The organism is Vicingus serpentipes (assembly GCF_007993035.1).
Taxonomy (GTDB): Bacteria; Bacteroidota; Bacteroidia; order Flavobacteriales_E; family Vicingaceae; genus Vicingus; species Vicingus serpentipes.
Map to the genome: position 1 here is coordinate 85172 of NZ_VOOS01000003.1, position 115343 is coordinate 200514.

The following is a 115343-nucleotide window of genomic DNA, read 5'->3' on the forward strand; positions in this document are numbered from 1 at the left end:
AAAAGCATCTTTAATAACACCTGAGTATTCACGAGTTAAATCGTTTATCATTAATGTATACAAAGAACTTCTTCTGTACTTTAGCTCTTTGGCTATATCATTTTCAGTAGCATTTTTAACTTTTGTTTGAGTCGCTTCTTCACTAATTATTATTTCTGGATTTGCAGAGGTTGGAATCAAAGAATTAGCAGTAGCAAAATCTTGATTTTTCATTTCTTGAAATGCAATTTCTCTTTTATTAGTGGCATAACCTGCACTTAATCCAGTAATTTTCTCTTTTATACCTAACAAAGAGTTTCGTTGTCTTTTGTAGGCATGAGCTAGAAGCCAATCTTGTTTTGCAACAGCATCCCTTGTTTTTTGCTCTAAAGCGATTAGCTCGTCAGTTTTTTTGATGCTATCAGTTGACCTCGATTCTATTTCCGTTTGAATTACTTTAGCTAACCTGTATTGGCTGTTATTCACAGCTTCTTGTTTTTGTGTAGTTAACTCATCAACAGTTAAGTAGTCTTGAGCTTTTACAGATAAGTTAAGCAATACTGCTAAACTTAATATCGTATATGTTAATAATCTCTTCACGGTTTTTATTTTTTATTTTGAATCCATGTATTATCTTTTCTTTTCATTCTTGTCCAAACTAGGCCAATATTAAAACGAGGTATATGCACATTGTTTGTGTAGTATGCAAACTCAGTTTTTATTCCTAAACTTCTTTGTTTGTTGAAAAAGACATTGGCTCCTAATCGGAATATAAAGGGGATGTAGTTGCCCTCTTCTTGGGTTGATTTTGAAGTTTTTATGTCATAATTTTCTTCTCTATAACCGAAACCTAAACCTAAACTTGCGTAGGGAACAAAAAAAGAATCAAAATCTCCATATGCTGTCATTTGCCCTCCTAGGTTGTAAGAAAAGTAATCTCCAAAAGCAAAATCGAAAAATGTACCTCCAGCTATATATTTATTAATCCACCATCTTGAGTTTGATAAATGGTAATTTAAAATCATTTCACTTTCATCATAATAAGGAGATGTTACGGATACATCTGGTTTTATTCTCTTAAAACCAAAGTGAAACGAGCCTACAATTTTAGTGTTGTAGGGTTTGTTGATTAAATCTTGTTTGTGGGATTCATTTTTTGCTAACAACATTTCTTTTTGCTTTTCTCTGTGGCTTTTAGCAAAATCAGCAGGGGGCATTTGAAGAAGCTGTTTAGTTACTTCGTCAAGGTTTTGAGTATTATTATTGATGGCTACTTCTTCATCTCTTATTCCAGCTTTTAAATTTGAAATTTTTCGTTCAAAATCAATTACATCAGTATATCTTTCTTCGAAAATTGCAATTTTTCTATCTTCTTCAAGCTCAATTAATTTTGCTTTATCTTCTTCTAATAGAGCAATTTCTTTCTTGAGTTGTTCAGCTTTTTCAAAGTCTTCATTCGCTATGGTTGTTTTTAATTCTTCATTTTTTTCAATTAGCTTATCATCAATCGATTTTCTAGCGTTTTGTTCTGCTTTTATTTGATTGGCTAAATCGAAATTTTCAGAAGCAACAGCTTCTTTTTTCTTAACTTCTAATTCTTCATTACTAAGGGTGTTTAATGATTGCCCTAGTAACGAAAAAGAAGTTAACCCAATGATTATAATCATTGAAATTCCCTTGTTAAATTTCATGTTTTAGTTTTATGCTTTAAAAATGCGAAGATAATTTTTTTAGAGTATATTACAAAAAGCAATTAATCAATAATTAAATAGGTAAAATCATTAATTATTTAAATAATATTTTAAAGATTAAAAATTGATGTTTACTTTCGCGTTCTTATTATGCCCGAGTGGCGGAATTGGTAGACGCGCACGACTCAAACTCGTGTTCCTCTGGAGTGCCGGTTCGACTCCGGCCTCGGGTACAACAAAAGGCCTTAGATTCATTTCTAGGGTCTTTTTTTATAATTAAAACTCACTATACATTTTAATTAAAAGCATAGTAAGCCCTACTAAACCAATCAAGCTACCAATAAATGTATTTATAAATTTATAACCGTTTCGTTGCTGATGTTTAGCTATTAAAATGGCTAAAATAATATCGGCAGAAATAAGTAGCCAGAAATTAGTTGGAGTTATCATGCTTTAAAAATAAATTGTCGAAACAAAAAAGCCTCAACATTGTTGAGGCTTTTTTTATCAGTTATCAAATATTATTTGCTAACAATTTTTACAAACTCATCGTATGATACTTCTTTCTCTTTTATTTTGAAAGTCGTTTTATATACATCCATCATTTTTTGGTCGTACATCATCATATAAATATTTTTTGCTTCCTCTTGGTTTTGTAATACGCGATTTGCAGTTTCTGTTAGTTCTTCATCGTTATTCGTTGGCATTCCCATGCTTGCCATTTGTTGAGCTAATAATCCTTTTGTATGTTCAACAACTTCTTCGTGAGAAACTTTAACTTCGTTTTTCTCAATTAATTTGTTTTCAATTAATTGCCATTTTAAACCTTTAGAATATTGGTCGTATTCTTCTTCAATTTGCTCTGGTGTTACAGGCTTTTCATTTGATGCTTGAATCCATCTTTTTAAGAAACTATCTGGTAACGATAATTTTAATTTATCTAAAAATTCTGTTTGAATATCTGCTTTAAGTTTTCTGTCGCTTTCAGTAACTAAACTCATTGAAACTTGCTCTTCAATTTTAGCTCTAAATTCATCTTCAGATTTAACAGCATTTGGTCCAAAAACTTTATCAAATAATTCTTGATTAATATCTGCTGGTTCAACTCTGTTTATTTTTTCGACTGTAAATCTAAATTTAGATTTTAGTGATTTCAATTCTGCTGGTGTAATACCTAAAGCAGTAGCTTGATCTCCTTCGTGTTCAGATATTTTTTTAGGATCTAATTCCACAATATCGCCAGATTTAGAGCCAATTAATTCTTTTTGTAATTTTTTGTCTGTAACAGACTCAATAACAATTATTGAAGAATTTGAAATACCTTCTTCTTTTAAATTATCTCCATCTAATTCTTCAAATTTTCCGTAAAGCATATCAGTAGCTTCTGCAACATCAGGGTTACTCATTTTTCCGTAACGTTTTGCAATATCACTTACTTGCTTGTCAATATCTTTTTTATCAACTTTAATTTTATAGAAGTCAAATTTAAATTTGTCTCCTACCGAAATATCAAAAGATGGAGCTAAACCAACATCATATCTAAATTCAAAATCTTTTTGATTTTCCCAATCAATACTTGCTTGATCTTCTAATTTTGGAAGAGGATTACCAAGAACATCTAATTTTTCAGTTGTTAAGTATTTTTGCAGTTCTTCAGAAAGAATTTTATTGATTTCATCAACCATTGCATTCGTTCCCATCATTTTTTTAACCATGCCCATTGGTACATGTCCTTTTCTAAATCCTGGGATAGATGCTTTTTTTCTGTAATCTTTTAATACTACATCAACTTTATCTTTATAGTCAGCTTCAGTTACATTAACTTTAATTACTGCATTTAAGTCGTCAATTTTTTCTTGGGTAATATTCATTTGTAATTTTTTTGTTTGGACTATTTTAAATCTAAAATTGTTTTTAATTTAAAAAGGTGCAAGGTATATACCTCGCACCTCTTTCTTTTGTACAGGCGGAGAGACTCGAACTCTCACACCTCGCGGCACTAGATCCTAAGTCTAGCGTGTCTACCAATTCCACCACGCCTGCAAAAGGACTGCAAAAATAATATTTTTTAATTACTTAGCAATAAATCTTATGATTTTTCCTCAACCCATTTTTTTGCATTCACAAAAGCTTCGAACCAAGGTGTAACATCATCTTCTTTTCTAGAGCTTTCATAAAAACCTGTTTGCCATGGAAAAATTGTTCTTTCTAAGTGTGGCATCATCGCTAAATGGCGTCCATCGTTAGAGCAAATACCTGCAGTGTTAAATTCAGAACCATTTGGATTAGCAGGGTAAGAGCTGTTGGCGTAATTCATAATAATATTATAATCACTTTCAGTCCCATCAAATAAGAAACGACCCTCGCCGTGAGCAACCCATATTCCTAATTTACTTCCTGCTAATGTTTTTAACATTACAGAATTATTTTGAGGAACTTCAACAGTTAAATAAGTAGATTCAAATTTCCCACTTTGGTTATGCGCCATTGGTTGTGTTTTTCCATTCGATTCAATTAAACCTAGCTCCATCATTAATTGACATCCATTACAAACACCTAAACTTAAAGTGTCAGGTCTTGCATAAAAATTATCTAAAGCTTCTTTTGCTTTAGGGTTATATAAAAATGCTCCAGCCCATCCTTTTGCTGAACCTAATACGTCTGAATTGGAGAATCCGCCAACAAAAACAATCATGTTTACATCACTTAAATCTTCTTTACCTGCAATTAAATCTGTCATGTGAATGTCTTTCACATCAAAACCAGCCAAGAATAATGAGTAAGCCATTTCTCTATCGCCATTTACTCCTTTTTCACGGATTATTGCAGCTTTAATTCCTGTTGTGTTTTTTCTTCCGTGCTCTAATCCATAATCAGCTAATTTACCTTTAAATTCTTCAGTAAATTTAAAGTCAATTGCATTTTGACTAAATGTTTCAAAACGTTGTTTTGCCAATTCTGGTTTAGTTTGTTTTTGGTCTAATAAATAAGATGTTTTAAACCAAAGGTTTCTCATCTTATCTATGTCAAAACTTAATTTTGCACCATGATGTTTAATGTCTAATGTTCTGTTGGCTGTTGGTTTTCCTAAAATATGAGCATGAATACCTTTTTTTCCTAACTCAGACACTGCTGCATTTTCATTTTTAACTTGAAGTACAACTGAAGGGATTTCGCTAAACAATATTTTTACTAAATCTTGTTCATCAAAAGATGAGAAGTTAATATCTAACCCACCTTTTGTGTTTGCAAAATTCATTTCTAATAAAGTAGTAATTAATCCGCCTGCAGAAACATCATGACCAGCTAATACTAAATCCTTTTTTATTAATGTTTGAACGGCATCAAATGTATTCGCAAAATATTTATTATCGCTAATATTTGGTGTGCTTTCACCTAATCTATTTACAACTTGTGCAAATGAAGAACCTCCCAATTCGAAAGCATCTTTAGAAAAATCTACTAAAATTAATGAGCTATTTTCATCATTTACTAACACAGGTTCAACAACTTTTGTGATGTCGCTAACTTCTCCAGATGCTGTAATAATTACTGTTCCAGGTGCATAAACTTTATCGTCTTTGTATTTTTGAACCATCGATAAAGAATCTTTACCTGTTGGGATATTTATACCTAAATCGCACGCAAAATCACTTACAGCTTCAACAGCTTCATAAAGTCTCGCATCTTCACCTTCGTTTTTACATGGCCACATCCAGTTTGCCGAAAGAGAAATAGATTTTAATCCATCAGTAAAAGGTGCCCAAATGATGTTTAATAATGCTTCTGATATTGCAAGCTTACTACCATTAATAGGATTTATTAAAGCAGCAGCAGGAGCATGACCAAGTGCAGTTGCTATCCCGTGTTTTCCTTTAAAATCAAGCGCAACAACACCTAGATTGTTTAATGGCAATTGTAATTCTCCTGCATTTTGTTGCTTAGCTACTTTTCCAGTTACCGATCGGTCAACTTTGTTTGTCAACCAATCTTTACAAGCAACAGCTTCTAATTGTAATACTTGCTCTATATAAGTAGTAATTTTGTTGGTATCATAATTAACTGGCTGATATTTCATATCAACAGTTTTATCAGTAATTATTGTTTTAGGAGGTTTTCCAAACATATCCTCTATCTTTAAATCGATAGGAGGTTCATTGGTTAGCTTGTCTTCAAATGTAAATTGATGGTTTCCATTAACTTCACCTACAACATACATAGGAGAACGTTCTCTTTTGCATATCTCTTCTAATAATGGAATGTCTTCAGACTTAATAACTAGTCCCATTCGTTCTTGAGATTCATTTCCAATAATTTCTTTTGCAGAAAGGGTAGGGTCACCAACCGGTAATTTTCTCAAATCAATTGTCCCTCCAGTTTCTTCAACTAGTTCTGATAAACAATTTAAATGTCCACCAGCACCATGATCATGAATAGAAACAATAGGGTTTTTGGTAGATTCTACAAAAGCACGAATAGCATTTGAAGCTCTTTTCTGCATTTCAGGGTTAGAACGTTGAATGGCGTTTAACTCAATAGAATTGCTAAATTCTCCAGTTGCTACAGAAGATACAGCACTTCCTCCCATACCAATTCTGTAGTTGTCTCCACCTAAAATAACAATTTTATCGCCTATTTCAGGAGTATGTTTTAAAGCGTCTTGGTGTTTTCCATATCCAATACCACCGGCTTGCATAATTACTTTGTCAAAACCGTATTTTTTACCATCTTCAGTATGTTCAAATGTAAATACTGAACCATTAATCAATGGTTGGCCGAATTTATTTCCAAAGTCAGAAGCTCCATTTGAAGCCTTAATTAAAATGTCAATTGGAGATTGATAAAGCCAATCACGCTCTTCCATATTGTTTTCCCAGCTTCTTTCATTTCCTAGTCTTGGGTAAGCAGTCATGTATACTGCTGTTCCTGCCATTGGTACAGAGCCTTGACCACCAGCCATTCTATCTCTAATCTCTCCACCAGAACCAGTTGCAGCACCATTAAATGGTTCTACGGTTGTAGGGAAGTTATGTGTTTCTGCTTTTAATGAAAGAACGGTATCTATATCTGTTGTTTCAAAAAAGTCTGCTTTATTTTGTGTTTTTGGAGCAAATTGCATTGCGCGTGGTCCTCTTACAAAACTTACATTGTCTTTGTAAGCTGAAACAATTGTATTTGGATTTTGATTAGAAGTTTTTCTAATTAAATTAAACAGAGAAGACGGTTTTTCTTTGCCATCGATAACAAATGTTCCATTAAAGATTTTGTGACGACAATGTTCTGAATTCACTTGAGAAAATCCAAAAACTTCACTATCTGTTAATTTTCTTCCAACTCTGGTTGAAACGTCTTGTAAGTATTTTACTTCCTCATCATTTAAAGCTAATCCTTCTTGTTGGTTGTATGCAGCTATGTCATCAATATATTGAACAGCTTCTGGTTTTACATTTATTGTAAACAATTCTTGGTTTAATTCAGTAAACATTGCTTCGAGCATAGGGTCGTAAGCTGCATTTTTTGAAAGTTCAATTTTATATTCTTCAATTCTAATGATGTTGTTGATGCTCATGTTTTGAGTAATTTCAACAGCATTTGTGCTCCACGGTGAAACCATTGCAGCTCTTGGACCTACATAAAATCCATTAATGCTTTCACTATCAATTTTTTCTCCATTCAACAACCAGTTTAATTTTGGTAAATCACTTTCGTTCATTACACCATTAAATTGAACAGCAATAATTTTGTTTGAATTGGTTTTAAAGAATACGATCATTTTTCGACTTTTAAGCTTAAAGTTTTAAGAAATGCAAAGTTAGAAAGAACGCTATATTTCTTCGCCTAACTTTCTGATTTTTTTAAAAATATATTAACAGTTTTTTAGCTTTTGTGGAATAACTTAAATATAGAAACAACCTTTTTGATAATATATTCGTATTACTTTCGTAATATCCTGATAATCTGAATACAAACATTGGAATTAGACGAAATAATAAAAGGTTGTAGAGAAGGCAGTAGAAAGCATCAAGAGGCTTTGTATAATATGTTTGCGTCTAAAATGTTTGGAGTTTGTTTAACATATACTCGAGATAGAGATTTAGCTCAAGATATTTTACATGATGGATTTTTTAAAGTGTTTAAAAAATTTCATCAATACAATGAAGATTGGAGCTTGTTTGCATGGGTAAGAAGAATTATTGTTAATACAGCTATTGATCATTTCAGAAAAACAAACCGAATTACTAATGTTGATTTTCAAGAATCGGAATATTTAGGAGGTTCTTATGATGATGTGTCTGAAAGTTTTAAGACAGCTGATTTATCTCAAATTATAAATATGCTTCCTATTGGAGCTCGAACAGTTTTTAATCTATACGTGGTTGAAGGTTATAAACATCGAGAAATTGCTGACATCTTAAATATTAGTGCAGGAACTTCTAAATCACAACTTTCTAAAGCGAAAAGTGTTCTTAAAGAATTAGTAAATAAATATTACGATAGGTGAGTAAGGATGGAAACATAGAGGATTGGTATAAGGGTGAACTTTCAAATTTTGAAGCGAATCCTGATGCTGATGGGTGGGAGTCAATTTCCAGCCAATTGGATAATGATGCGATATTGACTGATGAAAATGTTGGAGAATGGTATGTGCAAGAATTGGAAAAATTTCAGACTGCACCTGATAAAGAAGTTTGGAGTAAGTTGTCTACAAAATTAGATGTAACAAGTGTTTGGGATAAGTTGTTGGTTTCATTAAATCAATATGACAGAATGATTTGGTGGAGAAATACGGCTTTTAAATCTGCTGCGCTTTTACTTTTATTTATAGGAGGTTATTATACTTATACAAATATAGGAGGTGAGGAAAGCAATAATAAATTTATTGTTTCTGAATCAATATTAGGAGAAAATGGTACAACTAAAAATAATACTATCGGATTTGAAAAAGCTAAAAATAATTTAAACGCAAAACAATCTTCTTCTGTTATTGATGAAAAGGTGTTTAGTAAAGCAAGCTTTTCAGTAGCGCCTAAATTAACAACTATTGTTACTAGAAAAGGAGAGCCAAAAGCAAAACGTTCAAACAACAATAATGAAATGCTAGTTGCATCTATGGCAACAAAAGTGGAAAAGATACAGTCTTTAAAAGTAGGAGAATTAGGGGGGGATTATTCTATACTTCCTTTAATTTATAACACTAAAGCTCCTGTTAATTTAGAAACGAAAAGAATAACCTCAAAAGAGTTTTTGGTAAAAAAAGATCAAAACAAAATAATATTTAATTCGAAAAGATTCTCTTCTCATTTTGTTTTTGGAATGTATGCTCGTCGACTATATTTTGGAGTTAATGGAGGTGTGAAATATCAAACATTGTTTGCTAGTAGTAAGCAAAATGAAGCATTCTCTAATTTTACTAAAAAGCAATTGATGGATTTTGGAGGAAGTTTTGGGGCAACTGTTGGGTTGATAGTTTCTGATAAATTTAATTTAGAAGCAAATGTAAATGTATTATCAACAAGTGGTAATAAGCATGAATATTCATCATCTAGTAATAGTTTAATTCAAGAAGTTAACCTTCAATATTCTACTGTTAGCTTATTGGCTAAAAAAATGAATAATAAGTCTACATTTGATAATAAAAAATACTCTACAAATTATATTGGAGGCTTATATGCAGGGTTTTTAACAGCTGCAGAAAATAATATTGATGGAAATATAGTTGATATGAAGAGTCAATATTCTAATATAGATATAGGAATTGTATTAGGAATTGAGCAGGATAGATATATTACAAAAGAATTAGTTGTTACACCTGGAGTTAGATTTTATCAAGGTCTTTTAAATACTTCTAATCAATCAAATGAGCTAATGAATTCATCTAGAAATTTTTCGGTTGAATTCAATATTGGGCTAAAGTATATTTTCTTAAAGAAAAATTAATATCAAACCAACCATTTAGCATAGTAAATCGTGTTACATTTGAAATCTGATAACATGAGTATCTTAAAAAACATATTAACCATTTCAGTAGTTGCAGGAATTTTTGTTTTGCATCCTAGTTTAAATAAAGGTGACAATCCAATTTCTTATTTACAATATTTAGTTTATGGCAATTCTTTAACGTTAGATGTGAATTCATCAATAAAGAAAGAAGCCATAAAAATATTGTGGGTTAATCAAGATGCAAAACAAGAGTTAGTTGTTTTTGAAAAAGGGCAGATTTTAAATGAAGTACCTTCAGAAATCGGAAATCAAAAATTATTAGTTTACTATTTCGATAGTTATATTGGTGAGATTCAACAAGAAAAAACTAAAAAATTTCAAGCACATCAATATCACATTAAATTATCTTCAAAAAACAATACAGTTTTTTTTAATGGTGAAATTGAAGGTCCTGCTAGTTATAAATCACCTTCAGTTACTATTCCTAACATGGCTTCCTTGTAATAAAAAAGCCTTACTAAATTAGCAAGGCTTTTTTTACTCAGTATATTTAGTTGATTACCCACATTTAGAGTGACCACAACTTTTACAATTTAAACATCCTTCCTCATAAACTAAAGATGGTTCTTTACAGCTAGGGCATACATTTTCAGCTGGTTTAGTTCCGTCAGGAATAAATTTCTTTAAAGCTCTAACCACACCTTTTTTCCATGTGTTTAATGTTTCGTCATTTAAGTGTAAATCGTCAACCATATCTACCACAAAGTTTAATGGCATTCCGTGACGTAGAACTCCAGAAATTAATTTAGCATAATTCCAGTACTCTTCGTTAAACGTTCTAGATAAACCTTCGATTGTAGTTTTATAACCATGGCTATCTTCATATTGGAAATCGTAACGAGTTTTTCCGTCTTCAGATTTACTCTTAATTACCCAGCCATTTTGTACTTGTGATAATATTGAAAATGATTCTTTGGCAGCACCAGTAAATACTTCATAAGGTCTTCCGTCTAATAAGCCAACAACAGCAATCCATTTTTCACTTTCGTTATTAAATTGGATAATTTCAGCTTCTAATTTATCAGGACGTTTTGGAGCATTTGTTTCTAAAAATTTATTGATGATTTCATCTTCTTTCTTTTCTTCATTAGAAATTAAAACACCACTTCTTGAACCATCTCTATATACAGTAATTCCTTTACAACCTTCTTCCCATCCAGTAAGGTATATTTCACTTACTAATTCTTCAGGACATTCGTTAGGCACATTAACTGTTACACTAATTGAATGGTCAATCCATTTTTGAACAGCACCTTGTAATCTTACTTTTTCAACCCAATCCACATCGTTTGCAGTAGCTCCGTGATAAGGAGATTTAGCAATTACTTTTGCTAAATCTTCTTCGTTCATAGCTGCAACTTCGGTTGTGTCATAGCCATTAACCTCTAACCAAGTGTTAAATTTGTGGTGGAACACATGATATTCTTCCCATGAATCACCAACTTCATCTACAAAATCAACTCTAGAGTTTTTATCGTTTGGATTTACTTTTTTTCTTCTTTTATAAGAAACCATAAAGACAGGTTCAATTCCTGAAGAAGTTTGTGTCATTAAACTAGTAGTTCCCGTTGGAGCAATAGTTAATAAAGCAATATTTCTTCTTCCGTATTTTACCATATCGTTGTAAAGAGCTGGATCAGCATCTTTAATACGGTTTATCATTGGGTTTTTCTCTTCTCTAATTGCATCATAAATAGGAAAAGCTCCTCTGTCTCTAGCCATATCTACCGAAGAACGGTATGCAGCTAAAGCTAAGTTTTTGTGTATGTCTGTAGAGAAAGATGTTGCTTCTGGAGTTCCATATTTATAACCTAAAGCTGCTAACATATCACCTTCAGCAGTAATTCCAACTCCAGTTCTTCTTCCTTGTATAGCTTTAGTTTTTATTTTTTGCCAAAGATTTAATTCTGTTTGTTTAATTTCTAAACTTTCAGGATCAGATTCAATTTTTTCAATAATTCTGTTAACTTTTTCCATTTCCAAGTCAACTATATCATCCATAATACGTTGAGCCATCCCAACATGTTTGTTGAATTTTTCGTAGTTAAAAGTAGCTCCTTCAGTAAAAGGATTTTCTACATAGCTATATAGGTTTACAGCTAATAAACGACAGCTATCATAAGGACATAATGGAATTTCACCACAAGGGTTAGTAGAAACTGTTCTAAACCCTAAATCAGCGTAACAATCAGGAATAGATTCATCAATGATTGTGTCCCAGAATAAGATTCCTGGTTCAGCTGATTTCCATGCGTTATGAATAATTTTATCCCAAAGTGTTTTAGCATTTACTGAGCTAGTATATTTTGGGTTGTCAGAATTAATAGGGTATTGTTGTTTGTACTCAGAATTTGATTTTACAGCACGCATAAAATCGTGATCAATTTTTACAGAAACATTAGCGCCAGTTACTTTAGTTCCGTCCATTTTTGCATCAATAAAATGCTCAGCATCTGGATGTTTTACTGAAACAGAAAGCATTAATGCTCCTCTTCTTCCATCTTGAGCAACTTCTCTAGTTGAGTTTGAGTATCTTTCCATGAATGGAACAACTCCTGTAGAAGTTAGTGCGCTATTTTTTACTGGGCTTCCTTTTGGTCGGATGTGAGATAAATCGTGTCCAACTCCACCTCTTCTTTTCATCAATTGAACTTGTTCTTCATCAACCTTCATTACCCCTCCATAAGAGTCTGAATTTCCATCATTTCCAATAACAAAACAGTTTGATAAAGAACCTATTTGGTAATCATTACCAATTCCTGTCATAGGACCACCTTGAGGAACGATATATTTAAAATCTTTGATTACATCATAGATTTCTTCTTCTGTGTATGAGTTATCATATTTTAATTCTACTCGAGCAATTTCTTTTGCCAAACGTCTGTGCATTTGGTCAGGGTTACTTTCGTAAATATTTCCTTCAGAATCTTTTAAAGCATATTTATTAATCCAAACATTTGCAGCTAATTCGTCACCTTTAAAATATTTTGTGGCTTCGATTAAAGCTTCATCAAAAGAATATGTTTTTATCACTGTTTCATCATTTTTTGAGTTTTCTACTGATAAAATCTCATTCGTTTTTTGAGCTGACTCACTTGTTTGATTTAATGTTTTCTCCATTTCTGAAAGGGGTTTTGATCGGTTAATAATAATGAGTAATTCTTGTTAAAATCACTTGTACAAGTATAGTTTAGTTTCATCGAATTTTTAATACGATTCATCTACTATATTTTTCAACAACCAAGTTAGTTTATAACGATAGGTGTTTGAGCTAAATTGCCTTGTTTTTATTAACAATGATTTCTTAATTACTAATTTTTAGTAGATAACGAAAAAGAAGCAATACTGCGTGCTTTTAATAAGGGGTTAACGTTCTGTTTTAGTGTGATTAATGAAATAAGTATGAAATTTTTAACGAGATATAATTATAGGAAATTCAGGGTGGAATTTGTTTTTTATATTAAAATAATTGAGATTGTTTTTTTTGAAAATCATTTTCTAAAATGATTAATATAATTTAATAGAAAAATGGTTGATGGTAGTGAAATTTTTGCAAATTAAGTTTGATTATTTTATATATAAATAATTTATATATAATCTATAAATACTTTTTATAAAAGAATAAAAAGTATATTTTTGAATTAATGAGAGCTGTTTTTTTACCAATATTATTATCTATATTATTACTTTCTCCAATTGTGATTGTAAGTTGCTGTAATATTTTGGGTTACATAGCTTCAATTGATCTTGTTGAATCTGAAGAGAAACAAGAACCATTAGGAGAAAAGTCCCCTAGTCAAGATGGTTCTGAAGAAGAAGGCGAGGAAGAAGAACATATTATTGTAGTGGATAATTTTCTGCTTTTTCATGTTTTTTTCGTTACACCATCGGATAAAACAATTTTTAATAAAAAACCACTTCTTGTATTTCTAGATGTTCAAATCCAGCCTCCTTTGGATGTAGTTAGTGTTTAATTTGTCATATTGATAATTTATTTATCATCATTTAAAATTTGAGTTACAGCCTTAAATTATTATGCTGTAGCTTATCTCTAACTAAAAATATAAAATGAAAAACGGATTTGATTTTAAAAAATTTAAATATGACTTACCTGCAGGTCTAGTCGTATTTTTAGTTGCCTTACCATTATGTTTGGGTATTGCTTTAGCTTCGACTGGCGACCCATCTCTATTATTTAGTGGTGTTATTTCGGGTATAGTCGGAGGGATTATAGTTGGTTTTGTAAGTGGTTCCCCTTTAGGTGTAAGTGGTCCAGCTGCAGGACTTACAGCAATTGTTTTAACTTCTATAGAAACATTAGGAACTTTTGAAGCTTTTTTGATGGCGGTTGTGTTGTCAGGAATTATTCAAATTATTTTGGGTTTATTAAAAGCAGGTATTATTGGGTTTTATTTCCCTTCTAGTGTTATTAAAGGTATGTTGGCAGCCATTGGTTTAATTCTTATTTTAAAACAAATACCTCATGCACTCGGATTCGATAAGGATGCAATGGGAGATTCTGCTTTTTTACAAGTTGATGGGCATAACACTTTTAGTGAGATTTTTTATGCTTTCCAGTTTCCGAGTACTGGAGCTATTATTATTAGTTTAATTTCTCTTTTACTACTAATTGTATTCGAGACAAAAGCTATTAAGAAAATTTCCCTTTTTAAATTTGTACCAGGAGCTTTAATTGTTGTTGTCCTAGGTATTATTTTAAATCAATTTTTTATGGGAATAAATGAGTCATGGGTATTAAATGGAGAGCATTTAGTTGCTTTACCTGTAGCTACAACATTATCAGAAATAGGTGGTCTATTTACTTTTCCTGATTTTAAGGCCTTAGGTGATTACAATACTTATATTATTGCTTTAACTATCGCAATTGTAGCTTCTCTAGAGACTTTGCTTTGTGTAGAAGCAACCGATAAACTGGACCCTTTAAAACGAGTTACGCCGACTAATAGGGAATTGTTGGCTCAAGGAACTGGTAATATGATAAGTGGTTTTATAGGTGGTTTGCCATTAACGCAAGTTATTGTAAGAAGTTCTGCTAACATTAATTCAGGAGGAAAGACAAAAGTGTCAGCGATTTTTCATGGTTTACTTTTGTTGATTTGTGCCTTGCTATTACCTGAACTCTTAAATAAAATACCTTTATCAAGTTTAGCAGCTATATTATTATTCATAGGTTACAAACTTACTAAAGTGTCTCTTTATAAGCAGGTATATAAGTTAGGTTGGGAACAGTTTATGCCATTTTTAACTACAATTTTGGCGATTTTATTTACGGACTTACTCAAAGGTATAGGCGTTGGGTTAGTAGTTGCTGTCTTTTATATTTTGAGGCGAAATTTTAGAACGCCATACTCAACTAAAGAGGGAGATAAAATACATATTTATTTATCGGAAGATGTAACTTTCTTAAACAAGGCTTCTATTTTAATGATGTTAGAAGGTTTGCCTAAAGATTCAAAAGTTATTTTAGATGGAGCAAAATCAGAATCAATTAATTATGATGTTGTAGAAATCATTAATGATTTTAAAAACTATACAGCCAAACAGAAGAGTATTACACTGGAGTTAATTAACATTCCAGAAATAAATTAAATTTATTAATAGCTATCTAAACAAATATTATCTCCAATATTATCTAATAGTGTTTTCGTCTTTAGATTTATTGGACTTACACAGAAAAGTAATAATATTAAATTAGTCAAGATAAATAGATCTTGAAATTAAAAACAAAAGTTATGGAAAAATCGTTTTACAAGCAACTTATTGAAAATAATAGAAAATGGGTTGCAGAAAAATTAGCAGAGGATGAAAATTATTTTTTAGATTTAGCTGATGGGCAACAGCCGCCAGTTTTATGGATTGGTTGTGCTGATAGTCGTGTGCCAGCAAATGAATTAATTGGAGCAAAACCTGGAGAGGTATTTGTTCATCGAAATATAGCAAACATGGTAGTGCATTCTGATATGAATATGTTAAGTGTGTTGGATTATGCAGTAAATGTTTTAAAGGTTAGGCATGTAATTGTTTGTGGACATTATGGTTGTGGAGGAATTCAAGCTGCTATGGGTAACCAAAATATTGGATTAATTGACAATTGGATTAGACATATAAAAGATGTTTATCGCTTTCATCATAAGGAATTAAATAGTATAGAAGATGAATCTAAAAGGTTTGATCGTTTTGTTGAATTAAATGTTGTAGAACAAGTTTATGATTTAGCGAAAACATCGATAGTTCAAAAAGCATGGAAAAATAATCAGGTATTACATGTTCACGGATGGGTATATAATATTCGAGAAGGTAATGTAATTGATTTAGATGTGAACTTTAGTAATGAGGATAGTCTTGATGACGTTTATAAATTGATTATTAAGAAGTAATTAAAAAATATAGTTAAGGGATACTAAAAAAGGACTTTCATTGAAAGTCCTTTTTTAGTATGATTATCTTTATTAGTGATGTCTTTACTTGTCGCCTTATTTTACTTGTTTTTAATCAGAAATAACAGTTATTTTTTAATAAATTTGTGCTCGTTTTAAAAGAAGTATGGATAAAATAGTAGGAGTAGAATTAAGCCATAGGTTTGCCCCAATTTCTGTTAGAGAAAGATTAGCTTTAAATAAGGATCAAACAAGAACTGCGATACAAGCTTTAAAAAAAAGCTACAAGGAGGTTTTTATTATTTCTACTTGTAATCGATTATCTATCTATGCTTATGGTACAAGTCATACTGAAATTTTAAAATATTTTGATCAATTTGGAAATTATAGACAATACTTATCCATTCTTCCAGATAGTGAAATTGCAATAAAGAATTTATTCTCTACAGCTTCTGGTTTAGAATCTCAGGCAGTAGGAGAACACCAAATAAGTGGACAGATAAAGGATGCGTTAGATTTAGGGAGAGAAGAGAAATCTATAGGTCCGGTTTTAGATGAGTTGATTCGACAAGCAGTTCATACCGGTAAAAGAGTAAGGCTAGAAACCAATATAGGTAAGTTTTCGGCTTCGTTAGCTACTGTTGGATTTGAATTGATAGCGCATCACGGTATTGACATTGCAAATGCAACATTTTTGGTTATTGGAACTGGAAATATGGCAAATTTAATGGCCACAGTTTTAGATCGAACAAATATTAAAAAGCTTTACGTTGCTAGCCATGATCAGGAGAGAGCTCAAGAAATGGCAAGCGAATGGAATGGAGAGCCAGTTGATATGCAAAATATGCATAAAGCATTGTCTGAAGCTAATGTAATTGTTGGAGGGACTCAAGGTGAGATAAATTTGCTCCATGAAGAAACAATGGCAGAAAGCAAATGTCCTAGAGCAAAGTTTGCTTTGGAGACAGGCGATAAAAAACTTTTTATAGATTTTGGAGTTCCTAGAAACTTTAATCCTGAATTAAAGAATCATGATAATATTGCCTTATTTGATTTAGATGATATTAAGAAAATAACTTATGAAGGGTTATTGAAAAGATATGATGAAATTCCTGAAGCCAGAAAAATTGTAAATACAGAAGTAGATTGGTTTATAATTTGGTTAAAGAACAGAAAAGTAGCGCCAGTAATTGAAGCATATTGGAAAAACTTAGAGGATATTAGAGATGAGGAAATGAAATGGTTGCTTCCTAAATTAGGAGAAGTGGACGAGCATCAAAAAGAAGTATTGATGCGTTTTACACACCGATTGTTGCGTAAAATTTCAAATCCAACTATTGATGGGATTAAAAATATAGCTCAAAACCTACATGCACAAGATAATCCTATAAACACAGCAAAACAAATTTTAGACGTTGAGGATGTTGATGTTTTTGTTCCTAAAAAGAAAATTATAGTAGGAACGAGGGGTAGTAAATTGGCTTTGACTCAAACCAACTGGGTAGTTGAGCAATTAAAAGAATTACAGCCTGATTATGAATTTGAAACTAAAATAATACGTACAAGCGGCGATGATGGAGATATTAGTGTTGTGGGAGCTTTCACTTCTGCTTTGCAACGATCGATGTTGGCGGGGGAAATTGATATCGCCGTTCATAGTTATAAAGATATTCCTACCGAAGGAGTAAATGGATTGAGGGTTATTCCTGTAACAAAAAGAAAAGATGTTAGAGATGTTTTAATTTCTAAAAGTGGTCAAAAGTTTGTTGAATTGCCTGCTGGTTCAGTAATCGGTACAGGAAGTTTGAGAAGATCTGCTCAATTAAAACAGATTCGCCCAGATTTAGAATATAAATTTATTCAAGGAAATGTAGATAGCCGAATTCATCAAATGGAAACTGGCGAATATGATGCTATTATATTAGCTGCAACTGGTTTGCAAAAAATGAATATGATAGATATTGCAACTGAAATTTTTGAAATATCGACAATGTTACCAGCGGTAGGGCAAGGTATTTTAGGTATAGAGTTAGTAGATAGAGAGGGATATGTTTATGAGTTAGTAAAAAAACTAAGACATGAACCAACAAAACAAGCTGCTGATGCTGAAAGAGCTTTTCTTATAGCGCTTGGAGGAGGTTGTAATTTACCTATAGCTGCTTATGCATCCATTGAAGAAGAAGAAATATCTATTCATGGTGTTTTTGCTTCTGAAGATGGTGTCTATTTTGCATCAAATACTATTAGTGGTAAAGTTGAGGATAGAAAAGAATTAGCAAGAACTTTGGCTTTTCAATTAAAAGAAGAGATAGATATTAAAAAGAACCAAAAGATTGAAGCTTAAAATACTTCATGTAAATTAGATTTCCAAAATAGATATGTTGCCACTAAAAAGAGTAAAAGTGCTTGTGCCAAGACCAATTGGACAAGCCGATGATTTTTCTAATAAATTAATTGAACTTGGTGCTGAGCCAATTTTGTTCCCGTTAATAAGTGTTGAGGCTATAAATAAGAAAGAAGTAAAATCAACCTATGAAGCTACAGCTTTTGATTGGATAATTTTTACAAGTTCTATTGCTGTTCAATTCTTTTTTAATGTTGTAAAGCCAGAGGATGTTACTACTAAGATTGCGGTTGTTGGTACTTCAACAAAACAAGAGATAGAAAAATTGGGATTAAAAGTTAGTTTTATCCCTTCAGCAGCAACAGCTAAAAAATTGGTAAAAGAAATTCCACTGAACAAAGGTGAAAAAGTATTTATACCTCGGTCTAAAATTGCAGGAACTGCAATTGTTGAAACATTAAAAAAGAGAGGTGTCCTTGTTACTGAACTATCAACGTATAATAATGTGCCTGTTGACTATACTCAAGAGCAAATTGAAGAAGTTTTAGCTCAAAACATTAATGTAATTACTTTTACAAGCGCTTCTACAGTTGAAAACTTTGTTCTGCTACTAAGAAAATATAAAATTAAACTTGGCGCTCAGCATATAGTTACAATTGGGCCGTCAACTACTGCTGCAGCTCAGAAAATGAGGTTAGAGGTAGATAAAACGGCAGAGACTCATAATGTAGATGGATTGATTGAGGCAATAGAGAGTATGTATAAATAATATTCAAATTTCACACAAAAAAAGAAGGCTAATACAAATGTATTAGCCTTCTTTTTTTGTTCTGTCTTATTTTTATACTTGATGTAGCTTAGTTAAAATATCTTTAGCTTGATGCCATTCTAATCTAGGTCCAAATTGAGTTACAACTTTAGATGATGCTAAGGAAGCAAGTTTTCCAGAGTCAGCAAAGCTTTTACCGTTTGTAATCCCATAAAGAAATGCTCCAGCAAACAAATCTCCAGCGCCATTAGTATCAATAGCCTGAACATTATATGGTTCGATATCAATAAATGTATCGCCATCAAATATCATTGCACCATTTTTTCCTAGGGTAATTACAAATCTTTTTGCGGATTTCTTTAATTCCTCTCTAGCTTCTGGAAGATTATCTTTCCCGGTATAAAGCATAGCTTCTTCTTCATTACAGAATAATAAATCAACACTAGCTCCAATTACTGATTCCATTGGCTCTTTAAAATATTTAACCATCGAAGGGTCAGAGAAAGTAAGGGCAGTTTGAACTCCGTTTTGCTCAGCTAATTTCTTTGCATGCTTCATAGCTTCTTGTCCATTTTCAGAGGTAACTAAGTATCCTTCTATGTATAAATATTGAGAATCCTTTAGAGCAGCTTCGTTTATTTCACTTATAGAGTAGTTAGATGTAATACCTAAAAATGTATTCATAGTTCTTGATGCGTCATTAGTAGTCATTACTAAGCATTTTCCAGTTATTCCAGCTTCTAATTCTTCAGCATGAATGTTAGAATCTACACCATTATCTTTCAAGTCTTTTTTATAAAAATTTCCTAATTCATCATTAGCCACTTTGCATGAGTAGTAGCTAGATCCTCCGAATTGACTTACAGCGATGATTGTATTGGCAGCTGAACCACCACATTGTTTGTTGCTGTTGTTTAAATTTATCGCATTAGAAACTCTTGTTTGATGTTCTTCATCTACTAAAGTCATTAGTCCTTTTTCTATATTATGATCTGTTAAGAATTGATCTTCAACTTCTGTAACAATATCAACTAGCGCATTACCAATTCCATATACATTATACTTTTTACTCATTCCGTCTTTAATTAATTATTTATTGAATTTTTTTTTACAAATATAGTTGTATAATATAAAACTTTCTATTAATATTGCAGCCGATTTGATATTTATATCATTCCTCCTTAGCTCAGTTGGTTAGAGCATCTGACTGTTAATCAGAGGGTCCTTGGTTCGAGCCCAAGAGGGGGAGCAAAAATAAAAAGCCTTACAGAAATGTAAGGCTTTTTTTGTTTCATGAAAAAAACTAAATTTACGTAATTAGTATATAGTGAATGCATAAATTCTTAATCGTTAGTTTTTTTATTTTTTTTTCAGCTTTAAATGGAGTATCTCAGTCTTCAAAACAAGCAGGAAAGTTTTTTAATAAAGGTCAATATCAAGAAGCTCTCGATCAATACCTCTTATTAGACTCTAATTTGTTGGAGGATAATGACAATTTTAGAATAGGGGCATGTTTTTATATAGCTAACCATAATCAAGTAAAAGGAATTAAATATCTAGAAGATTATACCGTTGAATCTGATTCAGTAATTACAGTAGCATATTTTTATTTAGGTAGTCTGTATCATAAAAATTATCAGTTTGATAAATCTATTGAAACACTAAATGGGTTTCTATCTAAGTTAGAAACGGAATTAAGTAATAGAAATATAGATGAAGAAACTTATTTTAATTTTAAAACAGAAGCAGAGAATATAATTTCTTATTGTAATTATGGTAAATCAATGATGGTTTCTCCACGAAATGTTTTAGTTGAAAATTTAGGAGAGAATATTAATTCTAAATATCAAGAATATGCTCCTGCAATATCATTAGATGAGAAGGAATTAATATTTACAACAAGAAGACCCGAAGGGAATATATCAGCAATATCAGACGATGGTGATTATTATGAAAATATTTACTCTTCTGAATTACTTAAAGGTAGTTTAAGTGAAATTTCTAAAAATAAATCTGAAGCAGGGTTCTTTAATTTGAAAACAGAATTTGAATACTCAATACCAGAAAAATTGCCAGAAATAATTAATGGAGAAAATCATAATGCAAGTATTCAAATTTCAAATGATGGTAATAAGTTATATTTTTATAGAGATTCTGATGTTTGGACTGCTCAGAAAACTGATTCAACATGGGATGAGCCAATTAAGTTAGCCGATTTTAGCACCGATTTTTTTGAGCCTTCTGTATATATAACTCTCGATGAAAAAACGATGTATATTACTAGTGAAAAAGAAGGTGGTTTTGGAAAGATGGATATTTATGTTTCTAAAATAGATAGCAATGGCAATTGGTCTGAAATGAAAAATTTAGGGCCTAAAATAAATACTCAAGACGATGAAGATATTTCATATGTCAGTCCCGATAACAATATTATATATTTCTCATCTAAAGGTCATTCTAGTATGGGGGGGTATGATATTTTTAAGTCAATAAAGAAAAATGGGGAGTGGAGTGCACCAATAAATATGGGAAGTCCAGTAAATACTCCTTATAATGATGCATTTTTTATAATGACTCCAAAATACAATAGAGGTTATTATTCTTCAGAAAGGCCTGAAGGGTTAGGTGGAATGGATTTATATCGTTTAACTTTTGCTGATGAAAGAAATCCTTTAGCTGAATTAGCTGGATTGGTTTTACAGGGAGATTCATTGGTGCCAGCTAAATCTAAAATAGAGATGAAAGAGGTAGAAACTTCTATAAGTTCAGTTCAAAATTCTAAAGAACAAACTGGAGAATACCTGCTTTTGGTTGAACACGGAAAAACATATGAAATGTATGTTGAAACAGAAGGTTTTGCGCCTTATAAAAAAACATTTGTTGTGCCAGAACAACTTGAATATTATCAGCTGTATCAAGAAATTCATCATGTATATTTAAGAGATTCTGAAGGTAATATTATTGGGCAAGAAATAATTACACACAATGCTTTTAATGATATTGATAATGCATTAAGTTCTAATGATACTTTAAAACAATTGTATTCAAAAGAAAATTATTCAAAATTTGTACGAGATTCATCGAATTCATCAGTTGAAAGATTTGTGGATGTTAAGTTTTATATAACTGAAGATTCTTTGGTTTCCCTTCTAAGTAAAGATGAAAAATTAAAATTTATTTTTCCAAAATATGCTGAAATCTCATTTCTTTATAAAAATGATGAGGAATTTAGATATGCTTTAAATTCATATGTTCAAGGGAAAAAAATCGATATAGATTATTTAAGACACAAGTCAATTTTATTAAATGAAATAAATACACAAGAAGAGTTAAGTAGTTCTATAGGAGGGTTAGAGTTTTCTAACGAAAAACCGATAGTGATTTTGTTTGATTATAATCAATTTGCAGTTGATAGTTTATCAAAACGTGAATTAGATTTGGTTTATAATATAATGGTCAAGTATCCCCAAATAAAATTTTTAATAAAAGGATATACAGATTCAAAAGGTTCGAAAAACTATAATGAGCTTCTTTCAACAAGAAGAGCAATGAAAGTATATAACTATATGTTGAAAAAAGGGGTTGATAGAAGTAGGCTTAAATATAAAGGTTTTGGGGCTAGTAATCCAATTGCTCCTAATGTTAATATTGATAATACGGATAATCCAGAAGGTAGAGCTCTAAATCGAAGGGTTGAGTTTGAAATGTTTGATTAGTTTATAAATGTTGAGAAGTTATCATCTTTTTAACTTTTTTTTAGGTGATAAAGTTTTAAATTAGCCACTTCTTTTTTACATATAAATTTAAAACTAACTTAAAGATGTTTGATAAAGACGAGTTCAGAAAATATGCTACTAAACACAGAGGTATTAGTAGTACTGCTTACGATAAATATGCATCAATTCATGCTGATTATATTTCGCCAACTATTATAGAGGAACGTCAAATGAATGTTGCTTCTATGGATGTGTTCTCTAGATTAATGATGGATAGAATCATTTTTTTAGGAACAGGAATTAATGATTATGTAGCTAACATAATACAAGCTCAATTGTTGTTTTTGGAGTCTGTTGATGCAAAAAAAGATATTCAAATTTACTTAAACTCACCGGGGGGTGGTGTTTATGCAGGTTTAGGAATTTACGATACAATGCAATATATAGCTCCAGATGTAGCTACTATTTGTACAGGTATGGCAGCTTCTATGGGTGCAGTTTTATTATGTGCTGGAGCAGAAGGTAAAAGAACAGCTTTGCCTCACTCAAGAGTAATGATTCATCAGCCATTAGGAGGAGCTCAAGGGCAAGCATCAGATATCGAAATTACAGCTAGAGAAATTCAAAAGTTAAAGAAAGAATTGTATGATATTATCTCTAAACACTCAGGTAAAGATTATGACACGGTTTGGAAAGATAGTGACAGAGATTATTGGATGATTGCTCAAGAAGCTAAAGAATACGGAATGATTGATGAGGTTCTAGTTCGAGAAAAAAAATAAAAATTCTAGGAATATAAAGTCCGGTGCACATGTGCCGGACTTTTTTTATAAACAATAATATCAATTGGCTTAAAGCCTAAAAAAGAAAAAGATGAGTTACATAGCGCAAATTCATGCAAGACAAATTTTAGATTCAAGAGGTAATCCTACTGTTGAGGTAGATGTAATAACACAAAATGGTGTGTTAGGAAGAGCAGCTGTTCCTTCAGGAGCATCTACTGGTAAACATGAAGCAGTAGAACTTAGAGATGGTGATGCTGGAGTTTATATGGGGAAGGGTGTTTTAAAAGCTGTAAACAATATTAACACGGTTTTAAATGAGGAGTTACAAGGTGCTTATGTTTTAGACCAAACAGCTATTGATAATGCAATGATTGCATTAGACGGGTCTGAAAACAAAAGTAATTTAGGTGCAAATGCTATTTTAGGAGTTTCTCTTGCGGTAGCTAAGGCAGCATCTGAAGAAACTGGAGTTCCTTTGTATAGTTATGTTGGTGGAGTAAATGCGAATACATTGCCTATACCAATGATGAATATTTTAAATGGAGGTTCTCATGCTGATAATAGCATCGATTTTCAAGAGTTTATGGTTATGCCAGTTGGAGCTCGTTCATTTGGAGAAGGGTTAAGAATGGGAACAGAAGTTTTTCACCATTTAAAAGAAGTATTAAAATCAAAAGGTCATTCAACAAATGTTGGGGATGAAGGAGGTTTTGCTCCAAACTTAGGGTCAAATGAAGAAGCGATTGAAACAGTTTTAATGGCAATTGAAAAAGCTGGTTACAAACCTGGTGACGATATGTATATTGCTATGGATGCGGCAAGCTCAGAGTTTTATAATGCAGAAGAAAAAGTTTATCATTTCCACCAATCAACAGGAGATAAATTAACATCTTCAGAGATGGTGAGTTATTGGTCAGATTGGACAAAAAAATACCCTATTTTATCAATTGAAGATGGATTAGATGAAGATGACTGGAATGGATGGAATCAATTAACCGCAGCTATTGGTAATAAAGTACAATTAGTTGGAGACGATTTATTTGTAACCAATACTAAAAGATTGGCAAGAGGTATTGAAGAAAAATCAGCAAACTCTATTTTAATTAAAGTAAACCAAATTGGAACTTTAACAGAAACAATCAATGCTGTTGATATGGCAAATAGAGCTTCTTTTACTTCAGTAATGAGCCATCGTTCTGGAGAAACTGAAGATACAACAATTGCTGATTTAGCGGTAGCTTTAAATACTGGGCAAATTAAAACTGGATCAGCTTCTCGCTCAGATAGAATGGCGAAATACAATCAATTGTTAAGAATTGAAGAATCATTAGGTTCTTCAGCTAGATATTTAGGTAGAGATTTGAAGTTTTTGAAATAAAAAATTAATCAAATAGTATAAAAAAATCCTCATCATTTGATGGGGATTTTTTGTTTGTTTTTATCCAAAAAAGAACAATAAAAAATAATTTTAATTTATTTGATATAATTAGAGTTAATTCGTTTGCAAATTAATTTTTCGTTGGGTAAATTCGCAAGACTCAGAGTGAGAAAATTAATAAAACCTATTTATATGTCAGAAGTTGCAAAATTAGAATTGAACGGGCAAACCTATGAGTTTCCTGTTATCGAAGGAACAGAAAATGAAAAAGCGATAGATATAACTAAGCTTAGAGGAGCAACAGGTTATATTACTATTGATCAAGGTTTCAAAAATACTGGTTCTTGTCAAAGTAGTATTACTTTTTTAGATGGTGAAAAAGGAATTTTAAGATATAGAGGATATTCAATTGAAGATTTAGCTGAAAAAGCTAGTTTTATTGAAGTTTCTTATGCTGTTATTTTTGGTGAATTACCAACTAAAACTCAGTTAGAGAAATTTGAAGATGACATCAGAAAACATACATTAGTAAATGAGGAAATGAAAGACATTATTGATGGCTTTCCTAAAAATGCTCACCCAATGGGTATTTTATCTTCATTAACAAGTGCTTTAACTGCTTTTAATCCTAAGCCGGTTGATGTAGATAGTCAAGAAGCAATATATAATGCAGTTTGTAAAACAATAGCTAAGTTTTCTGTGCTTTCTACATGGGTGCACAGAAAAAGAGAAGGATTTCCAATGAATTACTATGATAATTCTAAAGGATACGTAGAAAACTTTTTAACGATGATGTTTGCTATTCCTACTGAGGAATATAAAGTAAACCCAGTTGTTGTTGATGCATTAGATAAATTATTGATTTTACATGCTGACCATGAGCAAAACTGTTCAACTTCTACGGTTAGAGTTGTAGGTTCTTCTCATGCAGGTTTATTTGCTTCTATTTCTGCAGGTGTTTCTGCGTTGTGGGGGCCATTACATGGTGGAGCTAATCAAGCAGTAATTGAAATGCTAGAAGCTATTAAAGCTGATGGTGGTGATGTTGAGAAGTTTATTGCAAAAGCAAAAGATAAGGATGATCCATTTAGATTAATGGGCTTTGGACACAGAGTTTATAAAAACTTCGATCCAAGAGCTAAAATTATTAAGAAAGCTGCTGATGATGTTCTTGCTGCTTTAGGAGTTAATGATCCAGTATTAGATATTGCTAAAACATTAGAAAAAGCTGCTTTAGAAGATGAATATTTTAAAGCAAGAAATTTATATCCAAATGTTGATTTCTATTCAGGGATTATTTATAGAGCATTAGGTATTCCAACTGAAATGTTTACAGTAATGTTTGCTGTAGGTCGTTTACCAGGTTGGATTGCTCAATGGATTGAAATGAGATTAAATTCAGAGCCAATTGGAAGACCACGTCAGGTTTATACTGGAGAAAATTTAAGAGCATTTAAAGAGATTTCAAACAGATAATATTATAAGTTATATTTAAAAAAGGTTGTTCATTAATTGAGCAACCTTTTTTTTTGCCGCTTATGTAATTTGATTTTATATCTGTTTAGAAACAATTAAATTTGTTATATGGATTTGTTACATGTAAAAAGAGTGTATAAAAGTTATGCAAGCCACAAAGCCTTGCATAATGTTTCTATACATATTCCCGAGCAAAGTATTTTTGGATTGTTAGGTCCAAATGGGGCTGGTAAAACATCGTTAATTCGAATAATCAATCAAATTACTGCTCCTGATAAAGGAGAAGTGTTTTTTGAAAAAGAAAAACTATCTCCAAAACATATTTCTCAAATTGGTTATTTGCCAGAGGAAAGAGGTTTGTATAAAAAAATGAAAGTGGGGGAGCAGGCTTTGTATTTAGCTCAGTTAAAAGGGATGGCTAAAAATGAAGCGAAAGTAAAGCTTCAGAATTGGTTTGAAAAATTTGATATTGCTCCTTGGTGGGATAAAAAAGTGGAAGAATTATCTAAAGGAATGGCTCAAAAGGTTCAGTTTATTACAACTGTTTTGCACGAACCTAAATTGTTAATTTTAGATGAACCATTTAGTGGCTTTGACCCAATAAATACAAACTTAATAAAGAAAGAGATTTTAGAATTAAGAGAAAATGGTAGTACGATTATTTTTTCTACGCACAATATGGAGTCGGTTGAAGAGATTTGTGATAGCATAGCATTGATAAATAAATCAAGAAAGATTTTGGATGGGAATGTTGATGAAATTAGACATCAATACAGATCAAATACATACGAAATAGTTTTTGTAGGAAATATGATTGCATTTTCAACAGCACTTTGGACGGGGTTTGAGATTTTAAAATCTTCTACAGAAAATGGTAAAAGTAGAGTTGAGGTTAAGGGAACATCACCAAATGCTAGTGTAAATTCTTTAATTGGAGCATTGGTTAGTCAGGTAAAAATTATTTCTGTAAATGAGCATACGCCAAGTATGAATGAAATTTTTATTCAAAAAGTTCAAGAAGTAATGCCCGAATCATTAGAAGAAGGAGGAGATGATGAATAAAATAGCATTAATTATAAAAAGAGAATACCTAACTAGAGTTAAGAAAACTTCCTTTTTGGTGATGACCCTAGTTGGACCATTGCTAATGGCAGCACTAATGATAGTCCCAGCGTGGTTGGCATTAAAAGATAAAGATGTTCAAATTGTTGAGGTAATTGATGAAACAGGACAGTTTATTAATCAATTTGAAAGTACAGAGACTTTAAAGTTTGACCATCAATTTATAAGTATTGAAAAAGCAAAAGAAGATTTTTACGAGACAAAATATACTTCAATTTTGTATATCAATTCACTTGATAAAAATGCTGAAGTTGAAATGTTTTATAAAAAACAACCTGGTGTTTCAACAATAAAACAAATTGAAAACACAATAGAATCAGCAATTAATAGTATAGAGCTTAAAAATAAGTTCAACATAACTAAAGATCAGTTAGAAGAATCAAAATCTAGTATTACAGTAAAAACTATATATAGAGATATTACAGGTAGTGAAGAATCTAAAAGTTCAACTATAAGTAGTGTTTTGGGGTTAGCTGGAGCTGTAATGATTTACTTCTTTGTATTTATGTATGGTATACAGGTAATGCGAGGAGTAATCGAAGAGAAAACGAGCAGAATAGTAGAGATTATTATTTCTTCAGTGAAGCCTTTTCAGTTAATGATGGGTAAAATTTTAGGAATTGCATTAGTTGGTTTAACCCAATTTATTTTATGGATGGTTTTAACAGGAACAATTGTAACGGTTGCTCAGGTTGCTCTTAACCAATCTATCGATATGTCATCAACTCCTCCTGGAATTGAAGAAGCAATGCAAGGACAAAACATTCAACTTGATAAGCAAAAAATGTTGACTCAGTTTGAATCAATAATCGATGAAATACCAATATTTCAAATGCTGTTTTCATTTTTGTTTTATTTCTTAGGAGGATATCTTTTATACGCAGCATTATTAGCAGCTATTGGATCTGCTGTAGATAGTGAAGCCGATACTCAACAATTTATGATGCCAGTAACTATTCCATTAATTTTCTCGTTTGTAGTAGCACAGACTGTTATTGAAAACCCTGATGGAGCAATGGCTTTTTGGTTGTCAATATTTCCGTTAACTTCACCTATAATAATGATGGTGAGAATCCCTTTTGGTGTTGATGCATGGGAATTAATACTTTCTATGGTGTTACTTGTATTAGGGTTTGTGGGAACAACGTGGATGGCAGGTAAAATATATCGAACAGGGATATTAATGTATGGTAAAAAAGTAAATTATAAAGAGCTTTGGAAATGGCTTTTCTATAAAGGATAAAATTAAAATATTATGGCTAGCATATTAATAATAGATGATGAAAGACCAATTAGAAATACATTAAAAGAAATTTTAGAGTACGAAAAATTTAAGGTTGATGAGGCAGAAGATGGTCCGAGTGGATTGGAGAAAATTAAATCAGGAAAATATGATTTAATAATGTGCGATATTAAAATGCCAATAATGGATGGATTAGAGGTCTTGGAAAAGGCTGTTGATTTAGGTATTGATACTCCTATCGTTATGATTTCTGGTCATGGTACGATAGAGACCGCGGTTGAAGCTTTGAAAAAAGGAGCTTATGATTTTATTGCTAAACCTTTAGATTTAAATCGTTTATTAGTAACGGTTCGTAATGCTATAGATAGAAAAGAGTTGGTTCAGGAAACCAAAAAATTACGAAGAAAAGTAAGTGGAGGGAAAGGTCAAACCCAAATAATTGGAGATTCTGAAGGGGTAAAACATGTAAAAGAAATGATTGCTAAAGTTGCACCAAGTGATGCAAGAGTTTTAATTACAGGAGGGAATGGAACAGGGAAAGAATTGGTGGCTAGAAGCTTACATGAACAATCAGAAAGAAGTAAAGCCCCTTTTGTTGAGGTAAACTGTGCAGCAATTCCTTCAGAACTTATAGAGAGTGAATTATTTGGGCACGAAAAAGGTGCTTTTACTTCAGCTATTAAACAGCGTAAAGGTTGTTTTGAACAAGCCGAAGGAGGGACTCTTTTTCTGGATGAAATAGGCGATATGAGTCTTTCTGCGCAAGCAAAAGTTTTACGTGCTTTACAAGAAAGTAGAATTACTAGAGTTGGTGGAGAAAAAGAAATTTCTGTTAATGTTCGTGTGTTAGCTGCAACGAATAAAGACTTAGTAAAAGAAATCGCTGAAAATAATTTTAGAGAAGATTTATATCATCGTTTGGGGGTTATTTTGATTCATGTACCTTCATTAAACGAGAGAAAAGATGATGTTCCAATTTTAGCAAATTACTTTTTAGAGCAATTATGCCAAGACCACGGTACAGCGATTAAGGAGTTTGATAAGGCTGCCTTAGAAGAATTGAAAAAAGTAGATTGGACTGGTAATATTAGAGAGTTAAGAAACATTGTAGAGCGTTTAATCATTCTTTGTGATAAAGTAATTACAGCTGCAGATATAAAAATGTATGCAAATCCGAAAGGGTAGTGTTCAGATTTTAACTAATCCCTAATTAAATTAGAAGTACCTTTGCATTTCATTTCGAAATGACATTAACAAATAATCTCATTTCATAAAAAGATTATATGTCATTTGACTCATTAGGGTTATCAGCTCCTTTATTAAAAGCTGTAAGCAAAAAAGGTTATACTAAGCCTTCAACAATACAACAAAAAGCAATACCATTAGTTTTAGAAGGAAGAGACGTTTTGGCTTCGGCTCAAACAGGAACAGGAAAAACAGCAGGGTTTACCTTGCCTATTTTACAAATTTTATCACAAACTAAACAATTACACCGAAGACCAATAAGAGCATTGGTGCTAACACCAACAAGAGAATTGGCTGCTCAGATTTATGAAAATGTAAGAGAATACAGTGAGTTTATCGATTTTCGTTCGGCAGTAATATTTGGTGGGGTAAATCAAAACCCGCAAATACGAGCTATAAAAGGAGGGTTAGATTTATTGGTAGCCACACCAGGTCGTTTATTAGATTTACACAATCAAGGAGAAATTTCTTTAGCTAATATTGAGATTTTAGTGTTAGATGAAGCTGATCGTATGTTGGATATGGGATTTTTACATGACATTAAAAAAATAATGGCATTGTTACCCAACAAAAGACAAAACTTATTGTTTTCAGCTACTTTTTCAAAAGACATAAAAAAACTGGCAAATACTATATTGCATAATCCAGTTTTAGTTGAGGCTGAACCAGAAAATACGACTGCTGAAAAAGTAAATCAGCGTGGGTATAAAGTGGATAGAGGTAGAAAAACAGAGTTAGTAATAAAACTAATTTCTGAAGGAAACTGGAAGCAAGTGTTAATTTTTACCAGAACCAAACATGGAGCGAACAAGCTAAGTGAAAAATTGGTGAAAGCAGGTATTTCATCTGCTGCCATTCATGGTAATAAAACGCAAAATGCAAGAACAAAAGCGTTGGCCGATTTTAAAAGTGGAAAAGCAAGTGTTTTAGTTGCTACCGATATTGCTGCTCGTGGTTTAGATATACCATTATTGCCTCATGTAATTAACTATGAATTACCAAATATACCAGAAGATTATGTTCATCGTATCGGGCGAACAGGAAGAGCTGGAGCAAGTGGAGAAGCTATTTCGTTAATAGATTTTGAAGAGTATGAATATGTTAGAGATATCGAAAAACTATTAGGACATAAGCTGCAAAGTGAAACTGTTCCTGGTTTCGATTTAGAAAATATACCATCGCCTCCAAAACAAGAAAGAGGACCAAGAAGACCAAGAAATGATAAGCCAAAAGCAAGCAACCAAAAACGAAATTCAAATAATTTTAAGGGGAATAGGAGGTAGTTTCGTTTAACGACCCGGCTATGCGTAGTGCGGGATTTGAAAAGCGGAGTTTTCAAATCTGCACGTAGCCAAGAGTTTATATTTTGTTTTTAATTTATTCACTTTAAATACCAAAATAAAGTATTGGCGGACTTCATTAATAGCACTGACCTTTCGTTTAGCAGAAAACCCGCATTACGTATAGCCCTTGTTGTGCGTTCGTTTTTAATATATTCGGTCAAATGCTTTTCCATTAAATTTATAAACGGCAGCTGGAGATTCGCCTGCAAAAAGCAGTTCATTCTTTTTCGTTTTGTAAATAGTCCAAATATTATCACTCTTCACACCGTCTTCTTTTGTGTAATTCTTAAACTCATTCGTGTTTGGGTTGTACTTCCATATGCCTGAATAAACTGTACCGAACCACATATTACCCAAAGAATCTTCTGCTATTGAAAAGGCTCTATGAAGTGTGTTTTCATCATTATCTCCCTCATCTAAATTATGTCTCTTTGTAAAATTTATAGTCTCATTTCCATCATATACAAATATGCCGGCTCCATTGTCAGCAATCCATAGTTTTCCTTCACTATCAACAAAAATCCCCCGAATTCCTATTTGGCGTTCATCATTTTGTCTTCCCATCTCCTCACGACCAATTGTAATAAAAGAGTTGTTTTTTAGTCCAAAAACCTTCTCCATGGTTCCGACCCAAATAGTACTATCCTTTCCAATATAGGCTTTAGTAGTTGGATAGTATAGGTATTTATTGTTATCATCTTTTTTTAATGGGAATGGAATAAACTGAGTGTTATTACTATTCAAATTATAAATCCCTGGCTCTACATATAAAGAACCGGTTGGGCTTAAACCTCGTTGAAACCAAATACCATTTTGATTCCCATTTGAGACTAAGTTGTTGTCAAATTTCTCTTCTATAAATCGTTTGCCATTGTATCGGAAAATTTTGAAGCCATCTTCTATCCAAATTGTTCCATTTATGTCTTTATGAAGATTGCCAACAATATTTAATCCATCATTTTCGGAAAAATAATACAATGCTTTTCCATCAAACTTTGCTACATAGTTTGGACTTGAAAACCAAAGGTTTCCTTTGCTGTCTTCTAAAATGTCACGAATACCACGAGTTTCTTTTAACCAAAGACTTGTGTCTATTGCAACTTCAAGACTATTTGCATTAGGTTTAGAAATTTGAGATTTTACTTGTCCATTACAAGCCAATAGAAGCGTAGTAAATGAAATTATTATAGACAAATTCATAAAGGTTAAAAATTTATTCATTTTATTTTTTTCTAAACTTATAACCAACTATTTCATTTAGATACTTTCAATTGTAAAATTATGTCAATAAAGTGTAAATTTTCAATTTAGTTTCTTGGTTGGTCTAATGACGCACAACGCTGTTCTTGGAAACGTTTAAATGTTTCTTAAAACTGTTGTTAAACGAAGTTCGAGTATTTTTTTGATAAAGTCAAGTCTTTTTAACTAAGGAGAAAAAATATTTTCTACCTATATTATGCAAGCATAATATATTTTGTTATATTTGTTGTGCAAGCATAGTATAATGAATAAAAACACCATAGATTACGAAATAAAATCGGCCTGGCATTCCATTTTTAAAATGTATAATCAGGTTGCGCAAAAGCACGAAACTTCTCAAGCTACGGGTTTTTTATTGTTAAGTATTGCAAAAGAAGGTACACCATCTACAAGCATTGCTCCAGCAATGGGTATGGAAGCAACAAGTTTGAGTAGAATATTAAAATCGCTCGAAGAAAAAAACTTGATTTACCGAAAAAAAGACGATAAAGATGGGCGTATGGTACGTATCTTTTTAACTCCCGAAGGAGTTGAAAAAAGAAAAATAGCAAAAAAAGTAGTTTCTGGATTTAATGATTTAATCCATCAAGAAATTCCTCAAACAAAATTAAGCGTGTTTTATGATGTTATGAACGACATTAATAAAGTAGTTGAACAATATAAAGAACTAAACGAACTAAATAATGAACAGAAAAATTAATAAAGTAGCCGTTTTAGGTTCCGGCGTTATGGGCTCAAGAATTGCCTGTCATTTTGCAAATGTTGGAGTAGAAGTGCTTCTGTTGGACATTGTTCCTAAAGAAGCTACAGAATCAAATAATCCTGCTGAGCGAAACAAAATTGTAAACGATGCTTTGCAATTTGCTTTAAAATCTAATCCTTCTCCAATTTATAGTAAAAGCTATATAAGTAGAATTACAACTGGAAATTTTGATGATGATTTACCAAAAATTGCTGATTGTGATTGGGTTATTGAAGTGGTAATTGAGCGTTTAGATATTAAACAACAAGTTTTTACAAATGTTGAAAAATATAGAAAGCCAGGAACATTAATTACTTCAAATACATCTGGTATTCCTATTCATTTAATGACAGAAGGAAGAAGTGAAGATTTCCAAAAGCATTTCTGCGGAACACACTTTTTTAACCCTCCACGTTATTTAAAATTATTAGAGTTAATTCCAACGCCTAAAACTGATTCAGCGGTAATCGAATTTTTAGAAGATTACGGGCAACGCTTTTTAGGTAAAACTACTGTGGTTTGTAAAGATACTCCTGCATTTATTGCCAACAGAATTGGAGTGTATTCTATTATGTCATTGTTTCATACAGTTTCCGAAATGGGTTTAACTGTTGAGGAAGTTGATAAAATGACAGGACCAGTTATTGGTCGTCCTAAATCTGCAACATTCCGTACTTGTGATGTGGTTGGTTTAGATACCTTAGTTCATGTAGCAAACGGAGTAAAAGATAATTGTCCTAATGATGAAGCAAATTCAACATTTACAATTCCATCTTACATTACTAAAATGGTAGAGAACAATTGGTTAGGTTCTAAGTCTAAACAAGGGTTCTTTAAAAAAGTAAAAGGAGATGATGGTTCAAGCGAAATTTTGACGCTAGACCTAAATACATTAGAATATAGAAAAAAATCAAAAGTGAAATTTGCCACATTAGAGATGGCAAAAACGATTGATGATTTAAAAACAAGAACCGCAGCATTAGTAAAAGGGCAAGATAAAGCCGGAGAGTTTTATCGTAAATCTTTTTATGGATTGTTCAATTATGTTTCAAACCGTATTCCAGAAATTACAGATGCTTTATATAAAATAGATGATGCGTTAAGTGCAGGTTTCGGATGGCAATTAGGTCCATTTACCACATGGGATGCTTTAGGAGTGGAAAAAACCATTGCTAAAATGGAAGAAGCAGGATTACAACCAAACGCTTGGGTTAAAGAAATGATTGCTGCAGGATGTCCTTCTTTTTATAAAGTAGAAAATGGAATAAAGTATTTTTATGATATTCCAAGTAAAAGTTATCAAGTTATTCCAGGTTCAGAAAACTTATTATCGTTAGAAGTAATAAGAGCTGAAAAAACGCTTTGGAAAAATTCAGGTACTACTATTGTAGATTTAGGAGATGGAATTATCAATCTAGAATTCCATACTAAGATGAACACAATTGGAGGTGAAGTTCTAGAAGGAATTAATAAAGCCATAGATATGGCTGAAAAAGAGTACAAAGGATTAGTGATTTCTAATGATGGAGATAACTTCTCTGCAGGAGCTAATGTAGGAATGATATTTATGATGGCTGTAGAGCAAGAATATGATGAATTAGATTTCGCGATTCGTGCGTTCCAAAATACGATGATGAGAGTTCGTTATTCTTCAATCCCTGTAGTTGTTGCTCCGCATAATTTAGCTTTAGGTGGTGGTTGCGAAATGTGTTTACATGCTGATAAAGTTATTGCGCATGCAGAAACTTATATGGGCTTAGTTGAATTTGGAGTTGGAGTTATACCTGGAGGTGGTGGAACAAAAGAATTTGCTTTAAGAGCTTCTGATGAATATGGAGATGGAATAAGATTAAATGTGTTGAGAAATCGTTTCTTAACAGTTGGTCAGGCACAAGTAGCAACTTCAGGAAAAGAAGCTTTTGAATTAGGTTACTTAAGAGAAGGAATTGATGAAGTAATAGTAAGTAGAGCTCATCAATTAAGTTATGCAAAACAAGCTGCATTAAATCTTTCAAACAAAGGTTATACAATGCCAGTTAAAAGAAAAGACATTAAGGTGCTTGGTAAAGAAGGTTTAGGGATTGTTTATGTTGGAGCACATTCTATGAAATCAGGAAATTATATCTCTGAGCATGATCAGTTGATATCTGAAAAATTAGGTTATGTATTGTGTGGAGGAGATTTGTCTGCACCAACAGAAGTAACTGAACAATATTTATTAGATATGGAAAGAAAAGCATTTCTAGAATTATGTACAGAAAAATTAACGCTTGAAAGGTTACAAAGCATAATTACAACAGGTAAAGTTTTAAGAAACTAATAACACTTTAAAAAATTACAATAATGGACGCATATATAGTAGCAGGTTTCAGGTCGGCAGTTGGTAAAGCACCAAGAGGTTTATTCCGTTTTATGAGACCAGATGATTTAGGAGCTAAAGTAATTAAACATCTTGTAGATAGTATTCCAAATTTAGATAAGGAAACAATTGATGATGTGATTGTAGGTAATGCAACACCAGAAGCTGAGCAAGGTTTGAATATTGGTAGAATGATTTCTTTGATGGGTTTAAATACCGATCAAGTTCCAGGAATGACAGTTAATAGATATTGTTCTTCAGGGTTAGAAACAATAGCAATTGCAGCAGCAAAAATTAATGCAGGAATGGCAGATTGTATTATTGCGGGAGGTGTTGAAACAATGAGTCCGATACCATTTGGTGGTTGGAGGATTGTTCCAAATGCAGATGTGGCAAAAAATAATCCAGATTGGTATTGGGGAATGGGTTTGACAGCCGAAGCAGTCGCAAATCAATTTGGTGTAACCAGAGATTTACAAGATGAATTTGCCTTGAAATCGCAATTAAAAGCATTAGATGCAATTGAGAATGGACGATTTAAAGAAGATATAGTTCCAATAGAAGTTGAAGAGATATTTATTGGTAAAGATGGTAAAAAAGCTACTAAATCTTATGTAGTTGATACGGACGAAGGACCAAGAAAAGGAACAAATTTAGAAGGTTTACAAAAACTAAGACCAGTATTTGCTCAAGGTGGAAGTGTAACAGCGGGTAATTCATCTCAAACTTCTGATGGAGCTGCTTTTGTTATGGTAATGAGTGAAAAAAGAGTGAAAGAATTAGGGTTGGAACCAATTGCGAGACTAGTTAGTTATGCCGCTGTTGGTGTTGAACCAAGAATAATGGGAATAGGACCTGTAAAAGCAATTCCAGCTGTATTAAAACAAGCGGGAATGTCTATAAATGATATTCAACAAATTGAATTAAATGAAGCATTTGCATCTCAATCTGTTGCGGTATTAAAAGAATTAAACTTAAATCCAGATATCGTAAATGTTAATGGTGGAGCCATTGCACTTGGTCATCCATTAGGATGTACAGGAGCAAAACTTTCGGTTCAATTATTTAATGAAATGAGAAGAAGAGACCAAAAATATGGTATGGTTACCATGTGTGTTGGAGCTGGACAGGGTGCTGCTGGAATATTTGAGTTATTAAAATAAGATTACAAATAAATAAGAAGAATAAAAATATAGCTATGGAACAAAATAAAAAAGCAATAAAAGGTGGAGAGTTTTTAATAAAAGAAACCGACCCAAGAGATGTATTTATTCCTGAAGATTTTGATGAAGAACAAAGAATGATTGCAGATACATGCTCTGACTTTATAAAACAAGAAATTGAACCAAATTTAGAGCGAATTGAAAAACAAGAGGAAGGCTTATCTTCTTCATTAATGGAGAAAGCCGGTGAACTAGGTATTTTAGGAGTTTCAGTTCCTGAAGAGTATATGGGGTTTGGTAAAAACTTTGTAACCAGTATGCTTACTTCAGAGGTTATAGGTGGAGCTCATTCTTTCGCTGTATCTATTTCTGCGCATACAGGTATAGGAACCTTGCCTATTTTATATTATGGAAATGCAGAGCAACGCGAAAAGTATGTACCTAAATTAGCTACTGGTGAATGGAAAGCTGCTTATTGTTTAACAGAGCCTAGTTCTGGTTCTGATGCGAATTCTGCAAAGACAAAAGCAAAACTTTCTGATGATGGTAAGCATTACATCATTAATGGACAAAAAATGTGGATTACAAATGCTGGTTTTGCAGATGTTTTTACTGTATTTGCTAAAATTGATGATGATGAAAATTTAACTGCTTTTATTATTGAAAAAGAGTTTGGAGGTATAACACTTAATCCTGAAGAAAAGAAATTAGGAATTAAAGGTTCATCTACTCGCCAGGTTTTCTTTAATGACTGTAAAGTACCAGTTGAAAATCTATTAGGAGAAAGACAAGGCGGATTTAAAATCGCTTTAAATATCTTAAATATTGGGCGTATTAAATTAGCTGGTTCTGCTATTGGAGGTTGTAAAAAAATAATTACTTCAGCAGTAAATTATGCAAACGAAAGAAATCAATTTGGAAGACCAATATCTAAATATGGAGCTATTAAACATAAACTTGGTGAGCAAGCGATAAAAGTTTTTGCATCAGAGTCTGCAATTTATCGTTGTAGTCAAAATATTGATGATGCAATACAGGCATATGTTGATGCAGGAGTAGATAAGCAAAAAGCAACTTTAGATGGAATTAGTCAGTTTGCAGCAGAGGCAGCAATATTAAAAGTTCATGGTTCTGAAGTGTTAGATTTTGTTGTTGATGAAGGAGTTCAAATTTATGGTGGTATGGGGTATTCGGCAGAAGCTCCTATGGAAGCTGCATATAGAGATGCACGTATCAATAGAATATTTGAAGGAACAAACGAAATTAACAGAATGTTAACTGTTGATATGTTGCTAAAGAAAGCAATGAAAGGTGAGTTGGATTTAATGGGACCAGCTCAGGAAGTGGCGAAAGAATTAATGAGTATTCCTGATTTTGGAGCTGGAAGTGATGATATTTTTGAACAAGCACACGAAACGGTAAAAAAATTCAAGAAAGCAATTTTAATGGTTGCTGGTAGCGCAGCACAAAAATTGATGATGCAATTATCGAAAGAGCAGGAAATATTAATGAATATAGCAGATATGGCAATAGAAACTTACGTTGCTGAATCTATTTTGTTAAGAGTTGAAAAACTTTCTTTATCTAACGACAAGGCAGCAATACAAAACGAGATAGATATGATGAATGTTTACATTTATGATGCTGCAGATAAGATTAACAAAGCAGGTAAAGATGCCATTAATTCATTTGTAGAAGGCGACGAGCTAAGAATTATGCAAATGGGATTAAAACGTTTTACAAAACAACAAGCATTTAATGTAAAAGATGCAAGAAGAAATATTGCAGATAAATTAATAGCTGAAAATAAATATTGTTATTAAGAATATAGTTTTAACGATTAAGCCCAAAAGTTAAGCTTTTGGGCTTTTTTTATTCAATCAATAAATTTTTTATACATTTGATTTAAAATTTATAACTCATTAATTATGAAAAAAAATAGCTCAACTAGTATTGGTTGTAATATTGTTATCTGGAACTGCTTTTGGTCAAGCTTTTCAAAAAGGTAATGTAAATTTTGATTTAGGTATTGGGTTTGGTGCTTACAGTACAAGATCTGAATTTACTACTCCCGCAATTAATATATTATTTATTACAATTCCACCAACAACAGTCGTTAAAAATGATGGAGCTGCAAGTACTATGGTGCCAATTAGTTTTGAATATGGAGTTTCTAACAAAGTTGGTTTAGGTGTACAATTAGGATTTTCGAATTATTTTATTGACAATGAAGATAGTACAGAGACTGTAGAAAGTGTTAAAAGTGTAGATTTTGCTTTTAAAGTTAATTATCATTTATCTAATTCTGATAAAAATGATTTGTTTGTAGGTTTAGCTTTGGGAGGTTCTTCTGTTAATTGGAAGGATTTGGATGGGACAGTGTTAAAAGGCGGAGGAAGTTATGTTAGTTTATATTTGTCAGATAGATTGTTTTTTAGTGAGCATTTTGGAGTACTTTTTAATTTAGGTTATACAGTTTATAATTATACTGAAATTACTTCGAATGATAATCCTTCATCACTTAAATGGACACTAAGAGGTTTGAATTTAGGTACAGGTTTAGCACTTAAGTTTTAATTACTTCCGGCTACAACTTCTGTTAAAGAATCAACTTTTAAATATTCATTAGCAATTTTTATAAGCTCTTCTGAAGTGATTGTTTTTATGGTTTCAATATAATTGTTGTAGAAACTATAATCTAGTCCATAGAAGTGAACGTTCTCGAATAATGAGGCCATTTTAAAGGGGCCATCACACGATTTAAGAAGATTTCCTAATAAGTAGTTTTTAACTAAATCTAATTCCTCTTTTGAGACTTCTTCAGTTTGAAGTAATTTAATTTCTTTATAGATTTCTTGAAGTGCATTATTTGTAACTTCAGCACCAACTTCGGTAGAGATAAAAAAGTAACCTGCATTTTTTAAGCTAAGTAAGCCACATCCAATACCATAAGTATAACCTTTATCTTCTCTAATGTTTTTCATTAACCGAGAGCCAAAATAGCCACCAAGAATCGTACTTAATATTTGTAATTTAAAATAATCAGGATGAAGTTTATTTGGCATTAACTTACCAATTCTAATTGCTGATTGAAGAGCACCTTTTTTTTCAATGTGAACTTTTTTGTTTTGCTCCTTATTAATTATTGTTTGTGTTTTAATATTGATTGCTTCAGTTTTAATTTTTTGAGAGCCAAAACAACTATTTAGTGAATCAAAAGTTTTACTATTAACATTACCCGAAGCAACAATTTCACAATTGCTTAAATCATAAAAATTATAATAGAACTCTTTTATTTCGGTTAAAGATAAATTCTTAAAGTCTTCAATTTTAGCGATTTTCCCATAAGGAAAATCATAGCCAAATAGCTGTTTCATGAATTCATTTCGTGCTAAAAAGGATACTTTTTCTTGGTTAATTTTAAATCTTTCTATTGAATTTTCTCTGTAGGTTGAAAACTCATGCTCATCAAATTTTGGATAAAGTAAAATTTCTTTGATGTAAGCTAAAACATTATCTAAATACTTTGCTAAAGTATAAATTGTAAGAGATGCGTTGTCGTAATCTACTTCGTGTTGAAAATAAGCTCCATATTGATCAATACCATCTGCGATATCATGAGCATTATATTTTTTTGTTCCTTCTTTAAGTAAGCTATTTGTTGCTTTAGCTATTAATGGATTGTTTTGATGCCATATTCCTGCGTTAAAAATAAAATCAATTTTTAAAATATCTTGGCTTCCTCCAGCAATAGAATGAAAAATTATTCCATTATCTAATTTCTGAGTTTTAGGTTGAAGAAAATGAATAGTAGAAACTTGTTTGAATTTTGGAGCTAATTTTCTGTCTAATAGTGTCATTGATTTATTTTTTAGCGTAAATTAAAGTTGAGCAATTTGTTGAAATTAAAATCTCGTTCGCAATTCTTTCAATATCTTTTACAGTTACTTGGTTGTAATTATCTGCTTCAGTATTAATTAAGTTTGCATCACCATTTAGTTCAGCAAAAGCGAGGTTCATCGCTTTAGTTAGTACGCTTGTTTCAGAAAATTCTCTTGAAGATTCTTGTTTGTTTTTTACTTTTTGCAATTCTGTTTCAGATAAACTGTTCGCTTTTATATTTTCAAGTTCTTTTATAATTCCTGCCTCAGCCACCTCAAAACTTACTCCCTCAGAAAGATTTCCGCTAATTACAAATAAGCCGTCATCTGAGCTTCCCATAACATATGCGTTTAAATCACTAAATAATTTTTGTTCTTTTATTAAATTTTTATAAAGTCTAGAACTATCTCCTAGCGATAATATGTCGCTTAACAAATCTGTAGCAAAATAATCAGAATGCGTTCGACTACACATTTTATAAGCTTTATAAATAGCATTTGAAGGAACTTCTCTTTCTACTTTTAATCTTCTTTCTTCAGTTTGTTTAGGTTCTTTGGGCAAATCTCGTTTAGGCACGTTGCCTGGTTTAATATCTCCAAACCATTTATTACTTAGCTCCTTTATTGTCTCAGTTTTAATATCTCCAGCAACAACCAAAATAGCATTATTTGGTAAATAATGTTTGTAAAAAAAATCTTTCACATTTTGCATAGTAGCATTTTCGATATGGCTAATTTCTTTCCCAATTGTAGCCCACTTATAAGGGTGCTTGCTGTATGCAAGAGGACGAAGAAGTAGCCAAACATCACCGTAAGGTTGGTTAAGGTAATTTTGTTTAAATTCTTCAATTACAACTTGTCGTTGAACTTCCAAACTTTTTTCAGTAAAAGCTAAACTTAACATCCTGTCAGAATCAAGCCAAAAAGCAGTTTCTAAATTTTCTTTTGGAACAGTAATATAGTAGTTGGTAATATCATTAGAGGTAAAAGCGTTATTATCCCCCCCCACATTTTGAAGTGGCTCATCAAAATTTGGAATATTTACTGAGCCACCAAACATTAAATGCTCAAATAAATGAGCAAATCCAGTTTGGTTTTCATCTTCATCTCTAGCTCCAACATCGTATAATAAATTGAAAGCGACTATTGGTGTAGCTTTATCTTGATGTACAATTACTCTTAAACCGTTTTCTAATTCAAATTTTTCAAATGTTATCATCTAAAATTTATATTTATCTGCTTTTAATTCCTCTAATGCTTCTCTGTATTCTTTGATTATGTCGTTGATGATTTTTTCAACAGGTTCTATACTGTCAATTAAACCAGCAATTTGTCCAATTTCTAATTCTCCTTCAATTAAATCGCCTTCAAACATCCCTTTTTTTGCACGCCCCCTTCCTAAAATTTCTTTTTGTTCTTCAGGTGAAGCACCTTTGGATATAGCATCATTAATTTTTTCGAAAAACTTATTTTTTAATAGGCGAACAGGAGTAACATCTTTAAGTGTTAATAAAGTGTCTCCTTCTTTTGCTTTTACAATTTCATTTTTAAAGTTTTCATGAGATGAAGCCTCAATTGAAGCAGCAAACCTACTTCCAATTTGAACGCCATCAGCGCCTAAAGTCATTGCGGCTAGCATTCCTTTACCCGTAGCAATACCTCCTGCAGCTATAATAGGAATTGAAAGTTCTTTTTTTACCATTGGCACCAAACATAAAGTGGTTGTTTCATCTCTTCCATTATGACCGCCAGCTTCAAAACCTTCAACAACAATAGCGTCAACACCTGCATCTTGAGCTTTTAAAGCAAATTTTAATCCTGGTACAACATGCACAACAGTAATTCCTTTTTCTTGAAAAAACTGAGTATATTTTTTTGGGTTTCCAGCAGAAGTGAAAACAATTTTGATATCTTCTTCAAGAATAATATTGATAAGCTCATCAATTTGAGGGTAGAGCATGGGAAGGTTTACTCCAAAAGGTTTGTCTGTAGCTTTTTTACATTTTACAATATGCTCTCGAAACACTTCTGGATACATTGAACCAGCACCTATTAAACCTAATCCGCCAGAATTGCTAACTGCTGAGGCTAATTTCCATCCGCTATTCCATATCATACCTCCTTGAATTATAGGGTATTTAATTTTAAATAAATCTGAAATAATATTTTTCATTTTAAATGTTTATTATTTAGCTTTGTTACAGTTAACGAAAATACTAATTGTAGAAAATAATATTGAATAAAAAGAAATTAAAGTTTCTCTATTTGTATAAGTTTAATATATTTGCCGTAATGCAAAAACGAGTATACATATTGGCAATATTTCTATTTGCTTCGTTATCAGGGTTTAGTCAATATAATGTTGATTATGGTTTTTCTCTTGGTGTAGCTAATTACTTAGGTGATATTGGTGGAGGTATAGAAACTGCTAAAAGTGGGCCATCTGATATGAAATTGGATCATACTAGGTTTGCCATAGGTGGTTTTTACAGAACTAGGTTTTCACAAAAATTTGCTTTTAAAGGTTCGTTAAACTACATAAGGCTTTCAGGAGATGATTCTAATACAGCAAACCCTGCTAGAAGGAGTCGTAACTTGAACTTTAGAAATGATATGTATGAATTAGAAGGGCATCTTGAATTGTATCTTTTTCGTGTTAATGATGTAGGAAGAACAGGTCGGTATTCAACAGATTTTAATTTATACCTTTTTGGTGGAGTAGGTGCTTTTTATAGTAATCCTAAAGGACAAAATGCGAATGGTGATTGGGTAGAGCTTCAGCCATTGCAAACTGAAGGTGTCTCTTATAGTAAAATAAATTTTTCTATTCCTGCTGGGTTAGGATTTTATTATACAATTGATAGGAAATATAGGCTTGGTTTAGAAATGGGCTGGAGAACTACATTTACTGATTATATTGATGATGTGAGTAATACCTACGCTAATGATTATGATGGTATATCTAATAAAACTACACAAGCTCTTTTAGATAAAGTAAATGCTGAAAATGATGTTAATAACCTTCTTACTAATTTTGATGCAGGAAGTAGAAGAGGTAATCCAGATGATAATGATAGTTACCTAACAGCTACAGTTAATTTTAGCTGGGCTATAAGAGGTAGGTCTAATTTTTATAAATCTAAACATAATTGGGTGTTAGGTAAAAACAAACGTAAAAGAAGAAAATCAAGAGCTAAGTTCTAGTTTTCTTTAAAAAAATAATAATTAAAAGAGCGTGTAAAACTACACGCTCTTTTTTTTTAGGTACAACTTTTAATAATTACATTTGATTTTTATTAAAAATGAATTATGAAATCTTATAATTTAACTCATTTACAAGAATTAGAATCTGAAGCTATATATGTTTTGAGGGAGGTTGCTGCTCAATTTGAAAATCCAGCGCTTCTTTTTTCTGGAGGAAAAGATTCAATTATTGTAGCTCATATGGCAAGAAAAGCATTTTGGCCAGCGAAAATACCTTTTCCATTAGTTCATGTTGATACGGGACATAATTTCCCAGAGACTATAAAATTTAGGGATGAATATGTAGAAAAAATTGGAGCTAATCTAATAGTGGGGTCAGTTCAAAAATCTATTGATGAAGGTAAGGTTGTTGAAGAAAAAGGGTTTAGTGCAAGTAGAAATGCATTACAAACGGTAACTCTTTTAGATACAATTGAAGAGCATAAATTCGATTGTGCTATGGGAGGAGCAAGAAGAGATGAGGAGAAAGCAAGAGCAAAAGAACGTTTTTTCTCTCACAGAGATGATTTTGGGCAATGGGATCCAAAAAATCAAAGACCAGAATTGTGGAATATATTTAATGGAAGAAAACAAATGGGGGAACACTTTAGGGTTTTTCCTATTAGTAATTGGACTGAAATGGATGTATGGCAATATATTCTTCAAGAAAAAATTGATATTCCTTCAATTTACTTAGCTCACGAAAGAGATGTGTTTGTTCGTGATGGGGTTATAATGTCAACTACTCATTTTATTGAGCAAAGAGAATCTGAGCCTACTAAAAAAATGAAGGTTAGATTTAGAACAATAGGGGATGCAACATGTACAGGAGCAGTTGAGTCTGATGCTGACTCTATTGAAAAAATAATTGAAGAAGTTGCTGCTGCTAGAACAACAGAAAGAGGTACAAGATCTGATGATAAGCGTTCTGAAGCAGCAATGGAAGATAGAAAAAAACAAGGATATTTTTAAGTTATGGATACTAACTCATATTTAAATATGGAACTTTTACGTTTTTCAACTGCAGGAAGTGTTGATGACGGTAAAAGTACTTTGATTGGAAGATTATTATATGATTCGAAATCAATTTTTGCTGATCAATATGAAGCAATAGAAGAATCGAGTAGAAGAAAAGGGGATGAAAATGTAAATCTTGCACTTTTAACTGATGGGTTAAGAGCAGAAAGAGAGCAAGGTATAACTATAGATGTGGCATACAGGTACTTTGCGACGCCTAAACGAAAGTTTATTATTGCTGATACTCCAGGTCATATTCAGTATACACGTAATATGGTTACAGGATCTTCAACATCTAATCTTTCTATTATATTAGTAGATGCTAGACATGGTGTGGTTGAACAAACCTCTAGACATACATTTATCTCTTCACTTTTAGGGATACCACATGTTGTTTTTTGTATAAACAAAATGGATTTGGTAGATTACTCTGAAGAAGTTTTTGAAAATATCAAAAGAGATTTAGAAGCTTTTTCTTCAAAATTAAATGTAAAAGATATTCATTTTGTTCCTTTGAGTGCATTAAAGGGAGATAATGTAGTAAATAAGTCAGAGAACATGGACTGGTATAAAGGTTCAACCTTGATGTACCTTTTAGAAAATATTCATATAGGAAGTGATTATAATCATATAGATTGTCGTTTTCCAGTTCAAAATGTAATAAGACCTCAATCAACAGAATATCATGATTATAGAGGATATGCTGGAAGGATAGCTGGAGGAATTTTTAAGCCTGGAGATGATGTGATGGTTTTACCATCGGGGTTTACTTCCAAAATAAAATCTATAGATACTATGGATGGGAGTATTGAAGAAGCTTTTGCTCCTATGTCTGTTGCTATAACTTTAGAAGATGATATAGATATTAGTAGAGGTGATATGATTGTTCGTGAAAATAATAAATCTGAAGTAAGTCAAGATATAGACTTGATGGTATGTTGGTTGAACGAAAAACCGATTGTGTCTAACGGCAAATATGCTGTAAAACATACTTCTAATGATGTTCGTTGTGTTGTTAAAGAGGTTAAGTATAAAGTAAATATTAATACTCTTCATAGAATAGAAGATGATAAAGAGGTTAAAATGAATGAAATTGCAAGAATTTCAATTCGAACTACTAAACCTTTAATGTTTGATCAATACACAAGAAATAGAACAACAGGTAGTTTAATTTTAATAGATGAGGCTACCAACGAAACTGTTGGAGCAGGAATGATAATTGACTAAATTTAAAGCCCTCAAATTTATTTGAGGGCTTTTTTTACAATACATTTTCACAATTTGCGTTAACTCTAAGAATTTCTCGGAATACTTCCTACAAAAGATTAATTTTGTCTAATGAAAATACGCTTAAATCTTTTAATATTCTTTTGTTTGGTTTTCATAATGAATTCTTCATTATTGAGTCAAGAGCGTGTAACAACATTTGGGATTCAAATTAAACCAATAATACCAAGCTCTCTTTTTAATACTGGGGAGCAGCTGTTAGATCAAAATAATGTGTTTTTTTCCGTTAAGCCTAAGTTAGGATATAGTTTTGGAATGGTAATACGAAAAGGCCTTACTAAAACATTGTCTTTAGAAACTGGAATTAATTACTTGAAAAGAGGATACGATTTATCTATTGATGATGAAGATTTAAATTTTAATGAAAACTCAAACTTTAATTTAATTAACTACGAAATTCCTGTTTCACTTTTAGTTTATGTGAAGTTGAGTAGAGAAATGTATATGAACGTTTCTGGTGGTGTATCCATGGATATTTATCCTTCAGATTTATATACATTTAGCCCTAGTTTTCAAAATGATGTTATAGTAAGTGACTGGATACAAACTAGTTTGATTGCTAATGTTGGATGGGAATATAGAACAGAAGAGAGTGGTTATTTTTATTTAGGTGGCTCATATCATCGTCCATTTTCGCCAATTGCTAAAGAGATTGTATGGTATAATGGAAACGGAAGAGATGAAAGACCAATATTTGAGCTAATAGGTAATTATGTAACAATTGATTTTCGATATTTTTTCCATGAAGATCCAGAAAAGAAGAAACGAAAAGTAAAAAAATCAATCAAAACTGGTAAAACTAAATAGCTTTTGCCTTGAGTGTTTTGCAAGTAAAATAATTACTTTTGCTTCCTTAAATTATAGTTTAAATGAAGATTTCTTACAACTGGCTAAAAAATTATATTGACGTAACTGTTAATCCTGAAAAAATTTCTCAAATTTTAACTGATTCTGGATTAGAAGTTGAAGGTTTTGAAAAGCAACAAACAATAAAAGGTGGTTTAGAAGGACTTGTGATTGGAGAGGTAATCACAAAAACACAACATCCAAATGCCGATAAATTGAGTCTTACAGCAGTTGATGTTGGTGAAGAGAATTATTTGTCTATTGTATGTGGTGCACCAAATGTTGCTGCCGGTCAAAAGGTTGTTGTAGCAACTATAGGAACTACTTTGTATTCTGGAGAAGATAGCTTTAAAATAAAAAAATCTAAGATTAGAGGAGAGCTTTCAGAAGGAATGATATGTGCTGAAGATGAAATCGGTTTAGGAAAATCTCATGATGGAATAATGGTTTTAGATGTAAATGCTAAAATAGGAACTCCAGCTAAGGAATATTTTAAAATAGAAGATGACTATATTTACGAAATAGGTTTAACTCCTAATCGTGCAGATGCAACCGGACATATTGGTGTTGCAAGAGATATAGTTGCTGTATTAAACACAAATGATGCGTCTACTTCTAAGCTTTTAAAGCCGTCAGTTGATAATTTTAAAATTGATAACGCAAACAATGTTATAGAAGTCGAAGTTCAAAATGAAGATTTATGTCCTAGATATACAGGGGTTACCTTAAGTGGAATTGAGGTTAAGGATTCTCCAGACTGGTTAAAAAACAGGTTGTTGTCAATAGGATTAACACCTATAAATAATATTGTTGATGTAACAAATTTTGTTTTACATGAAACAGGACAGCCTCTACATGCTTTTGATGCAGATAAAATTGAAGGAAAGAAGGTAAGGGTAGGAACTTTGCCTGATAAAACAAAATTTACAACTTTAGATGATAAAGATCGTGAATTATCAGTAGATGATTTGATGATTTGCAATGATAAGGAAGGCATGTGTATAGCAGGTGTTTTTGGTGGGGCAAAGTCAGGAGTATCAAAAAGTACGACAAGTATATTTTTAGAAAGTGCTTATTTTAACCCTGTAGCTATTCGAAAAACTGCAAAACGCCAAGGTTTAAATACTGATGCATCATTTCGATATGAAAGAGGGTGTGATCCAAATATAACTGTATATGCTTTAAAAAGAGCAATATCTTTAATGAAAGAAGTTGCTGGAGGGCAGGTTAGCTCTGATATTATTGATGTTTATCCAACTCCAATTAAAAACTTTGAAGTAGAATTTAGTTTTGCTAATTGCGAAAAGATTATTGGAGAATTTATATCTCCAGTTGTTATTAAAAACATATTAAGTTCTTTAGAGATTGAAATTTTAAATGAGGATGAAAATGGGCTAAAATTGTCTGTACCTCCTTTTAAAGTAGATGTTCAAAGAGAAATAGATGTAATAGAAGAAGTTTTACGTGTTTATGGTTATAACACGATTAAATTACCATCCACAATGAATTCAGCTGTTGTTTATAGAGCTAAAATAGATAAAGAAGAGATTACTAACAGTATTTCTGATATGCTTATTGCTAATGGGTTTCATGAAATTATGTCAAATTCATTAACAAAATCTTCATATTACAAAGAGCAAGATACTTTAGTTGAAGTTTCAAATCCCTTAAGTAGTGAGTTGGATGTTTTGAGGCAGTCAATGCTTTATAATGGGCTTGAAGTAGTTCAATATAATCAAAATAGAAAAACACCGAATTTAAAACTTTTTGAATTTGGAAAAACTTATTATAAAAAAGAAGAGAAGTTTAAAGAAACAAATTTTTTAAGTCTTATTGTTTCTGGTAATCATCATGATGAAAATTGGATTAACAATGGTGGTCAAGCTAATTTTTATCATCTAAAAGGATTTGTTGATAGTCTAATAACTAAATTCGGATTAAACAATTTGAAATTTGTAAGTAAAGATTCAGAATTAAACAATTTAGCTTACGGGCTTTGTTATGAAGTAAACAATAAAGAACTTTTAAATTTTGGGAAAATTGATGTTTCAGTTCAAAAACAATTTGATATTAATCAAGAGGTGTTTTATGCTCAAATAAATTATGATGTTTTAATAGAATTGCTTTCTTATACCAAAAACCTTCAGTATAAAGAGGTTTCCAAGTATCCATCAGTTCGTAGAGACTTAGCTCTGCTATTGGATTCAGCTATTAATTATTCTCAAATAGAAGCTATAGCCTTAAAACAAGAAAAGAAACTTTTGAAAAATATTAATTTATTTGATGTTTATGAAGGAAAGAATCTTGAGTTAGGAAAAAAATCTTACGCTGTAAGTTTTGTCTTTCAAGATGAAAACAAGACATTAACAGATAATCAGATAGACGCAACAATGAATAAGTTAGTTTCTTCTTTTGAAAAAGAACTTGGAGCAAAACTGAGATAGTTTTAATTTGTTTTAGTAAAAACTGCAGTAACATTATCAATACCGGATCCATCTTCAGCAGTATAGCTTAGGTTAATTTTAGAGTTGTTAACTATTGTTCCCGAGCCATTAACATCAAAGCCATTAATGTTTTGAGAAAATAGGGTAAGATTATTTCCACTTACATCTATTTGAGCATTACTAATTTGGACTCCAAGATTGTAAAAATTGTCCATAACTACTCTATTAGTTATGCTACTATGTGGACTAATGTTAACGGAGTAAATACTATTTCCTAATAGTTGAGAGCTTTCTTCGCATACCCATGTTCCATTTATGCTAATAGCAGAACCTGAACTATTGTTATTTTCTTCATCTTTTTGACAAGAAAAAAGAGAGATTAAAAGTAAGAATGGAAAAATAAGTTTTTTCATAATTAATTTTTTAGACTAAATTAATAAAAACAAATACTGTACCAATAATATAGATTAATAGAACCTTAATCCTTGAATATTAACCTTTAATTGATTTGTGTAAACAATCTAACTTATATGTTCGTATTCATATTGGTATACCTTTTATTAATTAAATTATTCATGATATGAAAATAATATTGCAAAGCTTGTCTCCCTAGCTATTGGGTGAATAATAAAAAGAAATTGAGTAAAGAATGAAATTAGCACTAATTTACCGATAAAATTTATTCTTAACCGTTAATTAAATGTTGATTATTTTTAAATTACTCTTGTTTGTTGAATAAAATATAATTAGTATTTTTGGCTCACTAACTAAAATTTAATTATTAACTAAACTAATAAAAAATGAAAAAAATTACTTTATTATTAGGAATGGCAATCGCAACAACTATGGGATTTTCTCAAGTTATTGTTGATGTTGTTTCTGCTCCTACGTGTACTTCGTTAGAGCGAACTTACACTTACAGATTTGCTGGTGAGTTAGATGGATCTGCTACAGATTGGGCTATGCCTAACATGTTTGTTGGTGCTAACTCAATTCAAGCTGATGTTGTTTTAGCTGATGATGGTACTGATGGTACTATTGATGCTGGTGGTAATACGCCTCACAACAAAAACAACGATGCTTGTGATTCTTTAACTTGGACTCAAGATTTAACAGGTAAAATTGCTATTTTTTATAGAGGTGCTTGTGAATTTGGGTTAAAAGGATTTAACGCACAAAAAAGAGGTGCTATTGGTGCTATTATAGTTAACCATACTGGAGATGCAGTAGGTATGGCTGGTGGTACTTATGGTGTTAACGTTAACATTCCTTACGTAATGGTAAGTGAAGATGACGGAAATGCATTAATTGCTTGTTTAGAAAATGGAGGGTCTTTAGAGGTTTTCATAGGTTCTAAAGTAGGTTTATATCCAAACGATATGGGAACAAGTCCTGCTGACATAGTAATGGCAGAAAGTACTGGTAATCCATTATCATTATCTCAAGATAGTTCTGAGTTAAACTTAGATTTAGGTATTTGGGCTTACAATGTAGGTCAAAATCCTATGACTGGTGTAACTTTTACTGTTGATATTGATTACATGGGGTCTACAATTCATACTATGACTTCAGCTCCTTTAGATTTTAATGCTCCTGATACATCTTTCGTAGATACTCAGTATGTTGATTTAGGAAACTATGGTAGAAATCCAGCTTGGTTAACAGGTAATTATACTGTTACTTATACTATTAATACTCCTGTTACTGATGATGCTCCAGCAGATAACTCTATGATGTCTTCATTTAAAGTTACAGCAGATAATGTTTACGCAAAAGCTAGATTAGATGGTTCTAATGAGCCAATTCATACTACAGCATTCTCTTTAAATGAATCAACAACAACTTACGATTGGTTTGAGACATGTATTCAGTTTAAAAATCCTAACGCAAGTAGATTAAAAGCAATGGGTATTACTTATTCTTGTGAGCCAGTAGGTGGAACAATGGGTGGTGAACTTGTTGAAGTTAGAGCTTATACTTGGGATGATGTATTTACTGATGCTAATGATCCTGCTTTCCCTGCTGCTGCTAGCCCATGGGCTCGTACTCAAATTGGTAGTGGAATTGACTTCTATTTAGATGAGTCAGAAGATGGTGTTAACAAATATATGGCATTTGATGAAGCTCCTATTAATTTAGTTGATAACCAACGTTATTTATTTTGTTTATACAATGCAAGTGATTCATTAAGAGTAGGTTTTGATGCTCAAATTGATTACACATCTACTATCAATAACTATTTAGAATTTTCTTCTCCAGTAGGTGATTTACCTGCAGGTGGTACTGAAGAGTGGTATGCTGCTGGTTTTGGATATGATGTTTCTACAGGTATTTCTGTAAACTTCGATTTATCTCCAACAAGTGTTGCTGAAGAAGCTAACGATGCTGCTGTTATTCCTTTCCCTAACCCAGTTGCTAATTTATTAAGCATCCCAGTTAGAAAGAATGTAACAGGAAATGTAACTGTTGAAGTATTTGATGTTGCTGGTAAATTAGTTTTAACTGAAAATTCAGTTGTAGGTAATGGACCTGTAAGAATTAATGTAGCTTCTATAGCTAATGGTTCTTATGTTTTCAAAACTACTTTTGCAAACGGTTCTACAGATTCTTATAAAATTTCTGTAAACAGATAAGATTTCAATCTTTAAATATAAAAAGCCCTAACATATTTATGTTAGGGCTTTTTTATTTATTTTAGTATTCTTTAAAATCTAAATTTATGGAAAAGTTATTTACACTGCTTATCTCTTTTTTAATATTAAACTCAATTAATAGCCAGGTAATTTTTCAGGTAACTGAAAGTCCAAATGATGCTTCACTTCTTGGAGTATATGATTCTAGATGGGCAGATCCTATTTCTTCAGGTTATTCTGCAACTCCTGATATGACAAATTCAGGTAATGCTATTGAAGCAGAGTTAGTATTTGCTGAAGATGCCACAACTTTTGGAGTACTTGATCCCAATGCAAATAATAACCCATCATGGCAAGACGCATGTGAGCCAGTAATCAACGATTTAACAGGGAAAATAGCTGTGGTTTATAGAAGTTTTTGTTGGCATGATATTAAAGCTTATTATGCTCAACAAGCTGGAGCAATAGGAGTTATAATAATTAATAGAGAACCTGGTACATTTGGGATGGGAGGTACAACTTACGCTTCAAGTATTACTATTCCTGTTGTGGCAATTGGAAGTGAAGAAGGAGATTTGCTTAAAGCTCAAATTGCAGCAGGAGGAGTTGTTGCATTTATAGGTACTAAAATAGGCTTACATCCTAATGATATGGGAACGAGTAAATCAGATATTGTTATGGCTGAAAGTTTCTCTAATCCTATTTCATTATCACAGGATAGTTCTGAGTTAAACCTTGATTTAGGACTATGGACATATAATCAAGGATCAAATCCTCAAAATGGAGTAACTGCTTCAGTTAATATAGATTTTGAAGGAAATACTATTCATAGTTTTACATCAAATCCTGTAAATTTTACCGCCCCTTTAGGTATAGTTGTTGATACGCAGTACATAGATTTAGGTAATTTTGGAAGAACTTCTTGGCAATCTGGAGTATACACGATAACCTATTCAATATATCCTAATATTGCAGATGACGATTCAGCCGATAATGTTGTTGTTAGTCAGTTTAAGGTTACAAATGATAATACATATTCTAAATCAAGGGTTGATGTATTAAATCAGCCAATTGCAACTAGTGGTAAATATTTATGGGAAGGGGTTACTTCTTATGATGATTTTGAAGTTTGTATTCAATATAAAAACCCTAATGCAAGTAGACTTAATGCAACAGGATTAACTTATTCTTGTACTCCAGTTGGTTCTTCGATGTCAGGTGAATTGTTAGAGGTTAGACTTTACGAATGGAATGATGTTTTTTCGGATGCTAATGATCCTTCTTTTCCTGCTCCGGCTAGTTTATGGTCTTTAAATCAAATAGGTTCTGCAACTGATTTTTATATTGATGAAAGTGAAAGCGGGGTGAATAAGTATTTAGAATTTACTGAATCTCCAATTTCATTAAATGATAACCAACGCTATTTGTTTTGTGTTTATACATCTAGTGATTCTCTGCAAGTTGGATTTGACTCTAAAATAGATTATTATGCAACAGTTAATAATTATTTAGAATATTCAGGACCAGTTAAAACATTAGCAACAGGAGGTTCTAGCCAATGGTATGCAGCTGGTTTTGGATTTGAAACTACACCAGCTATTGTAGCTCATTTTGATTTCCCAACAAATATAACTAATTATGAAAGTGATAAAGTTTTAATTCCTTATCCAAACCCAACAGCTAATTTGTTGACTATTCCTTTAAGAAAGAAGGTGGCTGGGAAGGTTACTGTGGAAATGTTTGATTTATCAGGAAAACTCGTTTTAACTGAGAATTCATTATTAAATGGGGCTCCATTAAAAATAAATGTATCAGCTATAACTAATGGATCTTATTTAATTAGAACTATATTTTCTGATGGTACTCAAGATTCTTATAAAATTGCTGTGAATAGGTAGTTTAGAAATTAGGTTTTACACTAAATTTCATTTCTTTATTTGTTGTTGGGTGATTAAATGTGATTGATTCAGCGTGTAAATAAAGTCTATCCTTTTTAAGTCCATATAAGTCATCTCCTTTTATTGGAGTATTTAATCCATCATTATGTGCACAGTGTACTCTTAGTTGGTGTGTTCTGCCAGTTACAGGATATAAATATAATCTTGTATATTTTTCATTGGTTTCTATAACTTCCCAATAGGTTACAGCATTTCTTCCATATTCAAAGCATACAAGTTGTTTTGGTCTATCGTTTACATCAACTCTTAAAGGGAGTTTAATAACTCCTTTTTTTTCTGTGATATTACCATCTAAAACAGCAACATATCTTTTTTTAATTGTTCTATTAATAAATTGTTGTTGAATTAGCTTGTAAGATTCTTTGTTTTTAGCAACAATCATTATACCTGATGTAGACATATCTAGCCGATGAACAATTACAGGGCCAGTTAAAGTAGGATGACTTTTAAGTATTCTAGAATAAACAGAGTCAGTAATTTTTTTGCCTGGAACAGAAAGTAACTCATTAGGTTTGTTTATGATTATAATATCTTCATCTTCATAAACGTATTTTATTTTTTTATCTAAACCTTGATTTATAATAAGTAAATCATCATCAACCTCTAACCCTTTTAGCATATGAGAGAGAATGGGTTTACATTTACCTATGCAAGAAGGGTAAAATTGTTTATGCTTTTTAATTTCGGATTTTGGTGAGGCTCCCCACCAAAATTCAGCCATTGCAATAGGCTTTAAATTATGTATAAAAGCATATTGTAAAAGTTTAGGTAAAGCACATTCTCCAGCACCTGCAGGAGGGATAATATCTTTAAAGATATCTAGTAAACTTGACTCTTCTTTTTTTGCATTTAAAAACTTATATTCTAAAAATATTTCATATTGAGTTTTTGCAGACTTCTCTTTTCTATAATTTTTTAAAAAATCTAATTTAGATTGAAGTGGATTGATTCGTTGCTCTACAAGTTTGATTTTATTTTCCCAATGAGCCGCTAACTCATTAATATAAAACTTAGTATTTATTCCTTCTTGATTTATTTTTAGCTGAAAATCTGCTAATTCATCAACTGAAAGTGTACTTTTTAATTTTTTGATTTCAGCTCTTCTTTTATTTCTTCTTTCTCTTATTCTATTTTTTTCTACTTCAATATCATTTTTTGCTTTTGCTTTCAGAACTAAAAGTTCTTGAAACAGATTTTTGTAGTTAGAATTGTTTTCTATTTCATCAATTTCGTTACTTATGGTTGTTATCTCTTTTTCAGCAGTTCTGTATAAACCATCCTCTTCAAGTATATCATATACTGGAGGAACAAATTTTTTATGATGATTACTCTCTGAGAGTTTTCCTGAAAAAGCTGATAAATAGCCGATTTCATTTTTTTGATTTTGAACAACCAAAACACCAAACATCTTTCCAATTATTAAGCCTTTTTGATGTTCGTTTAATCCAAAATTATGTTCTAAATCAGTTTGATTAATTAGATATTCTTGGAGTTCTTTAGAAGCTAAAATACATATCGGATGTGGCTCATAATAAAAAGGAAAAGTAAATTTATCGGGTAAAGAAAAATTTGAAATAGAATTTTTAAAAGGAGTAAAACAGTGATCTAACAATAGATGAAGAATATAAAAAGAGTCCCATTTTTATAGGACTCTTTTTGATTATAGATTATTTAAAATGTTGTCGTCAACAATGTTAGGTAATGTAACTTTTAAATCAGGATTTCTTTCCATCTCACGTTTTATTGCAAACATAGCCTCTTCATTTCTTGCCCAGCTTCTTCTGGCAATACCATTGTTTACATCCCAAAACAACATGGATTTTAATCTTCTATCTGCATCAGGCGTTCCATCTAAAGTCATTCCAAAACCACCATTAATAACTTCTCCCCAACCTACACCTCCACCGTTATGTATACTTACCCAAGTTGCACCTCTAAAAGCATCTCCAATAACATTTTGTATAGCCATATCAGCTGTAAACTGAGAACCATCGTAAATGTTACTTGTTTCTCTATAAGGAGAATCTGTACCAGAAACATCATGGTGGTCTCTCCCTAAATTTATAGGAGCAGATAAGGTACCATCAGCAACAGCATTATTAAAAGCTTCAGCAATTTTCATTCTCCCTTCAGCATCAGCATAGAGTATTCTTGCCTGAGAACCTACAACTAGTTTGTTTTCTTGAGCCCCTTTAATCCATGTAATATTGTCTTGCATTTGTTGTTGAATCTCTTTAGGAGATTCTTTCATTATTTCTTCTAAAACATTGCAAGCAATATTATCTGTTTTCAATAAATCTTCTGGGTCACCAGATGTACAAACCCAACGAAATGGCCCAAAACCGTAATCAAAACACATAGGTCCCATAATGTCTTGAACATATGATGGGTATTTAAAATCAATTCCATTTTCAGCCATTACATCTGCACCAGCTCTACTTGCTTCTAGCAAAAATGCATTTCCATAATCAAAAAAGTAGGTGCCTTTTGCTGTATGGTTATTAATAGCTTTAGCATGTCTTCTTAAAGTTTCCTGTATTTTTTCTTTAAATAATTCAGGATTATTTGCCATCATTTCGTTTGATTCTTCAAAACTCATATCAACTGGGTAATAACCTCCAGCCCATGGATTATGTAAAGATGTTTGGTCAGAACCTAAATCTACATAAATATTTTCTTTATCAAATTTTTCCCATACATCTACAATATTTCCATCGTAAGCTATCGATACCACTTCTTTATTATCTTTCGCTTCTTGAACTCTTTTACATAATTCATCTAAATCACTAATCACTTCATCAACCCAACCTTGTTCATGTCTTTTATATGTAGCTTCAGGATTAACTTCAGCAGTTACTGATACAACTCCGGCAATATTACCAGCTTTTGGTTGAGCGCCACTCATACCTCCAAGGCCTGCAGTTACAAAAAGTTTACCACCAGTTCCTTTATCGTCAATCTTTCTACAGCCATTTAATACGGTTATAGTTGTTCCATGAACAATTCCTTGAGGACCAATGTACATATACGAACCAGCAGTCATTTGACCATATTGAGTTACACCTAAAGCATTGAATTTTTCCCAATCATCTGGTTTTGAGTAATTAGGTATCATCATTCCATTAGTAACAACTACTCTTGGAGCCTCTTTATGGGAAGGGAATAATCCCATAGGATGTCCAGAATACATTACTAGTGTTTGTTCATCTGTCATTTCTGACAAATATTGCATTGTTAATAAATATTGAGCCCAATTAGAAAAAACACCTCCATTACCACCATAAGTTATTAACTCATGAGGGTGTTGTGCAATAGCGTAATCCAAATTGTTTTGAATCATCAACATAATAGATTTTGCTTGAACTGATTTTCCTGGATACTCATTAATAGGACGAGCATATATTCTGTAATCAGGGCGAAAACGATACATGTATATTCTTCCGTACTTTTCTAACTCTTCTTTAAATTCTATAATAAGTTCAGCATGATGTTTTTTATCAAAATATCTTAAGGCATTTTTAAGCGCTAATTTTTTTTCTTCTGTAGATAAAATATCTTTTCGCTTTGGAGCATGAGAAACGGTTGTGTCGTATTCTTTTTTTTGAGGTAATGTATCAGGAATACCTTGTTGTACTTGTTCTTTAAATGTCATTTTGTTTGATTGTTTAGTGTTGATTAATTATTGATTGAGAAAATCAACAACTAAGGGTATCTACAGTTAGATCTAAAACTAATTTTTTCTATGCAATTTTTATATGTTAAGGTCGATATCATTATTTTTTTATAATTCTTCCTTTGCTTTTATCAAAACCATAAGGACAGTGGCGACAACCATTTTGACAACAATATCCTCGTTTTAATAAATATTTCTCAGTAAAAACTTTATATCCTTCAGTAGTGAAATAAAAGTCACCCTCATCTAGTTTGTTTATTTTTGAATAATCGTTCATTTTAATGAATGTAAAGTTACAAAGATAAATGAGATTGGATTGATTGAAATCAACGAAAATAACATCCCTTTAATAGAAATTTTTGATTCCGTTTTGGAAAGTAAAAATAGTCGTTTATTTATCTTAAGAGAAGATTTAATCCATTCTGAAATTTCTGGAAATAAGTGGAGGAAGTTAAAATATAATATACAAGAAGCTAAAAATAAAAAGTCCAATACTATTTTAACTTTTGGAGGAGCTTATTCAAATCATATTGCTGCTACGGCAGCTGCAGGCAAAAAGCATGGGTTAAATACAATAGGAGTTATTAGAGGTGAAGAAATTTCACCTTTAAATCCAACCTTGCAATTGGCAAGTGATAATGGTATGATTTTTAAATATGTTTCTCGAGAAGAATACAGAAATAAAAATACTTCAGATTTTATAAAATTACTTAGACAAGAATATGGTAATTTTTATATGGTACCAGAGGGTGGGTCTAATACTTTTGCTGTAAAAGGGTGTACTGAGATAGTCAATAATATTAGTATCAATTTTGATGTGATTTGTTGCGCATGTGGAACTGGAGGAACAATTGCCGGTATAATTGCTTCCACAGAAAAACAGGTGTATGGTTTTCCAGCATTAAAAGGTGGAGTTTTTTTAAAAGAAGAAATAAACACTTTGATTTCTGATTATACTGAAAAATACAAGAATGTTGTTGAAAATAGAAATTGGGATCTAATTACTGATTATCATTTAGGAGGTTATGCTAAAGTAAATTCTGATTTAGTGAGTTTTGTTCAAGAGTTTAATAAAAAGCATAATATTCCTTTAGATTTAATATACACAGGTAAAATGCTTTATGGCATTTTTGATTTATTAAACAATTCAGAAGAATTAAATAATAAAACAATCATAGCTATTCATACAGGTGGAATCCAGGGAAATAAGGGGTTTGAAGAACGATTAGGAATTGTTTTGTAATCAATAATTAACTGTTAATATCTTGACTAGGCATGGCTCTTGTGTTAAATTAACAATCTTAATTTTGTAGTTAACATTTGAAAAAGCTTATTTCTATATCATTTTTAATTATTAATACAATTGTATTGATAGCTCAGCCTGCTGAAAGAAGACAGACTAGAGAGGAGTATATTCAAAAATTTAAAGATATTGCAGTCAAAGAAATGCATCATTCGGGTGTTCCAGCAAGTATTACACTTGCACAAGGAATATTAGAATCAGGAGATGGCAATAGCCCTTTAGCCGTTTATGGTAAAAATCATTTTGGGATTAAATGTCATTCTGGATGGACTGGTAAAACAATGTATTTAGATGACGATGAAAAAAATGAATGTTTTAGAAAGTATAATGACGTTTATGACTCATATAAAGATCATTCTGAATTTTTAAAAACTCGGAATAGATATGCTTTTTTATTTGAATTAAAAATTACTGATTACAAAGGTTGGGCAAAAGGATTGAAAAAAGCAGGTTATGCAACTAATCCAAAATATCCTGATTTATTGATTGGCTTAATTGAAAAGCATAAATTATATGAATACGATAACTATGCAAAGGTTCCTCCTCGAAAAGCAAATAAAACAAAAACATCGGATGTATTAATTGCTAAATCAACTTCAAGAATTGTAAAACTGCATAACAATATTAAATATGTCTTAGTAAGTGAAGGAGATAATATTCAGGACATTGCTAAAGATTTTAATATGAACACATGGCAAATATTAAAATATAACGACCTTAATAAATCGGATAAAGTCACTTCAGGTGAGATTATTTATTTACAACCTAAAAAGAATAAAGCAAAATCAGATACTCATATAGTTAAAGAAGGAGAAACAATGAGATCTATATCTCAATTATATGGATTAAAACTAAAACAGTTGTATAAAAAGAATAACATAGTTTTAGGTTCACAGCCTTCTGTAGGAACAAAACTTTCGCTAAGGAAAAAGGTCAAATAAACACTATTTAAAGTGCTAGAAAAAAACGTTTTCGGACAATACATCTTTTTAAAGAAGGCCATTATGAGAATGGCTTCTCCATTCACATATATGAGGTTTGGTGTTATTAATAAAAATGAAATAACAGGAGCTGAACTTTATAATGAACTACCTAGTAAAAATGTATTATTTGTTTCGAATCACCAAACTTATTTTGCTGATGTTGCCTATATGATTCATGCAATGGGTAATGCAAAAACAGGGAAACCAAATCAAATTACTTTTTGGGACTTTTTTTTGAGACCATACACAAATTTTTACTACGTAGCCGCTGCAGAAACTATGGATTCGGGTATTATTCCAAAACTATTTAAATTAACAGGTTCCATTAGTATTAAGAGAACTTGGAGAGAAGCAGGCGAAAATATTCAGCGTGAAGTAGATAAAAATGATACTGAAAGTATAGAGAAAGCGTTGAAATCTGGTTGGGTTATTACATTTCCACAAGGGACAACAAAACCGTATGTGCCAGGGAGAAAAGGTACTGCACATATTATAAAAAACTACAAACCTATTGTAGTACCTGTTGTGGTTGATGGGTTCCGGAGGGCATTTGATAAGAAAGGGCTACTGATAAAAAAGAAAGGATCAACTTTGAAATTGACTATCAAAAAACCACTTGATATTAATTATGATGATAGTGTAGAAGATATTCTTGAACAAGTAATGGATGCTATTGAGCAAAGTCCAAAATTTCAAGGAACAGTTTAAGCTTCAATTTCCTTAATATTTGTTTTAATTTTATCGCTTAGCTCATCAAGTGGTAAATCATTGTCGTCTAATCCAAAAGGGTCTTCTATTTCTTCTGCTATAATCTCTATAGAAACAAATACATAGAATACGAAAGTTGCAATTGGAATAGACCAATAACCAAAGTCTGGAATAAAGCCAAATGGAATTGTAAGAACGTAAATGAAAATAAACTTTTTGATAAATAGAGTGTGAGAAAATGGTATAGGAGTGTTTTTTATTCGTTCACATGCTCCTAGAATATCAATAAAATTCTTAATTTCTTTGTCAAAAAGAAGTAAATCTATATCAGAAATAGTTTTGTTTTTCTTCCATGTATTAAGTTTTTGATACATTAAACTAATTAAACCATTAGGAATGTGGTTGTAATTTTTAAGGTTTACTTTAAACTCAGAAGAGATTTCTAAATCCTCATAAGTGTGAATGTCTCGTAAATGATTTTTTAGAGAATATGGAAAAGCTGCTATTAATTCAATAAAATCTTTAGTTTCATTATTTCTAGGTAATAATGATTGTGCTTTTATTGCGGCATATCTTGTATTGTTTACTAGAGCTCCCCAATGTTTTCTTCCTTCCCACCATCTATCGTAGGCTGTATTTGTTCTAAAAACCAAGAGTAATCCCATTACAAAACCAAGCAATGTGTGAATACTAAAAGCATTTTTAAATACTTTTAGGTTAAACTCAGGGAAAAACTTTGTTAAAATAAAATTGATTGCCCATGTGTAAATTGAAATTAAAATAATTTCAGGCAATAATATTTTTAGGGTGTCACTTTTGTAGAGCTTAAAAATATGAGAAAACCAAAGTTTTGGATTGTATTTAATCATTAATCTAAAGATTGAAGAGGTGTGTTAGATAGTTCTAACATCTTGTCGTACTCCTCAGCAGTTAAATCATTAAAGTAAAAGTTAACTGGATTTACAGGTTCGTCATTTTTTCTAACTTCATAATGGCAATGAGGTCCTGCAGAAAGACCTGTATTTCCAACATAACCAATAATATCACCTCTATTAACTTTATCGCCCTCTTCTACTGCAATTTTACTCATATGAGCATAAAGTGTAATGTAGCCATAACCATGTTCAATTCTTACATGATTTCCATATCCACTTGCTCTATTATCAGCCTGAATAACCGTTCCCTTTCCTGTAGCAAAAATAGGCGTACCTCTTGGAGCTGTAAAATCCATACCTGCATGGAATTTACGATACTTTAAAATAGGATGCATTCTATAGCCATAACCACTTGCCATTCTAGTTAAATCTTCGTTTTGTACAGGCTGAATAGCTGGTATTGCAGCCAACATATTTTCTTTCTTTTTAGCCATTTTAAATACATCATCAAATGATTTTGACTGTATGTAAAGTTGTTTAGATAATTGGTCTAGTTTCTTTGTGGTTTCTATAATTAATTCTGAATTAGAAAAACCTTCTAGCTCTTTATATCGGTTTACGCCACCAAACCCTGCAGTTCTTATTTCTGAAGGAATAGGTTCGGCTTCAAAAATTACACGGTAAATATTATCATCTCTATGCTGTACATCTTCTAAAACACTAGTGATTTGATCTAATTTTTTGTTTAACAAAGAGTATTGTGCTTCCATTTGAGCATTCTCTTGTTTCAGTTGCTTTTCTTTAGGAGAATCGATATAGGTGTAAGTAATTCCATAGATAATAACACCAATAACAAGTCCAGCCCCTAAAAAGCTTAAACTTTTTAGAATGCGGTCTTTTAAGGTTACTTCAATTTTGTCGTAACTTAATGATGTTGAATTATATCTATACTTAACTTTAGACATGTTAAGATTTATGTTAATTTTGACGCAAATTTAATCATTTTAAAGAAATAACCGAACGATAATGCTATGTTAACGGTTATTTAACAATATTTAACGGACATGAAATCAGCTCAAATAAGACAAACATTTTTAGATTTTTTTAAAGAAAAACAACACGAGGTTGTCTCTTCGGCGCCAATGGTAATCAAAAATGATCCAACCTTGATGTTTACTAATGCTGGTATGAATCAGTTTAAAGATTTGTTTTTGGGAAATTCTGAAATTAAATATGCAAGAATTGCTGATTCACAAAAATGTTTAAGAGTATCTGGAAAGCATAATGATTTAGAAGAAGTTGGAGTGGATACTTATCACCATACAATGTTTGAGATGTTGGGGAACTGGAGTTTTGGAAATTACTTTAAAAAAGAGGCTATAGAATGGGCTTGGGAGTTGTTGGTAGATGTTTATAAAATTGATAAAGATAGATTGTATTTTACTGTTTTTGAAGGCGACGAGCAAGATGGAACTGAAATGGACGAGGACGCTTATAATTTATGGAAAGCAATTTTAGAGAAAAACAATCTTCCGCTTTATAAAATATTAAAAGCTAACAAAAAGGATAATTTTTGGGAAATGGGAGATACAGGACCATGTGGTCCATGTTCTGAAATTCATGTTGATTTAAGAAATGATGATGAAATTGCAAAAATTCCAGGAAGAGAATTAGTAAATGCTGATCATCCTCAAGTGGTTGAAATTTGGAATTTGGTTTTTATGGAGTTCAATAGAATGGCTAATGGTGAGTTAAAATCTTTACCTGCTAAACATGTTGATACTGGTATGGGGTTTGAACGTTTGGCAATGGTTTTACAAGGCAAGCAATCGAATTATGATACGGATGTATTTATGCCAACAATTGATAAGATTAGTCAGTTAACTGGGGTTAAATATCAAAACACATTAGATGTTTCTGTTAAAACAGATGTCGCTATTCGTGTAATTGCAGATCATGTTAGAGCAGTTACATTTTCTATTGCAGATGGACAATTGCCATCAAATACCGGAGCGGGTTATGTAATTCGTAGAATTTTAAGACGTGCAATTCGTTATGGATATAGTTTTTTAGACCAAAAAGAACCGTTTATTAATGAGTTGGTAAGCGTTTTAGCAAAACAAATGGGAGAGGCATTTCCTGAGTTATTAGCTCAACAAGAATTGATTACAAAAGTAATTAGAGAGGAAGAAGATAGCTTTTTAAGAACCTTAGAAAAAGGGATTCATCGATTTGAGAATTATTTAGCTACGGCTAATGATAAAACCGTTGATGGAGAGTTTGCTTTTGAGTTGTACGATACTTTTGGTTTTCCAATAGATTTAACCGAGTTAATGGCTACAGAAAATAATTTTGATGTTGATATGCCAGGTTTTATTGTTGCATTAGATAAACAAAAAGAGCGTTCTCGTGCAGCCGGAAAAATTGAGGCTGATGATTGGGTTGTTTTACGTGAAGATGATGTTGAAGAGTTTATTGGGTATGATTATACTGAAGCTGATACCTATTTAACTAAATACAGACGAATAGTAGCTAAAGGAGAAGAGTTTTATCAGTTGGTATTTCGTTTAACTCCTTTCTATCCAGAAGGAGGAGGCCAAGTTGGAGATACTGGTTATATTGATAATGGATTTGAAAAAGTAGAGATACTAGATACGAAAAAAGAGAATAATTTAATTATTCATTTTGTTAAAGAATTGCCTAAAGATTATTATACAAAATTTAAAATTGTAGTTAGTAATGATAGAAACTTAACTGCGTGTAATCACTCAGCAACACATTTAATGCACCAAGCTTTACGTGAAATTTTAGGAACTCACGTTGAGCAAAAAGGTTCATTGGTTAACGCAGAGTATTTACGCTTCGATTTTTCTCATTTTGAGAAATTAAATGATGAACAATTACAGCAAATTGAAGATTTTGTAAATGAAAAAATACAAGCAAACATTCCATTAAACGAGCATAGAGAAATACCAATTACAAAAGCAGAAGAAGCGGGAGCGATGATGTTGTTTGGAGAAAAATATGGGGATGTGGTACGTATGATAGAATTTGGAGATTCAAAAGAATTGTGTGGAGGAATACACGTGGATAATACTTCTGAAATTAAATTATTTAAAATAAAATCGGAAGGTTCGGTTGCTGCTGGAATTAGAAGAATTGAAGCGTTAACTAATATAGGAGCAGGGAATTGGTTAAAGGAAAAAGTAGATATAATTGCTGAAAATAATTTAACAGGCTTGATTCCTCTTGAAATAAAAAATCAAGTAGAAGAATTTAAAAACAATTTGATGGACGAGTGTTTAAAAGTTTCTAATGACTGTAAAGATATTGATTTGAAAAGTCCAGGAGTTAGTCAACTAGATGCTATAACTAATGCTATCAATGAGTTTACAAAAATTAAACTTCCCCAAAATATAATTGAAGGCTTAAACACTAAGAAAAAAGAAATATTAAAAGCAGCTGAAGAAGGAAATAAAGAAAAAGCAAGCCAAATAAAAGATGAGTTATTGGGAAAAGTAGAAGTTGTTAATGGGGTAAATGTTATTGCTCAAAAAATTGACTTGGATGATAGTGCTGCTATTAAAGATTTAGCATTTCAATTAAAAGGTCAGATTGACAATTTATTTATGGTTCTAGGTGCTGAAGTAAATGGTAAGCCAAACTTAACTATTGTTGTTTCTGAAGAACTGTCTAAAACTAAAAACTTACACGCAGGTAATATAATTAGAGAAGCTGCAAAAGAGATGAGAGGTGGCGGAGGTGGTCAACCATTTTACGCAACAGCAGGTGGAAGTAATGTAGAAGGAATTCAAGCAGCTATAGCAAAAGCACTTTCTTTTATAGCTTAAATTAGCTGTTAGCTTAATCATAATTAGTATCTTAGCAGTTCTAAAGCACTATCTAATGATTCGGAAATTTTTACTTATCGTATTTCTAGCGGTTGGTTTTGCGTTTGCTCCTCATGAGTATTTTGTATCTGTAACAGAAGCTGAATACAATGAAGAAGCGCAAACTTTTCAAATGACCATTAAATTTATTGGACATGATTTAGAAAAAGCTTTAACTGAAGCTGGAGTTCCTGAATTAAATTTAGGTACTGATAACGAACTCAACTTAGCCGATAAGTATATTTTAGATTATATTAATAAAACCTTTCAAATTAATGTAAATGATAAGGTTTTAATGCTGAAAATGGTTGGAAAAGAGGTTGGTAATGACGATTTTATATATTGCTATATTGAAACAGATAAGATTAGAAAACCAAAAAATATTTCTTTTGAAAACTCAATGCTTACTGAGGTTTTTTTAGCCCAGGAAAACATTGTTTATTTAACAATTAATAGTAAAAAAGAAAGTTTTTCATTTAATAAAGAAAAACAAAGCGAAACACTAAACATAGAATAAAAAAGGAACATGAAAAAAGGGATATTGTTTTCAATGGGATCATTGATACTTGGGACTATTTTTGCTCAAAATAATGTTAATGCCAATAAGTTTAAACAACTTAAAGAAGAATTAGCAACACCAAATGTTTATCGAACAGCTTCTGGAGCACCTGGTCATGAATACTATCAGCAAAAAGCAGATTATGTTATTAATGTTGAGTTAGATGATGCTAAACAAATTGTAAAAGGTGATGAATCGATAACTTATAAAAATAATTCTCCAGACAAACTTGATTATTTATGGATTCAATTAGACCAAAACATGAGGGCTAAAGATTCTGACACAAAAAAAGTTGATACTAAGAACATTGATAAAAAAATGAGCTTTGCTGAGTTGGCAGAAATGCACAATCAATTTGATGGAGGTTTTAAATTAGACTATGTAAAAGATGGAAGTGGTAAGGATTTAAAATATACGATTAATAAAACGATGATGCGTATAGATTTACCAAAACCTTTATTGCCTGGTTCTACTGCCACATTAAAACTAAAATGGTGGTACAATGTAAATAATAGAGACGAAATTGGAGGGAGATCTGGATATGAATATTTTGAGGAGGAAGACAATTATTTATACACTATTGCTCAGTTCTATCCTAGAATGGCTGTTTACAATGAAGTTGAAGGATGGCAAAATAAGCAGTTTTTAGGTAGCGGAGAATTTACATTAACTTTTGGAGACTATAAGGTAAATATTACTGTGCCTTCTGATCATATTGTTGGAGCAACTGGAACTTTAACAAATGCATCTTCTGTTTTAACAAGTGAACAACGTTCAAGATTTTCTAAAGCTCAAAACGAATATGTTAATCCAGTAATGATTGTAACTCAAGAAGAAGCTGAAGAAATTGAAAAAAAGAAAGCTGATGGAACTAAAACATGGTCGTTTAGTGCAACTAATGTTCGTGATTTTGCTTTTGCTTCGTCACGTAAGTTTATATGGGACGCAATGGCAGTAGAGTATAATGGTAAGAAAACGTTGGCAATGAGTTATTATCCTAAAGAAGGAAATCCTTTATGGGAACAATATAGTACAAAAGTTGTTGCTCATACTATTGAATCGTATTCTAGGCATACCTGCGATTATCCTTATCCTGCAGCAATTTCTGTTCATTCAAAAAGTATTGGAATGGAGTACCCTATGATTTGTTTCAATGGAGGAAGACCAAATAAAGATGGGACTTATTCAGAACGAACTAAATATGCTATGATTGGTGTTATAATTCATGAGGTTGGTCACAATTTCTTCCCCATGATTATTAACTCTGATGAAAGGCAGTGGACATGGATGGATGAAGGTTTGAATACCTTTACTCAATATATGTGTGAGCAAGAATGGGAGAGGGGATATCCTTCAAGAAGAGGTCCAGCTTATAAAATTGTTGATTATATGAAAGGTGATAAAAAAGGTATATCTCCAATTATGACAAACTCGGAATCGATTTTGCAATTTGGGAACAATGCTTATGGAAAACCAGCAACAGCGCTTAATATTTTAAGGGAAACTGTGATGGGGAGAGAGTTGTTTGATTTTGCTTTTAAAACTTATGCAGAAAGATGGAAGTTTAAACATCCTACACCAGCTGATTTTTTTAGGACTATGGAGGATGCTTCGGGAGTTGATTTGGACTGGTTTTGGAGAGGTTGGTTTTATACAACTGATCACGTTGATATTGCTATAAATAATGTGGAATGGTTTAAAATTGATACTAAAGACCCTCAGGTTGAGAAAGCCTTTGAGAAAGAAATGGAGGCAAGAATCAAATTTAAAGGTGATGAAAATAACAAAGAATTTATAAAAGAAACTTATAATGAAAAAGACCCATCAATAAATGATTTTTATAATTCATATGATCCTTTTGAGGTATTATTAATTGATGAAGTTGACTATAAAAAATATTTAAAAAAGCTTGATGAAAAAGATTTAGAGATATTAAATGGTGATTATAATTATTATAATATTTCATTCGAAAATAAAGGTGGTTTGGTAATGCCTCTTATTTTAAACTTTACTTTTAAGGATGGCTCTACTGAGGAAGTTAGAATACCTGCAGAAATTTGGAGAAGAAATAACTATAATGTTACAAAAGCATTTTTCTTTGAAAAAGAAATGGTTAGCGTTGAGTTGGATCCATGGTTAGAAACAGCTGATACCGATATGAATAACAATAATTGGCCACCTAAAATGTTGCCTAGTAAATTTGATTTGTATAAATCTAAAAAATATGGGTGGGGTGCTGATGGTAGAGAAAACCCAATGCAGCGTTTAAAAAAGAATGAAGAGTTGAAAAATAAAACTGAAAAAGAATAAGAAAACAAAACCCAGCCAATTGGCTGGGTTTTTTATGGAAAATATTTTAATATTATTATGGACAAATCAATTCACATTGTAAATAAAATGTTTGATAATGATGCATTTAGCAAATGGTTAGGAATAGAGATTTTATCTATAGAAGTTGGAGTATGTCAATTAAAGATGATAGTAAGAAAAGAAATGCTAAATGGCTTTTCTATTGCTCATGGAGGAATAACATATAGTCTAGCAGATAGTGCTTTGGCATTTGCCTCAAATTCTCAAGGTAAAAAATGTGTTTCGGTTGAAACATCAATTTCTCATACTGTTGCATGTGAAGAAGGTGATGAACTAATTGCTATAGCAAAAGAATTATCGCTTTCAAATAAAATTGGTGTTTATGATATTATTATAAAAAATCAAAATGAAGTAACTGTTGCGTTGTTTAAGGGTACAGTATATAGAACTAGTAAATCTTGGTAAGTTTAGCTGTTTATTGTTTTTTTATAGACTTCAATCATTTTTTTTGTAACTACTTCTGCTGAAAAATTAGCTATCGCATATTGGTAGCCTTTTTCTATCATGCTTTGTTTTAAGTTTTCATTCGTTATTACTTTTTCTATGGCAAGAGCCATTTCTTTAGGATTTTTTGGGTTAATGTAAATTGTGTTTGGGCCACCTGCTTCTGGAAGAGATGAAACATTTGAAGAAATAACAGGTGTCTTACTAAGTAATCCCTCCACAATAGGTAATCCAAAACCTTCGAATAGTGAAGGGTAAATTAAAACTTCAGCTCTTTGGTAAAAAGCCTGTAAATGTAAATTGTTCTTTAAATTACTTTTCCAAATTACTAAGTTTTCAAGCTGATTTGTTTTAATTAAATCAAGGATGTTATTTGTTTCTCTAGGTTTACCTACAATTACTAATGGAAGTTTTAAATTTTCTGGTAAAAATTGGTAAGCTTCAATAATTACTTTTAAATTTTTTCTTTCTTCAACACTACCAACAAATAAAAAGTATTTATCTGGTAAATTATATTCTTTTATTGTTTTTTCAATTTCTTCTTGAGTTTGAAGGTTGTAAAAAATTGGATTGCAACTTTGGTAAACAACATCAATTTTTTCTGCATTAATGCCATAAAAGTTTATGATATCTTTTTTTGTACTTTCGCTTATAGCAATAATACTATTCGCATTATTACAACTTGCTTTAAATTTTAAATCATAAATTTTTCTATCAAAAGCAGGGTAAGTTTTAGGGTAATGCTTAAAAATCAAATCATGTATTGTCACTATACTTTTTAAACCTGATTGTTTGATATTAAAAGGTAGTTCATTACTTAAGCCATGAAAGAGTTCAATCTTATCTTTTTGTAGTTGTTTTACAATAGAAAAACTTCTCCAATATGATTTTAAAAGACTTTTTGGTGTGTAAGTTTTGTAAATATTATCATCTAAAAAAAAAGAAGTTTCTGGGGTTTCTTTTATTTTTGGAGTGTATAAAAAGTAGTTGTTTTCTGGGTGAAATTGAGATAGATTTTTTAATAAAGTTCTACTGTAATTACCTAATCCAGTAAAATTACAAAAGAGTCTTTTTGAGTCAAAACCTATTCTCATTTATGATGTCTTAAAAAGTTTTTTATCTGCGTAAAAAGTGCCGAAAGGAAGTATCGATGCTATAAGTGCTAAAAAAGTTTGTTTTAAGTTCCATTTTTTTAACTCTCTAACAATTATCACTAAAATAATATATGCAATAAATAAAACACCATGCGCCATCCCAACTATTCTTACCATTTCAGGTTTGTCTAACATGTATTTTAAAGGCATTGCAATACCTAATAAAATAAGGAAAGATAAGCCTTCTAACAAAGCTATAACTCTTAAAATTTTTACCATTATTATAATTTTCTAATAACCATTAAACCATCTCTAACAGGAAATAATACATTTTGAACTCTACAATCGTCTTGTATCTTCTTGTTAAAATCTAAAATAGCTTTTGTGTCAATATCGTTTTCATTTAACGGTTCGGTTACCTTGCCATTCCAAAGCACATTGTCGGCAATGATATAACCGCCTTTATTTATTTTTTCAAACACTAAATTATAATAATTTAAGTAATTTGATTTGTCGGCATCAATAAAAACTAGGTCGTACTTTTTATTAAGACTTGGAATTATTTCAATAGCATTTCCTATATGGCAGGATATCTTTTCTGTCAGTCCTGATTTTGTTATATACTTTGAAACTATAGGTTGTAACTCTTCATTGATGTCAATTGTATCTATATGACCATTTTCTGCTAATCCTTCAGCAAAGCATAATGTTGAGTAAGCTGTAAATGTTCCTATTTCAAGAATGTTAGTTGGATTTATCATGTGACTTAACATGCTTAAAATTCTCCCTTGAATATGTCCAGATAACATTCTTGGATTGAGAATTTTCTCCCAAGTTTCGTGATTTAATTCTTGCAAAATTGCACTTTCTTTCTCAGAATGTTTGGTGGTATATATTTCTATTTCTTCAGGTAAAAAATTCATTATTTAACAGGTTTGTAAATCAAAGAGCTTAATTTATCTTTATCAAAAACTTCATTGGCAATTTCAAGAATATTTTCAGTTGTTAGTTTATTTATTTTAGCATAAACAGTTTCTAGAGAATCTACTTTGTTAAAAAAAAGTAAGCTTTTTCCCATGCCTAGCATTACATTTACTTTGCTTTCTTCAGATAAAGTAATTTGACCAATTAATTGTTGTTTAGCTTTTTGAAGTTGAGAAGAACTGAGTTTCTTTGTTCTCAGATTTTTCAATTCTTTATGAACTAAATCAATGCTTTTATTTAAGTGTTTTGTATCTGTACCTAAATAAATACTAAACAACCCTGAATCAGTATATGATGTGTAGCTTGATTCAATATTATAAGTGAAACCATATTTTTCACGTATACCCATATTTAATCTACTATTCATTGCTGGACCACCTAGAATATTGTTTAATAAAATAAACCCTGTGTTGTTTTTATCTTTACTGCTGTAAGCAACATTACCTATCATGCAATGTGCTTGATAATTTTCTTTTTCAAGCTCTTGGTTAAAAACGGTATAGTCTTTAAAAGGAATTCTTGCTTTACTAGAACTTGTTTTTAAAGGCTGATTTAAATATTTGTTGATAATTGTTTTTACTTTCTTTTCTGTGAAATCCCCTACGATGCTAAAAATAATTTTATTAGTTGCATGATTGCGCTCAATAAATTTAATAATATCGTCTCTTTTGAAGGAGTTTACAGTATCAACAGTTCCTAAAATATTCATTCCTAAAGGATGATTTTTAAATACTAACTCCTCAAAATCATCGTAAATTTGTTCAAAAGGGTTGTCCTGATAAGAATAGATTTCATCAATTATTACATCTTTTTCTTTTTTAATTTCTTTTTCAGGGTACGTAGAGTTGAAAATGATGTCACTTAAAAGTTCAGTAGCTCTTTCAAAATATTCAGACGTAAAGGATGCGTAAACACAAGTTTTTTCTTTAGTTGTATAAGCATTAATTTCTCCCCCAACAGTATCTATTCTGTTTAAAATATGATGAGCTTTTCTGTTAGAAGTTCCTTTGAAAATAGAATGTTCAATAAAATGAGCTAAGCCATTTTCTTCAATTTTTTCATCTCTAGTTCCAGTATTTATGATAAAACCACAATGTGCAACCCTATTTTTTATTGGTTGATGAATTACTCTAATACCATTTTTTAACTCGTACAGGTTGTACTCCATTGCTTGCTATTATTAATCTTACGGCAAATATACTTTCTATTATTTATAAGTGATGTTAATAACTCGGTTAATAATTGAAAAAAATGTTAATAACTCAGAGGTGTTTTTTCTGCTACTTTAGTCTATTATAATTGTAAAATTCTGATTTTAAAATGATTAAATTTAAGTTTCTACTTCCTATATTTTGTTTGTTTCTATGTGTTAAATTTACTTTCGCACAAGAAGCACTTTCTAGTAAAGATGAGAAAAGTACTTTGGCAATGGCTGAATCATATTATTTTGATGAAGATTTACAAAACATACCTAAGGCTTTAGAGTTATTTCAGCAACTAGCAGCAAGTAAGCCTAATGATCCTTATTACAAATTAATGGAAGGAATTTGCTATACTTTTTTTAAAAATAAAAAAGGAATTGCACTTGAAAAATTATTAGCCGTAAAAGAAAGCAATCCAGAATTTAATGAAGTAAATTTTTACTTAGCTAGAGCTTATGCCGTAAACAGAATGTTTGATAAGGCAATAGATACTTATGAGGAATATATGTCGTCTGAGGATGTTTCTGATGAGCAAAAAGGAGAGGCAAGACAAAATATTATTTATTGTCAAAATGCTAAAAAATTCACAAAAGATAGTTTAGGAGTTGATATTGTAAGTATTGGATCTCCAATTAATACTGATTTCTCTGAATATGTTCCTGTAATAACTTCTGATGAATCTATGTTGATTTATACCTATAGAGGGGAGAGAAGTAAGGGAGGATTAATGGATAAAACGGGTAAACCTGACCCAAGGGGAGAATACTATGAGGACATAATGGTTTCATATAAAGTTGGTTCAGACTGGATTGAACCGGAAAGTATTGGTGATAATATCAATACTGTGGGGCATGATGCAAGTATTGCTTTGTCGGTTGATGGGCAACAATTGTTTGTTTATAAGAGTACTAAAAAAGATAATGGAGATATTTATATGAGTGTTTTGGATGGGGATAATTGGACAAAAGCAGAGCGTTTAGCAGGAGAGGTAAATACAGAAGCTTGGGAAGGAAGTGCGAGTTTATCAAGTAATGGTAAAACTTTATATTTTTCTAGTAATAGAGAAGGTGGGTTTGGAGGAAGAGATATCTATTCTGCAGAGTTAAAACCAGATAATACATGGGGAGATATTAAAAATTTAGGCCCGGTTATTAATACTAAGTTTGACGATGATGCACCTTTTATACATCCAGATAGAAAAACAATGTATTATAGTTCTAAGGGACATAATAGTATGGGAGGCTATGATATATTTTATACTTATTTAAATAATGATGGTTGGGATGAGCCTATGAATGTTGGTTATCCTGTTAATAGTATTGATGATGATAGATATTATGTTTTGTCAGCTGATGCTAAAACTGGGTATTATTCTTCTGCTGGAAGAAGTGAAAATGGGACTCATGATATTTATACTGTGTCTCCAGGTCATTTTGGTAAACGACCAATTTTAGCATTAGTAGTAGGAGTAGTTAATGCTGATGGTAAACCTGCAGAAGCAGATATAACTGTTACAAATGAAAAAGATGGTAGTGTTGAAGGGAAGTTCAAATCTAACTCTTCTTCAGGTAAATATATGTTAGCCTTAACTCCTGGAAATAAATATAAGATTGCAATAGAGGTAGAAGGATATGATACCAAAATAGACTACATAGATGTTCAGTCATTAGAGACATATGTTTCAGTTGAACACGATTTTAATCTAAGTTCGAAACAAGTTGTTGAAGAAGTTTCTAATTCTAATGAGGATATTTTACAAGGAAAAATTGATAATCAGATTAAAAAATATAGAAAAGAAAGTACTAAGGAAGGTTATGAGGAGATGATTTATAATAAAGTGCTAAAAGAAAAAGGTGATAAAGAAGAAGAGGGTGTGGAGTATTTTGTAGAAGCAGAAGGAATCGATAAGGTTGGTCCTTTTAAAACTTTGCTAGAAGCAGAGATTGAAAAGCAAAATATTATAAAAACTAATCCTGAAATAAAAGCTTCTGAAATTTTAGTTGAAGATAATGGGCAAACAAAAACAGTAAAACAACATTATTCAAATGATTTTGTTAAAACTGATTTCTTAGATGAAATTTCAATTCATGATCAGATTACAAAATCAGATTCATTGCCTAAAAATTCTGGAATTGACTCAAAAACTGCGGTAGAATTAGAAGAAAATACAGATGTTGCGTTAGAGGAGGATGGAGGTATGGTTGATGCAGCATCAAAAAACATAGCAGGGTTATCATTTAAAGTTGAAATTGGAGCTGTTGAGAATCCAGAAGATTTTAAATTAGGTTATCTAGAAAAGTATGGAAAGATTACTGCTAAGGCTTATCCAGATGGAGTAACTAGATATACCTTTGGCCCTTTTGAAACATTGGAAGATGCAGAGAATTTTAGACAGATGTTAATTGAAAAAGAAAAAGAATCAGAAGAGGCTTTTGTAACGGTTTTTGTTTTTGGTCAACGAAAAGTGTTTGAAGATTTGCCACAAAAGCAAAAAGAAGATTTAGGTGGCAAGCCTATGGTTAAAGAAATTGAAAAAATTGAAATCGGTCCGTGTGAAACAAATTTTATAGATTTTTCTGAATTTGTAGGTAAAGATTTAAATGATGTAGCTATTTATAGTAAATTATTGAAAAAAGGTGGTAGTTCATGTGCTGACGGATTAGAATTTAAAGTTCAAATAGCTGCTTATCGTTTTCCAAAAAATTATAAATGGGACCATTTAAAAAAATATGGAGAGCCAGTTGTTGTAGGTTATCCAGATGGAATTACAAGGTTTACTCAGGGAGTTTATGTTACGATGAAAGAAGCTGAAGAGCTAAGGCAACAAATTATTAAATCAGGACAAAAAGATGCTTGGATTACCCCTTTTTATAATGGGAAAAGGATGTTGCTTGAAGAGTTGATTAAAAATAACTTTTACGGAAAAAGTATTAATTAAATAAATAAAATGAAGCCACCTTATAGGTGGCTTTTTTGTACTACTCAACTCTATTGTTTAATTTCGGTCTGAATTTTGTTTTCAAAAGACTAAAAAAAATATCATTATGAAAAAAAGTTTAATATTATTGGGATTAGCCTTTTCTAATTTATTATTGTTTTCTCAAGAAAACCTTATCCCAAATCCAATTTTTAAAGATGTATCAAAAAAAGTGAAAAGTGAAGGTCAAATTGATTTGGCTGCACCATGGATTTCACCAACGTTAGCTCCTGCCGATTTATACGTTTCTGATACCAAGAACTCTTTAATTGGTGTGCCTGATAATGGTTATGGAGAAGAAAAAGCAATGGAAGGAGATAATTATGCTGGGTTTGTAGCTTATGGTTATAAAGGGAAAGAATCTAGAAGTTATTTACAGGCAAAATTAACAAGTAAGTTAGAGGCTGGAAAAGAATATTGCGTTACTTTTCATGTAAGCTTAGCTGATTTATCTAAATATGCTACTAATTATTTAGGAGCTTACATTTCTAAAGATGCTGTTTCAGCAAATAATACTGACCCAATGCTGTTTGAAGCTCAAATTGTGAGTAAGAAATTAACAGTATATGAAAAGCAGTTTTATTGGGTTCCTGTTTGTGGTAAATTTAAGGCTAGTGGAGGTGAAGAGTATGTCACTATTGGAAATTTTACTCCAGACGAAAAACTTAATTTAAGTAAAGTTAAGCGACCAAGAGGTTTTACTTCGCCCCAAACTTACGATGCCTATTATTATATAGATAACATTTCTTTAGTAGAAATTGGTGAAAAAGATAAATGTGATTGTGATGCTGTTCCGGGATTGGAAAATGCAGAAACAGTAAGTAGAAATTTTAATAGCGATTCCAAATCCTCTACAAGTAAGACAAAAATTATTAACTCTTACGGTACAGCTTCGGGTTCAAATAATACTTCTAATTTAATTGATGAAAATACAAAAGAATTAATAGTTTCTTTTGATCCTAAATCATTCTCTATAATTGGTGATGCCACAAAGATGCTTGATAATTTGGTTGTAATGCTTAAAAATGAGCCGACTACAAAAGTTTTAGTGGAAGGATATTTTGATGCTTCCGAAAAAGAAATAGAAAAATTAGATGCTAAAAGAGTTATGAGTGTCTATAAGTATATAGTGTCTAAAGGTATTAAGGCTGATTTGATTAAAAGATCAATGGAGGGGCAAGGAACTTCTGAAGATTTACTTAAAAATTCAATTGTTAAAATTACTCTTTTGAAGGAAGAACTGTCTGAAGAGTAAAATATATAATGTCAATTAAAAAAAAGCCATAAACAATATTGTTTATGGCTTTTTTTTTGAGTGTAGATTTAATTTTTTCATTAAATTACATAGTTACCCCTAAAATTTATGGGGTGTTAATAAAATAAACTTAAAAATTTATTGAATATTTAGTTTTTGATGTAAATTCGCAGTGTAATAACTTAAATTTTTTATAAAAATGGCAACTTTCAGATTTCATGCTTTAGCAGATGCTTTATCAAGAACCCCAAAACATGTTGAATTTCCTTCAGATAGGGCTTCAAATTATTATGCTGTAAATGTTTTTACTCAAGAAAAAATGAGAGAATATTTACCGAGTGAAGCTTACAAAAGCGTAATGGATGCAATTAATCATGGAACACAACTTGATAGACAATTATCAAATCAAGTAGCATCATCAATGAAAGATTGGGCATTAACAAAACAAGTTACACACTATACACACTGGTTTCAACCTTTAACAGGAGCAACAGCTGAAAAGCATGATGCTTTTTTTAGTCCAATTAGTGGAGGTAGAGCTATTGAGAAATTTGATGGTGATAATTTAGTTCAACAAGAGCCAGATGCTTCAAGTTTTCCAAATGGAGGTATTCGTAATACATTTGAAGCCAGAGGTTATACTGCTTGGGATCCTACATCTCCTGCTTTTATTATAGGGAAGACTTTATGTATTCCAACAATTTTTATTGCTTATACTGGAGAAGCTTTGGATTATAAGATGCCTTTGTTAAAAGCATTAAATGTAATGGATAAAGCTGCAACAGATGTTTGTCAGTATTTTGATAAAGATATCACTAAAGTAAATACAAGTTTAGGATGGGAACAAGAGTATTTTTTAATTGATAAAGCTTTGTTTAATGCTCGTCCAGATATTATGATGACAGGTAGGGCTTTGGTTGGGCATAATCCAGCAAAAGGACAGCAATTAGATGATCATTATTTTGGGTCTATTCCTGAAAGAGCAAGTGCTTTTATGAGAGAGTATGAGATTGAAGCACTAAAATTAGGTATACCTGTTACAACAAGACATAATGAGGTGGCTCCTAATCAATTTGAATGTGCTCCAATGTTTGAAGAGGCTAATTTAGCTAATGATCATAATCTATTGTTAATGGATTTATTAGAGAAAATTGCTAGAAAACATGATTTTAGAATTTTATTACATGAAAAACCATTTCCATCATTAAATGGCTCAGGTAAGCATAATAACTGGTCATTAGGTACAAATACAGGAGTTAACTTACTTGCTCCTGGTAAAAATCCCAAAACAAATCTTAGATTTTTAACCTTCTTTGTTAATACTATTAAAGCGATACATGATAATGCTGATATTTTAAGATCAAGCATTGCTTCTGCAGGGAATGACCATCGTTTAGGGGCAAATGAAGCTCCTCCAGCAATTATATCTGTTTTTATAGGGTCTCAATTGACTCAAATGCTCGATAATCTTGAAAAAAGTATTAAAGCTGGTAAAATGACACCAGAAGATAAAACAGAATTAAAACTTAGTATTGGTAAAATACCTCAAATTTTATTGGACAATACTGACAGAAATAGAACTTCTCCATTTGCTTTTACTGGTAATAAATTTGAGTTTAGAGCTGTTGGTTCTTCTGCTAATTGCGGTTCTGCTATGATAGCTTTAAATGTTATTGTTGCAAAACAGTTGCAAGATTTTAAAATAGCTGTGGACTCAAGAATAGAAAAAGGAGATAAAAAAGATGAAGCGATATTAAAAGAGCTTCAAAAATTAATTAAAGATTCTAAAAAAATACGATTTGAAGGGAATGGATATGGTGATGAATGGGTTAAAGAAGCAGAGAAAAGAGGGTTGTCTAATTTAAAGGACACACCAAGAGCATTAAAAGTAATGGTTGATAAAAAGACAAAAGACTTATTTAATGAATTAGGAGTGTTTACTAATGTTGAGCTTGATGCTAGATATGAGATTGAGTTAGAAAATTACATCTTAAAACTTCAAATTGAATCAAGAACTTTAGGCGATATTGCTCAGAATCATATTATTCCAACTGCGATTAAATATCAAAATGTTATTCTTAAAAATATAAAAGGTATGAATGAAGTAATGGGTACAGATGCTAAAATAATGGCAAGTACTCAGTATGAAATACTAAAGAAAACTTCTGAGCATTTAAATAAGTTAAAAGAATCGTGTGATATTATGCTTGAAGAACGTAAAAAAGCAAATAAATTAACAAATAGTGAAGAAAAATCTTTGGCTTATTGTGATAAAGTTAAACCTCATTTTTCTGAGATTAAATATCACTCAGATAAATTAGAATTGTTAATTGACGATGAATTGTGGCCTTTACCTAAGTTGAGAGAAATTTTATTTACAAAATAATTTATCCTTATAAAAGAGTATTTGGTCTTAGTTTAAGTTTAGTTGATAGATTGTAAATTTTAACAAACTTGTTTTGATTAATTCAAAGAATTATTTACTTTAGCCAAATTCAATTGAAAAACTAACTTTACTTTACTATGAATATGAAACGATTATTTAGTTTGTTGACTTTAGTCTTATGTCTAGGGTTATCAACTTTTGCTCAAAAGAATTATAAGCAAGATGCTGATATGGCTTTTAGTGGTAATAAATATTACCAAGCTATAGATTTGTATAAGAAAGCTTATACAAAAGAAAAAAGCAAGGAAGTTAAAGCTGAAATTCTTTTTAAAATAGGTGAATCTTATCGTTTAAAAGAAGATGGTACACAAGCTGTGGTATGGTATAATAAAGCTATAACTGCAAAATATCCAGATCCATTAGCTATTTATTATGTAGCAAATATTTTCAAAACACAAGGTAAATATGAGGATGCAATAGTTGAGTACAATAAATACAAGGCTGCAAATCCAAGTGATAAAAGAGCTGATGAAGGTATTAAGTCTTGTGAAAATTCGAAGGAATGGAAAGATAACCCAACTCGTTTCGTAGTTAATCCAATGCCATTATTAAATTCGGAAGATTTTGATTTTTCTCCAGTTTTTGCTGACAAAAAAAATCAAGAAATTTATTTTACATCAACTCGTCAAGGATCTGCTGGTTCTGAAGTTTCTGATGTAACCGGAATGAATTTTTCTGATTTATATTCATCTAAAAGAGATAAAAAAGGTAAATGGAGTGAGCCAACAGTTTTAAACGAAACTGTAAATTCTCCAGCTAGTGAAGGAGCAGCATGTTTAAATACTAAAAGAAATACTATTTATTTTACTAGATGTGGTGTGCAAAACAAAGGTGTAATGGGATGTAGTATTTATTCAGCAAGTAAGGCTGGACAAAAATGGGGTGAAGCCACTGTTATTAATGTTGCACAAGATACTTTCACAGTTGGTCATCCAGCTATTTCTGATGATGACATGACTTTAGTTTTTGCATCAAATATTCCTGGAGGTCAAGGTGGAAAAGATTTATGGTATATAACTTACGATAAAAAAGCGAAGACTTGGTCAGAGCCAACAAATTTAGGTTCTGAAATTAATACTGCTGGTGATGAAATGTTCCCTTTTATTAGAGATAATGGTGAATTATATTTTTCTTCTAATGGCCACTCAGGAATGGGAGGACTTGATATTTTTAAAGCTTCAAGTAAAGGTGTTAATCAATGGGCTGCTGTTGAAAATTTACAATACCCTTTAAATTCACCAGCAAATGATTTTGGTATTGTCTTTGAACCAGGACAAGATAGAGGTTTCCTTACTACAAGTAGAGAAGGTGGAAAAGGTGGAGATGATATTTGGCAATTTTACTTACCTCCAATGTTATTTTCTTTAGAGGGTATAGTTAAAGATGTAGAAACTGAAGCACCTATTGCTAATGCAAAAGTTAAATTAGTTGGTACTGATGGTTCTTCAACTGAAGCACTTACTGATGAAAATGGTAACTTCTCATTTATTGAAAATGGAGCTGCTAGATATATCAACCCAGAAACGTCTTATTCTATTTTAGTAGAAAAAGAAAAGTATTTAAATGCTAAAGGAAAAGAGACTACTGTAGGTTTAGAAAAATCTAAAAAATTCTTCCATGAATATGCTCTTCAACCAATGAAAGGAGCTATTAAGTTACCGTTGATTTTATATGAATTTGCAAAAGCTGATTTATTACCAGAATCAAAAGACTCTTTAAATTTCTTATATAATGTAATGATTGATAATCCTAACATTGTTATTCAATTACGTTCACATACGGATTTTAGAGGTAGTAATAAGTTAAATCAAAAATTATCTCAACGTAGAGCTCAATCTTGTGTTGACTATTTAGTTACAGAGAAAGGAATACCAGCTGATAGAATTGTTGCAAAAGGTATGGGAGAAGGTGAGCCTCTTCAGACTGCTACAGGGGAAGTTCTTAATGAGAAATACATTAATGCTTTAAAAACTGAAGAAGAAAAAGAAGCTGCTCATCAAAGAAACAGAAGAACAGACTTTAAAGTCCTTAGAGACGATTACGTTCCTAAGTCAGCAGAACCAACAACAGAAAATTAGATTAAATTCATAAATTAAAAAGCATCCTAATATTTTTAGGATGCTTTTTTTGTTTATAATAATTAATATAAATTAGAGTAGTAACTTTGCCGAAATTATTTGATAAATGAGTGAATCAGAAAGATATATGCGAAGAGGTGTTTCAGCCTCAAAAGAAGATGTGCATAATGCAATAAAAAATATTGATAAGGGCTTATATCCAAAAGCTTTTTGTAAAATTATTCCAGATGTTTTAACAGGTAGTGAGGAACATTGCTTGGTAATGCATGCTGATGGAGCAGGAACAAAGTCTTCTTTAGCTTATGCTTACTGGAAAGAAACCGGTGATATATCTGTATGGAAGGGTATTGCTCAAGATGCCTTAATTATGAATATTGATGATTTACTTTGTGTAGGTGCGGTTGATAATATTCTTTTATCTTCTACAATTGGTAGAAATAAGAATTTAATTCCAGGAGAAGTAATTGCTGAAATTATAAATGGAACAGAAGATTTGTTAATTAGCCTAAGAGAGCAAGGAATAGGTATTTACTCAACTGGTGGAGAAACTGCTGATGTTGGAGATTTAGTGAGAACTATAATAGTTGATTCTACCGTTACTTGTAGAATGAGGAGAGATGAAGTAATTGATAACTCTAATATAAAAGTAGGAGATGTAATTGTAGGACTAGAATCTTTTGGACAAGCCACTTATGAAAGTGCTTATAATGGAGGTATGGGAAGTAATGGGTTAACCTCTGCAAGACATGATGTATTTAATAAACTAGTAGCCGAAAAATATCCTGAAACTTTTGATGCAGCTGTTCCAAAAGATTTAGTTTATAGTGGGAATTATTTTTTAACTGACGAAGTTGAAGGTGTTACAGTTGATGCTGGAAAATTAGTTTTATCTCCTACAAGAACCTATGCTCCTATTATTAAAAAAATATTAGAAAAACATTCTAGCGAAATCAATGGAATGGTGCATTGTAGTGGTGGAGCCCAAACTAAAATATTACATTTTGTTGAGGATAAAATTATTGTAAAGGATAATTTATTTGATTTACCACCTTTATTTAAATTAATTAAAGAACAATCAGGCACTGATTGGAAAGAAATGTATAAGGTGTTTAACATGGGACATCGAATGGAATTATATGTTCCTGAGAATATAGCTCAAAGTATAATTGATATTTCAAAATCTTTTAATGTTGATGCGAAAATAATTGGGAAAGTTGTTGGTGAAGGGAAGAAAGAACTAACAATAAAGAGTGAATTTGGAGAATTTATCTATAATTAAAAAATGAGTGATTTATTAAATAAGTTAGAAGCAATTAACATTCGTTATGAGCAAGTAAGTGAGCAAATTGTTGATCCAGAAGTGATTAATGATATGAAACGATATGTAAAGCTGAATAAAGAATACAAAGACTTACAACTGATTGTAGATGCTTTAAATAAGTATAAAAATATACTTGGAAATATAGAAAATTCAAAAGAAGTAATAGAAACAGAGACTGATAGGGAATTTGTTGATATGGCTAAACAAGAACTTGATGAGTTACTTCCTGAAAAAGAGAAGATGGAGGAAGAAATAAAAGTATTATTAATTCCTAAAGACGAAGAAGACTCTAAGAATGTTATAGTAGAAATTAGAGCTGGTGCAGGAGGAGATGAAGCAAGTATATTTGTTGGAGATTTATACAAAATGTATTCTCGTTATATTGATAAAAGAGGTTGGAAAAGTGAAGTCTTAACAGTAAACGAAGGAACAGCCGGAGGCTACAAGGAGGTTTCTTTTTCAATTGAAGGGGAAGATATTTATAGTGTTATGAAGTTTGAATCTGGTGTGCATCGTGTTCAGCGGGTACCTCAAACAGAATCTCAAGGAAGAGTTCATACATCTGCTGTTACAGTTGCAGTTTTACCTGAAGCTGAAGAAGTAGATATTGAAATCAGAAAAGATGATATAAAGAAAGATACTTATCGCTCATCAGGAGCAGGTGGTCAGCACGTAAATAAAACTGAATCGGCAGTACGATTAACACATATTCCTACTGGAGTAGTTGTTGAGTGTCAAGAAGGAAGATCTCAAATAAAAAACATGGAGATAGCTATGAAAGTTCTTCGTTCTAGACTTTATGAAGCTGAGATAATTAAAAAAGAACAAGAAAGAGCTGCAGAACGTAAATCACAAGTTTCTACAGGAGATAGATCTGCAAAAATAAGAACTTATAATTATCCTCAGGGTAGAGTTACTGATCATAGAATAGGTCTAACACTTTATAATCTGGATGGAGTAATGGGAGGTGATATTGACGCTGTTATTGATGCACTTAAGATTGCAGAAAATACTGAAAAATTAAAAGCAGGAATCGAATAATTTAAATTCTAGAATAATAAATAATTTAAAGAGAAGAATCTAATGTGGAATAAAAAACTTTATACTTCTTTTCTTTTTATAGTTCTGAATCTTTGCAGTATAGCGCAATCAAAAAATGATGAAGCATCCTTAATCAAAAGTATTTCAGGTTTACTTCTTGATGAAATTACTTTAGCTCCACTTCCTTATGCTAATGTAATAGTTATAGGAGAAAACAAGGGGGTTACAACTAATGAAAAAGGATTTTTTTCTATAAAAGATGTTCATAGTTCAGATTCGCTGGGCTTTCATTATATTGGCTATGAACAAAAAAATATTTCCGTAAATGATTTGACAAATGGACAATCTGTTTATTTGAAGGAGGAAATAATTAGTTTAAACGAATTTTTTGTTTTTGCTAATAATCATAATGCAGAAGATATTGTAAAAAATGTATTAAAGAATAAAGATGCTAATTATAAACGCATCGATTCAAAAAAACAGTTGTTTATTCGACAACGATACATTTCAAACGTTGATAAAATTGAGATTAATTTTAAAAAAAGTTCATTTGCTCAGTTGGATGAGAAGATGACTGAAATATTAGAGGAAAAAATCCCAAAACAATCAATATCATATACTGATTTTTTAGGATATATATATATGTCTAATAACTCAAAAGATAGTATAAAACTTAATCCAATTAAAGTTGTTAGCCTTAAAGATAAAAGTGTTGCAGACTTAGACCAATTAGAAAAATTATTTACTAAAATGTTTTCTAACACCAAAGAAAATGAGTACTGGAAGGTTAAAAGTGGAATAATAGGAGGTAAAGTTGATGTAAATGGTTCTTCTTCAGGTTCCAATTTAGATTCTTTGAGTGAGTTTTATAAAAATAATTTGAATGTTAATTCTTATGCAAAAAGATTAGATTCTCGTTTTAAAGGACTCTTAGATGATAAAAAGAAATGGGATTTTTTACACCATACTAGTAATTATGAATATACGTTAGTAGGAGGTACAAAAGTTAACGGAGAGGATGTTTTTATTATAGAATTTAAACCTAAAAAAAATGGGGAGTTAATAGGTAAAGTTTATATCGCAATAGACACATATGCTTTAGTAAAAGCTGATTTTAAATATGATATTGGAAAAACGGGAACAAATATTCAAATGTTTGGTGTCGGATATACTTTAAATCAATTAGAGATTTCGATTTATTTTGAGAAAAATGAAGGTACTTATCAATTAAAATATTATGCTCAAAAAGCAGGTAATAAAGTTAGTTTTGATAGGAATGTTTCACTTTTGAAGAAAAAGAAACGCTTTTTGGTTGATAAAGAATTGAATGAGATTAAAGTAAGGTTAAATATGCGTTCTAGAGAAGAGAGCTCTTTTGAATTATTAGTACTTGATAATAAAAAGATTAGTAATCAAACTTATGTTAATTATAATCAAAAGGATTATTTTAAAATAATTTATGTAGATCAATTTAATGATAATATTTGGAAGGGATATGATATTATTGAACCAACCAAACAAATGCGTGATTATAAAAAATTAGAATAGATTTTTAATAAAATAGTAAATGAACAAAAAAGAGCTTATCAATCAAATCAAAGAAAAAAAGTCATTTTTATGCGTTGGTTTAGATGCAGATATAAATAAAATCCCAAAACATTTATTGGAGTTTGAAGACCCTATTTTTGAGTTTAATAAACAAATTATTGATGCTACAAAAGATTTATGTGTAGCTTATAAACCAAACATTGCTTTTTATGAAGCTTATGGAGTAAAAGGTTGGGAATCGTTGCAAAAAACTATAGACTATATTCCAAAAAACATATTTACCATTGCTGATGCAAAGAGAGGAGATATTGGAAACACTTCTAAAATGTATGCTCAAGCATTTTTTGAAACGTTTAATTTTGATTCAATTACAGTTGCGCCTTATATGGGAGAAGACTCAGTAACTCCATTTTTAGAATTTAAAAATAAATGGGTTATACTTTTAGCTTTAACTTCAAATAAAGGCGCTGACGATTTTCAGTTTTTTAATTCTGGCGATCAAAGACTTTTTGAAAAAGTAATTCAAAAGTCACAAAAATGGGGGAATGACGAAAATTTAATGTTTGTAGTTGGAGCTACTCGTCCAGAAATGTTTTCTGAAATTAGAGATTTAGCACCAGATAATTTTTTATTAGTTCCTGGTGTTGGTGCTCAAGGTGGCGAGTTAAGTGAAGTGTGTAAATATGGTATGAATAAAGATTGTGGATTACTAATCAACTCATCCCGAGGAATTATTTATGCTGGAAATGATGAAAGTTTTGCTGAAAAATCGAGAAATGAAGCTATGAAAATTCAAAAAGAAATGGCTATCTTGTTAGAACAATTTAAATTAATATAATATGGAACCAGTAGCATCATTTTTTATAGGAAGAACAATATTTATAGTATTTGCAATATTGTTTGTTTTTGGAGCTTTTTTTATTGTAAAACAAAAAACAGCAGTAATTATTGAGCGATTAGGAAAATTTAACAGAGTAGCTCGTTCTGGGTTTAATCTAAAAATTCCAATTATTGACAAAAAAGCTGGAGTAGTTAATCTAAAAGTAATGGAGTTGCCAGTAGAAGTAGAAACTAAAACTAAAGATGATGTTTTTGTTCGTTTAATTATTTCTGTTCAATATTACGTGGTAGAAACACAAGAAGGTATTTCTACTTCTTTCTATAAATTTGATAATCCTGCTCGTCAAATTCAGTCTTATGTTTTTGATTCTATCCGTTCTGAAGTACCAAATATGCTTTTGGATGACGTTTTTAGTGAAAAAGATAAAATTGCTAAAGCAGTTCAGGTGGAATTAGCAGATACGATGGAAGAATACGGTTTTGCAATAATTAAAGCCTTAATTACTGATATTGACCCTGACCAAAAGGTTAAACATGCAATGAATGAAATTAATGCTGCAAAACGATTAAAAGAAGCAGCAAGAGAGTATGCTGAAGCTGAAAAAATTAAAGTAGTTGCTGCTGCAGAAGCAGAAGCTGAAAGTAAAAAATTACAAGGTGTTGGTATTGCTGACCAACGTATTGCAATAGCAAATGGTATGAAGCAATCTGTAGAGCAAGTAAAAGGAGCAATGGAAGCTGATGTTACGGGGCAACAAGTAATGAACATGTTATTTATGACTCAACATTATGATACCATTAGTCGTTTAGCAGACCAAGGAGTAAATACTATTTTTGTTCCTTATTCACCAGGAACAGTTGGTGATTTACAAACTCAAATACAATCGAGTTTAATAGCTGCTGATACCATTACAAAAACTACTCAGGGGAAAGATTATAAAAAAGGGGTGAAAAAAAAGGATAATGATTTTGAAGATTTTGCTTAAAATATGAAAGAAGATTTTCTTCATTATATCTGGAATTTTAAATTGTTTAACTCAAACAATTTAAAAACAGAACATCACGAAGAGGTTCAAGTAATTAAGTCGGGACAGCATAATACAGATGCAGGTCCCGACTTTTTTAATGCTCAAATTAAAATAAATGAGACAGTTTGGGTTGGTAATGTTGAAATTCATTTAAAATCATCAGATTGGAATAAACATAAACACCAAATGACTCATCTTACGACAATGTAATATTACATGTGGTGTATGAAAATGATGAGGAAATTTTAAATAGCAAAAAGCAAGTTATACCAACCATAGAGTTAAAATATCTTATAGCTGATAATGTTATTGAGAACTATCAAAGTTTAAATCAATCTAAATCTTGGGTTCCATGTGCAAATCAAATAGGGATTGTAGATTCTTTTACAATTAATTCATGGCTAGAACGATTAGCTTATGAAAGATTAGAGCGAAAATCGGAAGAAATTAAGGGTGTTCATTTTCAAAATAACAACGATTGGGAAAGCACTTTTTATCAACTATTATTTAAATATTTTGGTCTTAAAGTTAATGCTTTACCATTTGAATTATTAGCCAAAAATACACCACTTAATATTTTAGAAAAACATCGAAATAGATTAAGTATTGAAGCAATACTCTTTGGGCAAGCAGGTTTTTTAAACGAGAATAAAGAAGAGGAGTACTATTTAAAATTAAAAAAAGAGTATGATTTTCTAAAAATTAAATTTCAATTAACACCTTTAAATCATAGTGTTTGGAAGTTTTTAAGATTACGCCCTTATAATTTTCCAACAATTAGAATTGCTCAACTAGCACAATTAATTACGCTAAATCCAAGAATGTTTAATCAATTTTTGAATGCTAAAAAATTGAAAGAAATTCAGGATATACTTTCCGTTTCTGCTAGTTCTTTTTGGGACAACCATTTTAATTTTGAATCTAAATCAAAACAAGAAAATCAAAAAAAACTTGGAGCTCAAACTATTAACAATCTCATAATTAATGTGATAATCCCGGTAACTTTTTTATATGGAAAAACAATAAATAACGAAGATATTGTTGTAAAATCATTAAACTGGTTAGAGGAATTAAAATCAGAGAATAATAGCATTATTCTTAATTGGAAAGCATTAAAAATAAATGCGAATAATGCTTTGCAATCTCAAGCTTTAATAGAATTAAAGAATAATTATTGTTCTAAAAAAAAATGTTTAAATTGCAGTATTGGAAATAAACTATTAAAACAATCAAATTAATGATACGTAAAATTTCATCTTTTTTTGAGAAACATGCTTTTGGCGTATGTGAATGGTGGGGCGAAAAGTTGCAGTTAAAAATCTCTCGAATCAGATTGTTTTTTATATATACTTCCTTTCTTACATTTGGATCTCCAATAATTATCTACTTAATTATGGCATTTATTCTTGAACATAAAGAATATCTTAAGTTAAGTAAAAGAAAAACTATTTGGGATATCTAAGTAATATCAATGTTAAATTTTAAGCACTTTAAGAAGATATATTATGCGTTATCGTTATTGGTAATCATAATTTTAATTGGTGTATTTGGCTTTAGAATTATAGAGAATTACTCTTTAGGTGAAGCTTTTTATATGACAATTATAACAGTTTCTACTGTCGGTTTTAATGAAGTTCGACCTTTATCTACAGACGGAAGAATATTTACCGCTTTTTTAATTATCTTTAGCTTTGGTACTTTTGCGTATGCAGTAACTTCAATTACATTTTATGTTTTAGGAGGAGAGTTTAAAAATTATTTTAAAGATTTAAGGGTAAATAAAAAAGTGGATAAAATTTCAAATCATACAATTATTTGTGGCTACGGTAGAAATGGAAAGCAAGCTGTTGCAGAATTAAAAGCACACCATAAAGATTATGTTTTGGTAGAGCAAGATCAAAATATTTTATCTGAATTACGAGAAAATCATCAAATTCCTTTTATAGAAGGAGATGCAACCTTAGAAAAAACTCTTGAGAGAGCAGGGATAAGTCGAGCAAAAGCTTTAATTACAACTTTACCTAAGGATGCAGATAATATGTTTGTGGTATTAACTGCAAGAGAAATGAACCCAAATTTATTAATTATCACCAGAGCTTCTGAAGAAAATTCTGATAAGAAATTAAGAAGAGCTGGGGCTGATAATGTAATAATGCCTGATAAAATTGGGGGAGCACATATGGCTTCGTTAGTTATAAAACCAGATGTTATTGAATTTATGGATTATGTTATGGGGCAAGGAGCTGATTCTAACAATTTAGAAGAAATAACATTTGAAAATTTACCTGAAGAATTTCAGAATAAAACCATTCGTGAATTAGGAATAAGAGATAAATCTGGTGCAAATATTGTAGGTTTTAGAACACCTGAAGGAGAGTATATTATTAACCCATCTCCCGATACGATAATAATGCCTAAAGCTAAAATATTTGTTTTAGGTACTGAAAATCAAATTACAGCCTTTAGAGATATTACCACTCAAAAGAATATTTTAAAACAATAATAAGTTCTTTATTAATGAAGATTTTAATTACAGGAAGCAATGGGTTACTTGGCCAAAAACTGGTAAAACTATTAGCAAATAAAGATGGAATTGAGCTTTTAGCAACATCAAAAGGTGGGAACAGGATTTCTAATCAATCGGGTTATAGCTATAAAAGTCTTGACATTACAAATCAATTAGAAGTTGAAGCCATATTTGACGAATTCATTCCAGATACGGTTATTAATACAGCAGCAATGACAAATGTTGATGCCTGTGAATCAGATAAAGAGTTGTGTTGGGATTTAAATGTAAATGCAGTAAAATATCAAATAAAAGCCGCTGAGAAACATCAATCACACTATATACATCTTTCTACTGATTTTATATTTGATGGCGAAAATGGGCCTTATAAAGAGTCTGACACTCCTAATCCTTTAAGTTACTATGGAGAGACGAAATATGAAGCTGAAAAATTAGTACAAAAAGCAAAAACAAAGTGGAGTATAGCTCGTACTATAATTGTGTATGGTATGGTTGAAGACATGAGTCGTTCTAACATCGTTTTGTGGGCAAAAGAAGCTTTAGAAAAAGGAAATCCTTTAACAATAGTAGATGATCAATTCCGTTCACCAACTTTAGCCGAAGATTTAGCTATGGGATGTTGGTTAATTGCTGAAAAGCAAGCAACTGGTATCTATCATATTTCGGGTAAAGATGTAATGAGTATTATAGAATTGGTAAATAGAGTTGCTGATTTTTATGGATTGGATAAATCGATTATTTCACCAATAAAATCTTCATCGTTAAACCAAGCAGCAAAAAGACCTCCTAGAACAGGTTTTATTTTAGATAAAGCTTATTCTGACTTAGAATATTCACCATGCTCTTTTGAGGAAGGTTTAGCTATTTTAGATAAGCAGTTAAAAGCTTAAACTTTTGGAAAGTTTTATTTCAAGAATTACAGAGAGAGAAAAGTTTCAACAACAGGTATTGTATTATTTTCAGGAGTTCGAAAATGTAATATTTTTAAATTCTAATAATAATGATAGCAACTTAATTGCAGTAGCTAAAACCAATAATTTAGATTTAAAAGATTGGCAATTTGGTTTTATAAGTTACGATTACAAGAATAAAGTTGAACCCAAATTAAGCTCTAAAAACACTTGTAATGTTTCTTTTCCTGAAAAACACTTTTTTACTCCAGAATTATTGTTTTTAATTTCTGAAAATGAGTTAGAACTTTTTTATGATGATGGTTTATATTCTAAATTGCATGTGTCAAAAATAATTGATGAAATTATTAAAGTTGATGTAAAAACAGCAGTTAAGCAAAACATAAAAATAACACCACGTATAAGTAAGACTAGCTATATTGAAAAAATAAATAAATTAAAGCGACACATTCAGCAAGGAGATATTTATGAAGTTAATTTTTGCCAAGAATTTTATGCTGAGCATGTATCCATAAACCCAATTGATATTTACTTTAAATTAAATGAAAAGTCTCCAACACCTTTTTCTTGTTATGTAAAACATAACGGCAATTATTTATTATCAGCTTCTCCTGAAAGATTTATAAAAAAAGAAGGAAATAAAATATTTTCTCAACCAATAAAAGGAACAATAAAGCGAGGAGAAAATAAGGCAGAAGACGAGCAATTAAAACAAGAATTGCTAAAAGATAAAAAAGAAAGAAGTGAGAATATTATGATTGTAGATTTGGTAAGAAATGATCTTGCTAAAATTGCAAATAAAAATACGGTTCATGTTGATGAATTATGTGGTATTTATACATTTCCTCAAGTTCATCAAATGATATCAACTGTTAAAGCTGAAATAAAGGATAATACAGATTTTAACGAAATTTTAAAAGCGACTTTCCCTATGGGCTCTATGACAGGAGCTCCAAAAGTTAGAGCAATGGAATTAATTGAAGAATATGAAACAGCCAAGAGAGGATTATATTCTGGGGCGGTTGGCTATATTGACTCATTAGGAAACTTTGATTTTAATGTAGTAATTAGAAGTATTTTGTATAATCAAAAAACTGATTATTTATCATTTTTTGTAGGTGGAGCAATCACCATTTTGTCAGATCCCGAAAAAGAATATGAAGAATGTCTTTTAAAAGCTAAAGCAATGTTTGCAGTACTATGTTAACAGATTTTATCAACCATATTAAAAAATCTAATCTGTTTAGTAATTCAGCTAAAATCTTATTAACCGTAAGCGGAGGTAAAGATTCTATGGCTATGCTTGATTTGTTTTACAAAGCAGGTTTTAATATTTCGGTAGCACATTGTAACTTTAATTTACGTGGAGCAGAATCTGATGCTGATGAACAATTTGTAAAAGTAATTTCTGAACAAAATAATATTCTTTTTTTTTCCAAATCATTCAATACAACAGAGTTTGCAGAAAAGAATAAAATTTCTATTCAAATGGCAGCTCGTAAGTTAAGATATGATTGGTTTGAAGAGATTAGACTAAAACATGATATAGATTATATAGCAACAGCACATCATAAAAATGATGTTGCAGAAACAATGCTAATAAATTTAACAAAAGGAACTGGTTTGTCTGGTTTACATGGTATTAATAAAAAATCAGGTAAAATAATTCGACCGCTATTGGATTTTACGAGAGAGCAGATAGAAGATTATGTCGCCAAAAATAATATTGAATATCGTGAAGATAAATCCAATCAAAATAATAAATACACACGAAATTTTGTTCGATTAGATGTTATTCCTCTATTGGAAAATATAAATCCAAACTTAATTGAGAACTTAAATCAAACAGCTAATTATATAGCTAGCACAGAATTTATTTTAGCCGAAAAAATTCAAGAAGAATTTAAAAAATGTACTGAGCAAAATGGAAATAGAATTTTGTTTGATATTAGTAAGTTAAAAAGCTTAAAAAATAGCATAACTTATTTATATTATTTTCTAAAAGATTTTGGATTTAATGGTACTGATTTCAATAATATTATAGATGCATTTGATGAGCAATCAGGTAAAATATTTTTGAGTAAAACTCATCAAATCCTAAAGGACAGAGATAAGCTAGTATTATCAGAAATTAGTATAGAAAGCAATAAAGAAATAATCATACACAATATTGATGAATTAAGTAAAAATGGTTTTTTTGTTGAGGTTTATTGTAATGATAAAGGCATCAAAATCAATAAATCTAGCAATTATGCTTATTTGGATGAAAATAAAATAAAATTTCCTTTAGTATTAAGAAATTGGAAAGAAGGAGATACTTTTCAGCCTTTAGGAATGAAAGGGAAAAAGAAACTAAGTGACTTTTTTATTGATAATAAAATAGATGTTTTAACAAAGCAGAATATAAAAGTATTAACTCAAAAAAATAAAATTATCTGGGTAGTTGGGTATCGTATAAATGATACTTTTAAAATTGAGAAGAACACTAAAAATATTTTAGTAATAAAATGTTAGTTACAGATCAAATCAATCACAAATTTGAGTTGGAAACAACTCCTAAACGAATTATATCTTTAGTACCATCACAAACAGAATTATTATTTGATTTAGGTTTGGATGAGGAAGTTGTTGGTATTACAAAATTTTGCATACATCCTAGCAAATGGTTTAACTCAAAAAACAGGATTGGGGGTACAAAAACAGTAAATTATAAAAAAATAAAAGCTTTAAAGCCTGATTTAATTATAGCCAACAAAGAAGAGAATACTCAATCAGAAATTGAAGAATTACAAAAAATATATCCAGTTTACACTTCTGATATTTACAATTTAGAAGATAGCTTAAACATGATAGAAACTACAGGTAAGATTACGAAAACTGATATTAGAGCAAAAGAAATTATACATAAGATAAAAAGTGATTTTTTAAAATTAAAATCAATTGAACATAAGAAAAATAAAGTGTTGTATTTTATCTGGCAAAATCCATATATGACCATTGGGTCGAATACTTTTATAAATGATATGTTAAATAGGAGTGGTTTTAAACACATTGATTTAGGAAATAGATATCCAGAAGTAAGCGAAACACAATTACAGAAACTAAATCCTGATTTTATTTTTTTATCCTCAGAACCCTATCCTTTTAAAGAAAAAGACATTAAAAAGTTTAAAGAATTATGTCCTAGTTCTAAAGTTTTATTAGTTGATGGAGAAATGTTTTCATGGTATGGTTCAAGACTCTTAAAATCAGTAAAATACTTTATTGACTTGAACGATAAAATCTCTTAACTTCGGCTAAATTAAAAAAGCGAATCATTTTTAGTCTTAAAAATATATTAGTACCTCTATTTATTGTGTTTTCAACAATAAGTTTATCTGCTCAGAAGGTAGGTTTGGTATTGAGTGGGGGAGGCTCTAGTGGAATAACGCATGTTGGTGTTATTAAGGCATTAGAAGAATATGGGATTCCAATAGATTATATTACCGGTACTTCGATGGGAGCTCTTGTTGGTGCTTTATATGCTACAGGTTACTCACCAGAAGAAATAGAAGCATTTTTCTTATCTGATGAATTTCAAAATTGGACAACTGGAAGCGTAGATAATAATTATTCTTATTATTTAAGAAAGAAGGAAGATGATGCGTCTCTTATAACATTAAAACTTTCTACAGATACACTTTGGGAATTTAATTTACCTACAAACTTAGTTTCATCCAGCACAATTAATTACGGATTACTTTCATTTTTTTCCCCCTCTACAACTTATGCTAAAGAAGATTTTAATAATTTATTTATTCCTTTTAGATGCGTAGCATCTGATATTATATCAAAAAAAGAAATAGTTTTTTCTAATGGGAAATTAACCACTGCTGTTAGAGCATCGATGGCTTATCCATTTTATTTAAAACCTGTTACATATAATGATATGCTGCTATTTGATGGGGGGCTATATAATAACTTTCCGGCAAATGTTATGGAAGAAGATTTTAATCCAGATTTTATAATTGGTAGTAATGTTTCATTCAATTTTGAGAAGCCACATGAAGATAATATCGTTTCTCAAATTAAAACAATTGTTACAAATGATACTAAGTATGTTATACCGGAAGGCAAAGGGCTAATGATAGAACCTAATGTAACAGATAATGCTACTTTCAATTTTGACAATAATGAAAAATTAATAAAAATAGGGTACGATGCAACTGTTTCTAAAATAGTTGAAATTCGAAAAGAAGTTAAAGATTACAGATCTAAATCAGAAACTATTAATAAGAGAGATCAATATAAAAAAGAGTTGCCAAATTTTATAATTAATAAAGTTGTTGTTGATGGATTGAAAGTAAATCAAAATAGTTATATAAAAAATTCACTACGATTAAAAAATAAAACGATTTCACCAGAAAAATTAAAGCCTGAGTATATTAAGTTATTATCTGATGATAAAATTAAGTCGATTCGTCCTGAAGTTCAATTTAATGATACATCGGGGTATTATACATTAAAGCTAAATGCTAAAAAGGAAAAAGATTTGTTTGTTTCTGTTGGCGGATTAATTTCTTCTAGGCCAATAAGTGAAGGGTTTATAGGGCTTCAGTATAACTTATTAGATAAGGCTGCTTTGACTTTTTTGGCAAATACTTATTTTGGAAGATTTCATAACTCAATACAAACTGGATTTAGACTTGATATTCCTTTTGTAATACCTTTTTATTGGAAGAATACATTTAATATGGGTAATTGGGATTATTATAAGAGTAACAATGTTTTTTTTGAAGATAAAAAACCTTCCTTTTTAGTTAATAATGACATGTATGCAAAGACTGAAATTGGGTTACCTGTATTTTATAAAGGAAAATTAGTTTTTGAAGGATCAACAGGAGATTTTACCAACGAGTATTATCAAACAAAAAATTTCCTATCGACTGATACTACAGATGAAACTCACTTTACAAATATATTAGGTGGAATTAAATATGAAAGAAATTCGTTAAATAGAAAACAATACTCCTCAGAAGGAAGTTTTTTTGCAATTAATTATAAGTACGTTAAAGGAAAAGAAGAAACCATTTTTGGATCTACATCTAATAATACAGAAACGATAGAAAATAATATTGAGTGGGGGCAAATAAAGGTCTCTTATGAACAATATTTTAACGTAAAGCATAATGTAAGATTTGGGCTTTTTGGAGAAGGTGTTTATTCAAATCAACCATTTTTTAGTAATTACACCGCAACACTTTTAGCATCACCAGATTTCCAGCCTTTTACAGAAAATAGAACAGTATTTAATCAAAATTTAAGAGCACATAGCTACATAGCTTTTGGAGTTAAAAATATTTATTACCTTTTTAATAAGTTTCAACTTAGGCTTGAAGGTTATGCATTTCAACCTTATCAAAATATTTTATCAGATGTTAATCAAAAAGCATATTATAGTAAAGAGTGGACGAATACACAATATATGGCCTCCTCATCATTAGTCTATTATACCCCAATAGGACCAATTGCTTTAAACTTAAATTATTATGATAGAGCTACTGATAACTGGAGCTTTTTATTCCACTTTGGATATGTTATTTTCAATAAAAAGAGTTTAGATTAGTTTTACCAATAAACTTTTATTAAGGGCAAAACTAGTGACCAAAAAAATACAGCAATTAGCATAGCTGTTATATTCTTTTTGTGGGAATTATAAAATCGAGAAGCTAAGAAGCACCCAATAGGAATTGAAAATACTATAGGTGATAAAAAAGCAATTCCATACAAGCCATATTTAGATTTTATTTTAACGATAAATCTATTTTTTCGAGTAAACACTTTTTTTGATGGCTTTGGTTTTATAAATCTATTAATTAGTTTGTTCAGCCAATCACTAAAAAAAGTAAAAATAAAAACACCTAGGCTACCTCCGATAATTAAAGTAATAACGGTAAAAGAATAACTATACCCTTTATCTGTAAGCATATATCCTACTGCAAATAAAAATTTAGTAGCACTAAATAGAAGTAGTAATAATATTTCAAAAAATAGAGTCATTTTTTATTCTTTAGGACCATAAGCTAAATCACCAGCATCACCTAATCCTGGAACGATGTATGATTGAGCAGTAAGCTCTTCATCAATTGCACCAACCCAAATGGTAGTGTTTTCAGGTAAAAACCTTTTAACGTATTCTAAGCCTTGTCTACTAGCGATTAAAATTGCTATATGTATTTTTTTTGGATTTCCTTTTTCTAATAATGCCTTGTATGTAACAACGATAGAAGATCCTGATGCCAACATTGGGTCAGAAAGAATAATAGTTTTATCATTTAAATCTGGACTAGCTAAGTATTCTAATTCTATATCAAAAGAGCCGTCTTTATGATGCTTTCTGTATGCAGAAACAAAAGCATTTTCGGCTTTATCAAAGTAATTTAAAAAACCTTGATGTACAGGTAAACCAGCTCTTAAAATTGTAGTAAGTACTGGTTGTTCAAATAATAAATTAATATTAGAATTTCCTAATGGAGTAGTTATTTCTTGATCTACATAATCAAGGCGTTTACTAATTTCATAAGCAAATATTTCACCCATACGTTCACAGTTTCGTCTAAAACGCATACTATCTTTTTGTATGTTCTCATCTCTTATTTCAGCAATATATTGGTTGAAAATAGAGTTTGTCTTACCTAAATTAACGATTTCCATAGATTTTCTAATTTGTTGCTTCTTTTAACATTTCTTCATATACCATTCTCCAACCATTCCAAATTCCATTATTCGATAGCGATTCATTATGCCATACACTAATAAATGTTCCATTAACATTTTTAACAGAATTCATTAGTTCTAAAATATCTTTTAAAGCTTCTTCAGGCTTTTTTTCCAGATAATATTTATAAGTTGCTTCCATTACTGCGAAAGGGTGAATAGTTAAATCTGTTGGAGATTCATTATCTAAATCATAGAATTTATATGGAGAACAAATACTTGCTCTAAATCCTGCTTGACCTGAATAACCCATTGTATAATCATGTGTAATATCATTATCAATTAAATTTCGATAAGTATAAGGCAGGCTAAGTTTTAAAAAGTGTTGTCGACTTTTATTAATGTTACGATGCGTTATAGATTGTAATCGATTAATTTCTTTTGTTAAAATATTTACATCATTATTAGAAGAGTAGGATGGATGAATTCCAACTTCGTAATAATCGGATATTGATTTTATTAACGATTGAAAGCTTTTATTTTTTACTGGTATATTTTTATCGTTTAAAGCATAATCTCCTAATAAGAAAAAATAAATAGGCTTTACATTATGCTTTTTATGAATTTCAAACTGATAAGTAAAAGTATCGTAAGGATCTTGCTCTTTTTTTAATAAAACATTTAAACGCTCCTTAAAGTCATTTCCTTTAAGAAAGGATTTTAAAAGTCCTCCTACTATTCTTAAAAACCCTTTGTGTTTATAAGCAAAAGCATTATCAATATCAATTGAAGAAGTGTATTTAAATTTTAGTTCAGGAAATTTTAAATCAGGAAATGATTCAGTAATACTTGATCCAATATAATTTGCCCAAATATTAACTAAAGGTATTTTTAAAAAGCCATTTTGAAATGCTAGGCTTTCCTTAGCTGTGAATCTATCATGATGATCTCTTATTTGTGGTAAGTATTCTTCATATCTGCTAACTAAATAAAAACTTGCTGCAAATACATCAAAAGGAAATGTAGAATCTTTACCAACACTAAAAAAACAGGGATAATCTTTGTAGGTATTAATAGTTATGTTTTGCTCTTTAATTCCTGTTTCAAATAAAAATTGCGATGATTGGAAATAAAGTCCTGAATTTAATTTTTGAGTGCTATAATTAATTTTTGGTAAATCGCTATCTTCAAACTCTTCAATGTTGGAAGTGAAGGTAAGTTCAGTCTTTAAAATGTCTTTAAATATTACATTAAAAACATATTTTAAACGTTGAGTAAGTTTATGTGAATAGACAAGTATCAAATGTTTATCATAGATTATATTAAACCTTCGTCTGCAAAGCTAAGGTAATTATTCTCACCAATTATTAAATGGTCCAAAACAGGTGTTTCCATTAATAATCCAATTTCACTCATTTTTTTTGTTAGCTTAATATCAGCTGTACTAGGTTTTAAATTTCCTGACGGGTGGTTGTGACAAAGAATAATTGCAGATGCTAAGTTTTCAATGGCATTTTTGAATATTATTTTACTATCAGCAATAGTACCACTTACACCTCCTTTACTGATATTAATTTTTTTTAATACTTCGTTTTTACGATTTAAATAAATAACCCAAAACTCTTCATGTTGTAAATCACTTAAATATTCAGCAATTTCTTCATAAGCCGATTTACTTGAAGTTATTGTTGGTTTTAAAATTTTATCATTTGATTTTTTTCTTCTACCTAATTCTAAAGCTGCAATTATTGAAATTGCTTTTGCTTCGCCAACACCTTTAAATTTCATTAAATCTGAAATAGATAGTTTAGCTAATTGGTTTAAATCATTGTTTGTGGATGATAAAATCTTCTTACTGAGTTCTACGGCTGTTTCATTTTTATTACCTGAACCAATAAGAATTGCAATTAACTCGGCATCAGAAAGGCTGTTCTTGCCTTTTAAAGCTAATTTTTCTCGAGGTCTGTCTTCCTCAGCCCAGCTTTTTATATTTAATTTATCATAACTCATCTAAATATAAAGTTACAAAAAAGGGAAGCAAATAGCTTCCCTTTTTTTAGTTATAATATTCTTATGAATTCATTATGCTTCTCCTGTTGGCCCTCCAAAACTCAAAGGAATACCTTGAGCTTCGATGTCTTTAACTTTACCATGATTTGCTTCATATTTATTGATATTATCTTGTAAAGCACTCAGTAAACGTTTAGCATGTTCTGGAGTCATTAAAATTCTAGATTTTACTTTTGCTTTTGGCATTCCAGGCATAATTTTTATAAAATCTATTACAAACTCCGAATTAGAATGACTAATAATAGCAAGGTTAGAATAAATACCTTCGGCAATTTCTTCTCCTAATTCAATGTTTAACTTGTTTTCGTTATTATCTTGATTCATAATATTTTACATTTTGTATTTAAAGAAAGAAGCTTGAAGATAATTCTCCAAGCTTCTTGTCTTATTAATTAAATAATGTTATTATTCTTCAATAACTGAAGCTTCTTTTTTTTCAGCTACTAACTGATCGTAGTCTTCTTGAGAACCAACAATCATGTCTTTAAAAGATCTTAACCCTGTTCCTGCTGGAATTAATTTACCAACAATAACATTCTCTTTTAATCCTTCAAGAGTATCCACTTTACCTCTTACAGCAGCTTCATTTAAAACTTTAGTAGTTTCTTGGAATGATGCAGCAGAAATAAAGCTATCAGTTTGTAATGAAGCTCTAGTAATACCTTGAATAATAGGACTAGATGTTGCAGGAATTGCTTCTCTTGCTTCAACAGTCTTTTTATCCATTCTCTTCAATTTAGAATTCTCATCTCTTAATTGACGAGGCGATACAATTTGCCCAGCTTTTAAAATTTCAGAATCTCCAGCTTCAGTAACAATCATTTTATCATATATCCAATCATTTTCAGTCATAAAATCTAACTTGTTTACGATAGATTTTTCTAAGAATGAAGTATCTCCTGGATCTTCAATGAATACTTTTCTCATCATTTGACGAACAATTACCTCAAAGTGTTTATCATTAATTTTCACACCTTGTAAACGGTAAACTTCTTGTACTTCATTAACGATATATTCTTGTACAGCTGTAGGCCCTTTAATTGCTAAAATATCAGACGGTGTAGTTGAACCTTCAGAAAGAGGTGAACCTGCTTTTACGAAATCATTTTCTTGAACTAAGATGTGTTTAGATAAGTTAACCAAATACTTTTTAACTTCTCCAGTTCTTGATTCAATAATTATTTCACGGTTACCTCTCTTGATTTTTCCAAATGAAACAATACCATCAATTTCAGTAACTACAGCAGGGTTTGAAGGATTTCTCGCTTCAAATAACTCAGTAACTCTAGGTAAACCACCTGTAATATCGGCAGTACCACCAGCAGTTCTAGGTATTTTCACTAAAATATCACCACCAGTTACTTTGTCACCTTCATTTACAATAATGTGAGCACCAACTGGTAAGTTGTAAGTTCTTAATAAATTACCTTTAGCATCAACTACTGTTAATACAGGAATTTTTTTCTTGTCTTTAATTTCAGAAATTACTTTTTCCGTAAATCCTGTTTGCTCATCTGATTCTTCTTTATAAGTTACACCTAATTCGAAGTTTTCGAAAGCAACTTTACCATCAACCTCTGTAAGAATTACAGCATTATATTGATCCCATTCACAGATAATATCATTTTTCTTGATTTTATCTCCGTCTTTAACAAAAACTTTAGAACCGTATGGAATATTATTTGTTGCTAGAACAACACCTGTTTTAGGTTCTATAATTTTCATCTCAGCTGAACGTCCAATAACTAAAGTTTCAACAACTCCAGCACTATTTTTCTTGTCAATTGTTCTAAGCTCTTCAATCTCAACCTTACCATCGTATTTAGCAACAACGTTGTTTTCTCCAGTAATTTTAGATGCAGTACCACCAATGTGGAATGTTCTAAGTGTTAATTGTGTTCCTGGTTCTCCAATAGACTGTGCTGCAATTACACCAACAGCTTCACCTCTTTGAACCATACGCCCTGTTGCTAAGTTACGTCCGTAACATTTAGAACAAACACCTTTTTTCAATTCACATGTTAAAACTGAACGAATTTCAACTTCATCAATTTCTGAATCTTCAATAATTTGAGCAGAAATCTCAGTTATTTCCTCTCCTGAAGAAACAATTAATTCTTCAGTTTCTGGATGATAAATATCGTGTACACTAGTTCTACCTAAAACTCTATCAAATAACGATTCAACTTCTTCATCATTATTTTTAAGTGCAGTAGCAATTAATCCTCTTAATGTTCCACAATCTTCATCAGTAATAACAACGTCTTGAGATACATCGACTAATCTTCTTGTTAAGTAACCAGCATCTGCAGTTTTAAGTGCCGTATCGGCCAAACCTTTACGAGCACCGTGAGTAGAAATAAAGTACTCAAGTACTGATAATCCTTCTTTAAAGTTAGAAAGAATCGGATTTTCAATAATTTCTTGACCAGTTGAACCAGATTTTTGTGGCTTAGCCATTAATCCCCTCATACCAGATAACTGACGAATTTGCTCTTTAGAACCCCTTGCTCCAGAATCAAACATCATATAAATTGAGTTAAATCCTTGGTTATCATTTTTAAGGTTCGTCATTAACGTATTCGTTAATTTCGTATTTGTATGTGTCCAAATATCAATAATTTGGTTATAACGCTCGTTGTTAGTAATGAAACCCATATTATAGTTATTCATCACTTCATCAACTTGAGTATTAGCATCTTTTACCATTATTTCTTTGGCATCAGGTATCATAATATCATCTAAATTAAATGATAATCCTCCTTTAAATGCCATGTTGTAACCTAATGTTTTTATTTCATCTAAGAATTGAACTGTACGAGATGTACCAGTAATTTTAAGAACGTTACCAATAATTGTTCTTAAAGATTTCTTAGTCAATAATTCATTTACATATCCAACTTCATCAGGAACTAATTCGTTAAAAATAACTTTACCAGCAGTGGTTTCAATTATTTTATGAACGATTTCTCCTTTCTCAACATCTTTTACTCTAACTTTTATACAAGCATGTAAATCAAGTGCCTTTTCGTTATTTGCAATGATTACTTCTTCTGGTGAGTAATAAGTTTTTCCTTCTCCTTTTACAGTTTCTTCTTTAGTTGATCTCCTTTCTTTAGAAATGTAGTATAAACCAAGTACCATATCTTGAGAAGGTAGAGTTACCGGAGTCCCATTTGCTGGATTTAAAATGTTATGAGAAGCTAACATTAATAATTGAGCTTCTAATATTGCAGCATTACCTAATGGTAAATGAACTGCCATTTGATCCCCATCAAAATCGGCATTAAATGCAGTACATACTAGTGGATGTAAACGAATTGCTTTACCTTCAATTAATTTTGGTTGGAATGATTGGATACCTAATCTGTGAAGAGTAGGAGCACGGTTAAGTAAAACCGGGTGTCCTTTCAGTACATTTTCTAAAATATCCCAAACAACAGGCTCTTTTTTATCTACAATTTTCTTAGCAGATTTTACAGTTTTTACAACACCTCGTTCTATTAATTTTCTAATAATAAATGGTTTGTAAAGCTCTGCAGCCATATCCTTTGGTAAACCACATTCATGTAGTTTTAAATCTGGTCCAACAACAATTACTGAACGTGCAGAATAATCAACACGCTTACCAAGTAAGTTTTGACGGAAACGACCAGATTTACCTTTTAAACTATCAGATAAAGATTTTAAAGCTCTGTTTGCATCTGTTTTAACAGCACTAGATTTTCTAGAGTTATCAAATAAGGCATCAACAGCTTCTTGTAACATACGTTTCTCATTACGTAAAATTACATCTGGAGCTTTAATTTCTATTAGTCTTTTTAAACGGTTATTTCTAATAATAACTCTTCTGTAAAGATCATTTAAGTCAGATGTTGCAAATCTTCCTCCATCTAATGGAACCAACGGTCTCAATTCAGGCGGGATAACAGGAACAACTTTAATAATCATCCATTCTGGTTTGTTTTCGATATTTAGATTCGCTGATCTAAATGCCTCAACAACCTGAAGTCTTTTTAAAGCTTCATTTTTTCTTTGTTGAGATGTTTCTGTGTTAGCTTTATGTCTTAAATCATAAGATAAGCTATCTAAATCTAATCTTTTAAGCAATTCGTAAAGTGCTTCTGCACCCATTTTTGCTATAAATTTATTAGGATCAGAATCATCTAAATATTGATTTTCTTTTGGAAGAGTATCCAATACATCTAAATATTCTTCCTCTGTTAAGAAATCAAGATATTGAATTGGCTCTCCTTCATTATTCATCGTTTCAGCTGCATTAATTACAACGTAACGCTCATAATAAATAATGGTATCCAATTTTTTTGTAGGTAATCCTAAAAGATAACCAATTTTATTAGGCAAAGATTTAAAATACCAAATGTGTGCAACAGGAACAACTAATGAAATGTGTCCCATTCTTTCTCTACGAACTTTTTTCTCAGTTACTTCAACTCCACATCTATCACAAATAATTCCCTTGTACCTAATTCTTTTGTATTTACCACAGTGGCATTCCCAGTCCTTTACAGGTCCAAATATTCTTTCACAAAATAAACCGTCTCTTTCTGGTTTATATGTTCTGTAATTTATCGTTTCTGGTTTTAAAACTTCACCACTTGATCTTTCTAAAATCTTTTCTGGAGAAGATAAGCTAATAGTAATTTTTGAAAAATTACTATTAGTATTATTATCGTGCTTAAAAGCCATATTATTCAGGTGTTTGATTGTTCAAAATAATTTTAGTTGTCTAATGATATGTTAAGTGCTAAACCTCTTAACTCATGTAATAATACATTAAATGATTCCGGAATACCAGGTGTTGGCATAGGGTCTCCTTTAACGATTGCTTCATAAGCTTTAGCTCTACCTTTTACATCATCAGATTTAATTGTTAAGATTTCTTGAAGAATATTAGCAGCACCAAATGCTTCAAGAGCCCAAACCTCCATTTCACCAAAACGTTGACCACCAAATTGTGCTTTACCACCTAATGGTTGTTGTGTAATTAGCGAGTATGGTCCAATAGAACGAGCATGCATCTTATCATCAATTAAGTGACCTAATTTTAACATGTAGATAACTCCTACTGTAGCAGTTTGATCAAATCTTTCACCTGTACCACCATCATATAAGTAAGTTTTACCATATCTAGGTACACCTGCATCATCACAAAATTGATTGATTTCATCTACTGATGCACCATCAAATATTGGAGAAGCAAATTTCTGATTTAATTTTTGACCAGCCCATCCTAAAACAGTTTCATATACTTGTCCAAGGTTCATCCTAGAAGGTACACCTAATGGATTAAGTACAATGTCAACTGGAGTTCCATCTTCTAAATAAGGCATATCTTCTTCACGAACGATATTTGCAACAATACCTTTATTTCCGTGACGACCAGCCATTTTATCACCAACTTTTAGTTTTCTTTTCTTAGCAAGATAAACTTTAGCTAATTTGATAATTCCTGCTGGTAATTCATCACCAACAGATAATGCATATTTCTTTCTCTTATTAACACCTAAAATTTCGTTAGACTTAATATTGAAATTGTTTAGTAATTGTTTTACTAAATCATTTATTTCATCACTTGTAGTCCAGTTTTTAGAATCAATAAAACTAAAGTCATTTATTTTTTCAAGAACTTTAACGCTAAATTTAGTTCCTTTAGCAATAATTTCTTCGTTATAGAAATTTACAACTCCTTGAGAAGTTTTACCATTAACTATGGCATACAATTTATCAATAAGCTCTTTTTTAAGTTGAGCCATTTCTTTATTGTATTCAGTCTCTAATTGAGCAATTAAGTTTTTCTCTTCAGCACGTGTTTTTCTATCTTTAATCGCTTTTTCAAAAAGTTTTTTATCGATAACTACACCTTTAACTGAAGGTCTAATTTTTAATGAAGCATCTTTAACATCACCAGCTTTATCACCAAAAATAGCTCTTAATAGCTTCTCTTCTGGAGTAGGATCTGTTTCGCCTTTAGGAGTAATTTTACCAATTAAGATATCTCCCTCTTTTACTTCTGCACCAATTCTTATAATACCATTTTCATCAAGGTCTTTTGTTGCTTCTTCACTTACATTTGGAATGTCTGAAGTTAGCTCTTCTAAACCTCTTTTTGTATCTCTAACCTCTAAAGAGAATTCTTCGATATGAACTGATGTAAAGATATCGTCTTTTACAACTTTTTCTGAGATTACAATCGCATCCTCAAAGTTGTAACCTTTCCAAGGCATGAATGCTACTTTAAGATTTCTACCTAAAGCTAGTTCTCCATTTTGTGTAGCATAACCTTCACATAGAACTTGTCCTTTAGTTACTCTATCTCCTTTTTTAACTATTGGAGTTAAATTAATACAAGTATTTTGGTTAGTTTTTCTAAATTTAGATAATGCGTAAGATTTAGAATCACCTTCAAAACTTACTAATTGTTCATTTTCAGTTCTATCGTATTTTATTATAATTTCATTTGCATCAACAAATTCTACAACTCCATTTCCTTCAGCATTTGCTAATACTCTCGAATCTTCAGCTACTCTACCTTCTAACCCTGTACCTACAATTGGAGATTCAGCATTTAACAAAGGAACTGCTTGACGCATCATGTTAGACCCCATCAAAGCACGGTTGGCATCATCATGTTCTAAGAATGGAATTAAAGAAGCTGCTATAGAAGCAATTTGATTTGGGGCAACATCCATTAAGTGTAACTCAGAAGGGTCAGCTAAAGGGAAATCTCCTTCAGATCTTGACTTAACTTTATCACTTAAGAACTTACCTTTTTCATCGATCACAGCATTAGCTTGTGCAATAATTTTCTTTTCTTCCTCTTCTGCGCTTAAATAGATTACATCATTATCTAATGATACTTTTCCATTTGTTACGTGACGATAAGGAGTTTCAATGAATCCTAATTTATTTACTTTAGCAAAAACACAAAGAGATGAAATAAGTCCAATGTTTGGTCCCTCAGGAGTTTCAATTGGACATAGTCTTCCGTAGTGTGTGTAGTGAACATCCCTTACTTCAAATCCAGCTCTTTCTCTAGATAAACCTCCAGGCCCTAAAGCCGATAATCTTCTCTTGTGTGTAATCTCAGATAATGGATTTGTTTGATCCATAAATTGAGATAATTGATTCGTTCCGAAGAATGAATTAATTACAGAAGAAAGTGTTTTAGCATTAATTAAGTCTGAAGGAGTAAATACTTCATTATCTCTAACATTCATTCTTTCTCTAATGGTTCTTGCCATTCTTGAAAGACCAACACCAAATTGATTATGCAATTGTTCTCCTACAGTTCTAACTCTTCTATTACTTAAGTGGTCAATATCATCAACAATAGTTTTTGAATTAATTAACTCAATTAAGTATTTAACGATTTCAATAATATCTTGTCTCGATAATGTTCTAGCATTTTCATCTAAATCAAGACCTAATTTTTTATTTATTCTGAAACGACCAACTTCTCCTAAATCATATCTAGTCTCAGAGAAAAATAATTTATCAATTACTCCACGAGCTGTCTCAACATCTGGCGGTTCAGCATTTCTTAATTGACGGTAAATGTGTTCTACCGCTTCTTTTTCTGAGTTAGAAGGATCTTTTTGTAAAGTATTGTATATAATGGCAAAATCTGCCGAATTAACATCTTCTTTATGTAAGATAATTGTTTTAGAACCTGATTCAACTATTTCGTCAATGTGTTCTTTTTCAATAATCGTTTCACGATCAATTATTATCTCATTTCTTTCAATAGAAACTACCTCACCAGTATCTTCATCAACAAAATCTTCAATCCATGTTTTAAGAACACGGGCAGCTAATTTTCTACCAACAACTTTTTTAAGTCCTGCCTTGCTTACTTTAACTTCATCAGCTAAGTCAAATAACTCTAATATTTCCTTATCAGTTTCAAAACCAATAGCTCTAAATAGAGTAGTAACAGGTAATTTTTTCTTTCTATCAATATAAGCATACATTACGTTGTTTATATCGGTAGCAAATTCTATCCAAGAACCTTTAAAAGGAATTACTCTTGCAGAATATAATTTTGTTCCATTTGCGTGTCTACTTTGACCAAAGAAAACACCAGGCGAACGGTGTAATTGTGAAACAATAACTCTTTCAGCACCATTTATAACAAATGTACCTTTTGGAGTCATATAAGGTATTGTACCTAAATATACATCTTGAACGATAGTTTCAAAATCCTCATGTTCTGGATCAGTACAGTATAATTTTAATTTAGCTTTTAAAGGAACACTGTAAGTTAATCCTCTTTCAATACACTCTTCTATCGAGTACCTTGGAGGATCAATAAAGTAATCTAAAAATTCTAAAACGAACTGATTTCTAGCATCAGTAATTGGAAAATTTTCGTTAAACACTTTAAAAAGACCTTCTTTCTCTCTGTTTTCAGGAGTAGTATCTAATTGAAAATAACTTTGAAATGATTGAAGTTGAATATCTAAAAAATCAGGATAAGCTAACTGATTTTTAATTGAAGCAAAATGAACTCTTTCTGCTTTCTGATTTTTAACTAACGCTTTATTCATTAGTAAACTTGGGTTTAGTTAATATTAATTTTTATACCTAATTGGTACTTAATTTAATATAACTCTTTGTAAATCAGCAATTTTTAAAGATTGCCTCAGTTGTCCATTCACTAGGAGTATATATAAGCACAAAATGGTTTAGACCCATTTCCGATAAAATCGGAAGGGATCTAAACCTTTATATTGATGAGTTGAAATTATTTAACTTCAACTTCAGCTCCAGCTTCTTCTAATTGAGCTTTAAGAGCTTCTGCTTCATCTTTAGCAACACCTTCTTTTAATGGTTTTGGTGCACCGTCAACTAATTCTTTAGCTTCTTTTAAGCCTAAACCAGTTAATTCTTTTACTAATTTAACAACAGCTAATTTAGATGCTCCACCTGATTTAAGGATTACATCAAATTCTGTTTTTTCATCTCCACCAGCAGCATCGCCACCAGCAGCTGGACCAGCAACTGCAACTGCTGCAGCAGCAGGTTCGATACCATATTCATCTTTTAATATAGCAGCTAATTCATTAACATCTTTTACTGTTAAGTTAACTAATTCGTCTGCAAGTTTTTTTAAATCTGCCATTTTATTTGAGTTTAAAAATTTTTAAATTTTAATTATTATAAATTGAGTGCGTACTATTTTTATTCAGATCTCTCTGAAAGTGTTTTTACAATTCCTGCTAATTTGCCACCGCTCGATTGAAGAGCAGATACAACATTTTTAGCTGGAGATTGAAGTAATGCAATAAGATCACCAATAAGTTCTTCTTTAGATTTAATAGCTACTAATAAATCTAAGTTTTGATCACCGATGTAAATTGCTTGATCAATAAAAGCTCCTTTTAATACAGGCTTTTCACTTTTTTTACGGAAATCCTTAATTAATTTTGCTGGAGCATTACCTGCTTCTGCAAAAATAACGGAAGTATTTCCTTTTAATGTATCATATAATTCGTCGTAATCACCTTCAGCTCTTTCTAAAGCTTTTCTTAATACTGTGTTCTTTACAACTTCTATTTGAATATTATTAGTGAAACAAGACCTTCTTAATTTTGACGAGCTTTCAGCGTCTAATCCAGCTATATCTGCTAAATAAAATACGTTAGCATTATTAACTTTTTCAGTTAATACTTCAATAGCTTGATTTTTTTCTTCTCTTGTCATAATTACTATCTTATAAGTTATTCACTTATTAAACCGTTACTGATTTTGGTTCAATTTTAACTCCCGGACTCATTGTGCTTGAAAGTGTAACACTTTTAACATATGTTCCTTTTGAAGCAGTTGGTTTTAATTTGATAATAGTTTGAATAAGTTCTTTAGCATTTTCAACTAATTGTTGAGGATCAAAAGATGCTCTACCAACAGTTGTATGAATGATACCAAACTTATCAACTTTAAAATCAATTTTACCAGCTTTCACTTCTGCTACAGCCTTACCAATTTCCATAGTTACAGTACCCGATTTAGGATTTGGCATTAAACCTCTTGGCCCTAATACTCGTCCTAAAGCACCTACTTTACCCATTACGCTTGGCATAGTTACGATTACATCAATATCAGTCCAACCACCCTTAATCTTCTCAATGTATTCGTCTAAACCAACATAATCAGCACCTGCTTCTTTGGCTTCAGCTTCTTTGTCAGGAGTACATAATACTAAAACTTTAACATCTTTACCTACACCGTTAGGTAAGGCAACTGTACCTCTAACCATTTGGTTAGCTTTTCTAGGATCAACTCCTAAACGTACAGCTATATCTACAGATGAATCAAATTTTGTATTTGTAATATCCTTAACAATTTTTGCCGCTTCACCTAAATTGTATTCTTTTTCAGAATCAAATTTTGATAAAGCTTCTTTCATATTTTTTGTTAACCTTGCCATTGTTTAAAACAATTTTAATTTGTCAATTTAAGCTGGGAACTGTCCTTTTACAGTTATTCCCATACTTCTTGCTGTTCCAGCAACCATTCTCATAGCAGATTCAATTTGAAAACAGTTTAAATCAGACATTTTGTCTTCAGAAATTGTTTTAATTTGATCCCATGTAACTGAAGCTACTTTTACTCTATTAGGTTCCGAAGATCCTTTTTTGATTTTAGCAGCTTCCATTAATTGAATGGCAACAGGAGGATTTTTAATTATAAAATCAAAAGATTTATCAGCATAAACTGTAATAACTACTGGTAATACTTTACCTGCTTTATCTTGAGTTCTACCGTTAAATTGCTTACAAAACTCCATAATATTTACACCTTTAGCACCTAATGCAGGTCCTACTGGTGGAGATGGGTTTGCAGCTCCTCCTTTAATTTGTAATTTAATTAATGCGCTTACTTCTTTAGCCATTTTACTTACTATTTAGTTTGTATTCGTCTCAATAGGAAGCTTTATAGGCATGAGACTCCTACGATTAATTACAACTTAACTTTCTTTTTCTACTTGCAAGAAACTTAATTCTAATGGTTGTTTTCTTCCAAAAATTTTAACCATTACTTCAAGTTTTCTTTTTTCTTCATTTATTTTTTCAATTGTTCCAGAAAAACCATTAAATGGACCATCAACAACTTTAATGTTTTCTCCAACAACATAAGGAATTGTCATTTCTTCTTCACTTTCAGCCAATTCATCAACTTTCCCTAAAATTCTATTAACTTCAGAAATCCTTAATGGCAATGGTTCTCCTCTTTTCTCTGCACCTAAAAAGCCTATAACTCCATTTACATTTCTAATAACATGAGGAACTTCTCCAACTAAATCTGCTTCAACTAAAATATATCCAGGAAAAAAACTTCTTTCTTTATTTATTTTTTTGCCATTTCTAATTTGATATACTTTTTCTGTTGGAATTAAAATTTGAGAAACATAATCGTTTAGTCCATTTCTATGAATTTCATCTTCAATGTACTTTTTAACTTTATTTTCCTTTCCACTAATGGCTCTAACTACATACCACTTTTTACTATTCTCTGCCATGTCTCTTATTAAAATAAATCGTAAATCAATTTCATTAAATTACTGAATGAAGTATCCATTACATAAATGATAAGTGCAAAGATTACCGATGCAATCATTACAATTACAGCACTATTTTGAAGCTCTGACCACGTAGGCCATGATACTTTATTTAAAAGTTCATCAACAGATTCTTGAATGTATGTTCCAACTTTTGCCATAATATTTTTTCTTTGCACGGGTGGAGAGACTCGAACTCCCAACCAATGGTTTTGGAGACCACTACTCTGCCAATTGAGCTACACCCGTAAACATTATTAAGACAAGAAAGGTGTCCCGGTTTTGGGACACCTTTAGTTGCCTTAATTATTCTCTTTATTATTTGATAATTTCAGTAACCTGACCAGCACCAACTGTTCTACCACCTTCTCTTATCGCAAATCTTAAACCTTTGTTTATTGCAACAGGAACGATTAATTTAACAGTAATTGATACGTTATCACCAGGCATTACCATTTCTCTTCCTTCTTCTAAGAAGATTTCTCCAGTAACATCAGTAGTTCTGATATAGAATTGAGGTCTGTATTTGTTATGGAATGGAGTGTGACGTCCACCTTCTTCTTTTTTCAATACATAGATTTCAGCAGTAAACTCAGAGTGAGGTGTAATAGATCCAGGTTTAGCGATTACCATTCCTCTTCTAATTTGAGATTTTTCAATACCTCTTAATAATAAACCTACGTTATCTCCAGCTTCACCTCTATCTAATATTTTTCTAAACATCTCAACACCAGTAATAGTTGATGATAATTTTTCATCACCCATACCTAAGATATCTACAGCATCACCAGTATTAATTACACCAGTTTCAATTCTACCAGTTGCAACAGTTCCTCTACCTGTAATAGAGAAAACATCTTCAACAGGCATCAAGAAATCTTTCTCAACATCTCTTGGAGGCATTTCGATATATGTATCAACAGCTTCCATTAATTCCATGATTGTTTTTTCCCATTTTTCTTCACCATTCAATCCACCTAAAGCTGATCCTGCAATTACAGGAGCATTATCACCATCATATTCGTAGAATGATAATAACTCTCTAATTTCCATTTCAACTAATTCTAATAATTCCTCATCATCAACCATATCCACTTTATTCATGAATACAACAATTCTTGGAATACCAACTTGTCTACCTAATAGGATGTGCTCTCTTGTTTGAGGCATTGGTCCATCAGTAGCAGCAACAACTAAAATAGCACCGTCCATTTGAGCAGCACCAGTTACCATGTTTTTAACGTAATCCGCGTGACCAGGACAATCTACGTGAGCGTAGTGTCTGTTTGCAGTAGAATATTCAACGTGAGATGTATTAATAGTAATACCTCTTTCTTTTTCTTCAGGAGCGTTATCAATAGAAGCAAAATCTCTTAATTCAGATAATCCTGCTTTAGCTAATACAGTAGTGATAGCAGCAGTTAAAGTAGTTTTTCCGTGGTCAACGTGACCAATAGTTCCGATGTTTAAGTGTGGTTTGGAACGATCATAATTCTCTTTAGCCATGATTTTCGGTTTATTTTTATTTTATTTATATTAAAATTAATTATTTACACTACTATTATCCTTAAGAGCCAATGACGGGAATTGAACCCGTGACCTCTTCCTTACCAAGGAAGTGCTCTACCTCTGAGCTACATCGGCTAAAACCGATATAAGTTTAAAAAAGAGCGGGAGACGAGACTCGAACTCGCGACCCTCAGCTTGGAAGGCTGACGCTCTACCAACTGAGCTACTCCCGCTAATTTTTTTTTGTGGGGGAAGCAGGATTCGAACCTACGAAGGCGTAGCCAACAGATTTACAGTCTGTCCTCGTTGACCGCTTGAGTATTCCCCCAACGAAATACTATATCTTTAAAGAACTGAGCCGATGGAGGGACTCGAACCCACGACCTGCTGATTACAAATCAGCTGCTCTAGCCAGCTGAGCTACATCGGCTTTTCTGTTTACAAAAACAGACCTCTTTTAAAAGGTCTGCAAATGTATAAAAGATTTTATATTATTCAAATATTATTTTGATTTTTTTTTCTAGACTCTATTAATTTTTTCTTTATGCTTTTTCAATTGTCTTCTAAGTGCTTCTACAGCAGTGTCTGTAGCCTCTTCGAACGACTTACATTGTTTTTTAGCAAAGATGTCATTTCCTGGAACTAAAAGTTTTATTTCTGCAACTTTATTTTCAGTTGAGTGATTGTTCTCTACTTTAAGGATTACTTCGCCATCTATAATTTTATCATAGAATTGTGCTAATTTATCAACTTTCTCTTGAATAAATTCAATTAATTTTTTGTCTGCATCAAAATGCACTGAAGTGATTTTTAAATTTACTTTCATTTTTCCTCCTCTTTTTTTAAGCTTTTGGATGAGCTTGTTTATGAATATTTTTTAATTTTTCTATTGTGTTATGGGTGTATACTTGAGTTGCTGACAAGCTTGAATGCCCTAATATTTCTTTTATAGTATTTAAGTCTGCACCATTATTTAACATGTGTGTTGCAAAAGTATGTCTAAGAACGTGTGGACTCTTTTTTGAGATTTTTGTAACTATACTAAGGTAATTATTAACTAATCTATATACAAACTTTGGATATAGTTTTTTGTTATTTTTTGTTAAAAATAGATTGTTATAATTTGAATCTATTTCTAATCTAAGTTCTAGAAAGTTTTCAATTTCTTTTTTTAAGTTATTGCTTATTGGAATTATTCTCTCTTTATTCCTTTTACCTAATACTTTTATTGTAAGATTATTTAGATCAATTGAATTGATTTTTATTTCTATTAATTCAGAGAGTCTAATTCCTGTTGAATATAAAAGTTCTAAGATTAATTTGTTTTGTATTTCTTCAAGATTGTTTCCAAATGTTATATTTTCAAAAAGATTATAAATTTCTTTTTCATTTACAAATACAGGTAAAGATTTTTTAGTCTTTGGCGTAATAATCTTAAGAAGAGGGTTGTTGTCAATAATCTCGTTCTTTTGTAAGTATTTGAAAAATGTCTTTAATGTGGATATTTTTCTATTTATTGTTGTTGTAGAAATTTCATCTTCTAAAAGTGAAACTATCCATGAACGGATAATTTGTGAATTCACTTCTGTGATATTTGTTAGGGCAAATTGACATGAAAGAAATTGTGAGAATTGTTCTAAATCTTTTTTATATGCAACGACTGTATGTGGAGAGGATCTTTTTTGGTGAAGTAAATAGTCGCAAAAAGACGAAATATATTGCATAAAAAAGTAGTTTGCTTTAATAACGTTAATTTATAAAAAAAGTTATCAAGGCAAACTACAAATATTTTGAAGAGATGAGTTTTTTTACTCTTCTGCTTTTCTTAATTTTTCAATATATACAGCTTTAATCATTGCTGCTCTGTTTACAACAGATGGCTTTAAAAATTGTTTTCTACTTCTCAATTCTTTAACAACACCAGTTCTTTCGAATTTTTTCTTGTATCTTTTTAAAGCTCTTTCGATGTTCTCACCGTCTTTTATTGGTATTACTATCATTGTATTTTGTATATTTTTATTTTTTTAAGGGCTGCAAATGTAGGGAATAAAATAATATAGACAACTATTTATTTTAAAATTTCTCTAGATATTACTACTTTTTGTATTTCAGAAGTACCTTCACCAATTGTCATTAGTTTAGAATCTCTTAAATATTTTTCAGCTGGATATTCTTTAGTATATCCATATCCCCCCATAATTTGAACAGCTTCATTTCCACACCTAACAGATACTTCACTTGCATAATATTTAGCGAAAGCACCTTGTTTTGTCATAGGCATTTTTCTATTTTTTAAATCTGCTGCTTGTCTAGTTAATAATTCAGCTGCATCAATTTCTGTTGCCATATCTGCTAGTTTAAAAGCAATAGCTTGAAAATTCGCAATAGGCGTACCGAATTGCTCTCTTTCTTTAGCATATTGAAGTGAAGCTTCGTAAGCGCCACGAGCAACGCCACAACTTAGAGCTGCGATTGATATTCTTCCTCCATCTAATATTTGCATCGCTTGCATAAAGCCTTTTCCAACCTCACCTATAACATTTTCTTCAGGAACTCTTACATTTTCGAATATTAATTCAGCTGTCTCACTTGCTCTAACTCCAAGTTTATCAATAATTTTTACAGCTGAAAAACCAGGGGTTCCTTTTTCTACAATAAAAGCAGTAATACCTTTACTATCTAATAATTCACCTGTACGAATTAATACAACTGCTACATCACCACTTAGACCATGTGTGATCCAATTTTTAGTGCCGTTAATTACCCATTCATTTCCATCTTTAACGGCTGTAGTTTTCATTCTCATCGCATCTGAACCAGTATTAGCTTCAGTTAATCCCCAAGCACCAATCCATTCTCCAGAAGCAAGTTTTGGTAAATATTTCTTTTTTTGAGCTTCACTTCCGTGATAGTATATGTGACCAGTACATAGTGAATTATGAGCAGCAACACTTAATCCAACACCACCACATACCTTTCCAAGTTCAATAAGAGCTGTTGTATATTCTTGGTACCCAAAACCTGATCCACCGTACTCCTCAGGTATGTAAATACCTAGTAAGCCCAGTTCTCCCATTTTTTTCATTACATCTATAGGGAAGTGTTCA

Annotated in this window: 90 protein-coding genes, 8 tRNA genes and 1 pseudogene (2 of these 99 running past the window's edge); 54 read left to right on the forward strand and 45 right to left on the reverse strand. The window is 31.2% G+C overall.

The genetic code is table 11. The annotated features are described in order from the left end of the window. Together FRY74_RS06855 and FRY74_RS06860 are read right to left on the reverse strand one after the other, a co-directional pair. Positions 1–579: the beginning of a hypothetical protein gene (locus FRY74_RS06855; protein ID WP_147099910.1), read on the reverse strand. It extends 1056 nt beyond the left edge of the window; only the first 579 of its 1635 coding nucleotides appear in the window; it begins with the start codon at positions 577–579; the stop codon falls past the left edge of the window. Between the two features lie 5 nt (positions 580–584). Continuing rightward, positions 585–1670 (reverse strand): hypothetical protein, encoded by a 1086-nt coding sequence (locus tag FRY74_RS06860; RefSeq protein WP_147099912.1) that lies wholly within the window; start codon positions 1668–1670, stop codon positions 585–587. Positions 1671–1822: 152 nt separating this feature from the next. On the opposite strand from FRY74_RS06860, the gene FRY74_RS06865 reads away from it, so the two are divergent. After that, a tRNA-Leu gene (locus tag FRY74_RS06865) sits at positions 1823–1903 on the forward strand. A 43-nt stretch (positions 1904–1946) separates the two neighbouring features. On the opposite strand, the gene FRY74_RS12880 is transcribed toward FRY74_RS06865, so the two are convergent. The 4 genes from FRY74_RS12880 to purL form a co-directional block, all read right to left on the reverse strand. After that, positions 1947–2120 carry a hypothetical protein gene (locus FRY74_RS12880; protein WP_170227973.1) on the reverse strand — a complete coding sequence of 58 codons (174 nt, stop codon included), beginning with the start codon at positions 2118–2120 and terminating at the stop codon, positions 1947–1949. 71 nt (positions 2121–2191) lie between these two features. Beyond that, positions 2192–3541, reverse strand: a complete 1350-nt coding sequence (gene tig, locus FRY74_RS06870; RefSeq protein ID WP_147099914.1) for a trigger factor — start codon at positions 3539–3541, stop codon at positions 2192–2194. Positions 3542–3631: 90 nt separating this feature from the next. Beyond that, a tRNA-Leu gene (locus tag FRY74_RS06875) sits at positions 3632–3713 on the reverse strand. 46 nt (positions 3714–3759) lie between these two features. Further along, on the reverse strand, positions 3760–7443 hold the full coding sequence (gene purL, locus FRY74_RS06880) for a phosphoribosylformylglycinamidine synthase (protein WP_147099916.1): 3684 nt from the start codon (positions 7441–7443) through the stop codon (positions 3760–3762). 198 nt (positions 7444–7641) lie between these two features. Here purL and FRY74_RS06885 point away from each other — a divergent pair, with 198 nt between their 5' ends. The 3 genes from FRY74_RS06885 to FRY74_RS06895 are packed head-to-tail and all read left to right on the forward strand — an operon-like array spanning position 7642 to position 10115. Then, the gene (locus FRY74_RS06885; RefSeq protein WP_223265843.1) at positions 7642–8172 is read left to right on the forward strand and encodes an RNA polymerase sigma factor; all 531 of its coding nucleotides are present in this window, start codon (positions 7642–7644) and stop codon (positions 8170–8172) included. Continuing rightward, positions 8169–9608, forward strand: coding sequence for a porin family protein (locus FRY74_RS06890; RefSeq protein ID WP_147099918.1), 1440 nt, complete (start codon positions 8169–8171; stop codon positions 9606–9608). Before FRY74_RS06885 ends, FRY74_RS06890 begins: the two co-directional genes overlap by 4 nt. Before the next feature lie 54 nt (positions 9609–9662). After that, entirely contained in the window at positions 9663–10115 is a 453-nt protein-coding gene (locus tag FRY74_RS06895; protein WP_147099919.1) for a hypothetical protein, read from the forward strand. Positions 10116–10169: 54 nt separating this feature from the next. On the opposite strand, the gene FRY74_RS06900 is transcribed toward FRY74_RS06895, so the two are convergent. Continuing rightward, positions 10170–12791: an adenosylcobalamin-dependent ribonucleoside-diphosphate reductase gene (locus FRY74_RS06900; RefSeq protein WP_147099921.1), complete on the reverse strand. Its 2622-nt coding sequence runs from the start codon at positions 12789–12791 to the stop codon at positions 10170–10172. Positions 12792–13315: 524 nt separating this feature from the next. Here FRY74_RS06900 and FRY74_RS06905 point away from each other — a divergent pair. The 5 genes from FRY74_RS06905 (at position 13316) to FRY74_RS06925 (ending at position 19182) form a co-directional block, all read left to right on the forward strand. After that, on the forward strand, positions 13316–13645 hold the full coding sequence (locus FRY74_RS06905; RefSeq protein WP_147099924.1) for a hypothetical protein: 330 nt from the start codon (positions 13316–13318) through the stop codon (positions 13643–13645). A gap of 94 nt (positions 13646–13739) precedes the next feature. Further along, positions 13740–15281 carry a SulP family inorganic anion transporter gene (locus FRY74_RS06910; RefSeq protein ID WP_147099926.1) on the forward strand — a complete coding sequence of 514 codons (1542 nt, stop codon included), beginning with the start codon at positions 13740–13742 and terminating at the stop codon, positions 15279–15281. Between the two features lie 143 nt (positions 15282–15424). Continuing rightward, a complete protein-coding gene (gene can, locus FRY74_RS06915) occupies positions 15425–16069 on the forward strand; it encodes a carbonate dehydratase (RefSeq protein WP_147099928.1) in 645 nt (214 codons plus the stop codon). A gap of 166 nt (positions 16070–16235) precedes the next feature. Continuing rightward, the gene (gene hemC, locus FRY74_RS06920; RefSeq protein ID WP_147099930.1) at positions 16236–18413 is read left to right on the forward strand and encodes a hydroxymethylbilane synthase; all 2178 of its coding nucleotides are present in this window, start codon (positions 16236–16238) and stop codon (positions 18411–18413) included. Positions 18414–18447: 34 nt separating this feature from the next. Continuing rightward, entirely contained in the window at positions 18448–19182 is a 735-nt protein-coding gene (locus FRY74_RS06925; RefSeq protein WP_147099932.1) for a uroporphyrinogen-III synthase, read from the forward strand. Positions 19183–19254: 72 nt separating this feature from the next. Here the strand turns inward: FRY74_RS06925 and FRY74_RS06930 are convergent, their stop codons facing one another. Beyond that, positions 19255–20256: an adenosine kinase gene (locus FRY74_RS06930; protein WP_147099934.1), complete on the reverse strand. Its 1002-nt coding sequence runs from the start codon at positions 20254–20256 to the stop codon at positions 19255–19257. Between the two features lie 101 nt (positions 20257–20357). Here FRY74_RS06930 and FRY74_RS06935 point away from each other — a divergent pair. The 9 genes from FRY74_RS06935 (at position 20358) to FRY74_RS06975 (ending at position 31430) form a co-directional block, all read left to right on the forward strand. Beyond that, positions 20358–20431 (forward strand) — tRNA-Asn (locus FRY74_RS06935). A gap of 82 nt (positions 20432–20513) precedes the next feature. Beyond that, positions 20514–22898 (forward strand): OmpA family protein, encoded by a 2385-nt coding sequence (locus FRY74_RS06940; RefSeq protein WP_147099936.1) that lies wholly within the window; start codon positions 20514–20516, stop codon positions 22896–22898. Positions 22899–23002: 104 nt separating this feature from the next. Next, on the forward strand, positions 23003–23680 hold the full coding sequence (clpP, locus tag FRY74_RS06945) for an ATP-dependent Clp endopeptidase proteolytic subunit ClpP (RefSeq protein WP_147099938.1): 678 nt from the start codon (positions 23003–23005) through the stop codon (positions 23678–23680). Between the two features lie 91 nt (positions 23681–23771). Further along, complete coding sequence (gene eno / locus FRY74_RS06950) at positions 23772–25061, forward strand: phosphopyruvate hydratase (RefSeq protein ID WP_147099940.1); 1290 nt, start codon at positions 23772–23774, stop codon at positions 25059–25061. A gap of 192 nt (positions 25062–25253) precedes the next feature. Next, entirely contained in the window at positions 25254–26537 is a 1284-nt protein-coding gene (locus tag FRY74_RS06955) for a citrate synthase (protein ID WP_147099942.1), read from the forward strand. Positions 26538–26645: 108 nt separating this feature from the next. Next, entirely contained in the window at positions 26646–27599 is a 954-nt protein-coding gene (locus FRY74_RS06960; RefSeq protein WP_147099944.1) for an ABC transporter ATP-binding protein, read from the forward strand. Next, positions 27589–28902 carry an ABC transporter permease gene (locus FRY74_RS06965; RefSeq protein ID WP_223265844.1) on the forward strand — a complete coding sequence of 438 codons (1314 nt, stop codon included), beginning with the start codon at positions 27589–27591 and terminating at the stop codon, positions 28900–28902. Before FRY74_RS06960 ends, FRY74_RS06965 begins: the two co-directional genes overlap by 11 nt. Before the next feature lie 12 nt (positions 28903–28914). Continuing rightward, entirely contained in the window at positions 28915–30087 is a 1173-nt protein-coding gene (locus FRY74_RS06970; protein WP_147099948.1) for a sigma-54-dependent transcriptional regulator, read from the forward strand. Between the two features lie 98 nt (positions 30088–30185). Continuing rightward, entirely contained in the window at positions 30186–31430 is a 1245-nt protein-coding gene (locus tag FRY74_RS06975) for a DEAD/DEAH box helicase (protein ID WP_147099950.1), read from the forward strand. A gap of 204 nt (positions 31431–31634) precedes the next feature. On the opposite strand, the gene FRY74_RS06980 is transcribed toward FRY74_RS06975, so the two are convergent. Further along, complete coding sequence (locus tag FRY74_RS06980; protein ID WP_147099951.1) at positions 31635–32711, reverse strand: ligand-binding sensor domain-containing protein; 1077 nt, start codon at positions 32709–32711, stop codon at positions 31635–31637. Between the two features lie 283 nt (positions 32712–32994). On the opposite strand from FRY74_RS06980, the gene FRY74_RS06985 reads away from it, so the two are divergent. The 5 genes from FRY74_RS06985 to FRY74_RS07005 all read left to right on the forward strand — a co-directional run bounded on the left by FRY74_RS06985 (position 32995) and on the right by FRY74_RS07005 (position 39591). Beyond that, entirely contained in the window at positions 32995–33450 is a 456-nt protein-coding gene (locus FRY74_RS06985; protein WP_147099953.1) for a MarR family winged helix-turn-helix transcriptional regulator, read from the forward strand. Next, positions 33434–35812, forward strand: a complete 2379-nt coding sequence (locus tag FRY74_RS06990) for a 3-hydroxyacyl-CoA dehydrogenase/enoyl-CoA hydratase family protein (RefSeq protein WP_189765255.1) — start codon at positions 33434–33436, stop codon at positions 35810–35812. Before FRY74_RS06985 ends, FRY74_RS06990 begins: the two co-directional genes overlap by 17 nt. A 20-nt stretch (positions 35813–35832) precedes the next feature. After that, on the forward strand, positions 35833–37014 hold the full coding sequence (locus FRY74_RS06995; RefSeq protein WP_223265854.1) for an acetyl-CoA C-acyltransferase: 1182 nt from the start codon (positions 35833–35835) through the stop codon (positions 37012–37014). Between the two features lie 35 nt (positions 37015–37049). After that, positions 37050–38837, forward strand: a complete 1788-nt coding sequence (locus FRY74_RS07000) for an acyl-CoA dehydrogenase family protein (protein ID WP_147099959.1) — start codon at positions 37050–37052, stop codon at positions 38835–38837. A gap of 130 nt (positions 38838–38967) precedes the next feature. Further along, on the forward strand, positions 38968–39591 hold the full coding sequence (locus tag FRY74_RS07005) for a hypothetical protein (protein ID WP_147099961.1): 624 nt from the start codon (positions 38968–38970) through the stop codon (positions 39589–39591). Here FRY74_RS07005 and FRY74_RS07010 read toward each other — a convergent pair. Genes FRY74_RS07010 through FRY74_RS07020 form a run of 3 tightly spaced genes read right to left on the reverse strand, consistent with a single transcriptional unit; the run spans position 39588 to position 43068 of the window. Next, entirely contained in the window at positions 39588–40874 is a 1287-nt protein-coding gene (locus FRY74_RS07010; protein WP_147099964.1) for a M16 family metallopeptidase, read from the reverse strand. The two genes, FRY74_RS07005 and FRY74_RS07010, sit on opposite strands and share 4 nt — an antisense overlap. A 4-nt stretch (positions 40875–40878) precedes the next feature. Continuing rightward, positions 40879–42114 carry a M16 family metallopeptidase gene (locus tag FRY74_RS07015; protein ID WP_147099966.1) on the reverse strand — a complete coding sequence of 412 codons (1236 nt, stop codon included), beginning with the start codon at positions 42112–42114 and terminating at the stop codon, positions 40879–40881. Then, positions 42115–43068 (reverse strand): NAD(P)H-dependent flavin oxidoreductase, encoded by a 954-nt coding sequence (locus FRY74_RS07020; RefSeq protein WP_147099968.1) that lies wholly within the window; start codon positions 43066–43068, stop codon positions 42115–42117. Positions 43069–43187: 119 nt separating this feature from the next. On the opposite strand from FRY74_RS07020, the gene FRY74_RS07025 reads away from it, so the two are divergent. From FRY74_RS07025 to pheT, 5 genes are all read left to right on the forward strand, one after another. Next, a complete protein-coding gene (locus FRY74_RS07025) occupies positions 43188–44099 on the forward strand; it encodes a DUF6089 family protein (protein WP_147099970.1) in 912 nt (303 codons plus the stop codon). 105 nt (positions 44100–44204) lie between these two features. Then, entirely contained in the window at positions 44205–45110 is a 906-nt protein-coding gene (gene cysD, locus FRY74_RS07030; RefSeq protein WP_147099972.1) for a sulfate adenylyltransferase subunit CysD, read from the forward strand. A gap of 27 nt (positions 45111–45137) precedes the next feature. Next, the gene (gene cysN / locus FRY74_RS07035; protein ID WP_189765257.1) at positions 45138–46382 is read left to right on the forward strand and encodes a sulfate adenylyltransferase subunit CysN; all 1245 of its coding nucleotides are present in this window, start codon (positions 45138–45140) and stop codon (positions 46380–46382) included. A 111-nt stretch (positions 46383–46493) separates the two neighbouring features. Continuing rightward, positions 46494–47249 carry an outer membrane beta-barrel protein gene (locus FRY74_RS07040; RefSeq protein WP_147099976.1) on the forward strand — a complete coding sequence of 252 codons (756 nt, stop codon included), beginning with the start codon at positions 46494–46496 and terminating at the stop codon, positions 47247–47249. 62 nt (positions 47250–47311) lie between these two features. After that, complete coding sequence (gene pheT, locus FRY74_RS07045) at positions 47312–49732, forward strand: phenylalanine--tRNA ligase subunit beta (RefSeq protein WP_147099978.1); 2421 nt, start codon at positions 47312–47314, stop codon at positions 49730–49732. Positions 49733–49734: 2 nt separating this feature from the next. On the opposite strand, the gene FRY74_RS07050 is transcribed toward pheT, so the two are convergent. After that, positions 49735–50145, reverse strand: a complete 411-nt coding sequence (locus tag FRY74_RS07050) for a hypothetical protein (RefSeq protein ID WP_147099980.1) — start codon at positions 50143–50145, stop codon at positions 49735–49737. A 387-nt stretch (positions 50146–50532) separates the two neighbouring features. Between FRY74_RS07050 and FRY74_RS07055 the strand changes: the two genes are divergently transcribed. Next, a complete protein-coding gene (locus FRY74_RS07055; RefSeq protein ID WP_147099982.1) occupies positions 50533–52365 on the forward strand; it encodes a T9SS type A sorting domain-containing protein in 1833 nt (610 codons plus the stop codon). A gap of 86 nt (positions 52366–52451) precedes the next feature. Continuing rightward, positions 52452–54263, forward strand: coding sequence for a T9SS type A sorting domain-containing protein (locus tag FRY74_RS07060; RefSeq protein WP_147099984.1), 1812 nt, complete (start codon positions 52452–52454; stop codon positions 54261–54263). Position 54264: 1 nt separating this feature from the next. On the opposite strand, the gene FRY74_RS07065 is transcribed toward FRY74_RS07060, so the two are convergent. The 3 genes from FRY74_RS07065 to FRY74_RS12885 all read right to left on the reverse strand — a co-directional run bounded on the left by FRY74_RS07065 (position 54265) and on the right by FRY74_RS12885 (position 58273). Continuing rightward, entirely contained in the window at positions 54265–55935 is a 1671-nt protein-coding gene (locus tag FRY74_RS07065) for an RluA family pseudouridine synthase (RefSeq protein ID WP_147099986.1), read from the reverse strand. Between the two features lie 48 nt (positions 55936–55983). Continuing rightward, complete coding sequence (locus FRY74_RS07070; protein WP_147099988.1) at positions 55984–57975, reverse strand: urocanate hydratase; 1992 nt, start codon at positions 57973–57975, stop codon at positions 55984–55986. Between the two features lie 121 nt (positions 57976–58096). Continuing rightward, entirely contained in the window at positions 58097–58273 is a 177-nt protein-coding gene (locus tag FRY74_RS12885) for a DUF5522 domain-containing protein (protein ID WP_170227974.1), read from the reverse strand. A 39-nt stretch (positions 58274–58312) separates the two neighbouring features. Here FRY74_RS12885 and FRY74_RS07075 point away from each other — a divergent pair, with 39 nt between their 5' ends. The 3 genes from FRY74_RS07075 to FRY74_RS07085 all read left to right on the forward strand — a co-directional run bounded on the left by FRY74_RS07075 (position 58313) and on the right by FRY74_RS07085 (position 60990). Beyond that, positions 58313–59239 (forward strand): 1-aminocyclopropane-1-carboxylate deaminase/D-cysteine desulfhydrase, encoded by a 927-nt coding sequence (locus tag FRY74_RS07075; RefSeq protein ID WP_223265845.1) that lies wholly within the window; start codon positions 58313–58315, stop codon positions 59237–59239. 77 nt (positions 59240–59316) lie between these two features. Continuing rightward, positions 59317–60240: a glucosaminidase domain-containing protein gene (locus FRY74_RS07080; protein WP_147099990.1), complete on the forward strand. Its 924-nt coding sequence runs from the start codon at positions 59317–59319 to the stop codon at positions 60238–60240. Positions 60241–60252: 12 nt separating this feature from the next. Beyond that, positions 60253–60990, forward strand: coding sequence for a lysophospholipid acyltransferase family protein (locus tag FRY74_RS07085; protein ID WP_147099992.1), 738 nt, complete (start codon positions 60253–60255; stop codon positions 60988–60990). Here FRY74_RS07085 and FRY74_RS07090 read toward each other — a convergent pair. Continuing rightward, positions 60987–61859, reverse strand: coding sequence for a bestrophin family protein (locus FRY74_RS07090; protein WP_147099994.1), 873 nt, complete (start codon positions 61857–61859; stop codon positions 60987–60989). The genes FRY74_RS07085 and FRY74_RS07090 overlap by 4 nt on opposite strands. Beyond that, positions 61859–62830, reverse strand: a complete 972-nt coding sequence (locus FRY74_RS07095) for a M23 family metallopeptidase (RefSeq protein ID WP_147099996.1) — start codon at positions 62828–62830, stop codon at positions 61859–61861. Before FRY74_RS07095 ends, FRY74_RS07090 begins: the two co-directional genes overlap by 1 nt. A gap of 99 nt (positions 62831–62929) precedes the next feature. Here FRY74_RS07095 and alaS point away from each other — a divergent pair, with 99 nt between their 5' ends. From alaS to FRY74_RS07115, 4 genes are read left to right on the forward strand one after another with little or no spacing between them, the layout of a single operon-like run. Then, the gene (alaS, locus tag FRY74_RS07100; protein ID WP_147099997.1) at positions 62930–65716 is read left to right on the forward strand and encodes an alanine--tRNA ligase; all 2787 of its coding nucleotides are present in this window, start codon (positions 62930–62932) and stop codon (positions 65714–65716) included. Between the two features lie 55 nt (positions 65717–65771). Beyond that, the gene (locus FRY74_RS07105) at positions 65772–66272 is read left to right on the forward strand and encodes a DUF6702 family protein (RefSeq protein ID WP_147099999.1); all 501 of its coding nucleotides are present in this window, start codon (positions 65772–65774) and stop codon (positions 66270–66272) included. A 9-nt stretch (positions 66273–66281) separates the two neighbouring features. Then, on the forward strand, positions 66282–68624 hold the full coding sequence (locus tag FRY74_RS07110) for a M1 family metallopeptidase (RefSeq protein ID WP_147100001.1): 2343 nt from the start codon (positions 66282–66284) through the stop codon (positions 68622–68624). A gap of 57 nt (positions 68625–68681) precedes the next feature. Then, on the forward strand, positions 68682–69089 hold the full coding sequence (locus FRY74_RS07115) for a hotdog fold thioesterase (RefSeq protein WP_147100003.1): 408 nt from the start codon (positions 68682–68684) through the stop codon (positions 69087–69089). Positions 69090–69091: 2 nt separating this feature from the next. Here FRY74_RS07115 and FRY74_RS07120 read toward each other — a convergent pair whose 3' ends face one another. The 4 genes from FRY74_RS07120 to FRY74_RS07135 are packed head-to-tail and all read right to left on the reverse strand — an operon-like array spanning position 69092 to position 72374. Further along, on the reverse strand, positions 69092–70222 hold the full coding sequence (locus FRY74_RS07120; RefSeq protein ID WP_147100005.1) for a glycosyltransferase family 4 protein: 1131 nt from the start codon (positions 70220–70222) through the stop codon (positions 69092–69094). Then, positions 70223–70501, reverse strand: coding sequence for a DUF3817 domain-containing protein (locus FRY74_RS07125; RefSeq protein WP_147100007.1), 279 nt, complete (start codon positions 70499–70501; stop codon positions 70223–70225). It abuts the gene before it with no gap. Positions 70502–70503: 2 nt separating this feature from the next. Further along, the gene (locus FRY74_RS07130; RefSeq protein WP_147100009.1) at positions 70504–71145 is read right to left on the reverse strand and encodes an O-methyltransferase; all 642 of its coding nucleotides are present in this window, start codon (positions 71143–71145) and stop codon (positions 70504–70506) included. After that, positions 71145–72374 carry a M16 family metallopeptidase gene (locus FRY74_RS07135; protein ID WP_147100011.1) on the reverse strand — a complete coding sequence of 410 codons (1230 nt, stop codon included), beginning with the start codon at positions 72372–72374 and terminating at the stop codon, positions 71145–71147. Before FRY74_RS07135 ends, FRY74_RS07130 begins: the two co-directional genes overlap by 1 nt. Before the next feature lie 152 nt (positions 72375–72526). Between FRY74_RS07135 and FRY74_RS07140 the strand changes: the two genes are divergently transcribed. The 17 genes and pseudogenes from FRY74_RS07140 (at position 72527) to FRY74_RS07225 (ending at position 95985) form a co-directional block, all read left to right on the forward strand. Next, positions 72527–75346, forward strand: a complete 2820-nt coding sequence (locus FRY74_RS07140; protein WP_147100013.1) for a PD40 domain-containing protein — start codon at positions 72527–72529, stop codon at positions 75344–75346. A 106-nt stretch (positions 75347–75452) separates the two neighbouring features. Beyond that, on the forward strand, positions 75453–76640 hold the full coding sequence (locus tag FRY74_RS07145; RefSeq protein WP_147100015.1) for an OmpA family protein: 1188 nt from the start codon (positions 75453–75455) through the stop codon (positions 76638–76640). Positions 76641–76839: 199 nt separating this feature from the next. After that, a complete protein-coding gene (locus FRY74_RS07150) occupies positions 76840–79026 on the forward strand; it encodes a glutamine synthetase III family protein (RefSeq protein ID WP_147100017.1) in 2187 nt (728 codons plus the stop codon). Positions 79027–79169: 143 nt separating this feature from the next. Next, positions 79170–81164 (forward strand): OmpA family protein, encoded by a 1995-nt coding sequence (locus FRY74_RS07155; RefSeq protein ID WP_170227975.1) that lies wholly within the window; start codon positions 79170–79172, stop codon positions 81162–81164. Positions 81165–81270: 106 nt separating this feature from the next. After that, the gene (locus FRY74_RS07160) at positions 81271–82443 is read left to right on the forward strand and encodes an AIR synthase related protein (protein ID WP_147100021.1); all 1173 of its coding nucleotides are present in this window, start codon (positions 81271–81273) and stop codon (positions 82441–82443) included. A gap of 3 nt (positions 82444–82446) precedes the next feature. Next, on the forward strand, positions 82447–83526 hold the full coding sequence (gene prfA / locus FRY74_RS07165; protein WP_147100023.1) for a peptide chain release factor 1: 1080 nt from the start codon (positions 82447–82449) through the stop codon (positions 83524–83526). A gap of 42 nt (positions 83527–83568) precedes the next feature. Next, the gene (locus FRY74_RS07170) at positions 83569–85074 is read left to right on the forward strand and encodes a carboxypeptidase-like regulatory domain-containing protein (RefSeq protein ID WP_147100025.1); all 1506 of its coding nucleotides are present in this window, start codon (positions 83569–83571) and stop codon (positions 85072–85074) included. 19 nt (positions 85075–85093) lie between these two features. Then, positions 85094–85912 (forward strand): orotidine-5'-phosphate decarboxylase, encoded by an 819-nt coding sequence (pyrF, locus tag FRY74_RS07175; protein ID WP_147100027.1) that lies wholly within the window; start codon positions 85094–85096, stop codon positions 85910–85912. Between the two features lies 1 nt (position 85913). Next, on the forward strand, positions 85914–86900 hold the full coding sequence (locus tag FRY74_RS07180; protein ID WP_147100028.1) for an SPFH domain-containing protein: 987 nt from the start codon (positions 85914–85916) through the stop codon (positions 86898–86900). A 3-nt stretch (positions 86901–86903) separates the two neighbouring features. After that, a pseudogene (locus FRY74_RS07190) lies at positions 86904–88180 on the forward strand (DUF2851 family protein). After that, positions 88180–88404, forward strand: a complete 225-nt coding sequence (locus tag FRY74_RS07195) for a PspC family transcriptional regulator (RefSeq protein ID WP_223265846.1) — start codon at positions 88180–88182, stop codon at positions 88402–88404. Before FRY74_RS07190 ends, FRY74_RS07195 begins: the two are co-directional and overlap by 1 nt. Positions 88405–88413: 9 nt before the next feature. Continuing rightward, positions 88414–89445, forward strand: coding sequence for a potassium channel family protein (locus tag FRY74_RS07200; protein WP_147100032.1), 1032 nt, complete (start codon positions 88414–88416; stop codon positions 89443–89445). A gap of 14 nt (positions 89446–89459) precedes the next feature. Beyond that, positions 89460–90359: an SDR family oxidoreductase gene (locus tag FRY74_RS07205; RefSeq protein ID WP_147100033.1), complete on the forward strand. Its 900-nt coding sequence runs from the start codon at positions 89460–89462 to the stop codon at positions 90357–90359. Positions 90360–90363: 4 nt separating this feature from the next. Beyond that, on the forward strand, positions 90364–91587 hold the full coding sequence (pabB, locus tag FRY74_RS07210; RefSeq protein ID WP_147100035.1) for an aminodeoxychorismate synthase component I: 1224 nt from the start codon (positions 90364–90366) through the stop codon (positions 91585–91587). After that, on the forward strand, positions 91581–92894 hold the full coding sequence (gene tilS, locus FRY74_RS07215) for a tRNA lysidine(34) synthetase TilS (RefSeq protein WP_147100036.1): 1314 nt from the start codon (positions 91581–91583) through the stop codon (positions 92892–92894). Before pabB ends, tilS begins: the two co-directional genes overlap by 7 nt. Next, a complete protein-coding gene (locus FRY74_RS07220) occupies positions 92888–93670 on the forward strand; it encodes an ABC transporter substrate-binding protein (RefSeq protein WP_147100037.1) in 783 nt (260 codons plus the stop codon). Before tilS ends, FRY74_RS07220 begins: the two co-directional genes overlap by 7 nt. A 65-nt stretch (positions 93671–93735) precedes the next feature. Beyond that, positions 93736–95985 (forward strand): patatin-like phospholipase family protein, encoded by a 2250-nt coding sequence (locus FRY74_RS07225; RefSeq protein ID WP_170227977.1) that lies wholly within the window; start codon positions 93736–93738, stop codon positions 95983–95985. Positions 95986–95987: 2 nt separating this feature from the next. On the opposite strand, the gene FRY74_RS07230 is transcribed toward FRY74_RS07225, so the two are convergent. The 23 genes from FRY74_RS07230 to FRY74_RS07340 form a co-directional block, all read right to left on the reverse strand. After that, positions 95988–96419 (reverse strand): hypothetical protein, encoded by a 432-nt coding sequence (locus tag FRY74_RS07230; RefSeq protein WP_147100041.1) that lies wholly within the window; start codon positions 96417–96419, stop codon positions 95988–95990. A 3-nt stretch (positions 96420–96422) separates the two neighbouring features. Next, a complete protein-coding gene (gene upp, locus FRY74_RS07235; protein ID WP_147100042.1) occupies positions 96423–97073 on the reverse strand; it encodes a uracil phosphoribosyltransferase in 651 nt (216 codons plus the stop codon). Between the two features lie 7 nt (positions 97074–97080). Beyond that, positions 97081–98379 (reverse strand): polysaccharide deacetylase family protein, encoded by a 1299-nt coding sequence (locus tag FRY74_RS07240; protein ID WP_147100044.1) that lies wholly within the window; start codon positions 98377–98379, stop codon positions 97081–97083. A gap of 14 nt (positions 98380–98393) precedes the next feature. Beyond that, positions 98394–99086 (reverse strand): RadC family protein, encoded by a 693-nt coding sequence (gene radC / locus FRY74_RS07245; RefSeq protein WP_147100046.1) that lies wholly within the window; start codon positions 99084–99086, stop codon positions 98394–98396. A 72-nt stretch (positions 99087–99158) separates the two neighbouring features. Continuing rightward, positions 99159–99470: a DUF3467 domain-containing protein gene (locus FRY74_RS07250; protein ID WP_147100048.1), complete on the reverse strand. Its 312-nt coding sequence runs from the start codon at positions 99468–99470 to the stop codon at positions 99159–99161. An 81-nt stretch (positions 99471–99551) separates the two neighbouring features. Next, positions 99552–103856 carry a DNA-directed RNA polymerase subunit beta' gene (rpoC, locus tag FRY74_RS07255; protein ID WP_147100049.1) on the reverse strand — a complete coding sequence of 1435 codons (4305 nt, stop codon included), beginning with the start codon at positions 103854–103856 and terminating at the stop codon, positions 99552–99554. A 32-nt stretch (positions 103857–103888) separates the two neighbouring features. After that, positions 103889–107716 (reverse strand): DNA-directed RNA polymerase subunit beta, encoded by a 3828-nt coding sequence (gene rpoB, locus FRY74_RS07260; protein ID WP_147100051.1) that lies wholly within the window; start codon positions 107714–107716, stop codon positions 103889–103891. 197 nt (positions 107717–107913) lie between these two features. Next, entirely contained in the window at positions 107914–108291 is a 378-nt protein-coding gene (gene rplL / locus FRY74_RS07265; protein ID WP_147100053.1) for a 50S ribosomal protein L7/L12, read from the reverse strand. Between the two features lie 59 nt (positions 108292–108350). After that, positions 108351–108872 (reverse strand): 50S ribosomal protein L10, encoded by a 522-nt coding sequence (rplJ, locus tag FRY74_RS07270; protein WP_147100054.1) that lies wholly within the window; start codon positions 108870–108872, stop codon positions 108351–108353. A gap of 28 nt (positions 108873–108900) precedes the next feature. Then, the gene (rplA, locus tag FRY74_RS07275) at positions 108901–109596 is read right to left on the reverse strand and encodes a 50S ribosomal protein L1 (protein WP_147100056.1); all 696 of its coding nucleotides are present in this window, start codon (positions 109594–109596) and stop codon (positions 108901–108903) included. 27 nt (positions 109597–109623) lie between these two features. Further along, positions 109624–110061: a 50S ribosomal protein L11 gene (gene rplK, locus FRY74_RS07280; protein WP_147100057.1), complete on the reverse strand. Its 438-nt coding sequence runs from the start codon at positions 110059–110061 to the stop codon at positions 109624–109626. A gap of 75 nt (positions 110062–110136) precedes the next feature. Further along, on the reverse strand, positions 110137–110688 hold the full coding sequence (gene nusG, locus FRY74_RS07285) for a transcription termination/antitermination protein NusG (RefSeq protein ID WP_147100059.1): 552 nt from the start codon (positions 110686–110688) through the stop codon (positions 110137–110139). An 8-nt stretch (positions 110689–110696) separates the two neighbouring features. Continuing rightward, on the reverse strand, positions 110697–110888 hold the full coding sequence (secE, locus tag FRY74_RS07290; RefSeq protein WP_147100061.1) for a preprotein translocase subunit SecE: 192 nt from the start codon (positions 110886–110888) through the stop codon (positions 110697–110699). 15 nt (positions 110889–110903) lie between these two features. Next, positions 110904–110976, reverse strand: a tRNA-Trp gene (locus FRY74_RS07295). A gap of 69 nt (positions 110977–111045) precedes the next feature. Next, positions 111046–112233: an elongation factor Tu gene (tuf, locus tag FRY74_RS07300; protein WP_147100063.1), complete on the reverse strand. Its 1188-nt coding sequence runs from the start codon at positions 112231–112233 to the stop codon at positions 111046–111048. A 66-nt stretch (positions 112234–112299) separates the two neighbouring features. Further along, a tRNA-Thr gene (locus tag FRY74_RS07305) sits at positions 112300–112371 on the reverse strand. Between the two features lie 25 nt (positions 112372–112396). Beyond that, positions 112397–112469: transfer RNA gene (locus FRY74_RS07310), tRNA-Gly, on the reverse strand. A gap of 13 nt (positions 112470–112482) precedes the next feature. After that, positions 112483–112564, reverse strand: a tRNA-Tyr gene (locus FRY74_RS07315). A 28-nt stretch (positions 112565–112592) separates the two neighbouring features. Next, positions 112593–112666, reverse strand: a tRNA-Thr gene (locus FRY74_RS07320). Positions 112667–112756: 90 nt separating this feature from the next. Continuing rightward, positions 112757–113062 (reverse strand): ribosome hibernation-promoting factor, HPF/YfiA family, encoded by a 306-nt coding sequence (gene hpf / locus FRY74_RS07325; RefSeq protein WP_147100065.1) that lies wholly within the window; start codon positions 113060–113062, stop codon positions 112757–112759. 16 nt (positions 113063–113078) lie between these two features. Further along, positions 113079–113960 (reverse strand): tyrosine-type recombinase/integrase, encoded by an 882-nt coding sequence (locus tag FRY74_RS07330; protein WP_147100067.1) that lies wholly within the window; start codon positions 113958–113960, stop codon positions 113079–113081. Positions 113961–114044: 84 nt separating this feature from the next. Further along, complete coding sequence (gene rpsU / locus FRY74_RS07335; RefSeq protein WP_147100069.1) at positions 114045–114236, reverse strand: 30S ribosomal protein S21; 192 nt, start codon at positions 114234–114236, stop codon at positions 114045–114047. A gap of 68 nt (positions 114237–114304) precedes the next feature. After that, positions 114305–115343 carry the 3' portion of an acyl-CoA dehydrogenase family protein gene (locus FRY74_RS07340; protein ID WP_147100071.1) on the reverse strand. It continues 101 nt past the right edge of the window, so only the last 1039 of its 1140 coding nucleotides appear in the window; the start codon falls outside the window, past its right edge; its stop codon occupies positions 114305–114307.

What these genes read in the sequence shown, in the direction of transcription:
- FRY74_RS06860 (WP_147099912.1), bottom strand. Translation starts at nt 1,670, where the DNA reads ATGAAATTTAACAAGGGAATTTCAATGATTATAATCATTGGGTTAACT.
- FRY74_RS12880 (WP_170227973.1), bottom strand. Translation starts at nt 2,120, where the DNA reads ATGATAACTCCAACTAATTTCTGGCTACTTATTTCTGCCGATATTATT.
- tig (WP_147099914.1), bottom strand. Translation starts at nt 3,541, where the DNA reads ATGAATATTACCCAAGAAAAAATTGACGACTTAAATGCAGTAATTAAA.
- purL (WP_147099916.1), bottom strand. Translation starts at nt 7,443, where the DNA reads ATGATCGTATTCTTTAAAACCAATTCAAACAAAATTATTGCTGTTCAA.
- FRY74_RS06895 (WP_147099919.1), top strand. Translation starts at nt 9,663, where the DNA reads ATGAGTATCTTAAAAAACATATTAACCATTTCAGTAGTTGCAGGAATT.
- FRY74_RS06900 (WP_147099921.1), bottom strand. Translation starts at nt 12,791, where the DNA reads ATGGAGAAAACATTAAATCAAACAAGTGAGTCAGCTCAAAAAACGAAT.
- FRY74_RS06905 (WP_147099924.1), top strand. Translation starts at nt 13,316, where the DNA reads ATGAGAGCTGTTTTTTTACCAATATTATTATCTATATTATTACTTTCT.
- FRY74_RS06910 (WP_147099926.1), top strand. Translation starts at nt 13,740, where the DNA reads ATGAAAAACGGATTTGATTTTAAAAAATTTAAATATGACTTACCTGCA.
- can (WP_147099928.1), top strand. Translation starts at nt 15,425, where the DNA reads ATGGAAAAATCGTTTTACAAGCAACTTATTGAAAATAATAGAAAATGG.
- hemC (WP_147099930.1), top strand. Translation starts at nt 16,236, where the DNA reads ATGGATAAAATAGTAGGAGTAGAATTAAGCCATAGGTTTGCCCCAATT.
- FRY74_RS06925 (WP_147099932.1), top strand. Translation starts at nt 18,448, where the DNA reads ATGTTGCCACTAAAAAGAGTAAAAGTGCTTGTGCCAAGACCAATTGGA.
- FRY74_RS06930 (WP_147099934.1), bottom strand. Translation starts at nt 20,256, where the DNA reads ATGAGTAAAAAGTATAATGTATATGGAATTGGTAATGCGCTAGTTGAT.
- FRY74_RS06940 (WP_147099936.1), top strand. Translation starts at nt 20,514, where the DNA reads ATGCATAAATTCTTAATCGTTAGTTTTTTTATTTTTTTTTCAGCTTTA.
- clpP (WP_147099938.1), top strand. Translation starts at nt 23,003, where the DNA reads ATGTTTGATAAAGACGAGTTCAGAAAATATGCTACTAAACACAGAGGT.
- eno (WP_147099940.1), top strand. Translation starts at nt 23,772, where the DNA reads ATGAGTTACATAGCGCAAATTCATGCAAGACAAATTTTAGATTCAAGA.
- FRY74_RS06955 (WP_147099942.1), top strand. Translation starts at nt 25,254, where the DNA reads ATGTCAGAAGTTGCAAAATTAGAATTGAACGGGCAAACCTATGAGTTT.
- FRY74_RS06960 (WP_147099944.1), top strand. Translation starts at nt 26,646, where the DNA reads ATGGATTTGTTACATGTAAAAAGAGTGTATAAAAGTTATGCAAGCCAC.
- FRY74_RS06965 (WP_223265844.1), top strand. Translation starts at nt 27,589, where the DNA reads ATGATGAATAAAATAGCATTAATTATAAAAAGAGAATACCTAACTAGA.
- FRY74_RS06970 (WP_147099948.1), top strand. Translation starts at nt 28,915, where the DNA reads ATGGCTAGCATATTAATAATAGATGATGAAAGACCAATTAGAAATACA.
- FRY74_RS06975 (WP_147099950.1), top strand. Translation starts at nt 30,186, where the DNA reads ATGTCATTTGACTCATTAGGGTTATCAGCTCCTTTATTAAAAGCTGTA.
- FRY74_RS06980 (WP_147099951.1), bottom strand. Translation starts at nt 32,711, where the DNA reads ATGAATAAATTTTTAACCTTTATGAATTTGTCTATAATAATTTCATTT.
- FRY74_RS06985 (WP_147099953.1), top strand. Translation starts at nt 32,995, where the DNA reads ATGAATAAAAACACCATAGATTACGAAATAAAATCGGCCTGGCATTCC.
- FRY74_RS06990 (WP_189765255.1), top strand. Translation starts at nt 33,434, where the DNA reads ATGAACAGAAAAATTAATAAAGTAGCCGTTTTAGGTTCCGGCGTTATG.
- FRY74_RS07000 (WP_147099959.1), top strand. Translation starts at nt 37,050, where the DNA reads ATGGAACAAAATAAAAAAGCAATAAAAGGTGGAGAGTTTTTAATAAAA.
- FRY74_RS07010 (WP_147099964.1), bottom strand. Translation starts at nt 40,874, where the DNA reads ATGACACTATTAGACAGAAAATTAGCTCCAAAATTCAAACAAGTTTCT.
- FRY74_RS07015 (WP_147099966.1), bottom strand. Translation starts at nt 42,114, where the DNA reads ATGATAACATTTGAAAAATTTGAATTAGAAAACGGTTTAAGAGTAATT.
- FRY74_RS07020 (WP_147099968.1), bottom strand. Translation starts at nt 43,068, where the DNA reads ATGAAAAATATTATTTCAGATTTATTTAAAATTAAATACCCTATAATT.
- FRY74_RS07025 (WP_147099970.1), top strand. Translation starts at nt 43,188, where the DNA reads ATGCAAAAACGAGTATACATATTGGCAATATTTCTATTTGCTTCGTTA.
- cysD (WP_147099972.1), top strand. Translation starts at nt 44,205, where the DNA reads ATGAAATCTTATAATTTAACTCATTTACAAGAATTAGAATCTGAAGCT.
- cysN (WP_189765257.1), top strand. Translation starts at nt 45,138, where the DNA reads ATGGAACTTTTACGTTTTTCAACTGCAGGAAGTGTTGATGACGGTAAA.
- FRY74_RS07040 (WP_147099976.1), top strand. Translation starts at nt 46,494, where the DNA reads ATGAAAATACGCTTAAATCTTTTAATATTCTTTTGTTTGGTTTTCATA.
- pheT (WP_147099978.1), top strand. Translation starts at nt 47,312, where the DNA reads ATGAAGATTTCTTACAACTGGCTAAAAAATTATATTGACGTAACTGTT.
- FRY74_RS07050 (WP_147099980.1), bottom strand. Translation starts at nt 50,145, where the DNA reads ATGAAAAAACTTATTTTTCCATTCTTACTTTTAATCTCTCTTTTTTCT.
- FRY74_RS07055 (WP_147099982.1), top strand. Translation starts at nt 50,533, where the DNA reads ATGAAAAAAATTACTTTATTATTAGGAATGGCAATCGCAACAACTATG.
- FRY74_RS07060 (WP_147099984.1), top strand. Translation starts at nt 52,452, where the DNA reads ATGGAAAAGTTATTTACACTGCTTATCTCTTTTTTAATATTAAACTCA.
- FRY74_RS07070 (WP_147099988.1), bottom strand. Translation starts at nt 57,975, where the DNA reads ATGACATTTAAAGAACAAGTACAACAAGGTATTCCTGATACATTACCT.
- FRY74_RS12885 (WP_170227974.1), bottom strand. Translation starts at nt 58,273, where the DNA reads ATGAACGATTATTCAAAAATAAACAAACTAGATGAGGGTGACTTTTAT.
- FRY74_RS07090 (WP_147099994.1), bottom strand. Translation starts at nt 61,859, where the DNA reads ATGATTAAATACAATCCAAAACTTTGGTTTTCTCATATTTTTAAGCTC.
- FRY74_RS07095 (WP_147099996.1), bottom strand. Translation starts at nt 62,830, where the DNA reads ATGTCTAAAGTTAAGTATAGATATAATTCAACATCATTAAGTTACGAC.
- alaS (WP_147099997.1), top strand. Translation starts at nt 62,930, where the DNA reads ATGAAATCAGCTCAAATAAGACAAACATTTTTAGATTTTTTTAAAGAA.
- FRY74_RS07105 (WP_147099999.1), top strand. Translation starts at nt 65,772, where the DNA reads ATGATTCGGAAATTTTTACTTATCGTATTTCTAGCGGTTGGTTTTGCG.
- FRY74_RS07110 (WP_147100001.1), top strand. Translation starts at nt 66,282, where the DNA reads ATGAAAAAAGGGATATTGTTTTCAATGGGATCATTGATACTTGGGACT.
- FRY74_RS07115 (WP_147100003.1), top strand. Translation starts at nt 68,682, where the DNA reads ATGGACAAATCAATTCACATTGTAAATAAAATGTTTGATAATGATGCA.
- FRY74_RS07120 (WP_147100005.1), bottom strand. Translation starts at nt 70,222, where the DNA reads ATGAGAATAGGTTTTGACTCAAAAAGACTCTTTTGTAATTTTACTGGA.
- FRY74_RS07125 (WP_147100007.1), bottom strand. Translation starts at nt 70,501, where the DNA reads ATGGTAAAAATTTTAAGAGTTATAGCTTTGTTAGAAGGCTTATCTTTC.
- FRY74_RS07130 (WP_147100009.1), bottom strand. Translation starts at nt 71,145, where the DNA reads ATGAATTTTTTACCTGAAGAAATAGAAATATATACCACCAAACATTCT.
- FRY74_RS07135 (WP_147100011.1), bottom strand. Translation starts at nt 72,374, where the DNA reads ATGGAGTACAACCTGTACGAGTTAAAAAATGGTATTAGAGTAATTCAT.
- FRY74_RS07140 (WP_147100013.1), top strand. Translation starts at nt 72,527, where the DNA reads ATGATTAAATTTAAGTTTCTACTTCCTATATTTTGTTTGTTTCTATGT.
- FRY74_RS07145 (WP_147100015.1), top strand. Translation starts at nt 75,453, where the DNA reads ATGAAAAAAAGTTTAATATTATTGGGATTAGCCTTTTCTAATTTATTA.
- FRY74_RS07150 (WP_147100017.1), top strand. Translation starts at nt 76,840, where the DNA reads ATGGCAACTTTCAGATTTCATGCTTTAGCAGATGCTTTATCAAGAACC.
- FRY74_RS07155 (WP_170227975.1), top strand. Translation starts at nt 79,170, where the DNA reads ATGAAACGATTATTTAGTTTGTTGACTTTAGTCTTATGTCTAGGGTTA.
- FRY74_RS07160 (WP_147100021.1), top strand. Translation starts at nt 81,271, where the DNA reads ATGAGTGAATCAGAAAGATATATGCGAAGAGGTGTTTCAGCCTCAAAA.
- prfA (WP_147100023.1), top strand. Translation starts at nt 82,447, where the DNA reads ATGAGTGATTTATTAAATAAGTTAGAAGCAATTAACATTCGTTATGAG.
- FRY74_RS07170 (WP_147100025.1), top strand. Translation starts at nt 83,569, where the DNA reads ATGTGGAATAAAAAACTTTATACTTCTTTTCTTTTTATAGTTCTGAAT.
- pyrF (WP_147100027.1), top strand. Translation starts at nt 85,094, where the DNA reads ATGAACAAAAAAGAGCTTATCAATCAAATCAAAGAAAAAAAGTCATTT.
- FRY74_RS07180 (WP_147100028.1), top strand. Translation starts at nt 85,914, where the DNA reads ATGGAACCAGTAGCATCATTTTTTATAGGAAGAACAATATTTATAGTA.
- FRY74_RS07195 (WP_223265846.1), top strand. Translation starts at nt 88,180, where the DNA reads ATGATACGTAAAATTTCATCTTTTTTTGAGAAACATGCTTTTGGCGTA.
- FRY74_RS07200 (WP_147100032.1), top strand. Translation starts at nt 88,414, where the DNA reads ATGTTAAATTTTAAGCACTTTAAGAAGATATATTATGCGTTATCGTTA.
- FRY74_RS07205 (WP_147100033.1), top strand. Translation starts at nt 89,460, where the DNA reads ATGAAGATTTTAATTACAGGAAGCAATGGGTTACTTGGCCAAAAACTG.
- tilS (WP_147100036.1), top strand. Translation starts at nt 91,581, where the DNA reads ATGTTAACAGATTTTATCAACCATATTAAAAAATCTAATCTGTTTAGT.
- FRY74_RS07220 (WP_147100037.1), top strand. Translation starts at nt 92,888, where the DNA reads ATGTTAGTTACAGATCAAATCAATCACAAATTTGAGTTGGAAACAACT.
- FRY74_RS07230 (WP_147100041.1), bottom strand. Translation starts at nt 96,419, where the DNA reads ATGACTCTATTTTTTGAAATATTATTACTACTTCTATTTAGTGCTACT.
- upp (WP_147100042.1), bottom strand. Translation starts at nt 97,073, where the DNA reads ATGGAAATCGTTAATTTAGGTAAGACAAACTCTATTTTCAACCAATAT.
- radC (WP_147100046.1), bottom strand. Translation starts at nt 99,086, where the DNA reads ATGAGTTATGATAAATTAAATATAAAAAGCTGGGCTGAGGAAGACAGA.
- FRY74_RS07250 (WP_147100048.1), bottom strand. Translation starts at nt 99,470, where the DNA reads ATGAATCAAGATAATAACGAAAACAAGTTAAACATTGAATTAGGAGAA.
- rpoC (WP_147100049.1), bottom strand. Translation starts at nt 103,856, where the DNA reads ATGGCTTTTAAGCACGATAATAATACTAATAGTAATTTTTCAAAAATT.
- rpoB (WP_147100051.1), bottom strand. Translation starts at nt 107,716, where the DNA reads ATGAATAAAGCGTTAGTTAAAAATCAGAAAGCAGAAAGAGTTCATTTT.
- rplL (WP_147100053.1), bottom strand. Translation starts at nt 108,291, where the DNA reads ATGGCAGATTTAAAAAAACTTGCAGACGAATTAGTTAACTTAACAGTA.
- rplJ (WP_147100054.1), bottom strand. Translation starts at nt 108,872, where the DNA reads ATGACAAGAGAAGAAAAAAATCAAGCTATTGAAGTATTAACTGAAAAA.
- rplA (WP_147100056.1), bottom strand. Translation starts at nt 109,596, where the DNA reads ATGGCAAGGTTAACAAAAAATATGAAAGAAGCTTTATCAAAATTTGAT.
- rplK (WP_147100057.1), bottom strand. Translation starts at nt 110,061, where the DNA reads ATGGCTAAAGAAGTAAGCGCATTAATTAAATTACAAATTAAAGGAGGA.
- nusG (WP_147100059.1), bottom strand. Translation starts at nt 110,688, where the DNA reads ATGGCAGAGAATAGTAAAAAGTGGTATGTAGTTAGAGCCATTAGTGGA.
- secE (WP_147100061.1), bottom strand. Translation starts at nt 110,888, where the DNA reads ATGGCAAAAGTTGGAACATACATTCAAGAATCTGTTGATGAACTTTTA.
- tuf (WP_147100063.1), bottom strand. Translation starts at nt 112,233, where the DNA reads ATGGCTAAAGAGAATTATGATCGTTCCAAACCACACTTAAACATCGGA.
- hpf (WP_147100065.1), bottom strand. Translation starts at nt 113,062, where the DNA reads ATGAAAGTAAATTTAAAAATCACTTCAGTGCATTTTGATGCAGACAAA.
- FRY74_RS07330 (WP_147100067.1), bottom strand. Translation starts at nt 113,960, where the DNA reads ATGCAATATATTTCGTCTTTTTGCGACTATTTACTTCACCAAAAAAGA.
- rpsU (WP_147100069.1), bottom strand. Translation starts at nt 114,236, where the DNA reads ATGATAGTAATACCAATAAAAGACGGTGAGAACATCGAAAGAGCTTTA.